This window comes from Streptomyces sp. NPDC015220 (genome assembly GCF_043079345.1).
In the GTDB taxonomy this organism is placed as follows: domain Bacteria; phylum Actinomycetota; class Actinomycetes; order Streptomycetales; family Streptomycetaceae; genus Streptomyces.
Map to the genome: position 1 here is coordinate 115,055 of NZ_JBIBUK010000005.1, position 115,343 is coordinate 230,397.

Here is a 115,343-nt window from a genome sequence, read left to right on the forward strand (position 1 = left end):
CGAGCGTGGTGTTCAGCGGAGGCGGTGCGTTGCGTGCGGCGGACTGCGCGAGCCGCCGGCGCGCGGCCCGGTGCGTCCGAGCGTCGGGATACTCCACCCGGCCCTGGAACAACTCCCCGTACAGCACGCCCGTTTCGGGGTCCACCGCCGAGCCGGCCGCGTTGGCCACCACCAGTGCCGCCACCGTGACACCCGAGTCGAGCACCGTGCTCGCGGTGCCGACGCCGCCCTTGACCGGTCCCACGGCCGCTCCCGTGCCCGCGCCGACGCATCCTTGTGCCACGGGTCCGCCCGGCTCGCTCGCGGCGGCGGCCTCGACCGCCGCGCGTCCGGTGGCCGCGTCCGGGCGGGCCTGGAAGTCGCCGCCCCGGCCCAGGTCGAAGACACAGGCGGCGGGCACGACCGGCACCACATGGGTCGGTTCGGGGCCGACCCGCACCCCGCGCCCCCGCTCCTCCAGCCAGGCCATCACCCCCGACGCGGCGTCCAGCCCGTACGCGCTGCCACCGGTCAGCACCACCGCCTCCACCGTGCGCACCAGATTGCGCGGATCGAGGGCGTCGGTCTCCTTGGTGCCGGGCCCGCCCCCGCGCACGTCGACGGCGGCGACCGCGCCGCCCTCCGGCGCCAGTACGACCGTCGTCCCGGTCAGCCATCCGTCGCCCCTGCGCGTGGCGTGCCCCACGCGCACACCGGTGACGTCCGTCAAAGCGTCAGCTGTCATGGGGATCAGTCTTCCCGCGTCCCGCACCCCGGCGCCCGGTCACGGGCCGCGCCCGCCGCGAGGAGGACCGTACCCTTGAGCCATGAGTACCGCCACCGAGCCGCACGATCCGAAGAACGCGCTGATCTTCGACGACCCGCTGAGCCAGCAGTCCACGGACGACACCGACCGGGGCTGGGGCGAACGTCCGGACGGCGACGCCGCCGCCGATCTCAAGCGCTTCCTCGACGAGAAGCCGCCGCACCACCTCTGAGGCCGGCGGAGCCGCCGGGCCGCTGCCGTGGCCGCTGTCGCCGGCCGGCCGGTGCGGGCTACCGCCCCCCGGTCTGGGACTCGCGTCGCGCGACCAGCTCGTCGCGGATCTCCTGGAGCACCTGGATCTCGGTCACCTCGACGGTCTCATGCGTGCCTGTCTTCGCCTTCCGGCGGGCCTCCTGCCGGGCCAGGAACTTGGCCATCGGCAGGACCATCAGGAAGTAGACCACCGCCGCCGTGATCAGGAACTGCAGCGTGGAGCCGAGAACGGAGCCCCACATGATCCGGATGCCCTGGTCGCCCTGGCAGGTCGAACTCAGGCACGAGCTGTAGTGATCCAGGTTCTTGGTGCCGATCGCCCCGACGACCGGGTTGATCACACCCTTCACCACCGAGTTGACGATGTTGGTGAAGGCCGCGCCGACGACCACCGCGACGGCCAGATCGACGACGTTCCCGCGCATCAGGAAGGCCCTGAAGCCCCGCCAGACGCTCGGGTCCTGCTTGTTGCTCACGGGGTTCCCTTCTGGGTGGCTGCTTGTCGGACAAACAGCCACCCAACCTACGGGTCACCACAAGATCACCGCCAACCGAGTGGTGGAACTCACCCCGGCCAGCCGCGCGGCGGTGGTGATCGGCACGGTGAGCGCGATCAGGGCTCCGTCGCCCGCCTGGCCGTCGCCCGGGTCGGCCGCCGGCGGCGGCACCTTCGCCACCCGCGCCCCGCGGGCCAGCACCCGCGCCGCACCGCCCGTCGCCGGATCCGCCGCGGCGATCACGTCGACCCGGTCGCCGGGGCGCAGCAGCCGCACCGTGGCCGCGTCGGCGATGCGCACGGGCGCGGTCACCGTCCGCGGCGCGCCCGCGCCGCGGCTGCCCGCCGGGCCCGGCGGCACGTCATGCGAGGGCGCGTCGAGCAGGGGCGTGTCGTCCGGCGGTGTGTCCGCCGCCGGCACCGGGTGCGCCCGGGCGGGCCCGCCGCGCGGCGGATCCGCCGCGTGCCGTGGTCCCGCGGCCACCAGCGCGGCCGCCGTGACGGCCAGTCCGGCCGCCACGGCCCGCCTGCGGTGCCGTACCAGCCGGTGCCACCGGTGCCGTCCACCGCGCACCCGCACCGGCGCGAAGTGCGGCACCTCGCACGTGGCCGGGGCGTCGGCGCCGGGCGGGTACGGAGCCGGGGCCGGGGGGAGGGCGGAGGGGAAGGAGGAGGGCGTGCGCGAGGGGAAGGGGGGCGGAGACGGGAACGAGGGCGACTGGGACACGAGGACCACCACCTGCGGGTGCGGGACCGGCGACCGGCTTGCGATGCCACGATGAGGCATCGCGCCGAGGCTCGCCGGAGCCCGTGCGTTACTCGCGGGTTGTGGACAACCCCGTCACCCGAACGTGAGGTTCCGTCCCGGTCTCCGCCACGGCAGCGCGAACGCCGGGTGCCGTGCCGGTCTCCGCCACGGCAGCGCGAACGCCGGGTGCCGTGCCGGTCTCCGCCACGGCAGCGCGAACGCCGGGTGCCGTGCCGGTTGCCGCTACGGCAGCGCGAACGCCGGGTGCCGTGCCGGTCTCCGCTACGGCAGCGCGAACCCCGGGTCCATCCCGCCCAGCGCCGTCGCGCACGGGCAGTCCCGCGCCTCGCCGGCGGGCAGCGCGGCCACCGCGTCGAACAGCACGCCCCGCAGCCGTTCCACATTGGCGCCGAACACTCGGAGCACCTCCTCGTGCGAGACGCCCTCGCCGCTCTCGGCGCCCGCGTCGAGGTCGGTGACCAGCGTCAGCGAGGTGTAGCAGAGTTCCAGCTCACGGGCGAGCGCGGCCTCGGGGTGGCCGGTCATGCCCACCACCGACCAGCCCTGCGCCCGGTGCCACAGCGATTCGGCGCGGGTCGAGAAGCGCGGACCCTCCACCACGACCAGCGTGCCGCCGTCGACCGCCTCCCAGTCCCGGCCGCGCGCCGCCTTCAGCGCCGCCGCCCGGCCGGCGGGGCAGTAGGGGTCGGCCAGGGAGACGTGCACCACGTTGGGCAGGGTGCCGTCGGGCAGCGGCAGCCCGTCGAAGTAGGTCTGCTCCCGGGACTTCGTACGGTCGGCGAACTGGTCCGGCACCAGCAGTGTGCCCGGCCCGTACTCGGGGCGCAGGCCGCCCACCGCGCAGGGGCCGAGGACCTGGCGCACGCCCACCGAGCGCAGGGCCCACAGGTTGGCCCGGTAGTTGATGCGGTGCGGCGGAAGGTGGTGGCCGCGGCCGTGCCGGGGCAGGAAGGCGACCCGCCGGCCGGCGACCTCGCCGAGGAACAGGGAGTCGCTGGGGGCCCCGTACGGCGTGTTCACCTGGACCTCGGTCACGTCGTCGAGGAACGAGTAGAACCCGGACCCGCCGATGACACCGATCTCTGCGCGCTCTGTGTTCGCCATGGCCAGCACACTAGGCCCTGTGGTCGAGGTCCCGCGTGCCTCCGGGGGCCAGGGCGGCGGATCCGGCTGCCCGCGGACACGCCGAGGACCCCGCCGTCCTGTGACGGGCGGGGTCCGGGAAGCGGAACGTCAGGCCGCGGAGCTGCCGGCCGAGCTCGTGGACGCCGAGGACGACGAGGAGCCGCTCGACGACGAGCCGCTCGACGACGAGCCGCCCGTGCTCGACGTGGACGAGGAGCTCGACGACTTCGCCGACGACGCCGGGCTGCTGCTCGACGAGGAGCCGCGGCTGTCGTTGCGGTAGAAGCCGGAGCCCTTGAAGACAATGCCGACCGCGGAGAACACCTTCTTCAGGCGGCCACCGCAGTTGGGGCACTCGGTGAGCGCGTCGTCGGTGAATTTCTGCACCGCCTCGAGGCCCTCGCCGCACTCGGTGCACTGGTACTGGTAGGTGGGCACTGTCTTCCTCCTGGCACTCTCACTCGATGAGTGCTAACGACGATCCATAGTGACGTATTCCGTGGCGTCAGTCCACTGCGACGGGTTCGCGGTGACCGACGCCACGTGCCACGGTGCGCCCGCCGGTCCGGGTGGCGAGCCGCGAACGCAGCGTCACGAGGGTCAGCAGGGCGAGCACGGTGCCGGCCATCGGCACCAGGAATCCGGCGCCACCCCACAGCCGGTCCTCGAGCTGTCCGGCGACCGTGACGGCGGCGGCCTGCCCCAGCGCGACCGCGCCCGTCAGCCAGGTGAACGCCTCGGTGCGGGCGCCGGCCGCGACCAGTCCCTCGACCAGGGTGTAGCCGGTGATCAGCGCGGGTGCGATGCACATGCCGACGACGAGGCCGAGCGCGGCCAGCAGCAGTACGGAGTGGGCCGTCCACAGGGCCGACGCGGTCAGCGCCAGGGCCGTGTAGCCGACCAGGAGGCGGCGGCGCGGGGCGACCTTCCAGGCGATGGCGCCGCACACGATGCCGGAGAGCATGTTGCCCGCGGCGAACGTCCCGTACAGGACGCCGTTGAGGCCGGGTTCGCCGATCGACTCGGTGAACGCGGCCAGCGAGACCTGCATGCCGCCGAAGACCGTGCCGATGCCGAGGAAGGTCACCACCAGCACGCGCACCCCGGGGACGCCCAGCGCGGAGGCGTGGGCCGCGCGCGCCTGCCCGCCGCCCGCGGCGACGGGCGGCTGGGTGCGCTTCTGCGCGGCGAACAGCAGACCGCCGACCAGGGTCAGCGCGGCCTCCGTGAACAGACCGGCCGCCGGAGCGACGGCCGTGCACAGGGCGGTGGCCAGCAGCGGGCCGAAGACGAAGGTCAGCTCGTCGGTGACCGACTCGAAGGCCGCCGCGGTGGAGGCCAGGGGCGAGTCCTTCAGGATCACGCCCCAGCGGGCCCGCACCATCGGACCGATCTGCGGCACCGAGGCGCCGGTGGGCACGGCCGCCGTGAACAGCGCCCACAGGGGCGCGTGCGACAGGGCGAGCGCCGTCAGCGTCAGCCCCGCCAGGGCGTGCACCAGGACGCCGGGGAGCAGGACGGCGCGCTGTCCGTAGCGGTCGGCGAGCCGCCCGCTGTAGGGCGCGAACAGGGCCATGGCGACGCCGGTGACGGCGGCGGTGGCGCCCGCGGCGCCGTAGGAGCCGGTGGTGTGCTGCACGAGCAGCACGATCGAGATGGTGAGCATCGCGAACGGCTGGCGTGCCGCGAAACCGGGGACCAGGAACGTCCAGGCGCCGCGAGTGCGCAGCAGCTGCCCGTACCCCGGGCGGGAGGGTGCCGTCGAGGTCTTCGCGGGGTCGGTGGTGGTGACCGCGGATCCCACGGCCCGGCCTTTCTGCCGCCTGGTAGCGCCGCCCCTGGTACGGGCGCGCCGAGAGCTGTCCTCTTGCGCGGACTGCGGTAGATGCCGGTGCCCGTAAAGGGGGTGACCCGGCCGCCATACGGTCGCGCCAGCTCTGCGTCAGGCAGAGTTGGTTCGATCAGGGTGAGCCTTCATCGTACAGCGGCCGCCGGCTCGTGCACCTGTGAAAACGAGCACCGCGACCGCCGTACGCCTGGGATCGGTACGGCTGCGAGCCGTACCGGGCGCGGGCTCGACGCACCCGTCGGGCACGGGACGGGCGCGTGCCGCCGGCGCCCGGTACGGCATCCGCACGGCGTCCCGCGCCGACTCGTCCGGCGTCCGCGCCGCGCCAATCGCTCGGGTCCGTGCGCCGCGGTACTCGTCCGGGTCCGTGCGCCGCGCCGCTCGCCCGGCGTCCGCGCCGCGGCACTCGCCCGCACTGGGGCCCGCGCCGCGGCGTGCGGCTAGCGGGTGCCGCCGGCGCCTGCGCCGTTCGCGCCCAGCCAGTCGGCGAGCTTGCCGCCCCGGCCGACCGCGCGCAGCCGGCGTTCGGCCGCCTCGCGTACGGGGTCGGTGGCGACCACGAGGAGTTCGTCGCCGCGCCGCAGGACCGTCGTGGGCAGAGGGACAAACGATTCTCCCTCGCGGACGACCAGGGTGACGGCGGATCCGGAGGGCAGCCGCAGCTCGTTGATCTCCACTCCGTGCATCCGCGACCCCTCCGGGATGGCGACGGACAGCAGGTGTCCGCGCAGCCGCTCCAGCGGCGCCGACTCGATGCCGAGGTCGGCGGGCCCCTCGTTCTCGCCGAGGCGCAGCTTGCGGGCGAGCCAGGGCAGGGTCGGGCCCTGGACCAGGGTGTACACCGCGACCAGGACGAAGACGATGTTGAAGATGCGGCGGCTGGTGTCGACGCCGTTCACCATGGGGATGGTCGCCAGGATGATGGGGACGGCGCCGCGCAGTCCGGCCCAGGACATAAGGGTCTGCTCCTGCCAGGGCACCCGGAACGGCAGCAGGCTGAGCAGCACGCTCAGCGGTCGGGCGACCATGGTCAGGACCAGGCCGATGACCAGGGCGGCCCAGATGTCGTCGACGAGGTCGTGCGGGGTGACCAGCAGGCCGAGCAGGACGAACATGCCGATCTGGGCGATCCAGCCGAGCCCCTCGGCGAAGCCTCGGGTGGCGGGCCAGTGCGGCAGCTTGGCGTTGCCGAGCAGCATCGCCGCCAGGTAGACCGCGAGGAAGCCGCTGCCGTGCGCCAGCGCGCCGGCGGCGTAGGCCGCGACCGCGATCGCCATCACGGCGATCGGATAGAGACCGGAGGCGGGCAGGGCGACGTGCCTGAGACCCCAGGCGCCCAGCCAGCCCACCGCGAGGCCCACGGCGGCGCCGATGGCCAGCTCCAGCGCTATCTCGCCCGCCAGCACGTACCAGTGTTCGACCGGACCGGCCGTGGAGAAGGCGACGACCAGGATGACCACCGGGGCGTCGTTGAAGCCGGACTCGGCCTCCAGCGTGCCGGTCACGCGCGAGGGCAGGGGGACGCGCCGCAGCACCGAGAAGACGGCCGCGGCGTCCGTCGAGGACACCACGGCGCCGATGATGAGCGCCTGGCGCCACTCCAGTCCGACGAGGTAGTGGGCGCCGGTCGCGGTGACGGCGACGCTGACCCCGACCCCGACCAGCGCGAGGACGGAGGCGGACGGCAGGACCGGCCGTATCTCCTTCCACTTCGTGCCGAGGCCGCCCTCGGCCAGGATCACGACGAGGGCCGCGTAGCCGATGACCTGGGTCAGCTCGGCGTTGTCGAAGTGGATGTGGCCGAGGCCGTCCTGGCCCATGACGATGCCGATCCCCAGGTAGACGAGCAGGCTGGGGAGCCCGCTGCGCGAGGAGATCCGGACCGCTGCGACGGCGACGAGCAGGACGAGGGCACAGGCGAGCAGGAGCTGGTTGAGGTGGTGAACAGTCAGTGGCGGATCCTTCCCCGAGTTCTCCGCAGTCTCCGGTTACTTCGTTACCTTACCTAACTCTTGACGCTTTCTTGACGCTTCCCGGAGCAATATCGAACGCCCGTCCGCGGCCGGGACCCGACTCCGAGTCAAGCGGTATCGGCCCCTGCGCCTATGGTTGCTCCAGCACTCCAGGACCGCCTGCCGCTCGCGTTAGGACAGCAAGGACAGCGATGCCCCCCAACACCACCGCCTCAACGGGTCGCAAGCCCGGCAAGTCCGGCAGGAAGAAGGGGCGAAAAGCCCGACTGATCGTGCTCGTCCTGGTACTGGCCATCATCGGAGGCGTCGCCTACGGGGCCTACTGGTCCGTCAGCACCGTTCGCGCCTCCTTCCCGCAGACCAAGGGCTCGGTCACGCTCCAGGGCCTGTCCGGGCCCGTCGACGTCAAGCGGGACGGCTACGGCATCCCGCAGATCTACGCCGACTCCGCCGAGGACCTGTTCATGGCGCAGGGCTACGTCCAGGCCCAGGACCGGTTCTACGAGATGGACGTGCGCCGGCACATGACCTCCGGGCGCCTGTCGGAGATGTTCGGCTCGGGCCAGGTCAAGAACGACGAGTTCCTGCGCACCCTGGGCTGGGACCGGGTCGCCAAGGAGGAGTACGACAAGAAGCTGTCGGCCTCCACCAAGAAGTACCTCCAGGCGTACTCGCAGGGCGTCAACGCCTACCTCAAGGGCCGCGCCGCCAAGGACATCTCCCTCGAGTACGCGGCGCTGGGCCTCACCAACGACTACACGCCCGCCCAGTGGACCCCGGTCGACTCGGTCTCCTGGCTGAAGGCGATGGCCTGGGACCTGCGCGGCAACATGCAGGACGAGATCGACCGCGCCCTGATGACCAGCCGCCTCGGTCCCAAGCAGATCAAGGACCTGTACCCGGACTACCCGTACAGCCGGAACAAGCCGATCGTCACTCAGGGCCAGTACGAGGAGCTCACCCAGACGTTCCAGGGCGGCGACGGCGGGACCACCACGGGGTCGTCCGGCTCGGGCACCTCCACCGGCACGTCCGGCTCGGGCACCTCGACAGGGACGTCCGGCACCGGCACGTCCGGGACCGGCACGACCGGCACGGGAACCGGCACGACCGGCACCGGCACGACCGGCACGGGAACCGGCACGACCGGGACCGGCACCGGCACCGCCGGGTCGTCCGGCTCGGGCGTGCAGGGTCAGCTGATGGGCCTGCGCGACGTCATGCAGGACCTGCCCGCGGCCGTCGGCGTGAACGGCGACGGCATCGGCTCCAACTCCTGGGTGGTCGGCGGGAAGTACACCATCACCGGCAAGCCGCTGCTCGCCAACGACCCGCACCTGGGCGCCGCGCTGCCCTCCGTCTGGTACCAGATGGGCCTGCACTGCCGCGCCGTCTCCGGCAAGTGCCCGTACGACGTCACCGGCTACACCTTCGCGGGCATGCCCGGCGTGGTCATCGGCCACAACCAGAACATCGCCTGGGGCCTGACCAACTCCGGCGCCGACGTCACCGACCTGTACCTGGAGAAGCTCAGCGGCGACGGCTACCTGCGCGACAACAAGACGGTGCCGTTCAAGACCCGTCAGGAGACCATCAAGGTCGCCGGCGGCCCGTCCAAGACGATCGTCGTCCGGGAGACCGAGAACGGGCCCCTGCTGTCCGACCGCGACGACGAGCTGGTGCAGGTCGGCAAGAGGGCCACCGTCAACACCGCGGCGCCCGACCGCGGCGACGGCTACGGCATCGCGCTGAAGTGGACCGCGCTGGAGGCGGGCACCACCATGGACGCCGTCTTCGCCATCGACCGGGCGAAGGACTGGAGCTCCTTCCGCTCGGCGGCGGCCCTGTTCGACGTGCCCTCGCAGAACCTGATCTACGCCGACAAGCAGAACAACATCGGCTACACGCTGCCCGGCCGGATCCCGCTGCGCGCCAAGAACGACGACGGCTCCGTGCCGGCGCCGGGCTGGGACTCCAAGTACGACTGGAAGGGCTACATAGACCAGGACGAGCTGCCCTACGAGTACAACCCCGAGCGCGGCTACATCGTCACCGCCAACCAGGCCGTGGTCGACCCGGACAAGTACCCGTACACGCTCACCACGGACTGGGGTTACGGCACCCGCAGCCAGCGGATCACCGATCTGATCCAGGCGAAGATCGACGGCGGCGGCAAGATCTCCACCGAGGACATGCGGCAGATGCAGATGGACAACAGCAGCGAGATCGCCAAGCTGCTGGTGCCCAAGCTGCTGAAGATCGACATCGGTGACAAGGACGTCCGCCAGGCGCAGAAGCTCCTGGAGGGCTGGGACTACACCCAGGACGCCGACTCGGCGGCCGCCGCCTACTTCAACGCGGTCTGGCGCAACATCCTCAAGCTGGCCTTCGGCAACAAGCTCCCCAAGGAGCTGCGGGCCGAGGACCAGTGCCTGTGGGTCGAGCCGGCCGGCAACACCGGACCGGTGGACGAGACCACCAAGGTCCGCGAGTGCGGCGAGCGCGACGCCGACCAGGCGCAGCCGGACGGCGGCGACCGCTGGTTCGAGGTGGTCCGCAAGCTCATGGACGACGAGAACAGCGACTGGTGGAAGACGCCGGCCTCGGGCACCCGTCCCAAGGCGGACAACCGCGACGAGCTGTTCGGCCGCGCCATGATCGACGCCCGCTGGGAGCTGACCGCCAAGCTCGGCAAGGACATCGACAGCTGGAGCTGGGGCAGGCTGCACCGCCTGTTCCTGAAGAACCAGACCCTGGGCACCGAGGGCCCCGGCTTCCTGCGGTACGTCCTCAACCGCGGCCCCTGGAAGCTGAGCGGCGGCGAGGCCGCGGTCAACGCCTCCGGGTGGAACGCGGCCGGCGGCTACAACGTGGTGTGGGTGCCGTCCATGCGGATGGTGGTCAACCTCGCCGACCTCGACAAGTCCAAGTGGATCAATCTCACCGGCGCCTCCGGGCACGCCTTCAGCGCCCACTACACCGACCAGACGGGCAAGTGGGCCAAGGGCGAACTGCTCCCGTGGGCCTTCTCGGCGGACGCGGTCGGCAAGAGCACGAGCGACACGCTGGTGCTGAAGCCGTGAGCCACTCCCGCGGCGGGCCGCCGGGTCGGTGACCCGCCGGCCCGCCGGGGCACGGTGACCGTGAAGGCCCTCCACGCGCGCGTGGAGGGCCTTCACCGTGCTGATCGCGTCCGGGGGCGGGTCAGGTGAAGCGGCGCACCCCCGAGGGCGTGACCACCGCCTGCACCGGCCGGTCGTGCGGCTCCTCGGGGACGTGCGCGACGACCTCGGAGTCGTACAGCAGGACCACGAGCGCGGGATGCGCGTCCGCCCGCTCCAGGCGGGCCAGGACACGGTCGTAGGAGCCGCCGCCGCGGCCCAGCCGCAGGCCGCGCGCGTCGACGGCGAGGCCGGGCAGCAGGACGGCGTCGGCGGCCGTCACGGCGTCCGGGCCCAGGCGCCGCCCGGCCGGCTCGAACAGCGCCATCCGCCCGCCGTGCTGCACGCGGGCGAGGGAGCCCTCCCCGGTGTAGGCGCCCCAGTCCAGGTCGTTGTCGGGCAGCAGGGCGGGCAGCAGGACCCGTACGCCCCGCTCGCGCAGCGCGTCGAGCAGGACGAGGGTGCCGGGTTCGGCGCCGACCGAGACGTAGGCGGCCACCGTGCGCGCCCGGGCCAGTTCGGGCAGCTCCAGCGCGCGCCGCGCCAGGGAGCGCGCCGCCTGGCGCACGTCGTCCACGGTCAGCCCGTTCCGCGCCGCGAGGAGCTCCCGCCGCAACGTCCGCTTGCCGGGTTCCGTCCTGCTTCCGATGTCACTCAAGGCCGTTTACGTACCTTTCCGCACATGTGCGTACTTATGCCTACTTACGGGCCAATAAACCCGAGTCGCGGATTCCCTGCAAAGGCAGCGGATATGGTGGCCGCCATGAGTCAGTCGCACCCCAGGATCAGCAAGGCTGTCATCCCCGCAGCCGGCCTCGGCACCCGGTTCCTGCCGGCCACCAAGGCCACTCCCAAGGAGATGCTGCCGGTCGTCGACAAGCCGGCGATCCAGTACGTGGTCGAGGAGGCCGTCTCCGCCGGCCTGAACGACGTCCTCATGGTGACGGGCCGCAACAAGCGGCCGCTGGAGGACCACTTCGACCGCAACTACGAGCTGGAGTCGGCCCTGGCCAACAAGGGCGACGCCGAGCGACTGGCCAAGGTGCAGGAGTCCAGCGACCTGGCGATGATCCACTACGTCCGCCAGGGCGACCCCAGGGGACTGGGGCACGCGGTCCTGTGCGCGGCCCCGCACGTGGGCGACGAGCCGTTCGCGGTCCTGCTCGGCGACGACCTGATCGACCCGCGCGACCCGCTGCTGGCCCGGATGATCGAGGTGCAGGAGACCTACGGCGGCAGCGTCGTCGCGCTCATGGAGGTCGAGCCCGAGCAGATCCACCTCTACGGCTGCGCGGCCGTGGCGGCCACCGAGGACAGCGACGTCGTCCAGGTGACCGGCCTGGTGGAGAAGCCGGAGGCCGCGGAGGCGCCCTCCAACTACGCGATCATCGGCCGGTACGTCCTCGATCCGCACATCTTCGACATCCTGCGCCGGACCGAGCCCGGCCGCGGCAACGAGATCCAGCTCACCGACGCCCTCCAGCAGCTCGCGCAGACGCATTCGGCGGCCGGCGACGCGGGCAGCGTCGGCGGCCCGGTGCACGGCGTGGTCTTCAAGGGCCGCCGCTACGACACCGGCGACCGCGGGGATTATCTGCGTGCCATCGTCAGACTCGCGTGCGAACGTGAGGACCTGGGCCCGGACTTCAGATCCTGGCTCAAGCGGTACGTAGCCGAGGAGATGTGACGACGTTGAGCAGCGCCGGGCACCACACCGACGACCCCGACCGCCTCTGGTCGGTGGACGAACACCTGGAGGACGTCCTCACCACCGTCCGCCCCCTCGAACCCATCGAGCTGCAACTGCTCGACGCGCAGGGCTGCGTCCTGGTCGAGGACGTCATGGTGCCGATCTCCCTGCCGCCGTTCGACAACAGCTCCATGGACGGGTACGCGGTGCGGGTCGCGGACGTGTCGGGCGCGAGCGAGGAGTTCCCGGCCGTCCTGGAGGTCGTCGGGGACGTCGCGGCGGGCGCGGCCGACCCGCTGGAGGTGGGCCCGGGGCAGGCCGCCCGGATCATGACCGGCGCCCCGCTGCCGCCCGGCGCCGAGACGGTCGTCCCCGTGGAGTGGACCGACGGCGGGCTCGGCGGGGGGCCGGTGAACGGGATGCGGGCGCGCAGCCTGTCACCGGAGGGCGCCACCGGGCAGGTGCGTGTGCACCGCCCCGCCGGGGACCGCGCGCACGTGCGCGCCACGGGCAGCGACGTGAAGGCCGGCGACCTCGCGCTGAGCGCCGGCACGGTCCTCGGACCGCCGCAGATCGCGCTGCTCGCCGCGATCGGCCGCGGCACGGTCCGGGTGCGCCCGCGCCCGCGGGTGGTGGTGATGTCCACCGGCAGCGAGCTGGTCCAGCCCGACGAGCAGCTGGGCGGCGGCCAGATCTACGACTCCAACAGCTTCGCCCTGACCGCGGCCGCCCGGGACGCCGGGGCCATCGCCTACCGCGTGGGCGCCGTCGCCGACGACGCCGAGGTGCTGCGCACGACCATCGAGGACCAGCTCGTCCGCGCCGACCTGATGGTCACCACCGGCGGGGTGAGCGTCGGCGCGTACGACGTGGTCAAGGAGGCGCTGTCGCGCTTCGGCGACGAGGACGTGCCGGGCGGCGGCGTGGAGTTCCGCAGGCTCGCCATGCAGCCCGGCAAGCCGCAGGGCTTCGGCACCGTCGGCTCCGACCACATCCCGCTGCTGGCGCTGCCCGGCAACCCGGTGTCGTCGTACGTGTCCTTCGAGCTGTTCGTCCGCCCGGTCATCCGCGCCCTGATGGGACTCGAGGACGTGCACCGGCCGACCGCCCGGGCGACCCTGGTGGCGGACAAGGCGCTGAGCTCGCCCGGGGGCCGCAGGCAGTTCCTGCGCGGGACGTACGCCGACGGCCGGGTGACCCCCCAGGGAGGCGCCGGGTCGCATCTGATCGCCGCCCTCGCCCGGGCCGACGCCCTCATCGTCGTGCCCGAGGACACCGAGTCGGTCGAGCCCGGAGCCGAGGTGGAGGTGGTCCTGCTCGGCTGACCCGTTCCGGTTGGCGGTACCGTGTCGCGCACAGCAGGCCCGCGCGCCGCACCGCGCCGGGCCCGGACCGGGAGCGCCACAGAGCATGACTACGCCGTCCCGGGGGCAGACCCCCGGACCCGTGCAGGACCGAGTGCAGGACAGTGTGCAGGACCGACTGACCCACATCGACGAGGCGGGCGCCGCCCGCATGGTCGACGTGTCGGACAAGGAGGTGACCGCGCGCACCGCCCGCGCCAGCGGCCGTGTCCTCGTCTCGCCCCGGGTGGTCGAGCTGCTGCGGGGCGAGGGTGTGCCCAAGGGCGACGCCCTCGCCACCGCGCGGATCGCCGGGATCATGGGCGCCAAGCGCACCCCGGACCTCATCCCGCTCTGCCACCCGTTGGCGGTGTCGGGTGTGAGACTGGACCTGTCGGTCGCGGACGACGCCGTGGAGATCACGGCCACCGTGCGGACGACGGACCGCACGGGTGTCGAGATGGAGGCGCTCACCGCGGTCAGCGTCGCCGCGCTCACCGTGATCGACATGGTCAAGGCGGTCGACAAGGGAGCGGTCATCACGGACGTCAGGGTCGAAGAGAAGACGGGCGGCAAGTCGGGCGACTGGAGCCGGACATGACACTCGACGGGCCGGCCGGCGGCGCACCGCGGGCGGCGTACACCGCGCTGGTGGTCACCGCGTCCAACCGGGCCGCCGCCGGGGTCTACGAGGACAAGGGCGGCCCGCTGATCGCCGACGGCCTCCGGGGCTTCGGCTTCGCCGTCGACGGCCCGCGGGTGGTGCCGGACGGCGACCCGGTGGAGGCCGCCCTGCGCGCGGCCGTCGAGGCCGGGTACGACGTCGTGGTCACCACCGGCGGCACCGGTATCTCGCCGACCGACCGCACGCCCGAGGCGACCCGCCGGGTGATCGACCACGAGGTGCCGGGCATCGCCGAGGCCATCCGGGCGTTCGGACGGGAGAAGGTGCCGACCGCGGCGCTGTCCCGGGGCCTGGCCGGGGTGGCCGGGCGGACGCTGATCGTCAACCTGCCGGGTTCCACGGGTGGGGTGAAGGACGGACTGGCGGTCCTGGAGCCGCTGTTGAGGCACGCCGTCGACCAGTTGCGCGGCGGCGACCACCCGAGGCCCGGCGCCGGCAGTGGGGGTGCGAGCTGAACAGCCCATCGTGGCCCGTGGTGCTCGCGGAGGGTGATGTCGTCCTCCGGCCGATAAAGCTGCGCGACCAGCGGGCCTGGCGCGAGGTGAACCGGCGCAACAGGGGCTGGCTGCGGCCCTGGGAGGCAACCATCCCGCCGCCCACTCCCGGCGGGCCGGTCACGCACCGGCCGACCTACCGCCAGATGGTGCGCCACCTGCGGTCCGAGGCGAACGCCGGCCGGATGCTGCCGTTCGTCGTCGAGTACCAGGGGCAGTTGGTCGGGCAGTTGACGGTCGCCGGGATCACCTGGGGATCGATGTGCTCGGGCCACGTCGGCTACTGGGTGGACGAGGCGGTGGCCGGCCGCGGGGTGATGCCGACCGCCGTGGCCCTGGTCGTGGACCACTGTTTCCGCACCGTGGGGCTGCACCGTATCGAGGTCTGCATTCGCCCCGAGAACGGGCCGAGCCGCCGGGTGGTGGAGAAACTCGGATTCCGCGAGGAGGGCCTTCGCCCGCGTTATCTCCACATCGACGGAGCCTGGCGCGACCACCTGGTCTTCGCGCTCACCGCGGAAGAGGCGCCCGACGGGCTGCTGAACCGCTGGCGGCGGACGCGCGCCCGGCGGGCGCCGAAGGGGAATCCGGCCTGACCGGCGCGGGCCGCCCGACCCACGCCCGCCGCTTGGAGGCGCGGGCTGAGCGAGGCGCGGCCGAACCGGTTCGAACCGGGCCGAAGCGGACCGGGGTGGCCGAGAGGGAGCGGGACGGCGGTCGGTACGGGCCAATTAATTGAATAAATGTTCGAATTGCAGCTCGTGGGGCATTGAATTCGCTCCCGGACGGTCCACTGATCGCACCGGTCGCAAAAAAAGTTCGAAATATCAGCCAGATCGTGCGACACACCGGCCCAATTGGCCGATGGCCTTGCGTAAACCCCTCTACGGTGTGAGGCGTGAGCAGCAGCGGCCTCATCTACGCAGTCATTGTCGGGGCCTGGGCCGCCTACTTGGTGCCCATGTGGCTCCGTAGGCAGGACGAGCTGAACGAAGCCCGTCCGACGGAACGCTTCAGCACCGCCATCCGGCTGCTTTCCGGACGGGCGGGGATGGAGCGCCGGTACGCCAGGGACCTCAGGGCGCGCTCCGCCGAGGAGGGGGAGTCCAGCGCCGTGCCGCCGGACGCCGTCACCGACTCGGTGGACGTCCGGGCCTTCGCCGTACCCCCGCCCCGTGCCGCCCGGCCCCAGGAGCGGGAACGGCCCCCGGCGCAGGGCCGGCCGGAGCCGGCGGTCGAGCGGGCCGCGGACCGGGCGGTCGACGGCCGGGCGGCCGACGACCGTGCGGCGCACGGCCGGGCGGAACCCGAAGCGCACGACCTGGCGGGAATCCCGGCGGCCGAGCCGGAGGTCGGCGCGGCGGTCAGGGGTGCGGCACCGGCGGACGAGGCCGCCGACGCGCCCGCGCGCAACCGGGTCCCGGCGGCCCGGCTCGCGCCCGGCGCGGAGGCGGCAGCGGCCCGCGCCCGGCGCTCGAAGGTTCTCGCGCGCCGACGGCGTACGACTGTTCTCCTCTTCATCGCCTTCACCCTGGGCGCGGTCGCCGCGGCCGTCGGCGGGCTCGCCTTCCTGTGGGCGCCGGGCGTGCCCGCGGTGCTGCTCAGCGCGTACATCGCGCATCTGCGGATCCAGGAGCGCCGTCGCTTCACCTATCAGATGGACCGCCGCCACGCCGAGGCCGCCGCGCAGCGGCTGCGGGAGAGCAGGCGCCAGCCGCGCCGGGGTTCCGCCCTGGCGGAGGACCCGGACGAACCGGAGGCGGCTTCCGAAACCGAGACGGACCCGGGCCTGTCCGCCCTCGCCGCCGACCGGCGCGCCCTGGTCGAGCAGACCGACCACGCCGAGTGGCTGGACCAGCAGCGCGAGCGCCGGCGCCGCCCCGGCCAGGGCGAGAGCTGGGACCCGGTGCCGGTGCCGCTGCCGACTTATGTGACCGCGCCGGTCGCCCCCCGGGCCACCTCCGACGTGGACCTCGGCGCACCGGACACCTGGAGCTCGGCGCGCTCGTCCTCCGTCGTCCCCGAGCAGGAGCCGGCCCCCGCCCCGACGGAGCCCCCGGCGGCGCCGGAGGGCGGCCGGCCGACGAACGGCCCGGCGGGGCCCCCGGACCCCGGTGAGCGCCCGGAGGACCGTACCGCCCCCGGCGGACGCGGTGACGCCCGCCGCCGCGCCGCCTCGGCCCGCCGCTCCCGCGAGCGCGGCCGCACTCCGCTCTTCGACCAGTACGAGGACGGCGACCGGCCGCGCGCGGCCAACGAGTAGCGGCCGGGCCGCTGCGGACACCCCATCAGGGCACCCCTTCGGGGACGCCCCGCTGACCAGCCCCGGAGCGGATTTCCAACCACCCGGATGGGGATGCTAGAGTTTCACTCGTTGCAAGGGCCTGTGGCGCAGTCCGGTAGCGCACCTCGTTCGCATCGAGGGGGCCAGGGGTTCAAATCCCCTCAGGTCCACGCAGCTCAAAGCCCCGGTCGGGATCTCCCGACCGGGGCTTTGACATGTCGCGCAGCGGCGAAGTACGGCGACTGCCTCGGATCCTGTTTTCGGAGACGCTCGCTCAGCCGCTCAGCCGCTCAGCCGCTCAGCCGCTCAGCCGCTCAGCCGCTCAGCCGCTCAGCCGCTCAGCCGCCCGGCGTGCGTGGTGCCCGACGAGTCGCTTCGGACGGGACGTGCGTGCACGGGCCGGCCAGAGGCGGGCCGGGGTGAGGGGCCGTGATCACTCGCGCCGAGGCGGCTGTGGTCCGGAAGCCGCTGAGCCGATCTCGGTGCCCGTCCGTCCCGGCGACGGCGTCGGACGGGGACGCTCGGTGACGGTACTCCGGACGTCGGCGCGGGCGCCGCACGACGGGGGCGCACGACGGGGGCCGCACGACGGGGGCCGCCCCCGGTCTTCGGGGGCGGCCCTCGTCGTGTGTGCGGGCAGGGGTGTCAGCGCTGCTGGGAGGGCCAGCGGGCGGTTTCGCCGAAGAAGTGGTCGATGGCGACCGCCTCGCCGGCCGCGCGGGCCTCGCGGTAGACGTGGAGGCCGACGGCGAGGTCCAGGACGCCCAGGCCGAACGGGGAGAAGATCACCGGCTTGTCCGTCCCGGTGGTCACCCGGCCGCGGATGTGCTGGGCCAGGGTGCCGGTGATGAACTCGCGGTTGCCGTACTTCTGCTCCGCCAGGTGCGGCGAGGTGTTCGCCTTCAGACAGTGGTCGACGTCGTCCAGGATGTTGTAGGCGTCGTGGATCAGCTCCGGCCCGATGTCCCGCAGCGAGATGTTGAGGATCACCTGGCCGGGCGCGAAGGAGTTGGCCTCCAGGACGTACGGCTCCCCGGCCGTCGTCGCGAAGACCACGATGTCGGCCTTGAGCAGGGCCACTTCGAGGCTCGGAGTGGTAGCGGCCTGGTAGCCGAGGTGCTCGGCGGTGTGCGCGGCCAGGGCCTCGGCGTACTCGGGCACCTGGTCGTGCACGGTCACCCCGCCCAGCTTCCAGCCCTGCGCGGCGAAGAACTCCAGGACGTTGCGGGCGATGATGCCGCCGCCGATCACCGACAGGTGGCCCGCCGTGCGCGAGCCGGTGAGCTGCTCGGCGGCCAGGACCGCGGAGGCCGCCGTGCGGGCCGCGCTGATCTGGGACGCCTCCAGCAGCGCGAACGGGTAGCCGGTCTCGTAGTCGTTGAGCAGCAGGGCCGCGGAGGCGCGCGGGATGCCGCTGTCGATGTTCCGGGGGAAGGAGCCGATCCACTTGATGCCCGCCACGTCGTGCTCGCCGCCGAGGTAGGCGGGGAGCGCGATGATCCGGGCCTCCGGCTTGTCGGGGAAGCGCAGGAAGTAGCTGTCGGGGTTGACCGAGTCCCCGTCGTCGTGGGCCAGGTACGTGGTGCGGACCTCCCGCACGATCTGGGGGCGCGAGCGGCTGATGACGTCCCGGGCCGTGGCACCGCCCACCACGCTGAACTCGAACACGGTTGTCCTCTCCGTAGTCTTCACAGTCTCGGTGATCTCCGCCGCCGCGGTGGCCGCGCGGCCCGGAACCCCCGTGGAAGCACGAGGGTTCCGGTCGTCGGTCATCGGCGCGCCGTCGCGTGTTCGGGAGCGAAGGGAGCCGCGGCCGGCGCCGCGTGCGCGGTGCCCGCGGCCGGGTGGGCGCCGCGCAGGAACCGCGGGGCCGCCCAGTTGGCCTTGCCGAGCAGGAGCATCACGGAGGGCAGCAGCACGGCGCGCACGAGGGTGGCGTCCAGCAGGACGGCGACCGCGAGGCCGACGCCGAGCTGCTTGAAGTCCTGCATGGCCAGGGTGCCGAAGACCGCGAAGACGGCGACCATGATCAGGCCGGCGCTGGTGACGACGCCCGCGGTGGAGCGGATGCCGTGCGCGATCGCGTCGCGGGTGGAGGCGCCGCGGTCGTAGGCCTCACGGATCCGGGAGACCACGAAGACGTGGTAGTCCATCGACAGGCCGAACAGGACCACGAAGACGAACAGCGGCATCCACGACTCGACCGCGCCGATGCCCTCGGTGCCGACCAGCGACGCGCCCCAGCCGTGCTGGAAGACGGCCGTCATCACGCCGTACGCGGCGCCCACCGAGAGCAGGTTGAGCAGGATCGAGGTGAGGGCGATGACGGGGGAGCGGAAGGAGAACAGCATCAGCAGGAAGGTGATGCCGAGGACGAAGGCGAACACCGGGACGATGCTCTTCTTCAGCTGGTCGTTGTAGTCGACGGAGAAGGCGAGGTCGCCGCGGACCAGCGCGGTCGTGCCCGGCACCTTGCCGAGGGTCTCGGGGATGAGGGTCTCGCGCAGGGTGGTCAGGGCCTTCTTGGAGGTGGCGTCGGCGCCGTCGCCGGCCAGCGGGACGCCGATCTCGGCGATGTTCTCCTTGGCGTGCACGGTGACGTCGATGGACTTGCCGGTCTGCCCCGACGCCACGGCCTTGGCGCGGAAGTCCGCGAGGGCCCGGGTCATCTCGGCGGAGGTGATGTCGCGGGCCTTGACTACGACGCCGGCCGGCGCGGGCGAGCCGGGGAACTCCTCCGCGATCTGCCGGGAGACCTTCACCATCTGGTTGTCGGCGGGCAGCAGCTTGTCCGTGCCGAGCTTCTCGGTCTTCATGCCCAGCGCGGGGGCGGCCAGCCCGAGCAGCACCACCGCGGCGAGCAGGGCGAAGACCCCGGGGCGGGCGAGGACGCCGCGCAGCAGCGCGCGGTCGCGGCGCGGGGCGGCGGACGCGGCCCGGTGGGCGCGGCGGCGGCCGATGAACGGGATGCGGCCGGCGCCGATGCGGTCGCCGAGCATGGCCATCAGGGCGGGCAGCACGGTCATGGAGCCGAGGACCGCGATGACCACGACCTCGATGGTGGCGATGGCGAAGCCCTCGAACACGGTCAGCCCGGACAGGAACATGCCGGCCATGGCGACGCAGACGGTGATGCCGGAGATCATCACGGAGTGGCCGGAAGTGGCGGCGGCGACCCGCAGCGCGGTGGCGTTGTCGCGGCCGGCGTCCCGCTCCTCGCGCTGGCGGCGCAGGTAGAACAGGCAGTAGTCGACGCCGACGGCGAGACCCATCAGGAACATCATGGAGTTGGTCATGCCGTCGACCGGGACCAGGTGGCTGGTCAGGGCGAGCAGCCCCATCGCGCCGAGGCACGCGGTCACCGCGAGGGCGACCGGCAGCAGGGCCGCGACCAGCGCGCCGAACACGGCGAGCAGGATGCCCAGGGAGACCGGCAGCGCGGTGTACTCGGCGCGCGCGAAGTCCTCGCCGAGGCTGTCGTTGATGGCCTTCAGACCGGTGGCGGCGCCGTACTGGCCGAACGTCACGTCCGGGTGCGCCGCACCGGTCTTGCGGACGGCGTCGATGACCGGCTGGATCCGGTCCGCGGCGGTGTCGGGGTCGCCCTTGACGTCGTACTGGATGAGGGCCGAGTGCCGGTCGGCGGAGATCAGGTGAGTGGTGTCGGGGGTCCGCAGGCGGTCGGCGAGGCCGGTCGCCCGGACGGCCCGCGCGGTGTCGGCGACGGCCTGGTCGAACCGCGGGCTGCCGGCCGTCAGCCGGTCGCTGTGGACGTAGATGAGCTCGCCGGCCGGCTCGGTCAGCCCGGCGTCCTCGATGATGCGCTCGGCGCGGCCCGAGTCACCGGTTCCGTAGTCCGCCTCGGTCAGGTTGACCTGGCCCGCCGCGGTGCCCAGTGTCATCACCAGGACGACCAGGACGAGCCAGCCGAACACCGCGGTTTTCCGGTGTTCGGCGCTCCACCTGCCGAGTGCGGCTGCGAGGTTCCGTTTGGCTGCCATTCGCTTCTTCTCTCCTGCGGCATGGGGGGTGCGGGTTTACCGAGAAAGCTAGGCGCAGGCCCCACGGCATTCGTAGCGATGGCGCGTGCAGCATGCTGCGGCTGCAGAGTTCTGCCATTGCATACCGGACATAACGGGCGGCCGACCGCTATTTCTCCTGCTACCTTCCAGGCTCGGAAACGAATCCATTGAGGGCGGGGAGGGACATGGAATTCGCCATTCACGCCGAGGGGCTGAAAAAGAGATTCGGCGATCACGAGGTGCTGGCCGGCGTCGATCTTCTGGTGCGTCCGGGCACGGTGCTCGGGCTGCTGGGGCCCAACGGCGCGGGCAAGACCACGACGGTACGCACGCTCGCCACCCTGCTCGAGCCGGACGCCGGCCGGGCCACGGTGGCCGGCTACGACGTGGTGCGCAAGCCGAAGGAGGTACGTCGGCGCATCGGCCTGGCGGGACAGTACGCGGCGGTGGACGAACTGCTCACCGGCCGCGAGAACTTGGTGCTGATCGGCCGGCTGATGGGCCTGGGCCGGCGCGGCGCGCTGACGCGGGCGGAGGAGCTGCTCGACGGCTTCGGGCTCCAGGGCGCCGCCGGGCGGGCCGCGCGGACGTACTCCGGCGGGATGCGGCGGCGGCTCGACCTGGCCGCCTGTCTCGTCGCCGCACCCGAGGTGCTGTTCCTCGACGAGCCGACCACGGGTCTGGACCCGGCGAGCCGGATGACGCTGTGGCAGCAGGTGCGGGAGCAGGTCAAGCAGGGCGTCACCGTGCTGCTGACCACGCAGTACCTGGAGGAGGCGGACTACCTCGCCGACCGCATCACCGTGTTCGGCTCCGGCCGGGTGATCGCGGAGGGGACCGCCGACGAGCTCAAGCGCAAGGTCGGCGAGGAGCGGCTGGAGGTCTCCGTGGACGGCGCCGAGGCGCTGGAGACGGCCGCCGCCGCGCTGGGGCGGGCGGCGTCCGACGCCCCCGTGGTCGACCGGGAGGCGCGCCGGATCGCGGTGCGGCTCGCCGACGGCATCGGCGGCGTGGCCCGTGCGGCCGCCGAACTCGACGGGGCCGGGGTCCAGGTCACCGACTTCGCGGTGCGCCGGCCGTCGCTGGACGAGGTGTTCCTGCAGCTGACCGGAGCGAGTGCCGAAGGAGCACGGCGATGAGCGACGTCCTGTCCCTGACCGGACGGCAGATGACCCATCTGCGCCGGACCCCCGAGAAGATCATCGGGGTGTCCCTCACCCCGGTGGCGATGGTGGTGATCCTCGGCTACCTGTTCGCCAGCGTCATCACCGTCAAGGGCGGCGCCTACCACGACTACGTGATGGCCGGCGTCTTCGCCCAGGTGGGTCTGGCGTGCGTCGGCAGCACGGCGATCGGGGTCGCCTCCGACCTGCGGACCGGGCTGACCGACCGCTTCCGGTCGATGCCCATCTCGCGGACCTCGGTGCTCTTCGCCTACACCCTGGCCGACCTGGTCACCGCCGCCGTCGCGATGGTCGCCGTCGCGGCCGTCGGCCTGCTGGTCGGCTGGCGCGTCCACGGCGGGGCGGGCCAGGCCCTGCTGGCCGTCGGGCTGATCCTCGGCTTCACGTACGCCATGCTGTGGCTGGGCGTGCTCATCGGCCTGGTGATGCGCAATCTGGAGGCCATCAACGGCGTCTGCGCCCTCGCCCTGGTGGTGCTCTCCTTCCTGTCCAACTCCTTCATGCCGCTGCGCGGACTGCCCGGCTGGCTGCGTGCCGTCGCCGAGTGGAACCCGGTCAGCTCGGTGGCCGAGGCCTGCCGGGTGCTGTGGCACAACGCGCCCGCGTCCGAGGGCGCGAGCCTGCCGGTACGCCATCCGGAGCTGGCCTCGGTGATCACCCTGGGGGTGCTGCTCGCGGTGGTGGTGCCGCTGGCGCTGCGGGCGTTCCGCACGGCGGCCGTGCGGTGAGCCGCGGGGCGGCGGACCGTGGACCGCGGGCGCCGCACGCGGTGCGCGCACCGCGCGTACGGCGGGCGTCGTGCGTGTCGCGTGCGCCGAGTGCGTCGCACGTGCCGCGGGTTCCACCTGCGCCGCGCCCGCCCCGTGCGCCGCGCCCACCGGGCACACCACGTGATCCGCGCGCACCGGGCGGATCATGGGGATCGGACTTCGGCCGCCGCCGTCCGGACGCCCGGGGGGTCGAGCTTCGGCCATCGTCCCCGGGCGTCCGGGGGGCGGACTTCGGCCACCCGCTCCGGGCCGGCCGGAGCGCGGCCCTCGATCCGCGCGGTCCGGGCGGCCGGAGCGCGGTCGTCGGCCGCGGTCCGCTAGGCGTCCGGGGCGTATGCCTCGGACGTCGCGCCGCGCAGCCAGCCGCGCTCCCCGGCCAGGACGCCGGCCTGGAAGCGGCTGCGGGCGCCGAGCTGGCTCATCAGCTCGGCGGTGATCCGCCGGGAGGTGCGCACCGAGACGCCGATCTTGCGGGCGACGACGTCGTCGGTGTAGCCCTGGGCCAGCAGACTGAGGATGGCCCTGGCCTGGCTGGTCAGGCCGGTGCGGCTGTCGGCGCCCGGCACCTGCCCGTACGGTGTGGCGGCCTCCCAGACGTGCTCGAACAGGGAGCACAGCGCGGAGACCAGGCCCCGGCCGCGCAGCAGCAGCGCGCCGGACGCGGTGTTCTCCGGGTCGGACGGCACGATGGCGACCCGGCGGTCGAAGACGATCATCCGCAGGGGCAGGGTGGCCGCCGTGCGCACCCGTCCGCCGAGACCGGTCAGCCAGTCGAAGTGCCTGGTCGTGTCCGGGTCGTTCAGGGCGCCCTGCAAGAAGATGCTGCGCATGTGCACCCCCCGGTCCAGCAGGTCCTGGTCCAGTGGACGGACCGCCCTGCGGGAGTCGGTGGGGTGCCGGGTGATCGGGATGAAGGCGCTCAGCTCCTCCGCGCACTCCTGTGACAGCTCCTCCAGCCGGACCCGGACGAGTTCCAGGCCGACGATCCGCTCCACCTCCAGCCCGCGCTGGTTGCGGACCGCCTGGTGGTAGCTGCCGATGAGCTCGGTCACCGCCTGGCGGCTGTTGGCGATCTCCTGCTGCCGCTCGGCCAGCCGGACCTCCTCCTGCGTCAGCAGGGCGGTCAGCCGCAGTTCCGGGTTGACGACCAGCAGTTCCCCGGCCGCCTCGCCGGAGGGCCGGACCAGCGCGAGGCGGGCCAGCTCGTCGAGGGTGGTGCGCACCCGTTCCTCGGGCCAGTCAAGATGGGCGGCGAGCCCGGGCACGTCGAGGTGGGGCTCGCTGATCATGGCTCGATACAGACTCTCCGCGTCCAACGCCAACCCGAGTATCCGCAACACCCTTCGCCCCCCTGCGAACGTATCCGGCCACACGCAGTGTGCTCCAAGGCTAGGGAGAGCCGTCAATTTGAGACACGTGTGGCGTGATCTCATCCCAAAGTTGACCGATTCGAACGACCTGATCGTCGCGGGCCGAGGAAGGGCCTTCTGCTATGTACATGATCAACGTGCGCCTGGCGCGCGGGCTCAGGCCGCTCGGCGGCCACGAGCTGTGCCGGTGCGTGCGGGAGGCGGCCGACGTACGGGGCGGTCTGCAGCACGTGTACGCGGAGATCGGCGGTGAGGGCGCGGAGCTCGTCCTCTTCCTCACCGCGGCCTCCCAGACGGCCGCCCATGCCGCCGCGCGGCGCATCATGACGCGCTCCCTGTCGGCGGAGCCGTTGCGGGGCTGGGCACTGCGGCCGGCGGTGGTCGACTTCTGATCCGGGGCGTGGCCCTGGGGGGGCACGGGCCAGAGGGGGGACGGCCCAGGGGGCCGGGCCGGGAGTCGGTGGGCCGGTGGGCCGGGCGGGCGGTCTCCGGGTCGGGTCCGGGGCAGCCGGTGGCCGGTGGCCGGTGATCCGGTCCCGGGGCGACCGGTCCGGGGACACGGCCCCGGCGGTGACCGGTTCGGGCGCCGGATCCAGCGGTAGCGGTCGGAGGTCCCGGTCCCAGCGGTGAGCGGTCCGGGGTCCCGGTCCCAGCGGTGTCCGGTGCGGGATCCCTGGCCCCGATGGCCTCCGGTCAGGGGCCCCGGCCCGGCGGTTTCCGGTCAGGGAGCCCGGTCCGGTGGCCTCCGGCCGCCGGTCGCCGCTCGCCGGTCCCCGGCCCGTCCGTCGGCCCGCCGGCCCGTCCGTCGGCTCGGGATCCGGCCGGTCGGATCGGAGGGTGGAACTCCATATCCTTTCCGTTCCGGGTTTCCGGTCGGGGAACGGAATATTCCCTTTCCCTGGCCAGGGGAGATCAATCTGGCATGACGCTGTCACGGCAGGACCCTGACACGGAAAACCCTTAACCGGCACGTGACGCGTTGTAAGAATCGTTCCACCGGACGAGATGCCCCGGAGTTTCTCGAAAAAACTTCGTGCGGGTTGTTCGTATTTCATTCATCCAGGCGAATCGAGGAATTACTCATGCGGTCAATGCTCCGAATCGCAGCCTGCACCGCCGCCCTCGTCATCTCCGCCGGCGTCGCGCCGGCCTCCGCCGGGGCGCTGACCGGCGGCCCGGCGGACGGGTCCGCCGCCGCGAGAGCCGCGGTCACCTCCGCGATTCCCGGGTCCGGCCACGCCGTCGTGCCGCACGAGCCCGAGTGGTCCTGAGGCGAGTTGACGGGGGAGGTCGGGAACCGTGCCCATCATCGGCACCCCGCAGGAGTTCCACGAGGAGGACCTCTTCGTCGACCTGCGCCAGTTGTACGGATGGCCGCTCTACCTGAAGTGCGAGGCCTTCAACTTCGCCGGTTCGGTCAAGCTGAAAGCCGCCGCCTCGATGATCGACGCGGCCGAGCGCAGCGGCGAGCTGGGGCCGCAGTCCGTCCTGGTCGAGTCCTCGTCGGGCAATCTGGGCCTGGCGCTGAGCATGATCGCCGCTGCCAAGGGATACCGCTTCATCTGCGTCGTCGACGCGCGGACGAACCTGACGACCCGCCAGGCCATCGAATCCCTCGGCGGCGAGGTGCACGTCATCACCGAGGCATCCGCCCAGGGCGGGTTCCTGGGCGCCCGGCTGGATCACGTGCGCCGGCTGTGCGCCGAGAACAGCAGCGTGATCTGGCTCAACCAGCACGCGAACGCCAACAACTGGATGGCGCACTACCGCACCACCGCGCCGGCCATCGAGAAGCAGTTCCCGGGACTGGAGCTGCTGTTCGTCGGGGCGGGCACCACCGGCACCCTGATGGGCTGCGCCCGCTACTTCAAGGACCGTCCCGGCTCCCGGGTCACGGTCGTGGGCGTGGACAGCGTCGGCTCGGTGACCTTCGGCGGCCCCGCCGGGCAACGCATGATCCCGGGACTGGGCGCCGGGGTGCGGCCCGCACTGTTCGACGAGTCGTACGTGGACGACATGGTGCTCGTGCCGGAGCCCGACACGATCCGCATGTGCCACACCCTGGCCCGCAGCGGCTTCCTCTTCGGCGGTTCCACCGGAACGGTCGTCCACGGCGCGGTGCGCTGGCTGGCCGAGCACCGTCCCGGCGAGGACGTCACCGCCGTCGCCATCTCGCCCGACCTCGGTGACCGCTACCTGGACACGATCTACCAGAGCAACTGGGTCCAGGACATCTACGGCCTCGACGAACTCGGCCTCGGAAGCGGGCCGGCCCCCGTCACATCTGGAGTGAATCAACGATGAGCGAGTCGTCCGCCCACGAACTGCCGCTCTCGCTCGCGCAGCGGGAGATGTGGTACGCCCAGCAGCTCGACCCCGGCAACCCGGTCTTCACCATGGCCGACCACCTCGACCTGCACGGCCCGTTCGACCCGGCCCGGTTCGCGGCCGCCTGGCAGCGGCTGCTGGCCGAGACCGACGCACTGCGCGCGGTCTTCACCGAACGGGACGGCGAGCCCGTACAGACCATCCGTCCGTTCGCCGCCGGGCCGGCACCGTCCGCCGCCGCCGGGAACCCGGCCGCCGAGGGCGGGCGGGAGCGGCCCGCGCCCGCCCCCGCCGGTGACCGCGGACCCGAGGCGCCCGGTGCGACCGGGCTGTTCGCCGCCGATCCGGGACGGCCCACCGGCCCCCTCGCCCCCGTCGCCGTGCCGGTGCGGGACCTGCGGGGCGAGGCGGACCCGGACGGCCGGTCGCGGCAGTCGATGGCACGGGCCCTCGCACAGGACTCCTCGCTGGGACAGGGCGCGGTCCGCTGGGAGCTGCACCGGCTGGGCGACGAGCACCACCGGTTCTACGTCTCGGCCAACCACATCCTGATGGACGGCTTCAGCCGCACCCTCTTCTACCGCCGGCTCGCCGAGCTGTACGACGGCGCCGGCGCCGGTACGCCGCCGCCGGCCCTGAGCACCCTCGTCGAGGACGAGCGGACCTACCTCGGCTCCGCGAAGCACGAGCGCGACGCCCGCTTCTGGGCCAGCCGGTTCACCGGCACCCCCGAGCCGACCCGGCTCTCCCCGCGCCGCCCCGCCCGGGCCCGGCACACGCTGCGGTGGAACTCCCCCGTCCCCGCCGCGACCGTGACCCGGTGGGAGCGGATCGCCTGGGAGAGCCGGGTCACCCTGCCCGCCGCGCTGGTCGCGGCCAGCGCCTCCTACCTGGCCCAGGCCACCGGCGCCGGCCAGGTGCTGCTCACCCTGCCGGTGCCGGCCCGGTCGACGCCGGCCGCGCGCGCGGTGCCCGGCATGCGCGCCAACTTCCTGCCGCTGCCGCTCGCCCCCGGACCCGGCCTGACCCGCGAGGAACTGCTGGAGCACACCGCGGCCGAACTGCGGGCCACCCTGCGCCACCAGGGCTACCGGGGTGACCGGCTGCGCCGCGAACTCGGGCTGTCCCAGGACGCCGAGCTGTCCTACGGGCCCACCGTCAACGTCCTGGAGTCCGGCGCCGGCTTCGCCTTCGGCGACTGCACGGCCCGGCTGCACAACCTGTCCACCGGTCCGGTCCCCGGCCTGCAGATGATCTACCTCGACGCCCCGGACGGGCGGTGGACGCTGCGCCTGGACGCCAACCCCGGCCTGTTCACGGACGAGGAACTCGCCGCGCACGGCGAGCGGCTGCTGGGCTACCTGGAGACGCTGTCGCTCGCCCCGGCCGCGCTGCCGCTGGGCCGGCTCGACGTCACGCTGCCGGCCGAGCGGCAGCGGGTGCTGGAGGACTGGAACGCCACCGGGCGCACCGGGGGCTTCACCGACGTCGTGACCCGGGTGCGCGAACTCGCCGCGCTGACCCCGGACACGGTCGCCGTCGACGACGGCGCCACCCGCCTGACCTACGCGCAACTGTGCGCGCGGGCCGACGACGTGGCCGGGCGGCTCGCCGAGTCCGGCGTCCGCACCGGCTCGCTGGTGGCGCTGGCCGCCGACCCCGGCGCGTCCTACGTGGCCGCGGTGCTCGGAGTGCTCGCCACGGGCGCCGCCTGGATCCCGCTGGACGTGCACGCGCCGGTCGCCCGCGGGGCGGCCCTGCTCGCCGACAGCGGCGCGGACGCCCTGCTGTTCGGCCCCGCCAGCGAGGGCTACGCCCACCAGCTGCTGGCCGCCGGGCAGCACTGGCCGCGGATCGTGGAACTGCGCGAGGAGACCGGCGGGGCCGGCGAGCCGGGGGCGACGCCGTGCCCGGCGCAGGCCACGGGCGACGACCTGGCCTATGTGATCTTCACGTCGGGTTCGACGGGTCGTCCCAAGGGGGCGATGGTGCACCGGGCGGGCATGGTGAACCATCTGCTGGCCAAGGTGGAGGACCTCGGGCTGACGGCGGCGGACACGGTGGTGCACAACGCGCCGGTCACGTTCGACATCTCGGTGTGGCAGATGCTGGCCGCGCTGGTGTCGGGCGGCCGTACCCGGGTGGTGCCGCGCTCGCTGGCCGCCGATCCGCAGGGTCTGTTCGGGCTGGTCGACACCGAGGGGATCACGGTCCTGGAGGTCGTGCCCTCGCTGCTGCGGGCCGCCGTCGACGACTGGGACAGCGGCGCGGCCCGGCCCCGCCTGACCTCCCTGCGGTACCTGGTCGTCACCGGCGAGGCGCTCCCCGCCGACCTGTGCCGCCGCTGGTTCGCCCACTTCCCCGGCCTCCCGCTGGTCAACGCCTACGGGCCAACCGAGGCCTCCGACGACGTCACGCACGCCGTCCTGCGCTCCGAGGCCGACCTCGGCGACGTACGCGCCCCCATCGGCGCGGCGATCCGCAACACCCGGCTGTACGTGCTCGGCGACGGCCTGCGGCCGGTGCCCGTCGGCGCGCCCGGCGAGCTGTACGTCGGCGGGGTCGGCGTGGGCCGCGGCTACCTGGACGATCCGCGGCGCACCGCCGCCGTGTTCGTCGCCGACCCGTTCGCGGCCGAGTCCGGCGCCCGCATGTACCGCACCGGCGACCGGGTACGGCACCTGCCGGACGGCCGGCTGGAGTTCCTGGAGCGCGTCGACCACCAGGTCAAGATCCGCGGCCACCGGATCGAGCTGGGCGAGGTCGAGGCCGCCCTGCGCTCCGTGGCCGGGGTCGCCGACGCCGCCGTGGACGTCGCCGTCGACAGCGCGGGAACGACCCGGCTGGCCGCGTTCGTCACCGGCGACGTCGACGTCGCCGAGGTGAAGGCGCGGCTGGCGGACACCCTGCCGGACTACATGGTGCCGGCCGCCTTCGTCCTGCTGGACAGGCTGCCGCTGACCGCCAACGGCAAGGTCGACCGCAAGGCGCTGCCGGAACCCGAGTTCGCCGCCGGCCGCACCGGACGCGCCCCGCGCACCCCGCAGGAGCAGGTGCTGTGCGCGGTGTTCGCGGAGGTGCTCGGCGTCGGACAGGTCAGCGTGGACGACGACTTCTTCGACTTCGGCGGGCACTCGCTGCTCGCCACCCGGGTGATCAGCCGGGTCCGGCTGCTGCTGGGCGTGGAACTGCCGGTGCGCGCGCTGTTCGAGGCCCCCACCGTCGCCGGGCTGTCCGAGCGGCTGGCCGGGGCCGGCGCCGCCCGTCCCGCGGTGACCGCGCGGCGGAGGCCGGCCGAGCTGCCGCTGTCCTTCGCACAACGGCGGCTGTGGTTCCTGGACCGGCTGGACGGCGGCGCGGCCGTCGGCTACCACCTGCCGAGGGCGGTCCGGCTGACCGGACGGCTCGACCACGACGCGCTGGCGGCCGCCCTCGGGGACGTCGTCGAGCGGCACGAGTCGCTGCGCACCGTCTTCCCCGAGCGGGACGGCCACGCCGTGCAGGTGGTGCTGGACGCCGCGGCGAGCCGCCCGGAGCTGCCGGTCACCGCCATCGGGCCGGACGAGCTGGACGCGGCGCTCGCCGAGCGGTCGGTGCGCCCCTTCGACCTGGCCGGCGAGCTGCCGCTGCGGGCCGAGCTGTTCGCGCTCTCCGAGCGGGAGCACGTCCTGCTGGTGGTCCTGCACCACATCGCCGGCGACGGCTGGTCGGTGCTGCCGCTCGCGCGGGACCTGCGCACCGCGTACGCCGCCCGTACCGCCGGGGCGGCCCCCGACTGGGAGCCGCTGCCCGTCCAGTACGCCGACTACACGCTCTGGCAGCGCGACCTGCTCGGCGACGTCGCCGACCCCGGCTCGCTCGCCGCCCGCCAGCTCGCCTTCTGGCGGGACGCACTCGCCGGGGTGCCGGACGAGCTGACGCTGCCCGCCGACTTCCCGCGGCCCGCGCTGCCCAGCTACCGCGGCGGCCGGATCGACTTCCGGCTGGACCGGGAACTGCACCGGGCGGTCACCGACCTGGCCCGTGCCACCGGCGCGAGCGTCTTCATGGTGCTCCAGGCGGCGCTGGCCGCGCTGCTGCGCAAGCTCGGCGCCGGCCACGACATCCCGCTCGGCACCCCGGTCGCCGGCCGCACCGACGCCGCCCTGGAGGGGCAGGTCGGGTTCTTCGTCAACACGCTGGTGCTGCGCACCGACGTCTCCGGCGACCCGGCGTTCCGCGAACTGATCGGCCGCGCCCGCGCCGCGGACCTGGCCGCCTACGCCCACCAGGACCTGCCCTTCGAATGGCTGGTCGACGCGCTGGGCCCGGAGCGCTCGCTGGCCCGCCAGCCGCTGTTCCAGGTGCTGCTGGCGCTGCAGAACAACGCCTCCGCCGACCTGGCGCTGCCCGGCACCCGCGCCGAGACCACGGCCGTGCCCACCGGCACCGCCCGGTTCGACCTCGCCTTCGAGCTCACCGAGGAGCACGACGCCGCGGGCCGTCCCGACGGCGTCGGCGGACTGCTGGAGTACAGCGCCGACCTGTTCACCGAGGCGACCGCCGCATCGCTCGCCGCCCGCCTGGTGACGTTCCTGCGCGCGCTGACCGAGCGGCCCGACGAGGCGCTCAGCGGCTTCGACGTCCTGCTGCCCGAGGAACGCGCCCGCCTGCTCGGCGAGTGGAGCGGCCTCGGCGTCGCCGGGCCCGAACCGACCACCGTGCCCCGGCTGTTCGCGGCCCGGGCGGCGTCCGCGCCGGAGCGGACCGCGCTCGTCCTGCCCGACGGCACCACCGTCGGCTACGGCGACCTCGCCGACCGGGTGCACCGCCTCGCCCACCTGCTCACCGAGCGCGGCATCGGCCCCGGGCAGGTCGTGGCGCTGATGGCGGACCGGTCGGCGCAGACCGTCACGGCGCTGCTGGCGGTGCTGGCCGCGGGCGCCGCCTACCTGCCCGTCGACCCCGCCTACCCCGACGACCGCATCGCGTACCTGTTCGACGACGCCCGTCCGACGGCGGTGCTGACCACGGCGGCCGTCGCCGGCCGCGTCCCGCCGACGGCGCCCGGGCCGCTCGTCGTGGACGGCGACCAGGTCCGCGCGGAGCTGGCCGGCCGCCCCACCCGCGTTCCCGCGCCGGGACCGGCGCCCACCGACCCGGCGTACGTCATCTACACCTCCGGCTCCACCGGCCGCCCCAAGGGAGTGGTCGTCGGCCACGCCTCCGTCACCGCGCTGACGGCCGAGGCCGCCCGGTTCGGGGTGCGCGAGGGCACGCGGGTGCTCCAGTTCGCCTCGCTCGGGTTCGACGCGGCCGCCTGGGAGGTGCTGACCACGCTGGTGACCGGCGGGGTCCTCGTCCTGGCCGACGAGCGGCGGCGCGGACCGGGCGAACCGCTGGCCGACCTGCTCACCGAGGCGGAGATCGACGTCGTGTGCCTGCCGCCGGCGGTCCTGGCCGCCTGGCCGGAGGACCGGCCGGTGCCGTCCGGCATCACCGTGATCACGGCCGGCGAGGCCTGCCCGCCCGCGCTGGTCGAACGGTGGGCCTCGGCCGCCACCCTGCTCAACGCCTACGGCCCGACCGAGACCACCGTCTGCGCCACCGTCAGCGCCCCGCTGACCCCCGGCGGCCGGCCGCCCATCGGCCGCCCGCTGGCCGGCACCGTCGTGCACGTCCTCGACGACGACCTGCGGCCCGTCCCGGTCGGCGTGAGCGGCGAGCTGTACGTCGGCGGCGCCGGCCTGGCCCACGGCTACCTCGGCCGCCCCGGGCTGACCGCACAGCGGTTCGTCACCGACCCGCACGGCACGCCCGGCGCCCGCATGTACCGCACCGGCGACCTGGTGCGCCGACGGGCCGACGGCGACCTCGACTACGTGGGCCGCGCCGACGACCAGGTCAAGCTGCGCGGCTTCAGGATCGAGCCGGGAGAGGTGGAGGCGGCCCTGCTGACCCACCCGGAGGCGGACCGGGCCGCGGTCCTCGTCCGCGAGGACCGCCCCGGCGACCGGCGGCTGGTCGCCTACGTCGTCCCGGCGGCCGGCCGGACGCCCGTCCCGGCGACCCTGCGCGCCCATGTGGCCGAACGGCTGCCCGACCACATGGTCCCGGCCGCCGTGGTGCTCCTCGCGGACCTGCCGCTCACCGCCAACGGCAAGGTGGACCGCCGCGCCCTGCCGGCGCCCGACTACGCCGACGCCACCCGCGGCCGCGCGCCGGGGACGGAGCGGGAGCGGGTGCTGTGCGCGGTGTTCCAGGAGGTGCTCGGCCTGGAGCAGGTCGGCGCTGACGCCGGGTTCTTCGACCTCGGCGGCGACTCGATCAGCTCCATCCGGCTGGTCGGCCTCGCGCGGGCGGCCGGCCTGCTGTTCACGGCGCAGGACGTCTTCGTGCACCGCACCCCGGCCGCGCTGGCCGCGGTCGCCCGTCCCGTCGGGGAACGGACGGTGCGCGGCACGGACGACGGCGTCGGCAGCTTCGCGCCCACCCCGATCGCGCACTGGCTGCGCGGCTTGGGCGGCCCGTACGACGGCTTCCACCAGGCCGTGGTGGTGCGGACCCCGCGAGGCGCCACCCGGGCCACGCTGGCCGCCGCGCTCCAGGAACTGGTCGACCACCACGACGCCCTGCGGATGCGGCTGTCGGCCGGCGAGGGCGACGGCGCCTGGACGCTGACGGTCCGCGAGCCCGGCACGGTCAACGCGCCCTGGCTGCTGGCCCGGGAGAACACCTCCGGCCTCGGCGCCGACGCCCTGGCCGACGCGGTGACCCGGGCGGCGCGGCGCAACGCCGCCGAACTCGCCCCGCGCGAGGGCACGATGGTCAGGGCCACCTGGCTCGACCCGGGCGCCGGCCGGCCCGGCCGGCTCGTGCTGACCCTGCACCACCTGGTGTGCGACGGCGTCTCCTGGCGGATCCTGCTGGACGACCTGCGCCAGGCCCACGAGGCGGTCGCCGCGGGCCGGCCGGTGCGGCTGGAGCCGGTCGGCACCTCGGTACGGCACTGGTCCGGGCTGCTCGCCGAGGAGGCGACCCGCCGCGCGGGCGAGGCCGGCTGGTGGCGGTCGATGCTGTCCGGGCCCGACCCGCACCTCGGCTCGCGCCCGCTCGACCCCGCCCGCGACACCCACGCCACCGCCCGCACCCTGCGGCTGACCCTGGAGCCCGAAATCACCCGGGCCGTCCTGACCGAGGTGCCCGCCGCGTTCCACGCGGAGATCAACGACGTGCTGATCACCGCCTACGCGCTGGCCGTCGCCGACTGGCGGCGCCGCACCCGCGCGGACGGCGACGCGGTCCTGGTCGAGGTCGAGGGACACGGGCGCGAGGAGATCGCCGACGGCGTCGACCTCGGCCGTACCGTCGGCTGGTTCACCACCACCTACCCCCTGCGGGTGGACCTCGGCGCGCCCGACTGGCCGGAGGTGTGGGCCGGCGGACCGTCGGCGGGCCGGGTCCTCAAGCAGGTCAAGGAGCAGCTCCGGGCGGTGCCCGACCACGGCATCGGCCACGGCGTCCTGCGCCACCTGGCACGGCCGGGCGCGGTCCCCGGGCACACCCCGCAGCTCGGCTTCAACTACCTGGGCCGGCTGCCCGCGCCGGCCGACGCCGACTGGGCGCCGACGGCCGAGTCCGCGCTGGTCGCGGCCGGCGCCGACGCGGGACTGCCGCTGCCGCACCTGCTGGGCCTGAACGCGGTGACCGAGGACGGTCCGGACGGGCCGCGCCTGACGGCCGCCTGGACCTGGGCGGGCGAGGCGCTGGCCGAGGCCGACGCGACCGACGTGGCCCAGGGCTGGTTCCGGGCGCTGCGGGCGCTGGTCGCCCACGCCCGGAACCCCGACGCGGGCGGCCACACACCCAGCGACCTGGACCTGGTCGAGCTGAGCCAGGACGAGCTGGACGCATTCGAGATCGAGACGGACGACTGGGGGGCATCCCTGTGACACGCGGCAGATCCAACTTGAGCGACGTCCTGCCGCTCACCCCGCTCCAGGAGGGACTGCTCTTCCACGCGGTCTCCGGCCGGCGGGAGGTGGACGTCTACACCGTGCAGCTCGCCCTGGACCTGGCCGGGCCGCTGGACGGGACGCGGCTGCGGGCCGCCGCGCAGCGGTTCCTCGACCGCCACCCGCACCTGAAGGCCGGCTTCCGCTACCGCGACAACGGCGACCCCGTGCAGCTGATCCCGCGCACCGTCACCCTGCCCTGGCGGGAGGACGACGCGCGGGGCCTGGACGAGGAGGCGATCGCCCGGCTGGCCGAGGAGGACCGGCTGCGGCCCTTCGACATGGGCCGCCCGCCGCTGCTGCGCTTCCGCCTCCTGCGCACCGGCGAGCGGACCCACCGCATGGTGCTGACCGCCCACCAGATCCTGTTCGACGGCTGGTCGATGCCGCTGATCATCCGCGAACTCTTCGCCCTGTACGGGGACCCGGACGCGGAGCTGCCCGCGGTCACCCCGTTCAAGGCGCACCTGGCCCACCTCGCCGGGCAGGACGACGCCGGCGCCGAGGCCGCCTGGCGGGCCGCGCTCGACGGACTCACCGAGGCCACCCTCGTCGCCCCGGGGGCCGCCGCCGGCACCCGGCTGCCCGAGCACCACGTCCTCGACCTGCCCGCCGGCTTCACCGCGGACCTCACCGCCTGGGCCAAGGAGCGCGGCCTCACCCTCAACACCGTGGTGCAGGGCGCCTGGGCGGCGGTGCTCGGCGCGCTCACCGGCCGCACCGACGTCGTCTTCGGCTCCACCGTCTCCGGACGGCCCCCGGAGCTGCCCGGCGTCGAGTCCATGGTGGGCCTGTTCATCAACACCGTGCCGGTGCGGGTCGGGCTGGACCCGTACCGGACCTTCCCCGAGATCCTCGCCGAGCTCCAGGACCGACAGGCGGCGCTCCTGCCCCACCAGCACCTCGGCGCGGCCCGCATCCAGCGGACCACGGGCCTGGGCGAGCTGTACGACACGGTGCTGGTCTTCGAGAACTACCCGCTGGACCCGGCCGCCCTCGAGTCCCCGGCGCCCGGTCTGACCGTGACCGGACTCCAGGCGAAGGACGCCACGCACTACCCGCTGAGCCTGATGGCGATCCCCGGCGAGCGGCTCCGCCTGACCCTCTCCTACGACCCCGGCGTACGCACCGCCGAGGACGCCGCCGGCGTCGCCGAGCGGCTGCGCCTGCTGCTGCACACGCTCCTCGCCGAACCGGGCACGCCGTTCGGCCGGATCGGCGCGCTGCTGCCGGGGGAGCGCGAGCGGTTGCTGGACCTGCCGGCCCGTGCCGCCGACGCGGCCCCGGACGCCTTCGCCGACGTCGTCGACCGGGTGCGCGAGCTGGCCGCCGCCCGGCCCGACGCACAGGCCGTGGCCGACGGGCAGGACCGGCTCACCTACCGCGAGCTGGCCGAGCGGGCCGGCGGCGTGGCGCGGCACCTCACCGGGGCGGGCGCGGGCCCGGGCACCCTGGTGGGCGTGCTGGCCGCGCCCGGCCGGGCCTTCGTCACCGCCGTCGTCGGCACGCTGGCCGCGGGCGCCGCCTGGGTCCCCCTCGACGTCCACGCCCCCACCGCCCGCAGCGCCGCGCTGCTGAAGGACGCCGGGGTGCGGCACCTGCTGGTGGACGAGGAGCACGAGGCGGCCGCGGCCGAGGTGCTGGCGGCCGCCGGGGCGGACCTGCCCGTCACCCGGATCACCTCCCCGCCGGCCGCCCCGCTGCCGCGGGCTCCCGGCGGCCCCCTCGACCTGGCCTATGTGATCTTCACGTCGGGTTCGACGGGTCGTCCCAAGGGGGCGATGGTGCACCGGGCTGGGATGGTGAACCATCTGCTGGCCAAGGTGGAGGACCTCGGGCTGACGGCGGCGGACACGGTGGTGCACAACGCGCCGGTCACGTTCGACATCTCGGTGTGGCAGATGCTGGCCGCGCTGGTGTCGGGCGGTCGTACCCGGGTGGTGCCGCGTTCGCTGGCCGCCGATCCGCAGGGTCTGTTCGGGCTGGTCGACACCGAGGGGATCACGGTCCTGGAGGTCGTGCCCTCGCTGCTGCGGGCCGCCCTGGACGCCTGGGACGCCGGGGCCCGCCCGCCGGCCCTGACCTCCCTGCGGTACCTGGTCGTCACCGGCGAGGCGCTCCCCGCCGACCTGTGCCGCCGCTGGTTCGCCCGCTACCCGGACATCCCGCTGGTCAACGCCTATGGGCCAACCGAGTGCTCCGACGACGTCACGCACGCCGTCCTGCGCTCCGAGGCCGACCTCGGCGACGTACGCGCCCCCATCGGCCGCGCCGTGCGCCGAACGGGCCTGTACGTCCTGGACGACGCGCTGCGCCCGGTGCCGGCCGGGGTGCCCGGCGAGCTGTACGTCGGCGGGGTCGGCGTGGGCCGCGGCTACCTGGACGATCCGCGGCGCACCGCCGCCGTGTTCGTCGCCGACCCGTTCGCGGCCGAGCCCGGCGCCCGCATGTACCGCACCGGCGACCGGGTGGTGCGGCACGCGGACGGCCGGCTGGAGTTCCTGGAGCGCGTCGACCACCAGGTCAAGATCCGCGGCCACCGTGTGGAGCCCGGTGAGATCGAGGCGGTGCTGCGTACCCTGCCCCAGGTCGCCGACGCCGTGGTTACCGTGCTCGGCGCGAGCGGCGCCACCGCCCGGCTGGTCGCCCACCTGGCCGGCGTCGCGGACCCGGCACACGTCCGGTCCGCGCTGGCCGGGCTGCTGCCGGAGTACATGGTGCCGTCCGCGTTCGTCGTCCTGGACGCGCTGCCGCTGACGCCCAACGGCAAGGTGGACCGGGCCGCGCTGCCCGCCCCGCACCTCCAGGGCGCCGCGAGCCGCGAGCCGCGCACCCCGCAGGAGGCCGCGCTGTGCCGGGCCTTCGCCGAGGTGCTCGGCGTGGAACGGGTCGGCGCGGACGACGACTTCTTCGACCTCGGCGGCCACTCGCTGCTCGCCACCCGTCTGATCAGCCGGATACGGGCGCTGCTCGGCGCGGAGGCGCCCATGGCGCTCGTCTTCGAGGAGCCCACCCCGGCCCGCCTGGCGGCCCGGCTGCGGGCCGCGGCCGGCCCGCTGCGGCCCGCCCTGGTCCCCGCCGAACGCCCCGAGCGCCCGCCGCTGTCGTACGCGCAGCGCCGGATGTGGGTGCTCGACCGGCTGGACGGCGCCAGCGGCGCCTACCACCTGCCGTGGACGCTGCGGCTGTCCGGACCGCTGGACCACGACGCGCTGCGCACCGCGCTCGACGACGTCGTCGCCCGGCACGAGGCGCTGCGCACCGTCTTCCCGGAGGCGGACGGGGAGCCGTACCAGCGCGTGCTGGAGACGGCCGCCGTCGAGCTGCCCGTCGTCGAGGCGGCGGACGACGGCGAACTGGAGTCGCTGGTCGGGGACTTCGCCGTGCGTGACTTCGACCTGGCCGACCGGCCGCCGCTGCGGGCCGCGCTGTTCCGCACCGGCGCCGAGGAGCACCTGCTCGCCGTCGTGCTGCACCACATCGCCGCCGACGGCTGGTCCAACGCCGTCCTCGCCCGCGACCTGGGCACCGCCTACCGGGCCCGGCTGCGCGGCACGGCACCGCACTTCGCCCCGCTGCCCGTGCAGTACCCCGACTACGCCCTGTGGCAGCGGGAACTGCTCGGCGACGAGGACGACCCGGGCAGCCTCGCCCACGAGCAGCTCGCCTTCTGGCGCAAGGCGCTGGACGGCCTGCCCGAGGAGCTCCAGCTCCCCGCCGACCTGCCGCGCCCCGCGGTGGCCTCCTACCGGGGCGGCACCGTCGCCTTCACCGTCCCCGCGGCGACCCACCGCCGGGCCGCCGCCCTGGCCGCGCGCGGCGGCGCCAGCCTCTTCATGGTGCTCCAGGCCGCCCTGGCCGCGCTCTACACCAAGCTGGGCGCCGGCGAGGACATCCCCGTGGGCACCCCGGTCGCCGGCCGCACCGACGCCGCCCTGGAAGACCTGGTCGGCTTCTTCGTCAACACGCTGGTGCTGCGCACCGACGTCTCCGGCGACCCGACCTTCACCCGGCTCCTCGACCGGGTGCGGGCCGCGGACCTGGCCGCGTTCGCCCACCAGGACCTGCCGTTCGAGAAGCTGGTCGAGGCGCTGGCCCCGGCCCGCTCGCTGGCCCGGCACGCCCTGTTCCAGACCATGCTGGCCCTGCACAACAACGCCCGGGCCGGCCTCGAACTGCCGGGCGTGACCGCCAGGTTCGGCGCGGCGGGCACCGGCAGCGCACGCTTCGACCTCGCCTTCGAACTGGCCGAGGAGCACGACGCCGAGGGTTGTCCCGCCGGGCTGGGCGGACGCCTGGAGTACAGCGCGGACCTGTTCACCGAGCACACCGCGCGGCGCGTCGCCGACCGCTTCGTGCACCTGCTCGACGCCCTCACCGCGGCCCCGGACCAGCCGATCGGCACGCACTCCGCGCTGCTGCCCGGCGAGCGCGAGACCCTGCTGGAGGAGTGGAACCGGGCGCCCGCGCACCCCTACCGGGAGCCGCCGCACCGTGCCTTCGAACGCGCCGCCGCCGAGCACCCCGACCGCACCGCGGTGGTCTTCGAGGGGCGGGAGCTGAGCTACCGCGAACTGGAGGAGCGGGCCGGCGCCCTCGCGCGGGCGCTGCGCGAACGGGGCGCCGGCCCCGGCAGCCTGGTGGCCGTCGCGCTGCACAGGTCGGCGGAGCTGGTCGCGGCCGTGCTGGCCGTGCACAAGGCGGGCGCCGCCTACCTGCCCGTCGACCCGGCCTACCCGCAGGACCGCATCGCCTACGTCGTGGACGACGCGCGCCCCGTCCTGCTGCTCACCACGGCCGACGTGCTGGGCGCCCTGCCGGCGCTCGGCACCGTCCCCGCGCTGCTGCTCGACGAGCCGCTGCCCGCGCCCGGCCCGGACACGGGCCTCCCGGCGCCCGTGCCGGCGGCCGGACACACCGCCTACACCATCTACACCTCCGGCTCCACCGGCCGCCCCAAGGGCGTGGTGATCCCCTACGGCTCCTTCGCCAACTTCATCGAGGACATGCGGCTGCGGCTGCGGCTGGGCGCGGACGACCGGCTGGTGTCGGTGACCACCTTCGGCTTCGACATCGCCAACCTGGAGCTGTTCGTCCCGCTGGTCTCCGGCGCGGCGGTCGTCCTCGCGGGCCACGACACCGTACGCGACCCCGACGCGCTCGCCGCCCTGCTGCGCACCAGCGGCGCCACGGTCATGCAGGCCACGCCGACCCTGTGGCACGCCCTGGTCACCGACCACCCCGACGCGCTGGCCGGGCTGCACGCGCTCACCGGCGGCGAGGCGATCAGCGCGGCACTGGCCGCCCAGGTGGCCGCGGCGGCCGACCGGCTGACCAACCTGTACGGGCCGACCGAGACCACCGTCTACTCCACCGTCGCGGAGCTGGACGGCGCCGGCACCCCGCCCATCGGCCGTCCGCTGGCCGGGAACCGCGCCTACGTCCTCGGCCCGGACCTGCGGCCGGTGCCGGCCGGCGCCACCGGCGAGCTGTACCTCGGCGGCGTGGGCCTCGCCCACGGCTACCACGGCCGGCCGGGCCTGACCGCGGAGCGCTTCGTCGCCGACCCGTTCGCGGACCGGCCGGGCGCCCGGATGTACCGCACCGGCGACCTGGTGCGGCAGCGGCCGGACGGGACGATCGACTACCTCGGCCGGGTGGACCACCAGGTCAAGATCAGGGGGTTCCGGATCGAACTCGGCGAGATCGAGGGCGTGCTGCTGGAGCACCCCGAGGTGGCGCAGGCGGTCGTGGTGCGCGAGGACACCCCCGCCGGCCCACGGCTGGCCGGGTACGTCGTCGCCGCGGACGGCGCCGAGGCGCAGCCGACGGCGCTGCGCGCCCATCTGGCCGGCCGGCTGCCCGACTACATGGTCCCGGCCGCCCTGGTGGTCCTCGACGCCCTCCCGCTGACCCCCAACGGCAAGGTGGACCGGGCCAGGCTGCCCGCGCCCGCCGTCGGCGCCACGCCGGCCGGCCGTGCCCCGGGCACGCCGGGGGAGGCGCTGCTGTGCCGGCTGTTCACCGAGCTCCTGGGGGCCGAAGGGGCCGGCGCCGACGACGACTTCTTCCTGCTCGGCGGCGACTCCATCCGCGCCATCCGGCTGGTGGGCCGGGCCCGGGCGGCCGGGGTCCGCCTCACCCCCGCCGACGTCTTCGTGCACCGCACCCCCGCGGCCCTCGCCCGGGCGGCCGGGGGCGGCGCGCCGGGAGCGGCCACCGCCGCCGCCGCGGCGGCCGACGACGGCGCGTTCGCGCCCGTGCTGCCCGTGCGCCCGCACGGCAGCCGTCCGCCGCTGTTCTGCGTGCACGGCGGCGTCGGGCTCGGCTGGCCGTTCATCGGGCTGGCCGCGCACCTGCCCGACACGCCCGTGTACGCCTTCCAGGCCGGCGGAATCCTGCACGACGCCCCGCAGCCGGAATCCGTCGCGGAAATGGCCGCCGACTATGTGCGGCGAATGGTGGAAATTCAGCCGGACGGCCCCTATCATATTCTCGGATGGTCCTTCGGTGGTCTTGTCGCCCATGAAATGGCCTGTCTGCTCGGAGAATCGGGAAGAGAAGTCGCGCTGCTCGCGAACCTCGACGGATTCCCCGCGCGCCGACCGGAGGAGGGCGGCGGCCCGGCCCCGCAGGACGACACCGTGCTGGACGGGGAGCTGCGCGCGCGGCTCGGGGCCGCCGGGAACGCGCTGGCGGAGCTGACCGACGAGCAGTACCCGAGGCTGCTCGGCGTCATCCGGGCCCTCGACGGCCTCGGCGCCGCCCACCGTCCTCGGACACACCAGGGTGACCTGCACTTCTTCGTGGCGACGCGGGGCGTTGCCGAGGACGCCCCCACGGAGGCCGTCTGGGCCGCGCACACCGCCGGCCGGGTGGTGCGGCACGAGGTGGCCGCGACCCACGACGGCATGCTGGACGCCGCGCCCGCGGCGGCCGTCGCCCGCGTGCTCACCGAGCTCATGGAGTGAGGTCCGGCCGGGACCGCACCGCGTCCCGGCGTCGAGTTCCGCATGGAATTCCGGGCGGGTCCGCACGGACGGCACGGAATCGGTACCGCGGAAGTGGCGCAGCGAAAGCGGGGCCACGGAAACGGAATTCCATGCGGACCGGACCCGGGGGTTGAGAACCCCGGGAAACCCGATGAATTACCCGCGGGGGAGAAGTGTGTCCGCCGCCAGGAAAGAGGAAGGGACACGTCACGGTAATGGGAAATCCGTTTGACGACGAGACCGGGACATTCCACGTGCTGGTCAACCAGGAGGGCCAGCACTGCCTGTGGCCCGCGTTCGCCGAGACCCCCGACGGCTGGCAGGCCGTCCTGTCCGCGGTGGGCCGGGCCGAGGCGCTCGAGCACATCGAGCGGAACTGGACCGACCTGCGCCCCAGGAGCCTCGCCCAGGCGAGCTGATCCCGTACCACCACCGCACACCCACGAAAGGAACCGCACATGAGCGCCCTCACCATCGACGCCGCCGTCGAGGCCCAGGTCCGGGAGATCGTCGCCGACGTCCTCGAACTGGAGGACGACCTCACCCCGACCGGCCGCTTCGTCGACGACTACGGCGCCGACTCCCTGGCCGCCATCGAACTGCTGGCGAAGCTGGAGAAGACCTTCGGCATCACGATCCCGCAGGAGTCGCTGGCGGAGATGGTCAGCCTCGAGGCCGTCCTGGACGTGCTCGCCCGGGCCGAGGCGCGATGACCGCCCGGCGTGTGGTGCTGACCGGGATCGGGGTCCTGTCCAGCATCGGCAACGGCGTCACCGAGTTCACCCGCGGCCTGCGCGAGGGCCGGTGCGGGGCGGGCCCCATCACCCGCTTCGACGGCACCGGGTTCCCGCGGCGACTGGCCCACGAGGTGAGCGGCTTCACCCCGTCCGAGTGGGTCCGCCACACGCCGGCCGAACACCTCGGCAGGGCCGCCCAGTTCTCCGTCGCCGCCGCCCGGATGGCGGTGACCGACTCCGGGCTCGGCCCGCAGGAGCTGCGCGGCCGGCCGGGCCTGGTCACGGTGGGCACCACCGACGGCGAGGCCGACGTCCTCGACCGGCTCGTCGAGGCCGAGGCGAACGGCACCGAGCCGGCCGGCCTCGACCCCGTCGTGGTGCGCCGGCTCGCCGCGCACCGGCTCGCCCTGGCCGTCGTACGGGAACTGCGGCTGCCCCGCGCGGTGCCCTCCGTGCTCGGCACCGCCTGCGCGGCCGGCAACTACGCCGTCGGCGACGGCTACGACGCCGTGCGCTCCGGCGAGGCCGAATGGGCCCTGGTCGGCGGGGCCGACGCGCTGACCCGGCGGACCTTCGCCGGGTTCTCCCGGCTCGGCCTGGTCGCCTCCGACCGCTGCCGGCCCTTCGACGCGGACCGGGAGGGGCTGCTGACCGCCGAGGGCGCGGGCGTCCTGCTGCTGGAGACCCTGGAGTCGGCCCGGGCGCGCGGCGCCCGGATCTACGCCGAACTCCTCGGCTACGGCCTCAACTGCGACGCCCACCACCCCACCGCTCCCGACCTGGACAGCGTCGCCCAGGTGATGCGGCTCGCCCTCGACGACGCCGGCGTCAAGCCCGAGGAGGTCGACCTCATCTCGGCGCACGGCACCGGCACCCCCACCAACGACGTCACCGAGGTCCGTGCCGTCCGCCAGGTGTTCGGGGACCGGCCGCCGCGCACCGTCGCGCTGAAGTCGATGCTCGGCCACTCCATGGGCGCCGCCAGCGCCCTCGGCGCCGCCGCGTCGGCGCTCGCGCTGGCGCACGGCTTCGTCCCGCCGACCGTCAACCACCGCACCACCGACCCCGAGTGCGCCGTCGACTGCGTGCCCAACCACGCCGTCGACGCCGACCTCCGGGTCGTCGTGAACAACGGCCTGGCCTTCGGCGGCAACAACGCCGCCGTCGTCCTCGGCAGACACCAGGAGAGCACCGTATGACGACCGTCGCGGCCCCAGCCGGCCGCCACTTCATCACCGCCTGGTCCGCTGTCTCGCCGTACGGCATCGACAGCGCCGACTACGCCCGGGGCCTGGCCGCGGACGACGCCCGACAGGCCGTCCCGGTCGGCGCCGCAGACGCGGGCGACGAGGCCCGTCTGGTCCCCGGCTTCGAGGTGCGCGAGGTGCTCGGCCGGACCGGCACCCGCACCATGGACCGGGCCACCGGCCTCGCCGTCACCGCCGTGCGCGACCTGCTCGAGGGGGCCGACCGCGAGGAGCGCCCGGTCCCCACCGGCACGGGCACCGCCCTCGTCCTCGGCACCACCCTGGGCACCGCCCAGATCCAGCACGACTTCGCGCTCGCCTCCTTCACCGAGGCCAAGCCCTACGACGTGCCCGCCCAGTACATGCCCAACGTCCTGATGAACTGTCCCGCGGCCGCCAGCGCCATCCGCTTCGGCCTCAAGGGACCCAACACCACGCTCGCCGGCGGCCGCCCCTCGGGGCTGCTCGCCCTCGGCTACGCCCGCCGGCTGCTCGCCGCCGGCCGCGCCGAACGCGTCCTGGTCGGCGCGGTCGAGGAGTACTCGCGGACCCGCTCCTGGATCGAGCACCACACCCGCGGCGCCGACGAGACCCCCGGCCCGCTCGGCGAGGGCTGCGCCCTGCTGCTGGTCGAACCCGGACCCGACCTCACCGACGGCCGCCGGGCGCTGGCCGAACTCCTCGCCGTCGACGTCCGCGCCGACGTCGATGACGACATCGCCGCCACCGCCGGGGCCTGCGTCCGCGACGCGCTGGCCACCGCCGGCGTCGACCCGGCCGACGTGTGGGCCGCGGTCGGCGGCGGGCTCACCGGCGCGTACGGCCGTGCGGAGAACGAACTGCTCACCGGCCTGTTCGGGGCCGAGGCCACCGCACGGGTCCCGGTGCACGAGCGGATCGGCGACACCGCCGCGGCCTCCACCGCCTTCCAGGTCGCCGCGCTGCTCGCCGTCGCGCACCGCGACCCGGATGCGCACGGCAGGGCGGCGGTGGTCACCTCCACGGACCGCGACGGCATCGTCGCCTGCGCCGTGCTGCGTCTCGTCGGGGAGCCGTCATGAGCGCCCCCGGCACCGCCCTGATCAGCGGCGGCTCACGCGGAATCGGCCGGGCCGCGGCCCTGCGCCTGGCCGACGACGGCTACGACATCAGCATCGGCTACCGCTCCGACGAGGAAGCGGCCGCCCAACTGGCCAAGCGACTCGACGAGTCGGGGGTGCGCTGCCTCACCCACCGGCTCGATGTCGCCGACCCGCAGGCGGTGCGCGACTGGGTCGGCCGCACCGAGGGCGAACTCGGCCCGATCACCGTCGCGGTGGCCTCCGCCGGCATCACCCGCGACCGGCCGATGCTGATGATGTCCGACCAGGACTGGCAGGAGGTCATCGACACCAACCTCGACGGCGTCGCCCATGTGTGCCGGGCCGCCCTGTTCCCCATGGTCAAGCGCAAGGCCGGGACGATCATCACGCTCTCCAGCGTCTCCGGCGTGCTGGGCAACCCCGGCCAGGGCAACTACTCGGCGTCCAAGGCCGGGATCATCGGCCTGACCCGCGCCCTCGCCAAGGAGGCCGGCCGGTTCGGCATCCGGGCCAACGCCGTGGCCCCCGGAATGATCGAGACGGACATGACCGCGGTGCTCACCGCGGACCAGCGCGACCGCACCCTCGGCGCCGTTCCGCTCGGCCGGTTCGGAACCGCCGAGGAGGTCGCCGAGGCGATCGCCTTCCTCGCCTCCGACCGGGCCGCGTACATCACCGGCGCGGTGCTCCAGATCGACGGCGGCATCGTCCTGTGATCCGCCCCACCGTCCGACCGCACACCCCACCACCTCTGGGAGTTGACCCGACATGACCGCGCCCGTCGACATCGCCGCCCCCGCCGCCAACCACACCCCGCTCGTCGACACCCGGCTGCTGCCCCTGGGCGACCCGGCCGCCCGGGCCACCCACCGCGTCTACGAGCACCTGATCGGCATGTGGGCGCCCGGCGTCATCGAGGCCGCCCAGGACCTCGGCGTCTTCGCCACCCTGACCGCCGGCCCGCGCACCGCCGCGGGCCTCGCCGAGACCCTCGGCACCGACCTGCGCGCCACCCGCGTCCTGCTGGACGGCCTGCACGCCTACGAGCTGCTGGAGCGCGAGCGCGGCGCCGACGGCCAGGCCGTCTACACCCTGCCCGCCGAACTGCACGGCGTCTTCGCGCCCGACGGCCTCTACAGCCTGGCCGGGAAGATCACCCACGACCGCAACGTCGCCTGGGGCGCCTGGCGCAACCTCGCCGACAACGTCCGCAGCGGCGCCCGCGGCGAGCACGGCGGCCAGCAGGTCAACCAGATATCCGAGGAGGACTACACCGCGCTCGCCCGCGGCATCAACTTCTGGGCCCCGCCGGTCGTCACGGCGCTCGCCGCCGCCCTGCGCGAGCGCGGCTGGGGCCAGGAGAGCGACGGCGTGCTGCTCGACGTCGGCTGCGGCACGGGCATCTACAGCCACCTGCTGCTCAAGGAGTTCCCGCAGCTGACCGCGCGCGGCCTGGACGCCCCGCGGATCACCGCCATCGCCCAGGAGCAGGCCCGGCGGCTCGGCGTCGCCGACCGGTTCGAGCCGCTGACCGCCGACTTCTGGGCCGACGACTGGGGCACCGGCACCGACCTGGCGCTGTTCGTGAACATCTTCCACCTCCAGACGCCCGAGTCCGCGCACGAACTCCTGCTCAAGACCGCCAAGGGCCTCACCGAGGACGGCCTGATCGCCGTCGTCGACCACATCGTCGACGAGGAGGCGGGCGGCGCCAACGTCCAGAACCGCTTCTTCCGCCTGTTCGCCGCCTCCATGCTCGCCACCGGCGGCGGCGACGCCTACACCGTCCAGGACTACGACCAGTGGCTGGCCGACGCGGGCCTGCGCCGCGTGGCGCTCCTGGACACCCCGATGCACCGGGTGCTGCTCGCCGCCCGCGCCTGACCCGCACGCCCTCCCCCCACACCCCGCACACCCTCCGCACCCCCGGTGCCGCCCGCCCGCCGTCCGGACGCGTTCCCCCCAGGCCCTGGCCCGCCAGGACACGGAACACGCGCCGGCCGCGCGGGCGGCGCCGTCTCGTGCGCCGCACCGCCCGCTGACCACCGCCTCGAAGGGACCACACGATGACGCGTCACCTCTTCACGTCCGAGTCCGTGACGGAAGGGCACCCCGACAAGATCGCCGACCGGATCAGCGACGCCGTCCTGGACGCGTACCTGACCCGGGACCCGCACGCCCGGGTCGCCGTGGAGGCCCTGGTCACCACCGGCCAGGTGCACGTCGCCGGGGAGGTCTCCTCCAGCGCCTGCTTCGACGTCGCCGACGTCGTACGGCGGCAGATCCTGGACATCGGCTACGACCGCTCCAGCACCGGCTTCGACGGCGCCACCTGCGGCATCTCCGTCTCGCTCGGCCGGCAGTCCCCGGACATCGCGCGCGGTGTGGACGCGACCGCCGCCGACGGCGACCCGCTGGACGCGCAGGGCGCCGGCGACCAGGGCCTGATGTTCGGCTACGCCTGCCGCGAGACCCCGGAGCTGATGCCGCTGCCCATCTCCCTCGCCCACCGGCTCGCCCGCCGCCTGACGGCCGTCCGCAGGAACGGCACCGTCCCCTACCTGCGCCCGGACGGCAAGACCCAGGTCACCGTCGAGTACCGGGGCAGCCGCCCGGTCCGGCTGGACACGGTCGTGGTGTCCAGCCAGCACGCCGCCGACGTCGACCTCGACGACCTCCTCGCCCCCGACATCCGCAGGCACGTCGTCGAACCCGAACTGGCCGCGCTGGCCGAGCAGGGCGTCGAGCTCGACACCGACGACCACCGCTTCCTGGTCAACCCCACGGGCCGGTTCGAGATCGGCGGCCCGATGGGCGACGCGGGCCTGACCGGCCGCAAGATCATCGTCGACACCTACGGCGGCACGGCCCGGCACGGCGGCGGCGCCTTCTCCGGCAAGGACCCCTCCAAGGTCGACCGCTCGGCGGCGTACGCCATGCGCTGGGTCGCCAAGAACATCGTCGCCGCCAGACTCGCCGACCGGTGCGAACTCCAGGTCGCCTACGCCATCGGCAAGGCCGACCCGGTCGGCCTGTTCGTCGAGACCTTCGGCACCGCGCGGGTCGCCGTGGACCGCATCCGCGACGCCGTCGTGGACGTCTTCGACCTGCGCCCGGCCGCCATCGTCCGCGACCTGGACCTGTTGCGCCCGATCTACGCGCAGACCTCCGCCTACGGCCACTTCGGGCGCGAACTGCCCGACTTCACCTGGGAGCGCACCGACCACGCCGGCAAGCTGCGCGCCGCGGCGGGCCTGGACTGAGCGACGAGGAAGGACACGCCCGATGCTCTTCGAACCACGCACACCCACCGCCCCCGGGCCGGGCCCGGCCGACCGGACCGCGCCCGCCGATCCGCCGGTGCTCCCGGTACCGGGCGTCACCGACCCGGCGGGCGGGCTCGCACCGCGCGATCCCGCCGTGCCCTCCGCCCTGCGCTTGCAGGTCACCGCCGGCGAGCCCGGCACCACGGAGCTCGCCGCCCTGACCCTCGTCCTGTACGCGTTCACCCAGGCACGCCCCGAATCACCGGCCGCGACCCGCTCGGTGGCCGAATGGTGGCGCCGCCGCCCGGGCGAATACCGGACGGCGGGCTCATGGCGGGACACCGAGTGAGCGAGCTGAGCTCAGGGCAGCAGCCCGTAGCAGGAGGCCAGGCCGACCACCACCGCCGCGCCCAGCGTGTGGCAGGTGAACGTCACCCGGCCGGGCAGCCGCCACCAGCGGCGGCGCCACGCCAGCACCGTGCACACGGCCAGCAGCGCGGTGCCGGCCAGGGCCGCCGCGACCAGGGCGGGGATCAGCGTCAGCAGCGGCGAATCGCCCACCAGCACCGCGCGGTTGAGCGCGTTGCCGTCACCGGTGAGGAGGACGAAGCACACGGTCGCGGCGGTCAGCAGCGCCCCGGTCGCCCAGCCCAGAGCCCAGGCGACCCGGGCGCCCCGCGGCCGCTCGGCCGCCCGGCGCCGCCGGACCAGCGCGGTCAGCGGCACCAGCACGACCGCCAGGCCCACCACCCCGAGCCCGCCCAGCAGCGCCCGCTGGTGCAGCACCGGCGAGGCGTACCAGGGCAGCAGCTCGAACACCTCGGTCGGGTCGGAGGCCAGGGCGAGGCGGCCGTCGCGGAAGGCGATCCGGTCCTGCCCGCCCCGCTCCTGGAACACCCCCGGCGCCACCGGCAGCCAGTGCTGCTCGCCGGCCCGCGGGTCACGGGAGAGGCCGGTGGTGGTCAGCGTGCCGTCGGCGGCCGCGCCGACGTGCACGGCGGAGGTGAGCGCGGCGGCACGGGTCAGGTCGGTGCCGCTGGTCCGGGTCGAGCGGTAGTAGCCGCCGTACGCGGCGGCGCCGGAGGCGGACCCGCGGAGCGCGGCGGACCGGGCGGCGGCGGCCGTCTTCCCGGGGGCGGAGGCGCCCTGCCCGCCGCCGTCCCCGCCGGCCGCCAGCTCGTCGGCGACCCGGTCCACCAGTTCCTGCCCGGCGTAGGAGGCCGCGCCGTCCGTGCCGTCGCCGTTGTAGACGACGTACACGCCCACGCCCGCGCCGGGCAGCAGCGCCAGATTGCCGTGGAAGCCGGGCAGGTCGCCGTCCTTCACCCACATGCGCATGCCGTCACGGTCACGCTCCTCCAGCACGTAGCCGAGCCCGGGCAGCCGCGGGTCGTTGCCGAACTGCCGGTGCAGCATGGCCCGGGCCGAGGCGGAGGCCAGCACCGGGCCGCCGTCGTCGAGCAGGGCGCGCATCAGCCGGCCCATGTCGGCTGCCGTGGTGATCGCGCCCGCACCGGTCGGCGTCCAGGCGCCGTACTGGCCGTCCTCCGCGCGCTGCCCGCCGTCGCCGGGCCGGTAGCCGACGGCCAGCGTCGCCCTGGTGCGCGCCCCGGGCGCGGCGAAGGTGGTGCGGGTCATGCCCAGCGGCCTCAGGACGGACCGTTCCACGTACGAGGCGAAGGGGACGCCGGTGACCTGCTCGACGAGGTGACCGGCGAGCGCGACGCCGTAGTTGTCGTAGCTCGCCACCCGGCCCGGCGGCCGCACCCGGGCCGGCTGGTGCGCGGCCAGGCTCTCGCCCAGCGCGCCGGCCGGCTCCGGGGAGGTGCCGCCCCGGCCCAGGATGCTCGCGTCGAACCCGGCCGTGTGCGTCAGGAGCTGACGTACCGTCACCGGGTGTCCCGGATAGGTGTTCTTGATCCGGAAGTGCTTCAGGTACCGGTTGACGTCCGTGTCCAGGGCCAGCTTCCCCCGCTCCACCTGCTGGAGCACCGCGACCGCGGTGAACAGCTTGGCGTCGGAGGCCATGAAGTAGCCGGTGCGCTCCGGGTCGCTGCGCACCCCCCGGGCGACGTCGGCCTGCCCGTACCCGCGGGACAGGACGCTTCCGTCGCGCCGTACGACGACCACGGAGGCGCCCGGGATGCGGTACTCGGACAGCTGCCTGCGCACCAGGCCGTCCAGCAGGGCGCCGAGCCCGCTCCGTCCCTCCGGCGCCGGGGACCCGGCCGAGGACGCGGGGGACTTCCCACCGGCCGCGCCGGCCGGGGTGGTAGCGCACAGGACCGCCGTCACCACGGCGGCCACCAGGATGAGGAATCGCTGTCGGCTCGTCATGACACCGATTCCACCCGCCGCGGGCCGCGCGTGACATGGCCCTGGGTGGTGTCCGGGGGGTACCTGACTACACCCCCGGGTAGGGAACACTGGTCCAGTGATCGACGGCTCGCTGCGCACCAGACTGAACAGTGCTCGGCGGCAACGGGCCGCCTGATCCGAGGAGTTGTGGCATGAATATCGCCAAGGGTGCCCGCAGTGCCGTCGCCGGACTGCCGCTGGTCGGCCTGGCCCTCGCGGAGGTCTTCTTCTTCTCCCTGCTGGTGACCGCGATCTCGCTGCTCGGCGGCGGCATCGGACTCTTCCTGGTCCCGGCCGCGGCGGTCGCCGCCCGCGGCACCGTGAACGTCACCCGCCGCCTGGCCGGCGCCCGGCTGGAGGGCGGCATCCCCGAGCCCTACCTGCCCGAGCCGCCGCGCGAGGCCGGCCTGAAGGGCTGGTGGCAGCGCACCCAGTGGATCCTCACCGACCCGGCGACCTGGCGGGACCTCGCCTGGATGCTGATCGACCCGGTGATCGGCATCGTCCTGGTCCTGCTGCCCCTGACGCTCGTCGTGTCCGGCGTGTTCGGCCTGCTGATGCCGGTGCTGTGGCAGGACATCGTCTCCGGCGGCGGCAACAACTGGTACTGGTTCGTCAAGGTGACGGACACGCGGAGCGCCTGGTACGCGCTGGGCCTGGGCATCCCGACCCTGGCCGCCGGCCTCGCCTGCGCCCCCGCCCTGCTGCGTGCCCACGCCCGGCTGGCCCGCACCCTGCTCGCCCCGACCGAGGTCGCCCGCCAGGTCCGCCACCTCACGCAGACCCGCTCCGAGGTGGTCAACAGCTCGGCCGCCGAACTGCGCCGCATCGAGCGCGACCTGCACGACGGCGCCCAGGCCCGCCTCGTCGCCCTCGGCATGAACCTCGGCGTCGCCGAGCAGCTGCTCGCCAAGGACCCCGAGGCGGTCGCCGCGATCCTCGCCGACACCCGCAAGGCCTCCGCCAGCGCCCTGAACGAGCTGCGCGACCTCATCCGCGGCATCCACCCGCCGGTCCTCGCCGACCGGGGCCTGGCCGACGCGGTGCGCGCCCTCGCCATGGACAGCCCCCTGGACGTCACCGTCAGCGCCGACCTGCCCGGCCGGGCCGACGCCCCCGTCGAGTCCGCCGTGTACTTCGCCGTCTCGGAGATCCTCACCAACGCCGCCAAGCACGCCGACCCCCACCACGTGACCGTCGACCTCTGGTACGCCGACGGCCGGCTGCGCGCCCAGGTCGGCGACGACGGCCACGGCGGCGCGGACCCCTCGCGCGGCACCGGGCTGCGCGGCATCGAGCGCCGCCTGGCCGCCTTCGACGGCGTGCTCGCCGTCACCAGCCCGGTCGGCGGACCCACCACCCTGACCATGGAGATCCCTTGCGTGTTGTCCTAGCCGAAGACCTCTTCCTCCTGCGCGACGGCCTGGTGCGGCTGCTGGAGGCGTACGACTTCGAGATAGTCGCCGCCGTCGACAACGGCCCGAGCCTGCTCAGGGCCCTCGTCGAGGAGAAGCCGGACGTCGCGGTCGTCGACGTCCGGCTTCCGCCGACGTTCACCGACGAGGGCCTGCAGGCCGCCCTGCAGGCCCGCAGGCAGGTCCCGGGCCTGCCGGTCCTGGTCCTGTCCCAGTACGTCGAACAGCTCTACGCCCGGGAGCTGCTCGCCGACGGCAGCGGAGGCATCGGCTACCTGCTGAAGGACCGGGTGTTCGACCCGGACCAGTTCGTGGACTCCGTGCGCAGGGTCGCGGCCGGCGGCACCGCGATGGACCCGGACGTCGTGGCCAAGCTGTTCGCTAAGGACACCGGCCGCGACGGCGCCCTGTCCCGGCTCACCCCGCGCGAACGGGAGGTGCTGGCGCTGATGGCCGAGGGGCGTTCCAACGCCGCCATCGCCCAGTCCCTGGTGGTCACCGAACGGGCCGTGATCAAGCACACCTCGAACATCTTCGCCAAGCTCGGCCTGCCGGTCTCCGACGACGACAACCGGCGGGTGCTGGCGGTGCTGGCCTACCTGAAGTGACGCGGCGGCCGGGTCCGGGCCGCTTCCCGCCCCCGCGGACCGCCGTCGCGGCGGCCCGGCCGACCCGGTCGCAGCACTAGAGCGCCTTCGCGTAGCAGAGGCTCTCCTCGTGGAAGCGGTAGTAGCCGAACTTGGCGCACGGCTGGTAGCCGCTGGAGACGTACAGGGCGACGGCCTCGGGCTGCTTGGTGCCGGTCTCCAGGACCATGCGGACGCGGCCCGCCGCGCGGGCGTCCTCCTCCAGTGCGGCCAGGATGCGCCGGGCCAGGCCCCGGCCGCGCATGCTCGCGACGACGAACATCCGCTTGAGCTCGGCGTCGCCGTCCTCGTTGCCCTCCCCGTTCTCGTCCTGGCTGCGCCATCCGCCCGTGGCGACCGGGGTGCCGTCCTCGTCGTAGGCGATCAGGTAGACGCCGTTGGGCGGCCGGAAGTCGGCCGTGTCCAGGACCGTGGCGTCGCCGCCGTCGCCGTAGCGCACGTGGTACTCGGCCTGGACCTCGTCGTTGAGCTTGACGGCGTCCGGGTGGTCGAACGGAACAGGGCGGATAAGCATGTTAGGTACCGTATATCAATGCAGTCGAACGGGGGCCCGGGGCCCGGTCCCTCGGCGGGACCCCGTCCAGTGTGCCGGTAGGGTGCCCGGGTGCTGACTGTGACCTCCGCCAATGTGAACGGACTGCGCGCCGCCGCGAAGAAGGGTTTCGTGCCGTGGCTCGCCGGGACCGGCGCCGACGTGGTGTGCCTCCAGGAGGTGCGCGCCGAGCCGCAGCAGCTTCCCGAGGACGTGCGCACGCCCGACGGCTGGCACGTGGTGCACGCGCCCGCCGCCGCCAAGGGCCGCGCGGGCGTCTCCCTCTACACCCGCCGCGAGCCCGACCGCGTCCGGATCGGCTTCGGCTCCTCGGAGTTCGACGGCGCCGGACGCTATGTCGAGGCCGACCTGCCGGGTGTGACGGTCGCCTCCCTCTACCTCCCCTCCGGCGAGGTCGGCACCGAACGCCAGGACGAGAAGATCCGCTTCATGGGCGAGTTCCTCGCCTACCTCAAGGAGCTGCGCGAGCGCGCCGCCGCCGACGGCCGAGAGGTCCTCGTCTGCGGCGACTGGAACATCGCCCACCACCAGGCCGATCTGAGGAACTGGCGCGCCAACACCAAGAACTCCGGCTTCCTGCCGGAGGAGCGGGAGTGGCTGAGCGCGGTCCTGGACCCGAACGCCGGCGGTTACGTCGACGTCGTGCGCTCCCTGCACCCGGACGTCGAGGGGCCGTACACCTGGTGGTCGTACCGGGGGCGGGCCTTCGACAACGACGCGGGATGGCGGATCGACCTCCAGGTGGCCACCCCCGGGCTGGCGGCGAAGGCGGTCAAGGGCGTGGTCGAACGCGCGGCCACGCACGCCGAGCGCTGGTCGGACCACGCGCCGGTGACGGTGGTCTACGACCTCTGAGACCGGAGGCGTCCCGCCCGGAACCGTGAGCTCCGCCGGGCCCCGCGCGGGGGCCGGGCGCGGTTCGTCCCCGGCCGTCACGGCCGTTCGCGCAGCCGCCGGTCCAGGGCCATCGAGAGTTCCGCGTCCACCACGCTCTTGGCCAGCGGGCGCAGGCGTTCGAGGTCGCCCTCGGAGGCGTGACGGACGACCAGACGGGTGAACAGGTCGGCCAGCGCCTCGGCGTGTTCGCGGACGCGGTGCCCGGCGGCCAGGACCTCGGCGAGCGGGATGCCCTCGCGCACCAGGGCGGCGGAGACGTCGAGCAGGCGGCGGCTGATGTGGACGATCTCCTCGCCGTCGGTGCCCAGGTAGCCGAGGTCCAGCGCGGCGGCCAGGTTCTCCGCGGTGACCTCGCCCGCGAAGTGGTCGGCCAGTTCCTCGGGGGTGAGGCGGACCGGGGTCTCCTCGGTCGGGGCGCCCAGGCCCAGCAGGTCGCCGACGTCGCGGCCGTGGTCGAAGGCCTCGGCCAGTTCGGCGATGCCGTTCAGGGTGTGACCGCGTTCCAGGAGCGCGGAGATGGTGCGCAGGCGGGCCAGGTGGCGGTCGTCGTACCAGGCGATGCGGCCCTCCCGGCGCGGCGGCGGGATCAGCTTGCGCTCGCGGTAGAAGCGCAGGGTGCGCACGGTGATGCCGGCCAGCCGGGCCAGTTCCTCCATGCGGTACTCGCGTGGGCCCCCGCCCCGCCCGTCGTCTCGTCCAGCGTCATCTGCCACACCGGAAGCCTATGTTGTACCGCCGGTAACTTTCCTTGCCCGCCCCCTACCGATCGGTACGGCCCTCCTCTACTCTCACCATTGCGCCAGTGTTCACTGGCAGAGTCGCTGAAGGTCGGCGCGGTCCGCGCCGGACGCGGGTCGCTGTACGCGAGTCATGGAGGGGCGCTCAATGGCCGAGCATGAGCACGGACACGGGAACGAGCACGTGCGGGTGGCGGTGATCGGGTCCGGGTTCGGCGGACTGGGCGCCGCCGTGCGGCTGCGCCGCGAGGGGATCACCGACTTCGTCGTCCTGGAGCGGGCCGGCAGCGTCGGTGGCACCTGGCGCGACAACAGCTATCCGGGGTGCGCCTGCGACGTGCCCTCCCACCTGTACTCGTTCTCCTTCGCCCCCAACCCCGACTGGCCGCGCACCTTCTCCGGCCAGCAGCACATCCGCGCCTATCTGGAACGGGTCGCCGACGTCTTCCGGCTCCGCCCGCACCTGCGCCTCAACTCCGAGGTGAAGCGGATGACCTGGAACAAGGAGCTGCTGCGCTGGGACATCCAGACCACCGGCGGCGACCTCTCCGCCGACGTCGTGGTCTCCGCCACCGGTCCGCTGTCCGACCCGAAGATCCCGGACATCCCGGGGCTCGACTCCTTCCCCGGCAGGGTGTTCCACTCCGCCCGCTGGGACCACGACTACGACCTCGCCGGCAAGCGCGTCGCGATGGTCGGCACCGGCGCGTCCGCCATCCAGATCGTGCCGGCCATCCAGCCCGAGGTCGCCCGCCTCACCCTCTTCCAGCGCACCCCGCCCTGGGTGATGCCCCGCGTCGACCGCGCCATCAGCGGCGTGGAGCGCTCGCTGCACCGCGCGCTGCCGGTCACCACCCAGCTGCGCCGCGGACTGCTGTGGGGCATCCGGGAGTTGCAGGTGCAGGCGTTCACCAAGCGCCCCGACGAGCTCGGGTTCGTGGAGCAGCTGGCCAAGCGCAACATGGCCCGCGCCATCAAGGACCCGGCGCTGCGCGCCAAGCTGACCCCCGACTACCGCATCGGCTGCAAGCGGATCCTGCTGTCCAGCACGTACTACCCGGCGCTCGCACGGGACAACGTGGACGTGGTGGCCGGCGGGCTCAGCGAGATCCGCGGTTCCACCCTCGTCGCGGCCGACGGCACCGAGGCCGAGGTCGACGCGATCGTCTTCGGCACCGGCTTCCACGTCACCGACATGCCGATCGCCGAGCGGGTCGTCGGCGCGGACGGCCGTACGCTCGCGGAGAGCTGGAAGGACGGCGGCATGGCCGCGCTGCGCGGCGCCGCCGCGGCCGGCTTCCCGAACTGGATGACGATCATCGGCCCCAACACCGGCCTCGGCAACTCCTCGATGATCCTCATGATCGAGTCCCAGCTGAACTACATGGCCGACTACCTGCGGCAGTTGAACGTCCTCGGCGGCCGGGTCGCCCTCGACGCGCGGCAGGGCGCCGTCGACGACTGGAACCGCAAGGTGCAGGAGCGCATGAAGCGCACGGTGTGGAACACGGGCGGCTGCACCAGCTGGTACCTGGACGCCAACGGCCGCAACACCACCGTCTGGCCGGGCACGACCACCGAGTTCCGGCGCGCCACCCGGCGGGTGGACCTGTCGGAGTACCAGGTCCTCCGGGCCCCCGCCACCGCCGCCACCCCCTCCGCCGCGAGGAGCGCGGACGCGCCGGTGGAGGTGGAAGCGTGAGCCGTCCGGCCGTCCCCGCCTCCGACTCCTGCGCCCCGCCCGCTCCCGACCGCGTGCTCACCGTCGTCTCCGCCGACGGCGCACGGCTGCACGCGGAGGTGCACGGGCCCGAGGGCGCGCCCGCCGTGGTCCTGGCCCACGGCTGGACCTGTTCGACCGCCTTCTGGGCCGCCCAGATCCGGGAACTGGCCGCCGACCACCGGGTCGTCGCCTACGACCAGCGCGGCCACGGGCGCAGCCCGGCGAGCCGGGCGTGCGGCACGGACGCGCTCGCCGACGACCTGGAGGCCGTGTTCGCCGCGACCCTCGCGCCCGGTGAGAAGGCGGTGGTCGCGGGTCACTCGATGGGCGGGATGACCGTCATGGCCGCCGCCGGCCGGCCCGGCTTCCAGGAGCACGCGGCGGCGGTCCTGCTGTGCAGCACCGGCAGTTCGCGGCTGGTCGCCCGGTCGACCGTCGTGCCGATCCGGGCGGGCCGGCTGCGCACCGGGCTGACCCGGCGCGTCCTCGGCTCCCGGGCGCCGCTCGGACCCGTCACGCCGCTCGCCCAGCGGATCCTCAAGTACGCCACCATGGGCGCCGGTTCGGCGCCGCACGTGGTGGAGGCGTGCGCGCGGATCGTGCACGCCTGCCCGCGCCGGGTGCGCCACTCCTGGTCGCAGGTGCTGGACCGGCTCGATCTGGACGACGGCGTAAGGGAGTTGCGGGTGCCGGCGGCGGTGGTCGTGGGCACGGCCGACCGGCTGACCCCGCCGGTGCACGCGCGTGCGCTGGCGGCGCGGTTGCCGCAGTGCGTGGGTCTGACCGAGCTGCCCGGCCTCGGCCACATGACGCCGATGGAGGCGCCGGAGCTGGTCACCGGGAAGATCCGGGAACTGGTGACCTCCTATGTGCGCACCCGCGCCGACGAGGACTACGACAACGGCCACACACGGATCGGGGAGGGCGCATGAACAGGGTGAGCCTGGAGGGACAGGTCGCGGTCGTGACGGGCGCGGCGCGGGGCGTGGGCGAGCTGCTCGCGCGCAAGTTGTCCGCGCGGGGCGCGAAGGTGGCGCTGGTCGGCCTGGAGCCGGACGCCCTCAAGCAGCTCTCGGAGCGGCTGCACGGCGAGAGCGCCCACTGGCACGCCGACGTCACCGACCACGAGGCGATGGCCCTGGTCGCCGAGGAGGTCAGGGAGCGGTTCGGCAGGGTGGACATCGCGGTCGCCAACGCCGGTGTGGCGACCGGTGGTCCGTTCGCCGACTCCGATCCGCGGTCCTGGCGGCGGGTGATCGAGGTGAACCTGATCGGATCAGCGGTCACCGGGCGGGCGTTCCTGCCGGCGCTCACCGAGAGCCGCGGGTACCTGCTCCAGATCGCCTCGCTCGCCGCGATCACCCCGGCCCCGATGATGACGGCGTACTGCGCCTCCAAGTCCGGTGTGGAGGCGTACGCGCACAGCCTGCGGGCCGAGGTCGGCCACCGGGGCGTGCGGGTGGGGGTGGCCTACCTGTCGTGGACCGACACCGACATGGTGCGCGGGGCCGACCAGGACGACGTGATGCGGGAGCTCAGGCAGCGGCTGCCGTGGCCGTCCAACAAGACCTACCCGCTGGGGCCGGCCGTGGACCGGATCGTGGACGGCATCGAGCGGCGCTCCGCTCACGTGTACGGGCAGTGGTGGCTGCGCGGGATGCAGGGGGTGCGCGGGTACCTGCCGGGTCTCATCGGGACGGTGGGGCAGCGGGAGATGCGCCGGTTCGCCGACCGGCTCACCGGGATGCGGACCGGGCTCGTCGGGGCGGGCGGAGCAGCCGACGAGCAGCACCGGACCACCTCGGTCACCGACCGTCACTGATCGACATGCGCACGGTCACCGCCCATGTGAATCTGGTCGAGCCCGGTCCCCTCACCGACTTGGGGATCGGCTCACCCACACAGGAGTGAAACAGCATGGGCATGAAGGACAAGATCCAGGACCAGGCCGGACAGCGGCAGCAGCAGGGTCGCGAGAAGGCGGGCGAGGGCCGCGAGAAGGCCGGCCAGCGCGCGGGGCAGCAGCGTGAGCGTGGCCGTCAGGACATCGACGACGTGCGTGACGACATGGACGACCGTCACCGCGAGGACTACGACCGGTAGTCCGACGCTCGTCGAGCTGCTCGGCCTCGGCCGGGACGGCGCGGGGTGCCCTGTGTGTCGGGGCGCCCCGCGTCCGCGTACGGCGCCCGTGGTTCCGGCCGGCTCACGGGTCGGACCTGCCGGAGGTCTACGGCGAGTGCCGTGGGGGCAGCTTCGGCCGGGAGCGGTCCGGGACGTCGTCGTAACCCGGGGGTTTCGCGGCCGGGTTGGCGGCCAGCAGCTCCAGGGCCAGCTCGATCGCGTCGTCCATCCCGACGTGCCGGCCCTCGGCCCAGTCCAGGGGCGTGCGCAGACGCTCCAGGTCGGGGGCGACGCCGTGGTTCTCGACGGACCAGCCGTAGGCGTCGAACCAGGCCGCGTTCATCGGCACCGTGATCACCGTGCCGTCGCCGAGGCGGTGCCGGCCGGTCATGCCGACCACCCCGCCCCAGGTGCGCTGGCCGACCACCGGCCCGAGTTCCAGCAGTTTGATGGCGGCGGTGATCATGTCGCCGTCGGAGGAGGTCGCCTCGTCGGCGAGGGCCACGATGGGCCCCCGGGGCGCGTTCGAGGCGTACGACACCGGCTGGGCGTCGCGGGTCAGGTCCCAGCCCAGGATGGTCCGGGTCAGCTTCTCTATGACCAGCTCGCTGATGTGGCCGCCCGCGTTGCCGCGCACGTCGACGATGAGCGCCGGGCGGGACATCTCCATGCGCAGGTCCCGGTTGAACTGCGCCCAGCCGGAGCCGCCCAGGTCGGGGATGTGCAGGTAGCCGCAGCGGCCGTCGCTCATCTCCCGGGTGACCTGACGGCGTTTGGAGACCCAGTCCTGGTAGCGCAGGGACCGGTCGTCGATCAGGGGCACGACGGCGACCCGCCGGGCCGGTCCGGTGCCCTCGGCGGGCGCGAACGTCAGCTCCACGGTCGTGCCGCCGGAGCCGGCCAGCAGCGGGAAGGGGCCCGCGAGCGGGTCCACCGGGCGGCCGTCCACGTGGGTCAGCACGGCGCCCTCGCGGATGCCGGTGCCGGCCAGCGGAGAGCGGGCGCGGGAGTCGGAGGAGTCGCCGGGCAGGATCCGCCGGACCACCCAGCCGGCGTCGCGCCGGACCAGGTTGGCGCCCAGCAGGCCCTGCCAGCGCTGGTAGTGCGCCGGGCCCTCGTTGCGGCGGGCGGCGGCGACGTAGGCGTGCGAGGTGCCCAGCTCGCCCAGGACCTCCCGCAGCAGGTCGGCGAACTCGTCGGGGGAGGCGACGCGTTCGACCAGCGGTCGGTACTGCGCGAGTACCCCGTCCCAGTCGATGCCGCACATGTCCGGCTCCCAGAAGTAGGCCCGGATGAGCCGGCCCGCCTCCTCGTACGCCTGGCGCCACTCGGCGGCCGGGTCGACCATGTGCAGGATCCGGCGGGTGTCGATCCAGGTCGTCGTGTCGCTGTCGCCGAGTTCGGTGGACGGGACCGCGCGCAGATCGCCCTCGTCGACCACGACCAGCCGGGTGCCGTCGCCGCTGACCGTGAACCAGTCGAGGTGGGCGACGAGTTCGGCCTTCTTCGCCTTGCTGATCTGGAAGTACTCCAGGGTCGGCCGGCCGGTGGTGTCGTCCGGGTTCGCGAACGTCTCGCCGAGCGCTCCGGAGATCGGCCAGCGCAGCCAGACCAGTCCGCCGCCCGCGACCGGGTGCAGGGCCGAGTACTTGGAGGCGGTGACCGGGAACGGCGTCACCCGGTTCTCCAGGCCCTCCACCTCGACGGTCACCGCGCCCGGCTCGCCGGTCTCCTCGACCTCCACCGGGTCCAGCCCGCCGGCCGCCGGCCGGCCCTCGGGGTTGAGGGCGAAGGGGGAGGGGGTCGCGGAGGACAGCGGGACGAGGTAGGGCTTGCAGCCGAGCGGGAAGGACAGGTCGCCGGTGTGCACGTCGTACACCGGGTCGAAGCCGCGCCAGGACAGGAAGGCCAGATAGCGGCCGTCCCGGGTGAAGACCGGGTTCTCGTCCTCGAAGCGGCCGTTGGTGACGTCCACGACCAGACGGTCCTTGATGCGGGCCATCTTGATCTGCCGCAGTGAGCGCCCGATCCCCGGGTGCGACCAGGTCAGCCAGGCCCCGTCCGGCGAGAAGGCGAGATCGCGCACGGGGCCGTTGTCCGACCGGACCAGCTCGGTGACCCGTCCGCCGGAGGGCTCGGCCCCGGCGGGCGCCGCTGAGCCGGAGGCGTCCGCCGCGGACCGGGGGGCCTCGGTGTCCGCCGCGGCCGGCGAACTCCCCGTGCTCGCCGGGGAGTCGGCGCCCGTCGCCTCCTCTCCGTCCCCGGCGGCCTCCACCGTCCCCGTCGTCTGTGCGGCCTCCTCCGTCACGTCGAGCAGCAGCAGCCGTCCGTCGTGGGCGGCGAGGGCCAGGCGTTCGCCCTCGGGGTCGGAGGCCGTCTCCAGCACGCGGCCCAGTTCCCCGGAGGCGAGCCTGCGCGGCGGCCGGGCGCCGGTGGCGCGGGGCAGGTGGGCGATCTCGACGGCGTCCTCGCCGTCGGCGTCGGTGACGTAGGCGATCCGGCCGCTCTCGCCGAGCATCTCGGGCAGCCGGACCCGGACGCCGGGGGTGTCGGTCAGGGTGCGGGCGGGACCGTCGCGGTGGGTCAGCCAGTACAGGGAGCCGCGTACCACGACGGCGCTGGCCCGGCCCGTCTCGTCCACGGAGATGCCGTCCACGTGCTGGGCGGCCGGCACCGGATAGCGGCGGCGGCCCGCCCGGGGCCCGCTCAGCGTGACGTCCAGCCGGTGCGGGACCGAGTCCGCGGACAGGTCGTCGACGAGCCACAGGTCGCCCGCGCACTGGTAGACGACCCGGGTACCGTCGCTGGCGGCGTGCCGGGCGTAGAAGGCGTCGTGGTCGGTGTGCCGGCGCAGGTCGGAGCCGTCGTAGGCGCACGAGTAGAGGTTGCCCACGCCCTCGTGGTCGGAGAGGAAGGCGATCCGGCCGCCGACGAACATGGGGCAGGCCAGGTGGCCGTCGACGTCGGGGAGCAGCCGCCGGCCGTGCAGCCACAGCCGGCCCGTCGCGCCGCCCCGGTAGCGCTTCCAGGAGGCCGGCTCGTGCGGCGGGGTGCCGGTCAGCAGCAGGCTCCTGCGTTCGCCGTCGATCTCGGCGGCCTGGATGTCGGAGACCGGGCCCCAGGGCAGCTTGCGGCCGGGGGAGCCGTCGGTGGCGACCTTGTAGGCCCAGGTGAAGTACGAGAACGGCTCGCCGTGCGAGGTGACGGCGAGGATCTCGGTGTGCCCGTCCTCGTCGGGCGGGGCCCAGCCGCACACCCGGGTGTCGGAGCTGCCCCAGTACGTCAGCTGCCGCCCCGGCCCGCCGTCCACCGGGACGAGGTGGATCTCCGGCGCGAGGCTGCGCCAGTTCGTGTACGCGATCCGGCTGCCGTCGGGGGAGAAACGCGGGTGGCCGGTCTTGGTGCGGTCCACGGTGAGCCGCCAGGCCCGGCCCGCTCCGTCGAGCGGGGCCAGCCAGAGGTCGTCCTCGGCCACGAAGCACAACAGATCGCCGCTGAGGTGCGGCAGGCGCAGATAACTCACCAATCCATGCTTCGCCCGGGGATGGACCGCAGCAACTTATGCGGAACCGACGAACGTGACCGAGCGCACGTACGAAACCGTTTCGTTTCGTTGAGGCGGTGCGCTACATTCGTTCCGTACGAAACGTGTCGTACGCGAGCGGAGAGGCGGGGCGGGATGAGCGAGGCGTCCAAGGGCGCGGCGGCCGCCGCCCCGGTGGAGCCGGCGCCCGCACCGGGGCGGCGAAGCCGGATCACGCCCGAGCGGGAGGCCCAGCTGTACGCGGCCGTGCTCGACCTGCTCCGTGAGGTCGGCTACGACGCCCTCACCATGGACGCCGTCGCCGCCCGCACCCGGTCCAGCAAGGCCACGCTCTACCGCCAGTGGGGCGGCAAGGCCGAGCTGGTGGTGAAGGCCATCCGGCACGGCAAGCCCGGCGACCTGGACGGCACCGACACCGGATCGCTCCGCGGTGACCTGCACGCCCTGGTGGCCCGCGAGGACGACTGCGGCATGGAACAGAACTCCGCGCTGATGCGGGGCCTGGCCATGGCGATGCACGCCAACCCGGACCTGAGACAGGCCTTCCGGGACCAGCTCATCGAACCGGAGACGGCCGCCTTCCACCGCATGCTGCGGCGCGCCATCGACCGCGGCGAGATCCGGGCGGACTGCCCGGCCCTGGACTTCGTCGTCCACATGATGGCCGGCGGTTTCGTCGTCCGGACGTTGATCGAGGACCAGCCGCCCACCCGGGACTTCCTTCGTTCGTACATCGACGCCGTGGTCCTCCCCGCCCTCGGCGCGCCCACCTCCTGAACCCCACTCCCCAGCAAGCCCACTCTCTGACGTCACCGCTCACGTCGTCGGGCTGATGAACCCTGCCCCGTACCACCCAACGACCTGACCGGGAGTACGCCCACGTGGCCACGTTCCTGTACAAACTGGGCCGTCTCGCCTTCCGGCGACGGCACTTCGTCGCCCTGATATGGGTGGCGCTGCTGACCCTCGCCGGCATCGGCGCCGCCTCCGCGCCGCCCGCCGGCAACACCTCCTTCTCCATCCCCGGCACCGAGGCCCAGAAGGCCTTCGACCTGCTGGAACAGCGCTTCCCCGGCGCGAGCGCCGACGGCGCCACCGCGCGCGTGGTGTTCAAGGCGCCCAGCGGCGAGAAGATGACGGCCGCCGGCAACAAGGCGGCGGTGGAGAAGACGGTCGAGGAACTGTCCGCCGGCTCCGAGGTCGCCTCCGTCAGCGACCCCTACACCGGCCACGCCGTCAGCAAGGACGGCACCATCGCCTACACGTCGGTCAAGTACAAGGTCTCCGGCATGGAGCTGGAGGACTCCTCCCGCACCGCGCTGAAGAACGCCGCGCAGGACGCGCGCGAGGCCGGGCTGACCGTGGAGATCGGCGGCGACGCCCTCAACGCCGCGCCCGAGACCGGGGCCACCGAGGTCATCGGCATCGCCATCGCGGCCGTCGTCCTCGTCATCACCTTCGGCTCGCTGCTCGCCGCCGGACTGCCGCTGCTGACCGCGATCATCGGCGTCGGCATCGGCGTCTGCACGGTCACCGCCCTCGCCAGCACCCTCGACCTGGGCTCCACCACCTCCACCCTGGCCTCGATGATCGGCCTCGCCGTCGGCATCGACTACGCGCTGTTCATCGTCTCCCGCTACCGCGCCGAACTGGCCGAGGGCCGCACCCGCGAGGAGGCGGCCGGCCGGGCCGTCGGCACCGCCGGCTCCGCGGTGGTCTTCGCGGGCCTCACCGTGGTGATCGCCCTGGTCGGCCTGTCCGTCGTCAACATCCCGATGCTGACGAAGATGGGCGTCGCCGCGGCCGGCACCGTCGTCATCGCCGTCCTCATCGCGCTGACCATGATCCCGGCACTGCTCGGCTACGCCGGCCGCAAGGTCAAGCCGGCCGGTGAGAAGAGCAAGCTGCTGGGCGGCTCCCGCACCGCGAAGAAGCCGGGCGGACCCAACCTGGGCACCCGCTGGGCGAGCTTCGTCATCCGCCGTCCCGTCGCCGTGCTGCTGCTCGGCGTGCTCGGCCTGGGCGCCGCCGCCGTACCCGCCGCCTCCCTCGAACTCGGACTCCCGGACGACGGCTCCCAGCCCACCTCCACCACCCAGCGCCGCGCCTACGACCTCCTCTCGGAGGGCTTCGGCCCCGGCTTCAACGGCCCGCTGATGGTCGTGGTCGACGCCAAGGACAGCGCCCGTCCCAAGGCCGCCTTCACCGAGGTGACCGACGAGATCAAGGGCCTCAAGGACGTCGTCACCGTCACCCCGGCGCAGCCCAACAAGGCCGGCGACACCGCGACGGTCACCGTCATCCCCAACTCCAAGCCGTCCTCCACCACCACCGAGGAACTGGTGCACGCCATCCGCGACGCCAGGGCGGACATCAAGGCCAAGACGGACGCCGACGTCCTGGTCACCGGCTCGACGGCGATGAACATCGACGTCTCGCAGAAGCTGAACGACGCCCTGTTCCCGTACCTGGCGCTCGTCGTCGGCCTGGCCTTCCTCCTCCTGATCGTGGTCTTCCGCTCGCTCCTGGTCCCGCTGAAGGCGGCGCTCGGCTTCCTGCTGTCGGTGATGGCCGCGCTCGGCGCGGTGGTCGCGGTCTTCCAGTGGGGCTGGCTCTCCGGCCTGATGGGCGTGGAGCAGACCGGACCGGTCATGTCGATGATGCCGATCTTCATGGTGGGCGTCGTCTTCGGCCTGGCGATGGACTACGAGGTGTTCCTCGTGACCCGGATGCGCGAGGCGTACGTCCACGGCGAGAAGCCGAGCCAGGCGATCGTGACCGGCTTCCGCCACGGCGCGCGGGTCGTGACGGCGGCCGCGGTCATCATGATCGCCGTCTTCTCCGGGTTCATCGGCTCCAGCGAGTCGATGATCAAGATGATCGGCTTCGGCCTCGCCATCGCGGTGTTCTTCGACGCGTTCATCGTGCGCATGGCCATCGTCCCCGCGGTCCTGGCCCTGCTCGGCCGCCGCGCCTGGTGGCTGCCGCGGTGGCTGGAGCGCGCCCTGCCCAACGTCGACGTGGAGGGCGAGGGCCTGCGCGCCCACGACGCCCACCGCACCGACCCGGACGACGACCGGGAGCTGGTGCGCGCCTGACGCGACCGCTCCCGGCGGCGAACCGGCCGGTGAGGGCGCCCGTGGGGACGGGCCGCGCCCTCACCGGCCTTTCGCCGCGCACCGGGTGCGTCCCGCCCCCACCCGCCCGCGGAAGGCCGCCCGGTCCCGGTCGACGCCGTGCTTCCCAAGTCCGGGTCGGGGACGCTCCCGCGCTCGCGGCGCCCCGGGCGTCGCCGGGGCGCCGGAGGCCGCGTTCCCGCTCCGTCCGATGCTGCGCACCGGTGCGGAAAGGCGCACCCTGGAAGCAGGTGTTCCGGAGGTGATGGACATGATGAAGACCGCTGTGGGATGGCATGTGGAGCTGGAGTTCCAGGAGGACGACCAGCACACCAAGGCGGCGGCGTTGGTCCGGCTGCCCGACGGCAGCGCGGTCCGTGCGCACGGACGGGCCAGCAGGCACCGCACGGACTCCAACCAGCCGCGGATCGGCGAGGAGATCGCCGGCGCCCGCGCCCTCAACGAACTCGCCATGCAGTTGCTCACCAAAGCGCACGGCGAGATCGACGACGCGTCGGGCCGCACCTCCCAGCCCATCCACATCTGAGGCCGGGAGCCCGGCCGTTGCCGCGCGGCTACGCCAACGACGCGCGTACCGCCCGTACCAGCGCCTGCGCCCGGGGGTCCGCCGTCACGCTGCCGCGGAAGCCGTTGGTGACGTAGCCGAAGGCGACGCCGGACTCCGGGTCGGCGAAGCCGAGGGAGCCGCCGCGGCCCGGGTGGCCGAAGGAGCCGGGGCCGAGCAGCGGCGACGCGCCGCCGTGCAGCATGTAGCCGAGGCCGAAGCGGGTGGGGACGACGAGGACGCGGTCCGGGCCCGCCGAGGCCTCCGTGCGGGCCCGCTGGGCGGTCCGGGGCGTGAACAGGCGCACCCCGCCGTCGACCTCGCCGATCAGGGAGGCGTAGAAGCGGGCCAGGCCGTCGGCGGTCGCGATGCCGTTGGAGGCGGGCAGGACGGCGGCCCGGTACACCGGGTCGTTCTCGTCGGGCTGCGGGGTGATCGCGCCGAACGCCCGGCTGGTGAGGGAGTCCGGATCGGCGTAGGCCTCGGCGACCGCGCGCTTGGGCCGCAGCCTCAGCCCGCCGGCCCGCGGGGCCGGGGACTCCACGCGGCCCACCCGTCCGACGCGGCCGCTCTCGGCCGGCGGCAGGCCGACCCACAGGTCCGCCCCGACCGGCCCGGCGATCTCCCGTGCTGTCCACTCGCCGATCGTCCGGCCGGTCACCCGCCGCACCAGCTCGCCCGTCAGCCAGCTGTACGTCTGCGCGTGGTAGCCGTGGTCCGTGCCCGGCTCCCAGGCCGGCGCCTGGGCGGCCACCGCCTCCGCGCCGAGCACCGGATCGGCGGCCTGCGCCGGCGTCAGCGGCCGGTCCAGCGCGGGCACGCCCGCACGGTGGGCGAGCAACTGCCACACCAGTGTCCGCTCCTTGCCCGCCGCCTTGTACTCGGGCCAGTACTCGCCCACCGGCGCGGCCAGGTCCAGCTCGCCGCGCTGGTGCAGCAGCAGAAGCACGGCCGCGGCGACGCCCTTGGTCGCCGACCGCACGATCTGCGCGGTTCCCCGATCCCAGGGCGCCGCGTCCCCGCCCCGCGCGTCGACGTCCCGCGTCCCGGCCCACAGGTCGACGACCCGGTGCCCGTCCCGGTACACCGCGACCGCCGCGCCCCGCTCGCCGCGCTCCGCGAAGTTCTCCGCGAACGCTTCCCCGACCGGCTCGAAGCCCTCGGCCACCGCACCGCTCACGTCCACGCCCACGTACGCACTCCCGTCACTCTTCACGCGCATCCACCATGCCGCCTGCGGCAGTGAGTGGAACACGGGCGTGGGGCCTGCGATTCCTCGGGTCAGGCTCGCGCCGTCACGGACCGCGGGTCGAAGCCGAACGGCAGCTCCAGGCGGTGGGCGCGCATCAGGGCGTCGTCGGAGAGCAGTTCGCCGGTCGGACCGTCCGCCGCGATCACGCCGTCGCTGAGGACCAGCGAGCGCGGGCACAGCTCCAGCGCGTACGGCAGGTCGTGGGTGACCATGAGCACGGTCACGTCCAACGAGCGGAGGATGTCGGCCAGTTCACGGCGCGAGGCCGGGTCCAGGTTGGACGAGGGCTCGTCCAGGACCAGGATCTCCGGTTCCATGGCGAGGACGGTCGCCACCGCCACCCGGCGGCGCTGGCCGAAGGAGAGGTGGTGCGGCGGCCGGTCGGCGAAGTCGCGCATGCCGACCCGCTCCAGGGCCGTCGCGACCCGCTGCTCCAGCTCCGGCCCCTTCAGCCCGGCCGCGGCCGGGCCGAACGCCACGTCCTCGCGCACCGTCGGCATGAACAGCTGGTCGTCCGGGTCCTGGAAGACGATGCCGACCCTCTGCCGGATCTCCGCCATGTGTTTCCTGCCGACCGGCAGCCCGGCCACCGTCACCGTGCCGGTCCCGCCGCCCAGGATGCCGTTCAGATGCAGCACGAGCGTGGTCTTGCCGGCGCCGTTCGGGCCGAGCAGCGCCACCCGTTCCCCGCGCTCGACGCGGAAGTCGACGCCGAACAGGGCCTGGTGGCCGTCGGGGTATGCGAAGGCGAGGCCGGAGACCTCCAGAGAAGCAGTCACAGCATCCATCCCAGCAGACAGACCAAGAGCGCGGCACAGGGGAGGGTCAGGGCGTACGACCACTGCGCCCGGGACGCGGTCACCTCGTCGATGACCGGCATCGAACCGGCGTAGCCGCGGCTCACCATGGCCAGGTGGACGCGCTCACCGCGCTCGTAGGAGCGGATGAACAGCGCGCCCGCGGACTTCGCCAGCACCCCCCAGTGCCGGACGCCGCGCGCCTCGAAGCCGCGCGACTCCCGGGCGATCCGCATCCGCCGCATCTCGTCGGTGATCACGTCGCCGTAGCGGATCATGAAGGAGGCGATCTGCACCAGCAGCGGGGGCAGCCTGAGCCGTTGCAGGCCGAGCAGCAGTTCCCGCAGCTCGGTGGTCGCGGCCAGCAGCACGGAGGCGGTGACGCCCAGGGTGCCCTTGGCGAGCACGTTCCAGGCGCCCCACAGGCCGTTCACGCTCAGCGACAGCCCGAGGACGTGCACCCGCTCGCCCTCCGCCACGAACGGCATGAGCACCGCGAACGCGACGAACGGCACCTCGATCAGCAGTCGCTTGAGCAGGAAGGCGGCGGGCACGCGGGCCGCGCCGGCCACCGCGGCCAGCAGGACGGCGTACAGGGCGAACGCCCACATCGCCTCCCTGGGGGTCGAGACCACGACCACGACGAAGGCGAAGACGGCGGCCAGCTTGGTGTGCGGCGGCAGCGCGTGCACGGGCGAGTGCCCGTGCCGGTACAGCCGGTGAGCGTGTCCCGCGCCCATCTCAGGCGGCCTGGGAGACGGAGGAGTCGGAGACGGCGCGGCGCCTTCGCACGACCCAGAAGACGGCGCTGCCGACCACGACCGTGCCGCCGACCCCGATCACGCCCGCGAGCCCGCCGGACAGCCGGGCGTCGGAGACGTCCTTCACTCCGTAGTCGGCGAGCGGGGAGTCGGCGGAGGTGTGCCGCTCCTCCTTCTTGTCGATGCCCTTGTCGTGGGCGACCTTCTCCAGGCCGTCGGGGCTGGCGGAGGCGTAGAAGCTGACGAAGCCGGCGAGGACCAGGGAGGTGACCAGGCCGGTGATCCACAGCTTGCGGTGCGACCGGGCGGCCACGGCGACAGGGGCGGGGGCGGCGGCCGGGGCGTCGACCAGTTCGCCGTTCACCCGCAGCTTCAGCCGCTGCTCCAGGCCGCGCGCGCCGTGGACCAGGTCGGGGCGTACGGCGACGACGGCGGCGACGGTCAGCGCGGTGATCACGGCCTCGCCGATGCCGATGAGGACGTGCACGCCGATCATGGCGGTGGCGACCTTGCCGATCGACACGTCGGTGGTGCCGCCGACCGCGTAGATCAGCGTGAAGGCGACGGCGGCGGCCGGGACGGACAGGAGCGCGGCGGCGAAGGAGGCGACGGTGACCGAGCTGCGGCGGCGCGGCAGCACCTTCAGCAGACCGCGGAAGACGGCGTACGCCACGACCGTCGTGACGATCGCCATGTCGGTGATGTTGACACCGAGCGCCGTCAGCCCGCCGTCGGCGAAGAGGATGCCCTGCATGAGCAGGACGACGGACACGCACAGGACCCCGGTGAAGGGGCCCACGAGTATGGCGGCCAGCGCACCCCCGAGGAGGTGGCCGCTGGTGCCGGCGGCGACGGGGAAGTTGAGCATCTGCACCGCGAAGATGAACGCGGCGACCAGACCCGCCAGTGGCGCGGTCCGCTCGTCGAGTTCCCGGCGGGCGCCGCGCAGGCTCACGGCGAGGGCGCCGGCGGCGATCACACCGGTCGCGGCGGAGGTGGGGGCGTTGATGAATCCGTCAGGCACATGCACCGTTCGATGATAGAGGCTTGTTGCGAACCTTTTGCAAGAGCGCATCCGTCGTGCGCGACACGCGGTCCGGGAAGCGCTTCGAGGGAAATGTGCGACATTGGTAGGAAGACAACGAGGATGCTCGGCTTCGTGGGGGTCACACAGCGTAAAGGGGTCGTCCGATGTCCGTAGTCGTACAGCATGCACGCGCCCACATAGTGACCGACGACGACCTCCGGGACGACCACGCCTCCGTGCCGGTCGTCCTGCGCTACGACTCGCGGGACCCGCGCTCGGTGCGGATCGGGCTGCCCGACCGGCACGAGTGGACGTTCTCCCGCTCACTGCTCGAACAGGGGCTGCGCGCCCCGGCCGGCACCGGAGAGGTGCGGGTGTGGCCGTGCGGCCGGGTGCAGGCCGTGGTCGAGTTCCATTCCGCGCAGGGTGTCTCGGTGGTGCAGTTCGAGACCAGGACGCTGGACAGGTTCCTGCGGCGGACCTACTCGGCCGCCGAGGCGAACACCCCGGCGGTGGTCCACCGGTAGACGGCGGCCCGACGGCCGGTCCGGTGGGTGACGGCTTGGAGGTGGCCCGCCCGTGGACGGTGGCCCGACGGCCGGTCCGGTGGGTGACGGCCCGGGAGTGGCCCACCGGTGGATGGCGGCCTGATGGCCGGCCCGGCGGGTGACGGTTTGGCGGCGAGCCCGGCGGGCGGAGGCCTGGCGGCGAGCTCGGCCGGGCGGCCGGCCCATGCGGTGGGCCGCCGGCGGGGGTCGCCGGGGCGGAGGGATCCTGGAGCCGCGGTCGAGGGATCCTGGAGCCGCGCGGTCGAGGGTGCCGGACTCAGCCGCCCATCTTGAGCAGGGACGCCACGATCGGACCCGCCGTGTCGCCGCCGTGCCCGCCCGCCTGCACGACGCCCGCCGCGGCCAGGTCGCCCCGGTAGGCGGTGAACCAGCCGTTGGGCTTCTTCTGCCCGTCGACCTCCGCGGACCCGGTCTTCGCGCCGTAGTCCGGGCCGAGCCCCGACATGGCCTCGGCGGCCGTGCCGGAGGTGGCGGTGTACCGCATCAGTTCGCGCAACTGGGAGAGGGTGTCCGCGGAGAGCTTGCGGGAGGCCGTGGCGAGCTCGCGGTGGTCGGTGGAGGGGGAGACCAGGTACGGCTGGTGGAAGGTGCCGGACTTCACCGTCGCGGCCACCGACGCCATGTTCAGCGGGTTCATCCGGACCCCGCCCTGGCCGATCAGCGAGGCCGCCATCTGGGCCGCCGACTGCACCGGCACCGAGCCGTCGAAGGTCGGCACCCCGATCGACCAGTTGTCCATCGACAGGCCGAACACCTGCTGGGCCTGGCGGGTCAGGTCGTCGTTCCTCAGCTTGCCCGCCTGGCTGATGAAGGCGGTGTTGCAGGAGCGGGCGAAGCTCGCCCTGAACGAGCCGTTCTCGATCTCGAAGTCGTCGTCGTTGTGGAACTTCCAGCCGCCGTAGGTGAAGGTCTTCGGGCACGGGTGCTTCTTGTCCGCCGACGCTAGCTTCTTCTCGATCAGCAGCGAGGAGGTGATGACCTTCATCGTGGAGCCGGGGGCGAGGGAGCCCTGGAAGGCGGTGTTGAAACCGTGCCCGGCGTTGGCCACCGCCAGGATCTCGCCGGTCGAGGGCCGCAGCACCACCACCGACGACCGGTCCCGCTTGGCCACCTGACGCTCGGCCGCCGCCTGGAGCGCGGGGTTCAGCGTCGTCCTGACGGTGCCCGGCGTGCCCTTGCTCAGCTCGGCGAGCGTCTTGTCCGACAGCTCGGCCTTCTTCGCCTCCGCGCCCCGCACCACGCGCAGTTCGACGCCCGCCCGCCCGCCGGCCGTCTTGCCGTACTTCGCGCGCAGCCCGTCCAGCACCGTGCCCAGCGACGGATACGCGGCGGCGGTCAGCTCGCGGCCATCGCGGTCCAGGGCCCGCACCGGCGGGGTGCCGGACTCGCCGGTGACCAGGGTGTCGCCGTCCCTGAGGTCGGGGTGCACGACGGCCGCGTGCCAGTCGACGACCGGCCTGCCGTCGGCCGCGCGGCGCACGACGGTCAGCGCGCTGTCGTAGGTCAGCGCCTTGGTCAGCCCCTTGTACGACACCGTCGCCCGGACGGTGAACGGGACCTTGCCGGCGCTGGGCGTGCCCTTGGTCAGGGAGACGTCCTTGAGGTGGGCGTCCTTGGTGTAGCCGGCGAGCAGGGCGGTGGCCGCGGCCGAGTCGCTGGTCGTCGCCGCCGCCTCGGCCGGCCGGCCCTGCTGCCAGGCCGACAGGAACCGCCCGGCCGTGGTGCTCACCTCGAGCGCGGTCAGCGGACCGGTCGGCACCTTCTTGTGGACGCCGGCCGCGGACGCGGTCCGGCCCTCGGCCTCGGCGCCGCCGCCGTACAGCGCGTACGCGCCGATGCCGGCGGCGCCGACCGCGGCGATCACTCCGCCGACCACGGCGGGACTCGTCTTCCGTCGCTCGACGACGCGCCTTCTCTTGCCCACTGCCTCGTGTCCTCCGCGATGGCGGGCACCCCACCGCCGCCCGCGCTGCTGCCGTTGTTCCTCGTGCGCCCTCGTGCCCTCACGGACCCAACGACGGCAACCACCCTAGGGTCCCGTCGCGGGGGCGTGGCGCCGGCGGGGGGACCGTAGCCAACCTGCGACAATCGGCCCGGTCACGGACCTGGGAGGGAGCCGGGCGGCCCAACGGCCGGCCGCGGCCGCCGGGAGCCCGCCGGACGCCGCATCGGCACGGTCACGGCGGAGGCGTGCGGCACGGTCGTCGGCCGTGACGACGGGGGTGGCGGAGCCGTGCGGCACGGCCGCCCGCCGCCGGGAGGCGGACGCCGCGGGGGCGGTGGTCCGGTTCAGCCGGCCGCGCGCAGCACCGCCGCCACGATCGGGCCGGCCGCGTCGCCGCCGTGACCGCCCTCCTGGGTCATCGCGGCGGCCGCCACGTCGTCGCGGTAGCCGGTGAACCAGCTGTTGGACTTCGCCTGCCCGTCGACCTCGGCGGAGCCGGTCTTCGCGCCGATCCGGCCGCTCAGCCCGGACATCGCGACGGCCGCGGTGCCCGTGGTGGCGGTGCGGTTCATCATCTGTCGCAACTGGGCGACGGTACCGGCCGGCAGGCCCTGGGCCCGGGCGATCTCGCGGTCGTCGAGGGAGGGCGGGACGAGGACCGGCTGCCGGAACCGGCCCGTCATCGCGGTCGCCGTCACCGAAGCCATGTTCAGCGGGCTCATCTGCACCTGGCCCTGGCCGATCATGTTGGCCGCGGTGTCGGGGCCGCCGGAGGCGGGCACCGAGCCGTCGAAGGACGGGATGCCGGTCTTCCAGTCGTCCCGGCCGAGCCCGAAGCGGTCCTGGGCCTCCCGCGTCAGGGAGTCGACCTTGACCTCGTCGGCGTACTTCACGAACGCCGTGTTGCAGGAGCGCGCGAAGCTCTCGGAGAGGGTGGCGTGCTCGTTCGGCTGCATGCCCGTGAGGTTGTGGAAGGTCTGGCTCTGCCACACCGCTTCGGGGGGACAGGGCGCGGGCCCGGCGGCGGTGGTGATCCCGTTGTCGATGAGCGTGGCGGCGCTGATGATCTTCATGGTGGAGCCGGGGGCGAGGCGCCCGAGGAAGGCCGCGTTGAAGGCGTCGTCACGGTGGTTGGCCACCGCCAGCACCTCGCCGGTGGACGCCTCCACCGCCACCACCGAGGACTCGGCGAACTTCCGCACCGCCTGCTCGGCCGCCGCCTGCGCGCTCGCGCTGAGCGTGGTGCGCAGCCTGCCCGCCTTGCCCTTGGCGAGGGTGATGAGCGGGGTCTCGGCCGCGTCGGCGTCCTCGTGGCGGATGCTCAGCTCGACGGCGGGGGTGCCGCCCGCCTTGTCGCCGTACTTCTCCCGCAGCTCGTCCAGGATCGGCCCCAGCGAGGGGTACTTGTCCTTCGTCAGCACGGCGCCGTGGCGATCCACGGCCTCGATCGGCGGGGCGGCCGACTCACCGGTCACGAGCGTGTCGCCCTTGCGCAGTTGGGGGTGGACGACCGACGGCTGCCAGTCGACCAGCGGCCGGTGACTGGTCGTGCCGCGCACGACGTTCAGCCGGCTGCGGTAGGCGAGCGGCTTGGTCTTCCCGTCGTACGACACGGTCGCCGTGACCGAGAAGGGCACGGTGGTCCCCGCCGCGGTGCCGGGCGTGATCCTCACCCGGTCGATGTGCGCCTCGCTGCCGAATGAGGACAGCAACGTCTCGGCCGCCTCGGGGAAGTTCGTGTACGACGCCGCCGTCGCCGCGTCCCCCTTCTCCCACGCCGCGAAGAACTTCGCCGACGCGTCCTTCACCTCGTCCCCGCTCGGCGGTCCGGTCCTCGCGGGCGCGGGTCCGTCGGCGACGGCCGTTCCGTTCAGCGCGGACACGAAGTTGTACCCCCCGTACACCGCTCCGCCCACCAGAACGGCGCACACCCCGCCGACCACCGCGGCCTTGGCCCCCTTGCGCATCAGCGCGCTCCTCCCCGTTTCCCTCCCGTGAAGCCTTCGCCCACGCATTTGTTGAACGCGTTCAAAGACTGCGTGCGCTCTGCACTGTATGCGGAACGGCGGCTCGCTGTGAGGGCTGTTCCCGGAAGTTGTCCGAAGAGAGATCAGCCAATCCCTGTCATATCCATGTATCGGCCCCATCCGAGCCGGCCGACCGACACCGGCGAGCGGTCCGACAGGAGTCCGCCGGGCGCGCAACCGGGCTGCGCGTAGGGGCCACGCGCCTCGGCCGCGCCGCCCCGGACGGCCCCTGTCACCGCCCCGGACGCCCCGGCGACAGCCCCCGCCACTGCTCCGGACGGCCCCCGCGACCGCTCCGGACGGCCCCGCACCGGCCCCTGCCACCGGCCGGCGACCGCACCCACTCGTCCCGACCCGCGCCGCGCCGCCCCGCGTCAGGGCGTCCGGCTCCCGCAGGGAAGGCGCATGGCAGGGATCGCCGCCGACCGGGGCTGGATCCAGGCGTCCGGCCGCATGTGCACCGGCACCGCCAAGGCCCGCGGACCCGGTGGCGCCCCGGCCAGGGCGTTCGCGTCTGGCCGGGGCCGGATCGGGTGTCCCGGGCGGCCTCCGGGCCGTGGCCCGGAGGAATCGACGCCCATGACTTCCGATGCGGGCGGGCTCACCTCCGTGAGCCGGCGTGGCCTACGCGTGGCACGTGCCGTGCTCGACCATCCGGGCGTGGCGTGCGACCACCGGGCGCGCGCTCCTGGCCAGGGACTTCACGTCCGGGTTGCCGCCCGAGGCGATCTCCTTGTCGATGAGCGCGAGGGTCTGTACGTGGGCGCCGTGCTGGGCCTTGAGCCAGGCGGCGTCGTAGGCGGGCTTCCCGGCGAGGGACTTGAGGGCGGCGGTCTGCCTGAGCTGCGCGGCCGTCTGCCCGGACGGCAGCGCCACGCCGAGCTTGTTCGCGGTCTTGGCGACACCGGCGTCGAGGACGCGGTGGTCGCGGACGAAGTCGGCGCCGGCCCGCTTGACGCAGGCGGTGGTCGCGGCGCTCTGGGCTTGCTTACCCGTGGTGATCTCCCACAGGTTTCCCTGGTGGGCCGCGGTCAGGAACTGCTTGTCCAGCGTGGAGACCACCGACGGCGAGGACGGCGCCGAAGCGAGGGCCGGGAGCGACAGGGCTCCCGTGACGCACAGGGTGGTTGCGCAGAGGGTGGCGAAACGGGCGCGGGATCGAGTCGTGTACATGAGTCCTCCACAGGTCGCACGTGCATGCCTCGGTGAGAACCCCCATCCGCGTTGCTCGGGGCGTGAGAAGCGCTGCCCATGCCATGGTTCATCCGGTCGGGCTCCTCGGCAACCGAGGACTCCCGGCGGCGGGGTGCCGGCGCGCGGTGGCCGATGGCGGACGAGGCGCGGAGCGCGTTGGCGGCGCGGCCGGTGCCGGCCGGGTCGCGGATGACACGCATCTCGCACACGAACCGTCCCCGCGCGGGTAGTTGACCGGTCATGACAGGACCGGAGCGGGCGGAGGACGGGGCGGCCGGGCGGCGAGCGCGGCGCCGGTGGGTGCGGCTGTTGGCGTTACTGGGCATCTGGGCGGTCGCATGGGGGGCCGTCGTGGTCGTTCTGCATCTGTGGATCGGGGAGTCATGGGGTGACGCGGGGTCGATCGGCCTGGTGTCGGCCATGAGTGCGGTGGGAGGCAGCTGGCTGGGGACCGTCATCCGGCGGAAAGCCGGCCGAGGCGACGGATGAGCCTCAGCCGAAGAGCGACAGCGGCACGGCGGAGACGCCGAAGGACAGCACGGTGAAACTCGCTTTCGGGCGAGCCGGGCGGGTGGATACGCTGCGCGGGCCCCGGGTGCTTGCAAGCTTGGGGACATGGACCGGCGGTCACGCTGGCGAGCACTCGCTCCGTGCGATTCCGCTGTAGCGGGTGGCCGCCGGTCCCAGAGGCGCGCGGTCAGCGCGTGCCGTCGAGGCGGATGCAGCACCCAGCCCTCGTCGTCTGTCCGCCCAGCTAGACCCCGTAACGGCCGAGTTGGCGGCGTCTCCTCCGCGCACCAGCCGGCATCGGTGAGATCGTTGAGATCTGCCAGCGTTTCTTGATCGAGTGCGTCGTAGTAGTGAGAGCTGACCAGGTAGGTCACGTCGACATCGCTGGGGTCGGGCTTGCTGCTCACGAAGCTCCCTCCAACCCACATGCGGCTGATCTCCCCCACCTGCGTCTCGACCATGGCGCGGTGCGTACACCATTCTTCCCAGATGTCGCGCCGGATCGCAGACCCTGTGGATACAACAAGCGTGGTGAACAACTCGTCCATGGACGCTGCGTAACGGCCCGGCGGCAGCAGGCCCGTCACAGGGTCGAGGCTGGGAAAAGCTCAAGATGCTCAATCCCCCCTCCCGCTTGATCGGCACGACGATCCTAGCGGCGCGATATGCCCCATGCAGCCGATCGAGATCGACCCTCGCCCATGGAGCGGCGGGCCATCTCCGGGCCGCCCGAGGTCGGCCGGCACAGGCCGCGGACGACCGACAACGATGGCGACGGGCAAGTCGCCGACCAGCCCGTCGCGGAGCTATTCGCCCAGCTAGACCCAGGTGTCCAGCCACATCCGCGCCCGCCAGTCCTCTATCGGGATGGCGGTGCCGGTGTAGAGGGGCCAGAAGTAGATGAAGTTCCAGGCGATCAGCAGGACCAGGACGCCCGCGCCCGTCGCGCCGGCCACGCGGCGGGTGTCGGTGGCGCCGGGTGGGCCGATGACCGCGCCGATCAGCATGGTGACGGCGAGGCAGAGGAACGGGACGAAGACGACGGCGTAGAAGAAGAAGATCGTGCGCTCCTGGTACAGGAACCAGGGCAGGTAGCCGGCCGCGACGCCGCAGGCGATGGCGCCGGCGCGCCAGTCGCGGCGGAAGAACCAGCGCCACAGGACGTACACCAGCGCCGCGCAGGCCGCCCACCACAGCATCGGAGTGCCGAGGGCGAGGACCTCGCGGGCGCACTTCTGGCCGGCGTCGGCCGGGCAGCCCGCGGTGCCGGGCGAGGGGGACTCGTAGAAGTACGAGACCGGGCGGCCGTCGACGATCCAGCTCCACGGGTTGGACTGGTAGGTGTGCGGCGAGGACAGGCCGACGTGGAACTTGTAGACCTCGTGCTCGTAGTGCCACAGGCTGCGCCACCAGTCCGGGAAGAGCCAGGACCAGGGGCTGCCCCTGCCGTCCGTCGCCGCCCAGTTGCGGAAGTAGCCGCCGGTGCCGTCGGTGGGGGAGAAGATCCAGCCCGCCCAGGACCAGATGTAGGTGATGACCGCGACCGGGACCGTCGCCAGGAACGCCCAGCCCAGGTCGCGGCGGACGACCGTCGCGTACGGGCGCCGCGCGCCGGCCACCCGGCGCGCGGCCACGTCCCACAGCACGGTCATCACGCAGAACGCGGCCAGGATGTACAGACCGTTCCACTTGGTGCCGATCGCCAGGCCCATCATCAGGCCCGCCGCCCAGCGCCAGGGGCGGGCGCCCAGGCGGGCGGCCTCCGCGACGCGCGCGTCGGGCCGGACCCGTCCGTCGGCGTCCACCGGCAGCGCGGCGGCGAGTCTCGCGCGCGCCTTGTCCCGGTCGATCAGCAGACACCCGAAGGCGGCGAGGACGAAGAACATCAGCACGCCGTCGAGGAGCGAGGTGCGGCTCATCACGAAGTGCAGCCCGTCCACCGCCATCAGCGTGCCCGCCACGCAGCCGAGGAAGGTGGAGCGGAACAGCCGGCGGCCGATCCGGCACAGCAGCAGCACGGAGAGCGTGCCCAGCAGCGCCGTCATGAAGCGCCAGCCGAACGGGTTGAACCCGAACATCAGCTCGCCCAGCCCGATCACGTACTTGCCGACCGGCGGGTGCACCACGTACGCGGCATCGGACGGGACGGTGAGGTGGCCGCCGGTGCTGAGGATCAGGTCGTTGGCGTTCTTGTCCCAGTTGACCTCGTAGCCGCGGTGGACGATCGCCCACGCGTCCTTGGCGTAGTACGTCTCGTCGAATATCACCGCCTTCGGGCTGCCCAGGTGCCAGAACCGCAGCACGCCCGCCAGCAGCGTGACCAGCAGCGGGCCGATCCAGCCCGACCAGCGCGTGACGTGGTCGGCGAGCCGCCGCGGGACGCCGAGCGCGGCCCACAGCCGGGGACCGGGCTCCGCGTACGGGGGCACCAGCCGGTCCCGTACGTCGCCCGCGGGCGCCGCCGGGTCCGTCCGGTGGCCGAAGCGGCGCAGCCGCTGCTGCCACGACGCCCGCTGGTCGTACGGGGCCAGGTCCTGCCGGGTGTCCGTGGAGGACGCGGTACTCGTCACCGAGCCATCGTAGGGAACCGCGCTGTGTGAGTCCCGTGCACGGCGGCGCCGGGCCGGATGCGTCCGTCCGAGACGGGCCCCGCGGCGGCCCCGCGGCGGCCCGGCGACGGGTCGGCGGTGGGGGCGGTGGGCTCCGGGCGGGCTCGGCGAGCGGGCGCCAAAGGCGCTTCCCGGCGGCCCGGTGCCGCGCTCCCTGCGGCCTTGGCGGCGGCCCGCCGCCGGGGCTGCTGCCGCCGGGCCCGCCGCGGGATCGCCGGCCGGTCGGCGGGGACGCCCGCGCGGGGCGCCGCCGGGAGGCTTGAGAGGATGGGAGGCGTGACTGGAACCCTTGTCTTGGCTGGCACTCCCATCGGCGACGTCCAGGACGCGCCGCCCCGGCTCGCCGCGGAACTGGCGGGCGCGGACGTGGTCGCCGCCGAGGACACCCGGCGACTGCGCAGACTGGCGCAGGCGCTGGGCGTCACGCCCGGCGGCCGGATCGTGTCGTACTTCGAGGGCAACGAGTCCGCCCGGACGCCGGAGCTGGTCGAGGAGCTGCTGGGCGGGGCGCGGGTACTTCTGGTGACGGACGCGGGGATGCCGTCCGTCTCCGACCCCGGCTACCGGCTGGTCGCGGCGGCCGTCGAGAAGGACGTGCGGGTGACCGCCGTGCCCGGGCCGTCGGCCGTGCTCACCGCGCTGGCGCTGTCCGGGCTGCCGGTCGACCGGTTCTGCTTCGAGGGCTTCCTGCCGCGCAAGGCGGGCGAGCGGCTGTCCCGGCTGCGCGAGGTGGCCGGCGAGCGGCGCACGCTCGTCTACTTCGAGGCCCCGCACCGCCTCGACGACACGCTCGCGGCGATGGCCGAGGTGTTCGGCGCCGAGCGGCGGGCCGCGGTGTGCCGGGAGCTGACCAAGACGTACGAGGAGGTGAAGCGCGGCGGGCTGGGCGAGCTGGCCGCGTGGGCCGCCGACGGTGTGCGCGGCGAGATCACGGTGGTGGTCGAGGGCGCGCCCGAGAAGGGCTCCGAGGAGGTCGGCCCCGAGGAACTGGTACGGCGGGTACGCGTCCGCGAGGAGGCCGGCGAGCGGCGCAAGGAGGCCATCGCGGCGGTGGCGGCCGAGGCCGGTCTGCCCAAGCGCGAGGTGTTCGACGCGGTGGTGGCCGCCAAGCACTCCGGTTGACGTCCGCGCCCGGCCCGGCCCGCCCAGGACACCGCTCACAACCCCTCTGAGCAGGGCGTATCTCTCATGAGCGCGCGCCCCATGGGGGAGCAAAGCGACGTTTCGGGAACGCAAAGGAACACCTGCCGTTCGGGGGAGCCTCGGGCAAGCGACGTCCAAATCGGGTCCAACACTCGACAGGTCCGTCGCGTTCGCGCCACCGGAGGCGTCCACTGGAACAGGGACGCATCCGTCCCTTGGTCCAGCGGAACACGAGGAGCTGGCATGAGCGAGAAGGCAGGGTGGGCCGGTCACCGCGATTCGGCCACCGCAGTCGTCAACGAGTCGTACTCCTTCGCCTGCATGCGCTGCGGGCACGGGTGGGAGCAGTCGTACGAGATAGAGCACCACACCGACGCCGACGGGCACGACTTCCTGTTCTACGTCGCGGACGGCCGGATAGTGCCCTCGCCGCTGAGCCGGCCCAACTGCCGGAACTGCGACGGCCACGTCGTGCGGATCATGCGGGCCGGCCGGGTGTCCTCGGCCCAGAACCACCTGCACGAGCGCCGGCGCCACCGCGCGGCGGGACCCGTGGTGGACCCGGCTGCCGAGTCCGTGTCCGGGGAGGAGACTACGGCCCGGAAGCCGGACGACCACCACTGGCACCTGTCCGACCTGCTGCACCCGTTCCACCGCAGGACGGACTGAGCGCAGGCGGCCCCGAAGCGGCCCGGCGGCGGCCCCGGAGCGGCCCGGCGGCGGCCCCGGAGCGGCCCGGCGTCGAACCGGCGCCGACCCCGGGCCGGTTCGTGCGAAGGGCCGGCCGGTCTGGACAGGCATGTCCTTTTCGTAGGATCGGGGCATGCCTTCGAACGCCGACAAGAACGCGGCGCCCCCGCTCCCGGAGCCGCTCCGGATACCGGTCGCCGACTCCCACACCCACCTCGACATGCAGTCCGGCACGGTCGAGGAGGGGCTGGCCAAGGCCGCGTCGGTGGGGGTGACCTCGGTCGTCCAGGTCGGCTGCGACGTCAAGGGGTCGCGCTGGGCCGCCGAGACCGCCGCGGCGTACGAGAGCGTCCACGCGGCGGTCGCCCTGCACCCGAACGAGGCGCCGCGCATCGTCCACGGCGACCCCGACGGGTGGTCCCGTCAGGGTGCGCGCGAGCCCGGCGGCGACGCCGCGCTGGACGACGCGCTCGCCGAGATCGACCGGCTGGCCGCCCTGCCCCAGGTCAGGGGCGTCGGCGAGACGGGACTGGACTACTTCCGCACCGGTGACGAGGGCAAGGCGGCGCAGGAGCGTTCCTTCCGCGCCCACATCGAGATCGCCAAACGGCACGGCAAGGCCCTCGTCATCCACGACCGCGAAGCCCACGCCGACGTCCTGCGCGTCCTCGCGGAGGAGGGCGCCCCCGAGCGCACCGTGTTCCACTGCTACTCCGGGGACGCGGAGATGGCCGAGGTGTGCGCGCGCGAGGGCTACTACATGTCCTTCGCCGGCAACGTCACCTTCAAGAACGCCCAGAACCTGCGGGACGCCCTCGTGGTCGCACCGCTGGAGTTGGTCCTGGTGGAGACCGACGCGCCCTTCCTCACCCCGGCGCCCTACCGCGGACGGCCCAACGCCCCCTATCTCGTCCCGGTCACGGTGCGCGCGATGGCCGCCGTGCGGGGCATCGACGAGGACGCGCTGGCCACGGCGCTCGCCGCGAACACCGCACGCGCCTTCGACTACTGACCGTGCGGTAGGACACGCAGCGTAGCCATCCCGCTTTGGAGAGTGACCGACGCTCCGCTAGGTTCTGGGGGCCCGATCCGGGCCCTCGTGACCTCGGCCCCCTGGAGCGTGTCGGTGTGAGCACCTCGCCGTATGAGACCTACGAGCCCTGTGCGACCGCCGGGCCCCGTGAGACGTACGACCCGTCGCGCCCCGCGACCGCGGTGCTTCATGCGACGTACGACCCGCCGCGCCCGGTGGACGGGATCACCGCGGCCTACGGAGTCACCGAGGCGGGCGGGACGATCGGGAGTCCTGGGTATCCCCGGCCGAGCGGGACCATCGGGGAGCTCAGGTGCACCGAGACCGGCAAGATTTTCGGGGCCCACCGGTGCACCGAGGCCGACGAGACCTTCGGGGTGCACGGGCGCACCGAGGCCGACGAGACCTTCGGGGCCCACCGGCGCACCGAGGCCGACGGGGCCGGCGAGATCGGCGCGCGCCCGGTGTGGACGCCCCACGGCGACACCTATCGGCCCGCCTACGAACTCGCCGGGCCGGCACTGTCCCGCCAGACCTCCGGGAGCGGCGCCGGAGCGCGCCGGGGCGTGCGGCGACGCCGGGCGCGCTACCCGGGACGGCCGGAGACGGGGATGCGCCGACTGCTGCCGCAGGCGCTGGTCGTCGCGTTCCTGGCGGGCGGCACCACGGCGTTCGTCGCCAAGGACAAGGCGATCGAGCTCAGCGTGGACGGCAGGCCGCGCACCCTGCACACCTTCGCCGACGACGTGACCGGACTGCTCGCCGACGAAGGCGTGCCGCTGGGGACGCACGACGCCGTGGCGCCCGCTCCCGGCACCGCGCTCAGCAGCGGCGACGACGTCACGGTGCGCCACGGGCGTCCGGTACGGCTGACCCTCGACGGGCGCCGCAGCGAGCAGTGGACGACGGCGCGCACGGTGGAGGAGGCGCTCAGGCAGTGGGGAGTGCGGGTGGAGGGCGCGTACCTTTCGGCCGCGCGCTCCCAGCCCATCGGGCGGGCCGGCCTCACGCTCGACGTGCGCACCGAGCGCTCGGTGACGGTGATGGCGGACGGCCGGGCCGGCACCGTGCGCACCAACGCGGCCACCGTCGCGGAGGCGGTGGCCGCGGCCGGGGTCACCCTGCACGGCCAGGACACCACCTCCGTGCCGCCGGAGAGCTTCCCGCGCGACGGGCAGACCGTCACCGTGCTGCGGATCACCGGGGGGCGGGAGGTCCGGGAGGAGCCGATCCCCTTCGTCGTGCGGCGCATCGCCGACCCCACGCTGTTCCAGGGCACGGAGGTCGTCGAGCGGGCCGGACAGAGCGGGATCCGCCGGGTCACCTACGCCCTGCGCACCGTCAACGGCGTGCGGCAGCGGCCGCGGCGCGTCGGGTCGGAGGTGGCGCGCGCCCCGCGTGCGCAGGTCGTCAAGGTCGGCACCCGGCCCCACCCGCCGTCGGTGCGCGGCGCGGACCACCTGAACTGGAGGGGGCTCGCCCAGTGCGAGTCGGGCGGCCGGCCGGACGCGGTGGACCCCTCCGGCACGTACGGCGGGCTGTACCAGTTCGACCGGGGCACCTGGCACGGCCTCGGCGGCCAGGGGCGCCCGCAGGACGCGCCGGCGGCGGAACAGACGTACCGCGCGAAGAAACTGTACGTACGCCGCGGAACGAGCCCCTGGCCGCAGTGCGGAGGGCGGCTGACGAGCTGACCGGGTCCCGCTGCCGGCAGCCGCCGCGCCGTGCCGGCAGCCTCCGCGCCGTGGCGGCGGCCGCCCGGCCGGGCGCGGCCCGGTCCCGGCGCCGGCCGACCGTGGTCGGCGCGCCGAGCGCGTCCCCGTACCCTTGTGCCGTGAGCAGCCCCACCCCCGACGCCCTGCTGGGCCCCGCCGACATCCGTGAGCTGGCGGCGGCCCTCGGCGTACGCCCCACCAAGCAGCGCGGCCAGAACTTCGTGATCGACGCGAACACGGTCCGCCGTATCGTCCGCACCGCAGACGTCCGGCCCGAGGACGTGGTCGTCGAGGTCGGCCCGGGGCTCGGCTCCCTCACCCTGGCCCTGCTGGAGGCCGCCGACCGGGTCACCGCCGTCGAGATCGACGACGTGCTGGCCGCCGCGCTGCCCGCGACCGTCGCCGCCCGCATGCCCGACCGCGCGGACCGCTTCGCCCTCGTCCACCGCGACGCGATGCACGTCGCCGAGCTGCCCGGACCGGCCCCGACCGCGCTGGTCGCGAACCTGCCGTACAACGTCGCCGTGCCCGTGCTGCTGCACATGCTCGACACCTTCCCGAGCATCGAGCGCACCCTCGTCATGGTGCAGGCGGAGGTCGCCGACCGGCTCGCCGCCGCGCCCGGCTCGAAGGTGTACGGCGTGCCGTCCGTGAAGGCCAACTGGTACGCCGAGGTCAAGCGGGCCGGCGCGATCGGCCGCAACGTCTTCTGGCCGGCGCCGAACGTCGACAGCGGACTCGTCTCCCTGGTCCGGCGCACCGAGCCGATCAAGACCTCCGCCACGAAGCGCGAGGTCTTCGCCGTCGTCGACGCGGCCTTCGCCCAGCGGCGCAAGACCCTGCGGGCCGCGCTGGCCGGCTGGGCCGGCTCGGCCGCGGCGGCGGAGGCGGCGCTCGTCGCGGCCGGGGTGTCGCCGCAGGCGCGGGGGGAGTCCCTGACCGTCGAGGAGTTCGCGCGGATCGCGGAGCACCGCACCGCGGAGCACGAGGAGCCCGGAGACCAGTGACCGTCACCGTCCGTGTCCCCGCCAAGGTCAACGTCCAGCTCGCCGTGGGCGCCGCCCGGCCCGACGGCTTCCACGACCTGGCCAACGTCTTCCTGGCGGTCGGCCTGTACGACGAGGTCACCGTCACCGAGGCCGACGAGCTGCGCGTGACCTGCGCGGGCCCGGACGCCGCCCAGGTCCCGCTGGACCGCACGAACCTCGCGGCCCGCGCGGCCCTCGCGCTCGCCGAGCGGCACGGCCGCGAAGCCCGGGTGCACATCCACATCGACAAGGACATCCCGGTGGCCGGCGGCATGGCGGGCGGCAGCGCGGACGGCGCCGGCGCGCTGGCCGCCTGCGACGCGCTGTGGGGCACCGGCGCCTGTCGCGAGGAACTGCTGGACATCTGCGCCGAGCTGGGCAGCGATGTGCCGTTCAGCCTGGTCGGCGGGGCGGCGCTGGGGACGGGACGCGGGGAGCGGCTGCGGGAGCTGGAGGTGGGCGGCACGTTCCACTGGGTCTTCGCGGCCGCCGACGGCGGACTGTCGACCCCGGCGGTCTACCGCGAGTTCGACCGGCTGAACGAGGGCGTGCGGGTGCCCGAACCGGCCGCCTCCCGGGACCTGCTAGACGCCCTGGCCAAGGGCGACGTCCACGCGCTCGCGGCCACCCTCTCCAACGACCTCCAGCCCGCCGCGCTGTCCCTGCGCCCCTCCCTCGCCGAGACCCTGACGGCGGGGCGGGAGGCGGGGGCGCTGGCGGGCCTGGTCTCGGGGTCGGGACCGACGACGGCGTTCCTGGCCGCGGATGCGGGGGCGGCGGCCGAGGTGGCGCGGGCGCTGCGTGCCTCCGGGACCTGCCGGACCGCCCGGGTCGCCCAGGCCCCGGCGGCCGGGGCGACGGTGGTGTGAGGAACCGAGGGCCGATCCCGGGGGGCGGGGCCTCGCCGCCCGCCCTGCGCGGCGGCGCGCGTTCCCGGGCGTCCCGTCACGAACGGTGACGAACCTCCCACGCTCCGGCCCACCCCCCGAAGGGCCTAGGCTTGAAGGCTGATCGATCCTTCCGGGCAGGAGTGAAATGGCCGTCAACCTGGTCAATGTCGAGAACGTCAGCAAGGTGTACGGCACGCGTGCCCTGCTCGACGGCGTCTCGCTCGGTGTGTCCGAGGGGGACCGGATCGGCGTCGTCGGACGCAACGGCGACGGCAAGACCACCCTCATCCGGATGCTGGCCAGGCTGGAGGAGGCGGACAGCGGGCGCGTCACCCACTCCGGCGGGCTGCGGCTCGGCGTGCTCACCCAGCACGACTCCCTCGATCCCGAGGCCACCGTGCGGCACGAGGTCATCCGGGACATGGCCGACCACGAGTGGGCGGGCAACGCCAAGATCCGCGACGTGCTGACCGGGCTGTTCGGCGGCCTGGACCTGCCCGGTTTCCCCAAGGGGCTGGACACCGTCATCGGGCCGCTGTCCGGCGGTGAGCGGCGGCGCATCGCGCTGGCCAAGCTGCTCATCGAGGAGCAGGACCTGATCGTCCTGGACGAGCCCACCAACCACCTCGACGTCGAGGGCATCGCCTGGCTCGCCGAGCACCTGCGGAGCCGGCGCTCGGCGCTGGTCTGCGTCACCCACGACCGGTGGTTCCTGGACCAGGTCTGCACCCGCATGTGGGACGTGCAGCGCGGCACGGTCCACGAGTACGACGGCGGCTACTCCGACTACGTCTTCGCCCGCGCCGAGCGCGAGCGGATCGCCGCCACCGAGGAGGCCAAGCGGCAGAACCTGGTCCGCAAGGAGCTGGCCTGGCTGCGGCGCGGCGCCCCGGCCCGCACCTCCAAGCCGCGCTTCCGCGTGGAGGCCGCCAACGAGCTGATCAAGGACGTGCCGCCGCCGCGCGACCGCAGCGAACTGATGAAGTTCGCGTCGTCGCGGCTGGGCAAGACGGTCATCGACCTGGAGGACGTGACCGTCCAGGCAGGACCCAAGGTGCTGCTCAAGCACGTCACCTGGCAGCTCGGACCGGGCGACCGCATCGGTCTGGTCGGCGTCAACGGCGCCGGGAAGACGTCCCTGCTGCGGGCCATGGCCGAGGCGGCCCGCACCGAGGGCGAGGCACAGCCCGCGGGCGGCCGGATCGCCGTCGGCAGGACCGTGAAGCTGGCCTACCTGTCCCAGGAGGTGGCGGAACTCGACCCGGACTGGCGGGTCCTGGAGGCCGTGCAGCGCGTGCGTGAGCGCGTCGACCTCGGCAAGGGACGGGAGATGACCGCCGGTCAGCTCTGCGAGACGTTCGGCTTCGGCAAGGAGAAGCAGTGGACGCCGGTGGGCGACCTGTCCGGCGGCGAGCGGCGGCGGCTGCAACTGCTGCGCCTGCTGATGGACGAGCCCAACGTCCTCTTCCTCGACGAGCCCACCAACGACCTCGACATCGAGACCCTCACCCAGCTCGAGGACCTCCTCGACGGCTGGCCCGGCTCGATGATCGTCATCTCCCACGACCGGTTCTTCATCGAGCGCACCACCGACACCGTGCAGGCCCTCCTCGGCGACGGCACGCTGCGGATGCTGCCGCGCGGCATCGACGAGTACCTGGAGCGGCGCCGGAGCATGGAGCAGCGGGCCACGGCTGCCGCGACCCCGGCGCCCGCCCCCGAGACGGCCGCCGCGCCCGAGCGGAGCGCCGCCGAACAGCGCGCCGCCAAGAAGGAACTCCAGAAGATCGAGCGGCAGTTGGACCGGATCTCCGAGAAGGAGACCAAGCTGCACGCACGGATCGCCGAGAACGCGACGGACTTCGCCAAGGTCGCCGAACTCGACGCCGAACTGCGGGACCTGGCGGGGGAGCGCGAGGAGCTGGAGCTGCGCTGGCTCGAACTCGCCGAGGACGCCTAGGCGCGTGGCGGGGGGCGCGTGCGCCGTGTGAAGGGCGCGTGCTGGTTTCCGGGGGGTTCCCGGGGGGCGTAACGAGGGCATCACGGGCCGGTTCTCCCTTGGGAACAGGGGTGGGCGCGGCCCGGTGGCGCGTCGGCGGCCAGTGATAGAAAGGGCCGTCCGACAACTGTCTGAAACCGGCTGAGTACGCCTCCGGGACCACCGCGAGTCCCGGGACGTGGCTAGAAATCAGCCGATGAGGGGGAAACGCGCTGATGTCTCAGCCACCACCCAACCAGCCGCCGCAGGGCGGCTTCGGCGCACCGGGGCCCCAGGACCGGCCTCCGCAGCCGTACCCGCCCCAGGGCGGCGGCGGTTTCGGCCCCCCGCAGGCCGACCCCCACAAGCCCCAGGACCCGCGGCAGGCGCCGCCGCCGCCCCCGGCCCAGCCGCCTCAGCAGCACCAGGGCGCGGAGCAGCCGCCCCCGCCGGCCGGCCCGCCGCAGCCCCAGCCCGGCTACGGCCACCCCCAGCAACCCGCCCCCGGCCCCTACGCCCAGCCGGGACCGTACGCCCAGCCGGGACCGTACGCCCAGCCGGGACCGTACGGTGCGCCGGGCCCCTACGGCCCGCCCGGCGCGCCCACCGCGCCCGGCGCCGGACCGTACGGGCAGCCCCAGCAGCCCCAGCAGCCGGGGCAGTTCGGGCAGCAGCCGGGTCCGTACGGGACCCCGCAGCCCGGCTACGGCTATCCGCAGCCGCAGTTCCCGGGCGCGCCCGGCACCCCGCCGCCCGGCGGCGGTTCCCGCAACCCGTTCAAGGGGCGGCCCGTCGTCGTGATCGGCGCCGCGGTGGCCGCGCTGCTCGTCGTCGGCGGCACCGTGCTGCTGGTCGGCGGCGGTGACGGCGGGGGCGAGAAGAAGCCGGTCGCCCAGAAGAGCGACGGCGCGACGGCATCCGCCTCCGAGGTCCCGGTCAACCCCGGTGACGGCAGCGGCGACGGCGGCAAGGACCCGGAGGACCTCAACGAGGGCCGCCAGGCCGGCGAGGCCAAGGTGCTCTGGTACAAGGAGGCGCCCGACGCGCCCGGTTCCGGCGCCGACGCCCCCGGCATGTGGATCACCGACAAGGCGGCGGTGAAGGCCGCCTACAAGCAGGTCTTCGCCTACAACGTCGGTGACGGCGAACCCACCTGGGCGCCGGTCTCCTTCCCGCAGAAGATCTGCGCGGTCACCCCGCAGAAGTCGGCCGACGACAAGATCGTCGTGGCCTACGAGAGCGGCAGCAGCGACCGCGCCAAGTGCAACCAGCTCCAGCAACTGGACCTGAACACCGGCCGGAAGGGCTGGAGCGCCAAGCTCCCCGAGGGGCAGCTCTTCGACAGCACGATCACCATCGGACTGACCATCACCGGCAAGACGCTGATGGTGGGCCGCTCGCAGTCGGGTGTGGCCTACGACGTCGGCAGCGGCGCCAAGCTCTACGACAAGCGGAAGTACGGCGAGGCCTGCTTCCCGAACTCGTTCGCGGGCGGTGCGCGGCTGATCCAGCTGGCCTCCTGCGGCGCCGGCGGCTCCAACGCCCACGACGAGGTGCAGGAGCTCGACCCGGCCACCGGCAAGGCCAGGTGGACCAAGAAGGTCCCCAAGGGGTGGTCGGTCCAGCGCACGTACTCCGTCGACCCGGTGATCCTGTACTCGACCGACGAGAAGAAGCACTGGAACGTCTCGACCCTGAACGGCGACGGGTCCGTCCGCTCCCAGGCCGACGTCAAGGGCTCCTTCGCCCCCCGGTGCGGCTGGGCCATCCTCACCCGGGACCTCCAGGGCTGCCAGGGCGTCGCCTCCGACGCCGACACCCTCTACCTGCCCACCCAGGCCACCACCGGTCCCAACGAGATCGTCGCGGTCAACCTCGCCACCGGCAAGGAGAAGTGGCGCGTGAAGTCGCCCGGGGACAGCTCGATGATGCCGATGAAGGTGGAGGGCGGGAAGCTGATCGCCTACGTCGAGCCGTCGTACGACGCCGGCGGCCAGGTCGTGTCCGTGCCGACGGCCGGGTCCGTCCACACCCCCGCCAAGCTGCTGCAGAATCCGCAGGGCACCGCGCAGATCGAGAACGGCTTCTTCTCCAGTGACGTCGACTGGGCCGGCGGGCGCTTCTACATCTCCACCACCCGGCTGAGCGGCAGTGACAAGTCGAAGGAGAAGCTGATGCTGGCCTTCGGCAACTGAGGCCGGCCCTCCCGCCCCGGCTCCTCCCCCCGCAGTCTCTCCGTCCCCCGAAGGTGCACCCGTCATGACCCAGCCGCCGCCCCCGCCGCCCAACCAGCCGCCGCAGCAAGGCTTCGGCCCGCCGCCGGCCCAGCCGCCGCAGCCCGGACCCCCGCAGCCCGCGCCGGGCTACGGCTACCCGCAGGCCCCGCAGCCGGCCCAGGGCGCCGCACAGACGCCCCCGCCGCCGCTCCCGCCGACCGGCCCGCCGCAGCCGCCGGCGGGCTATGGCTACCCCCAGGCACCCCAGCCACCGCACGGGTCGCACGGCCCCCAGGGTCCGCAGCCGTCCGCGGGCTACGGCTACCCGGGGCAGCCGCCCGCCCCGGCGCCGGGCGCCCCGAACCCGTACGCCCACCCCCAGCAGCCGGGCCCGTACGGGGCCCCGCAGCCGCAGCCGCAGCCGCAGCCCGGCTACGGATACCCCGCTCAGCCCGGCGGGCCCACCGTGCCGATGCAGCCGCAGGCCGTGCGGCCGGGCGGCGGCGGTGGCGGCAGGGACAACAAGCAACTGCTGATCATCGTCTCGGCGGTCGTGGCCATCGCGCTGATCGTCGGCGGCGGCATCTGGTACTCGAAAACCTCCGGCGACGGGGACGGGAAGAAGGAGACCGCGAACTCCAGCGGCTCCGCCGGGGGCAAGGGCGGGGACCAGGGCGGCGGATCGGCGCACGGCACGGAGAAGGCGCCCGCCGACACCACAGCCAAGGTGCTGTTCCAGGTGCCGCTGCCGAAGGTGCAGGACTCCACCACCGTCGCCGGGTCCTGGCTCACCGACAAGGTGTACGCCAAGTCCGGCGTCGCCGAGATCGCGGGCTACGACCCCGACAAGGGCACCAAGCTGTGGACGGTCAAGCTCCCCGGCCCGGTGTGCCGCGCCACTCCGCACACCACCTCCGACGGCCGGACGGCGATCCTGTACGAGCCCGCCATGCCGACCAAGGCCCGGCCCTCGCACGGGTGCAGTCAGATCGCGGCGCTCGACGTCGTCGCCGGCAAGAAGCTGTGGACACGGACGGTCAAGTCCGGCGACCAGCTGATCAACTTCGACAACATCACCATCGGCGGCGGCACGGTCGCCCTGGGCGGCACCAACGGCGGCGCCGCCTTCGACATCGCCGACGGCACGCCCCGGTGGGCTCCGAAGCCGGCCGACCCCTGCTACGACGCCGGCTACGCGGGCGGCGACAAGCTGGTCGCGGTGCGCAAGTGCGGTCGGTACGGCAACCGGCAGCTCCACATCCAGACCCTCGACCCGAAGTCCGGGAAGGTGAACTCCGAGTACAAGCTGCAGACCGGCATCGAGGACGCGAGCGTGGTGTCCACCGATCCGCTCGTGGTCGCCGCGGACGTCGGGGACTCCGCCGAGGGCAAGGGCATCTCGGACGTCTTCAGCATCGACAACCGGACCGGCGCCCTGCGCACCAGGATCTCGGTGCCCGCCGACCGCTACGAGGCCAAGTGCGACGGGATCAGCCGGATCGAGGGCTGCACCGGCATCGTCATCGGCAACGACAAGGCCTACCTGGCCACCGCGGAGCACGACGGCAGCGCGGGCAGCTACGGGCAGACCAACGAGATCGTCGCCTTCGAACTCGGCACCGGCAAGCAGACCGGCCAGCGCGCGGACGCGGGCGACGGCTACACGATCACCCCGCTGCGCATGGACGGCGGCGACGTGCTGGCCTACAAGTCGCCGCCCTACGACAAGGGCAGCCAGGTCGTCGGCATCGACGGCGGCTCGTTCGAGCAGACGAAGCTCCTGGAGACCGCCTCGACCGATGCGGTCCACGACCTCGTGACCAGCTTCTCGACGTCCTTCGCCGAGATCCTCTACCACGACGGCCGCCTGTACATGTCGCAGGCCTACGCCTCGCACTGGACCAGCACGAGCGAACGCTGCCTGGTCCTGGCGCTGGGCACGGGGTGACCGGGACGCGTCGGAAAGTGCCCCGATCCGGGGCACTTCTCGCCGTTAGGGGCAGCGCCGTGCCGGACCAGCGTGTAGTTTCCCGGAGCATCGGTGCGCGACGGGCGGGAGGGCCGGGGGGCCTCCCGCCCGTTCGGGCCTGTCGGAGCACGGACGGCCCGCGCGGCCGTCCGTCGGGGGACTGGGGGGTTGCTCGATGGGAGTGCGGCTCATGGTGGTCGACGACCACCGTCTGCTCGCCGAGGCGCTGGCCTCGGCCCTGAAGCTGCGGGGACACCGGGTGCTGGCCGCGGCGGCCCCGGCCGCCGGGGCGGCGGATCTGGTGATCAGCCGCGCGCCGGAGGTGTGCCTGCTGGGCACGGCGGCGCCGGCCGAGCCGGCGACGTTCGACCCGGTCGCGCAGATCAAGCGGGAACGCCCGCAGGTGGCGGTGGTCGTCCTCGGCCCCGTGCCCTCGCCGCGCGGCATCGCGGCCGCCTTCGCCGCGGGCGCCTCCGGCTATGTGCGCCACGACGAGCGGATCGAGGGCGTGGAACGGGCGATCGTCAAGGCCCGGGCCGGCGAGGCCGCCATCGCCCCGCAGCTGCTCCAGGGCGCCTTCGCCGAACTGCTGAACCCGACGGCCGAACCGGACGACGAGGGCCGGCGCCTGCTGCGACTGCTCACGCCGCGGGAGGTGGAGGTCCTGGTCAGGGTCGCCGAGGGCGAGGACACCCGGCTGATCGCGGCCGGCATGGGCATCGCCCCGAGCACGGCCCGCACCCACGTCCAGCGCGTCCTGATGAAACTGGGCGTGGGCTCCCGGCTGGAGGCGGCGGCCCTGGCCGCCCGCACCGGACTCCTGGACCGCGCCCGGACCTGAACGCCCGTGCGACGCCCGGGGTCTCCCCGCTCCAGGACCCGGTGCCGCGGCCGGGCGGAGGCGTCAGGGCCGGGCCGCGCTCACCGCCCGCCGGCTCCGGCTGCCCGGCGCCCCCGCGCCCGCCTCACTCGGAATCCGGCTCTTCCGGTGCAGCCGTGGGCCGCAGCTTCAGCCAGAGCAGGAAGAACACCCCCAGCGCCAGCATCCCGATCCCGGTCCACAGGTTGATGTTCACCCCCTGCGCCTTGTCGATCGCGGCCTGGGAGTCGGTGATCCCGGTGATCGTCACGATGATCCCGTACAGCACGAACAACCCGCCGATGATCCGCCGCAGGTCGAAGATGCGCGCGGCGGTCGCGGACTTGCCCTGAAGCTCGGAGACCTCCCGCTGGACGTCCTGTTCGGAGTAGCCGGAGCGGTCGGGGCGTGCGGAGTTTTCGGACTCTGACATAATCTCTCAATCCTCCCGCGGTCAGAACGAGAACGGGACGTAGCAGATGGCGGCGAGGACGACCGCGCCCCAGCCGAGCAGCGCGGGCCGGCGGTACCACACCTCGTCACCGGGAGCGGGCGCCTCGGCCATGCCCGGCGACCTGGTGCCGTAGACCAGTCCCCGCAGTTCCTGCTCGGGCTTGGGCTTGGTGAACAGCGACACGGCCACCATGACCACCGCGCCCGCGACGAAGCCGGCGATGGCGGAGACGAAGTTGGCGCCCTGGTCGGTGGGGATGTGGATGACGTCCCGCTTGTAGAGGACGAAGTAGTTGACCATCGCCGCCGTCGTACCGGCGAGCAGGCCCCAGAAGCCCGACTTCTTCGACGCGCGCTTCCAGAACATGCCGACGATGAACACCACGAACATCGGCACGTTGAAGAAGGAGAACAGCGTCTGCAGGTAGCTCATGATGTTCGAGAACGACGACGCCAGGAACGCCGTGCCGACCGAGGCGAGCACGCCGACCACGGTGATCAGCCGCCCGAACCGCACGTAGTACGCGTCCTCGCGGTCCTTGACGACGTACTTGGCCCAGATGTCGGTGGTGAACACGGTGTTGAACGACGACACGTTGGCCGCCATGCCGGCCATGAACGCGGCGAGCAGACCGGTCACCGCGATGCCGAGCACGCCGTTGGGCAGCAGCTCCTGCATCAGGTACGGGATGGCGTCGTTGTACTGGAGCCCGGAGGCGGAGGTGCCGATCTTCGGCACCAGCGCGGCGGCGACCAGACCCGGGATCATCACCAGGAAGACGATGAAGATCTTCGGGAAAGCGGCGATGAGCGGGGTGCGCTGCGCGGCGGACAGGTTCTTCGCGGACAGGGCGCGCTGCACCTCGGCGAAGTTGGTCGTCCAGTAGCCGAAGGACAGCACGAAGCCGAGGCCGAGCACGATGGTCAGCCAGTTGGCGCCGAGCGGGTTGGCGTGGCCGATGCCGGTGCCGCCCCATGCGGTGGTGAAGTTCGCGCCGTGCGTCTGGTCGAGCTTGTGGGTCAGGCCGTCCCAGCCGCCGACCTTCTTCAGGCTCAGCACGACGATGGGGATGAGGGCCGCGAGGATCACGAAGAACTGCAGCACCTCGTTGTAGATCGCGGACGACAGTCCGCCGAGGGTGATGTAGGCGAGGACGAAGAAGCCCGCGACCACGATCGCCACCCACTGCGGCCAGCCCAGCAGCGCCTCGACGACGATCGCCAGGGCGTAGAGGTTCACGCCGGCGATCAGGATGGCCGCGAAGGCGAACAGGATCGAACTGAGCAGGTGCGCGCCCCGGTCGAAGCGCAGCAGCAGGAACTCGGGGACCGAGCGCACCTTGGAGCCGTAGTAGAACGGCATCATCACCAGGCCGAGGAAGACCATGGCCGGGATGGCGCCGATCCAGTACCAGTGCACGGTGTAGGCGCCGTACTGGGCGCTGTTGGCGGCCATGCCGAGGATCTCGGTGGCGGCCAGGTTGGCGGAGATGAACGCCAGGCCGGTGATCCACGCGGGCAGCGAGCGTCCGGAGAGGAAGAAGTCGAGGCTGGTCTTCACCGAGCGGCGCGCGGCGAGGCCGATGCCGAGGACCACGGCGAAGTAGATGCCGAGGATCGTGTAGTCGAGGCCGTTGGTGGGGAGACGTAGCTCCGCTGCCAGGTACGCGGGTGCGTATGTGGGGGTTTGCATGAGAACTCGCTTCGTCGCGCGAACTGGTCCAGCGGGGAACCTACGCCTTCGCGTTCATAAAATGAACACTTTTGTTGGTTGTCTTTGTTTGATTGTGATGTAGCCCGTGCGGGTGACTGTCGCGGAAAGGCAAGCCCTGTCCAGGTAAGCCGCGACGGCGTACGGCCAAAAGCTTCGGTGGTTGGTTGTGACGTGTTATGTTTGATTGTGTTGAGTGAAGTGACTGGCTGATCGGGTGCGGCCCGGGCTGGACCAGTAGGGAGTCCGACAGTGAAGAAGACCTCGACCCGGCTGGCCGACGGTCGTGAGCTGATCTACTACGACCTGCGCGACGACACCGTGCGCGACGCCGTCGACCGGCGGCCCCTGGAGCCGACCGTCACCACCTCCGAGGTTCGCCGGGACGCGCTGCTCGGCGACGCGGTGGCCGTGGCCTCCCACCGCCAGGGCCGCACCTACCACCCGCCGGCCGACGAGTGCCCCCTGTGCCCGACCCAGGGCGAACGGCTGACCGAGATCCCCGACTCGTCGTACGACGTGGTGGTCTTCGAGAACCGCTTCCCGTCGCTGGCCGGCGACTCCGGCCGCTGCGAGGTCGTCTGCTTCACCTCCGACCACGACGCCTCCTTCGCGGACCTGACCGAGGAGCAGGCGCGGCTGGTCCTGGACGCGTGGACGGACCGGACGTCGGAACTGTCCCATCTGTCCTCCGTCGAGCAGGTGTTCTGTTTCGAGAACCGCGGCGAGGAGATCGGCGTGACGCTCGGTCACCCGCACGGCCAGATCTACGCCTACCCCTTCACCACCCCGCGCACCGCGCTGATGCTGCGCTCCCTGGCCGCCCACAAGGACGCCACCGGCGGCGAGAACCTCTTCGACGCCGTCTTGGAGCGGGAACTCGCCGGCGAGCGGATGGTCCTGGAGGGCGAGCACTGGGCGGCGTTCGTCCCGTACGCCGCGCACTGGCCGTACGAGGTCCACCTCTACCCCAAGCGCCGCGTCCCCGACCTGCTCGCACTCGACGAGGCGGCGCGCACAGAGTTCCCCAAGGTGTATCTGGAACTGTTGAGGCGCTTCGACCGGATCTTCGACGGACAGGGCGGACGGACCGGCGGGAAGGAGGGAGCGGGCGAACCGCCGACGCCCTACATCGCGGCCTGGCACCAGGCCCCGTTCGGCGCCCTGGAGGAGTTCGACGGGGTGGTCCGTGAGGACTTCGCGCTGCACCTCGAGCTTTTCACCATTCGCCGCACTTCCGGCAAGCTGAAGTTCCTCGCGGGCTCCGAGTCCGGCATGAGCGTGTTCATCAACGACGTGCCGCCGGAGCGCGCGGCCGAGCGACTGCGAGAGGTAGCGAGTTCATGAGCGGGAAGTACCTGGTGACGGGCGGCGCGGGCTATGTGGGCAGCGTGGTGGCCCGGCATCTGCTGGAGGCCGGCCACGAGGTCACCGTCCTGGACAACCTCTCGACGGGCTTCCGCGAGGGCGTCCCGGACGGCGCCGCCTTCGTCGAGGGTGACATCCGGGATGCCGCCAAATGGCTGGATTCCTCCTACGACGCGGTGCTGCACTTCGCCGCGTTCTCACAAGTGGGCGAGTCGGTGGTGAAGCCGGAGAAGTACTGGGACAACAACGTCGGCGGCACCATGGCGCTGCTCGCGGCGATGCGCGAGGCCGGCGTGCGCAGGCTGGTCTTCTCCTCCACGGCGGCGACGTACGGCGAGCCCGAGCGCACGCCGATCCCCGAGACCGCCCCGACCCGGCCCACCAACCCCTACGGCGCCTCCAAGCTGGCCGTCGACCACATGATCACCGGTGAGGCGGCGGCGCACGGCCTGGGCGCGGTCTCGCTGCGCTACTTCAACGTCGCCGGCGCCTACGGCGCGCACGGCGAGCGCCACCAGCCCGAGTCGCACCTGATCCCCCTGGTCCTCCAGGTCGCCCAGGGCCGCCGGGACGCGATCTCGGTCTACGGCGACGACTACCCGACCCCGGACGGCACCTGCGTCCGCGACTACATCCACGTCGCCGACCTGGCCGAGGCGCATCTGCTCGCGCTGTCGGCCGCCGAGCCGGGCGAGCACCTGATCTGCAACCTCGGCAACGGCAACGGCTTCTCCGTCCGCGAGGTGATCGAGACCGTACGGCAGGTCACCGGCCACCCGATCCCCGAGGTCGTGGCCCCGCGCCGGGCCGGCGACCCGGCGGTCCTGGTGGCGTCCGCCGCCGCCGCCCGCGAGAAGCTCGGCTGGAACCCGTCCCGCGCGGACCTCGCGGGCATCGTCGCGGACGCCTGGGAGTTCGCGCGGCACATCGCGAGGGAGCAGTAGTGGAGGTACAAGAGGTCCGCGGCGGCTTCACCGCGCTCTACGGCGCCGAACCGGACGGGGTCTGGGCGGCGCCGGGCCGGGTCAACCTCATCGGCGAGCACACCGACTACAACGACGGCTTCGTGATGCCGTTCGCACTGCCGCACCACACGATCGCCGCGGTGGCCCGCCGTGCGGACGGCGTGCTGCGCCTGCACTCGGCGGACGTCCCGGGCGGCCCCGTGGAACTGCGCGTGGCCGATCTGGCCCCCGGGTCCGACAAGGACTGGACGGCGTACCCGGCGGGCGTGGTCTGGGCGCTGCGCGAGGCCGGCCACCAGGTGCCGGGCGCGGACGTCCACCTCACGTCGACGGTCCCGTCCGGCGCGGGCCTGTCCTCCTCGGCCGCGCTCGAGGTCGTGGTCGCCCTGGCCCTGAACGACCTCTGCGACCTGGGCCTGAAGGGCTGGCAGCTGGCCCGCCTGTGCCAGCGCGCCGAGAACGTCTACGTCGGCGCCCCCACCGGCATCATGGACCAGACCGCCGCGGCCTGCTGCACCGCGGGCCACGCCCTGTTCCTGGATACCCGCGACCTGTCCCAGAGCCAGATCCCCTTCGACCTGGCGGCCGAGGGCATGCGCCTGCTCGTCGTCGACACCCGCGTCAAGCACGCCCACAGCGACGGCGAGTACGGCAAGCGCCGCGCCGGCTGCGAGAAGGGCGCGGCGCTGCTCGGCGTGGACGCCCTGCGCGACGTGCCGTACGCGGACCTGGACGCGGCGCTGGACCGGCTCGGCGACGAGCGGGAGGTACGCCGCCTGGTCCGCCACGTCGTCACCGAGAACGAGCGCGTCGAACGGGTCGTCTCCCTCCTGCGGTCGGGCGTCACCCGCGCGATCGGCCCCGTCCTGACGGCCGGTCACGCCTCCCTGCGCGACGACTTCCGCATCTCCTGCCCGGAACTGGACCTGGTCGTCGACACGGCCCTCGCCTCGGGAGCCCTGGGCGCCCGCATGACGGGCGGCGGCTTCGGCGGCTCGGCGATCGTCCTCGCCGAGGAGCCCGACGTCCCCTCCGTCACCAAGGCGATCGAGGAGGCCTTCGCCACCGCGTCCTTCACCTCCCCGCGCGTCTTCGAGGCGGTGCCCTCGGCGGGGGCACGGCGGGTGGGGTGACCCCGCCCCGGTGACGCGTGACGTCCGGTGCCGTGAGTGTCTGCGGCGCCGGGTGTCACGGGGTGATGCGGATCGATCCACAGGGCGTGGGGACGAGATCACCGAGCTGCACCGAGCTGCCATTTCGGCCACACGCCTCAGCGTCGTATGAGGGCCCCCAAGGCTCCGGACTAAGACAGCCGCCCGGGCCCGCTCTGCGTGATGCCTCGAACGAATGCGGCGAAAACGACCGGAGACAGGGCGAGAACGCCTCTGTCAGTGGCTTTGGAGTCCCGCACGGCGATCTGACTCCGGAGGTCGGCGACCTCGACGCACTCGTTGTTGGCCGCGCTGTAGCTGCTCTTCAGCCAGTTCGCTGCCGAGAGCTGAACGGGGATCGGCGCAGCGTTCATCGGATGAGCTCCTGTCGTGCGGCGGCCAGCGATTCCAGGCTGGCCGAGGTGTCGGACGCTTGGGACCTCAGGTAGTCAAACATGAGTTTGTAGTTTTGGACTTCTTCCGGTGCGTCCAAGTAGAGACCCCGCCGGTGCAGTTCCAGGTAGACCACGTTCACGCTGCTGAGCGGATCGCCCTCATCATCTCGGCCGAGGATGACGAAGTGCCCGCCGGAGCCACCGGCGTGGGCCCCAGCATCGAACCGCAGCACCTGTAGGTCGATGTTGGGTCGTTGCGCCATGGCTCGCAGGTGATCGATCTGTTCCACCATCACGTCGGCGCCACCGACGTTACGGCGCAGTACGGCGTCGTCCAGAACAACCCATAGATGGACAGGGGGAGTGCGGTTCAGGATCGCCTGCCGTCTCATGCGGGCGTCCACCTCGTCTTCGATCACTGCGCTATCAAGGCGGGAGTCCTGCGCCCGATGCAGGGCGAGAGCGTAATTCCGCGTCTGCAACAACCCGGGTACCAGCGCGTTGGCGAAGACGTGCTCGTACTCGGCGACGTCCTCGAACGACAGCAGCGGGTCCATGACCTCGGGCACGGCGGGGTGGTCCATCCACCAGCCGTTCTCCTGGTTGCGTACGAGCTGGATCAACGCCTCGCGTTCCTGGACCGTCGCACCGCAGGTGTCCGCGAGCGCGCTCACGGTTGGCACTCTCAATTTGGCGCGGTCCTGCCATGTCTCGTAGCGGTTCACGGTACCCACCGAGACGCCTGCCCGCTTGGCCACCTCGGTCTGTGTCAGGCCAGCGCGTATACGCAGCGACTTCAGGCCCCGGGCGATCTGCATGCGGCCGGCCGGTCCGGCTGAGCCCCGTACCGTCACGTTTCTCCTCCCTCCAACACCGCAGCCTCTGAACCAGCCGCGCATCGACAGGCCGAGCGTACGGGGCGGTTGGCACCCGTGGCTCTTGTGTCAAAGGTTCACCCGACTGAGGGAACAGGAGTCATTCGACTATCGACTGTTGAATTTCAATGACACGGTTTGCGACGAAGGCTCGTCGAAATACCGACGTCGGCAGAGGAGTTGGCCATGCTCAACACCATCGCTGGTACTGTCCGCTTCTTCTACGCACTACTGCATCCACCGGGGCGACACCGCGCTTGCTCCGAAACAGGTCGGCCCGTGCCGCAGGCTCCGCCTCGGGCACCGAAGCTGCCACCCCGCAAAGCACTCGCCCCCACCGTCCGCCACTGGCACACCGTCCTCGACGGTTCCGAGACCCTTCTCGTCCGCCCCTACCTCACCGCCCACGAACGTGCGGAGAGGACGCGGGTCCAGCGGCCGCGGCGGGACGTGCCGTGGCCGGCCGCGTACGGCGTCGACCTCGACGACCGGGACATCCACGTCTGCCTGGGAGCCGCCGCGTGAACGGTTTCGGCGACTGCGACGACCTCCTGCGGGACACGCCTGGGAGCGCGCCCGATCTCGTGAGACTGCTGCCCTGGACCGGAGCCCACGGGCAGCCCTGCCTCCTCCTCACCGACGGCGATGGGACCGCGTCCCGGCTCGCCGACCGGATCGAGGACACGCAACTCGCCCTCGGGGAGCGGCTGCTCGGCCGGGCGCGTGAGCTGATCGGGCTGTGCGGCTCCGCTTCCGCCGGTGACTTCGGCGTGCTCACCGGGCAGTTGGCCGACGCGCTGGGCGACGTACTGCGCATCGCCCGGTCCCGGGGCGCCCGACTCGGCGGCGCTCCACAGGAACCGCCCGCGCTGACCACACCCTCTGGTGCGCTCCTCGCCTACAACCAGTGGTCCCTGCCGGGCGGTGACCTCGCCTCCGCGCCCGCCGCCCGCCGTCACGTACGCGACACCGCCCGCTCGTGGCGGCTGCCGTCCGGCCCGGCCGACGACCTGGAGACCGTCGCGGGCGAGCTGGTCGCCAACGCACTGGAGCACAGCGGCAGTCCGCGGGTCGTCGTAGCCTGCGCGCACCGACCGGGAACGGTCACCATGACCGTGACCGACGCAGGCGGGGGACACGTCTCCGCGCCCGCGTCCTTCCCCTCGATGGAGAGTGAACGCGGGCGCGGACTGTTGATCACCGATGCCCTGGCCACTCGGTGGGGGACCCGCCGGGCGGGCGGTGGTCTGACGGTGTGGGCGGAGATCACCACCGGCAGCCCGGATCCGCGGACCTAACCGTCCACCTCGTACTGGCCGACCTCCAGGAAGTGGCGCAGCGCCTCCGGGGAGCCGTCGTCCAGGGCCCGGGTCGCCGCCGCGCGCAGGGCGGGGCTGGTGTCGGGCTTGGCGAGGATGGTGACGATGGCGACGCGGTCGTCCTCGGCCTGGGCGAGGCGGTAGCCGGTGGTGAGGAAGGCGCGGAGGGCTTCGGGGGTGCCGTTGTCGAGGGCCTTGTCGGCCTCGCGGTGGACGGCCTTCCCGCTCTCGGGCTTGGCGAGGATGGTGACGATGGCGACGCGGTCGTCCTCGGCCTGGGCGAGGTGGTAGCCCGTGGTGAGGAAGGCGCGCATGTCCTCGACCGTGCCGTCCAGGGCCTTGTCGGCCTCGCGGTGGACGGCCTTGCCGGTGTCCGGCGAGGCCAGGATGCGCAGGATCGCGATGCGCAGGTCCTCTTCCGACATCGTGTCGTACGGCGAGGACGGATCCGACGCGGTCGGCGCGGTGACGGACGGCGGCGTCGCCTCGGCGGCGAAGGACGGGGTGGACAGGAACAGCGCCGGAGCCAGGGCGATCGTGGCCGCGGTCAGCACCACACGGGTCGGTCTCATGGGAATCCACCTGCTGTCGAGGAGTCGTCGGACACGGCGCGCACCGGCCGGCCGCACACAACGGCACGGCGCGCGGCGACATTTCGGAGTCGTGCCGTGTGCGGTCCGCCGGGGCGCACTCATCGTGCACGGTGACGGTGACCGGGCGCATTGCCCAGGTCCCGCAGTCTTCGACGCTTCCTCGTTGCCGACCCGATGTCACCGGCGCGATGCTGGCGGCGAGATCGCAGGGCGCCTCCCCGCCGGGACGCCATGGCGGCCGCAGGACGCGGTGGCCGCTCGCATACGATCGGCCGGACCCCCCACCGCAAGGAGCCACGCCCGGTGACCGCCACCCTTCCCGCGTCCACCACGACCGACGGCCCGTGCTCGGCCCGGCTGCTGACCCGTTCGGAGGACGGTGAGCGGCTGCGCGCGCTGCTGTGGGCGCCGGGACCGGGCTGGCGGATGATCAGCAGCGCGGTGCTGGGCGGCGGAATCGGCGAGCGCGGCTGGGTCCTCAACGCCCAGGTGGCCCACGGCTACCGGCGCACCGACCCGGACCGGCACCTCGCCGAACTCGCCGCCGGGGCCGGGCTGGAGGGGCCCGGTGTGGGACTGATGACGGCGGCCGACGTCTCCCGCCACGGCCGTGCGGAGGACGGCGGCGCGGAGGCGGTCGCCACGGCGGGCATCAGCGTGCGCGGCTGGGCCGCCTCCCCGGCCGAGGGCACCGCCGTGCCGGGGCAGCCCGGCACGATCAACATCGTCACCGCCCTGCCCGTGGCACTGTCCGACGCAGCGCTGGTCAACGCGGTCGCCACCGCCACCGAGGCCAAGGTCCAGGCCCTCCTCGACGCCGGCCACGACTGCTCCGGCACCCCGACGGACGCGGTGTGCGTCGCCGCCCGCGTCCCCGTCCCCGGCGAGGAGGTCCACGCCTTCGCCGGGCCCCGCTCCCTGTGGGGCGCGCGGCTCGCCCGGGCCGTCCACCGGGCGGTGCGCGCCGCTGTGCCGGCTGCCTGAGTCACACCACCGGCCCACTGGTCACCCATGGTGATGACGTGGGTCGATCTCGGCGGCTGCCGTGGACGGGCAGGCCGAAGATACCGCCCATGGGAGGAATCACGACCGCCGAGCCGACCGCTGAGCACGGCTGCCGCCGGCCGGTGCAGCCCCGGGACGGATACACGGTGGACGACCTGTTCACCGTGCCCGACCTCCCGCCGCACACCGAGCTGATCGACGGGAGCCTGGTCTTTGCGAGCCCACAGCGGTCGTTCCACAGTGTTGTCATCGACCTCCTGACGACCGGCCTGCGCCGTACGGCTCCCGAGCGGGTCAAGGTCCGCCGGGAGATGACGGTCGTCCTGGACCGCCGTAACGGACCGGAGCCGGACATCAGCGTGGTCCGGACCGAGGCGGTCACGAGCCGGGGGCAGACCCGCTTCGCCGTCGCCGACGTGCTGCTGGCCGTCGAGGTCGTCTCGCCGGACTCCGAGGCCCGTGACCACGACACCAAGCCGCACAAGTACGCCGCCGCGGGCATCCCGCACTTCTGGCTGGTCGAGATGAGCGGCTCCGACCACCATCCCGTGGTCCGGACCTACGAACTCGACCCGTTGACCAAGGCCTACGGCCTCACCGGCACCCACCGTGACCGGCTCAAGCTCGACGTGCCCTACGACATCGACATCGACGTCTCCCCCGAGGCGCTCGACGCGCTGTGAGGCCGCCAGCGACCCACATCGCCACTACGGCCGCGGCCCAGGCCGCGCCGCCGATTCGAAGCACCCTGGCCAATACCCGACGTACAAGTGACCTACTCAATCGGTGACTTGGCGAGATCCAGGTAACGTCCACGCCGTCGGTCCGGCAGGGGCTGCGGTGCGCCGAGAGACATGGGGGAGGCCACATATGGCTTGGGACGAGTGGGAGCAGTTGAAAGCTCAGGCGGCCGAGCGGCATTCCACGCGGATGCAGCTCAATCACATCCCGGCCGACCCGTCGGTGGGAGGCAGCCAAGGAGACCTCGTAGTAGGTCACAAGGACCTCGAAGCGGTCGGCAAGGCCGCCCATGACCTGTTCGACCACTTCATGACCTACAGCGGGCACGCGCGCGTGACATCCGAGGCGGCCGCCGGTGGTCTCAAGGGCGAGGGATTCGCCCTTGGCGGTGCGTTGGAGCACGTGACGCAGCGCTGGAGCGAGCAGACGAAGACGCTGCTGGACGCCTGCGCCCAGATCTCCAACCACCTGCGGTACACCAAGAACCAGCACGCGGCCGACGAAACCTACATCGCCGGTGCGGTCAGCCGCATCGCCACGCTCGACAAGGGCTTCGACGACCGGAAGGGCCACTGACGCCCATGGACCTCGACGCGCTGAGGAACGGCAACTTCGCCAAGTTGGGTGAGGCGGTCACCGACTGGGAACAGATGACGAAGAAGCTCGCCGACCTGAAGAAGGACGCCGAGGACGACCTCAAGGCGAAAGCCGACAAGGCCAAGTGGGCCGGGATCAACGCCACCGTGAGCCGCGAGTTCATCGCCCGGACCGTCGCCGAGTTCGCCGACGCCCACACCCAGGCCGACTCCATCACCAAGATCCTGAGCGACACACGCGGCGAGCTCATCGGCTACCGCACTCAGCTGAACGACGCGATCAAACGGGCCAACGACCACGACCTCACCGTGACCGACAACCATGACGGCACCTTCGCCGTCATGGGAAACACCCGGCCCGACTGGGCGTCGGACCCCAGCGGAAAGACCGGCGCGACGGACCAGAAGGTGGTGGAGGCCTTCCGTGTCGAAATCGAGGGGATCCTCAGCGGGGCGACGCAGAGCGACAACAGTGCCGCACAGGCCCTGAGGCTCCTCGTCGACCAGGCCGAGTACGGTTTCGCGGACGCCTCCTACGCCGACCGCGACGAGGCCGCCAAGGCTGTCGCGGCTGCGGAGGAACTGGCGAAGATGGCCAAGGATCCGGCCGGCATGAGCCTTGACGAGATCGCCGCCTTCGATCGCACGATGGGGAAGTACCACGACGATCCCCTGTTCGCGGAGCAGTTCGCGAAGCGTCTGGGAGCCAAGGGGACGCTTCAGTTCTGGACCGAGATGACCCAGGCCCACGCCGGTGCCAAGGGCTCGGAACTCGAGACGATGAAGAGCCTGCAGACCAACTTGGGCCTGACCCTGGCCACGGCGTCCTTCTCGGACTCGGACGGCATGCGGGACTGGAAGAAGGATCTGATCGCCGAACGCAACACCAGTTTTCACCCCACGAATTCCTCGGGCGCGATCGGTGCTCTCGGCTCGCAGGTGATCAGCAGCCTGATGCGTCAGGGCCAGTTCGACACCGAGTTCCTCGACGACTACCGGGAGAAGCTGTTCAAGGCGGACAAGGCTGCGGGGAGCTCCGGCACCCACGATCTGTGGGTCAAGGGCTATGACGCCGTGGACCTGGTCTTCGGTGACGACAACGGACGGGATCCGTTGAAGGGGCTGTTCGACGGCCTCTCCCACAACCCCGAAGCGGCCGAGCACGCCTTCTCGTCCAAGTCGGACCTGGACCACATGCTCGGCACCACCATGTACACGGACCGGGGAGAATCCCTCGGGCGCGCGCTGGAGAGCGCGGTCACCGGGGTGGCGGACGGCGACACTTCCTCCCCGGCCCCGCCTCACAGCGAGGCGCAGGTCGAGATCATGGCCAATGTCATGAGTGCGGTGGCTCAGCCCGGTGGCGGCGCGGATCTCGTGGGCAAGGGGCTGGGCGAGAGTTTCGGGGACATGGCGGCTGCTTACATGCCGGAAATCAGTCAGTCTCTTGCCAGCGCCAACTCGGGATCTACCTTCCTTACGAACAGTGAAGCGCCTGATGCCTTCCAGGGTAAACTCGTCCCTGATGTGGTGAGATTCCTTTCCGCGACATCCGCGGATCCGGCGGGAAGGGCTGGAATTATCTGCGGAGAAAGCATCTACACCGGCAGCCTCCTTGACGCACACCTTTCTGACCCGTCTCTTTTTGATGGTCCCCCCAGTCAGGTTCTTGGAAATATTGGTAGGAATGCGGGCATTATCGAGGGCATTATCGGTCATTCCATTGCGGACGGCGAAGTAAAGGCTCTCGTTGACGGAGAGGCAGACTATAACGACGCGCTGAAACAGAAGGGGGACTTCGCCAAGAATTGGGTCTCGATCGGTTTCACTGGCTTGAAGTTGCCCGAGAACCTGGGCGGCGATCTCATGGGATCCGTGGTCGGTGGAGGGGCTGGAGCCGTCGCCGGTGCGGCTATTGACCGATTGCTCGAGGGGCAGCAGATGGGGGGAGCCAAAGACGCGGGGCTGTACATGAGTGCTCAAGACCTCTATGCGATGCGTGATTCCGTCAATCAGCAAACACAATGGTCGACTGGCGACGCACTCGCTCGGCACCATGTGAACTTGCCCAAGGACGGCACTGAAGACCTCGTTCGCCACGCCGTGAATGAAGGCTGGGACGCTAGCAGTGAGTACTTGAGCGACTCGAAGGAGCGCCCCTGATGGAGAAACCGCGGAGGAGTCAGAAAGTGTCGCCTTCCTGGGGTGACGTGAAAGTTGTTCTTATCTTTCTGCTGTCTCTCGGCCTCTTTTGTGGCGCTGGATGGGCTTTTCTCAACAAGGGTCTTTATCTACTTCCGGAAAAAATGTGTGAAGGTGTGCTCGAGCGGGACATGGTGAAGCAAGTGTTGCCGCGGGCGCGTTCGGCTGACAGTGGGTCCGGCGATCAAGGTGCTGGATATGACCTCATTTTCTCGTGTCACGTCACCACCAGCAACGATTCGATCCTCTCCGGGAGAGCATTGGTCCAGCCGATTTCTCGTGAAAAATGGCGCGAGTACTATCGGGGGTCCGGGGAGAGGAACCAGATCATCCGCGTCTCTGTGGGTGACATGGAGGCTCTGGCTCAAATCGGTTCCGGTGCGGGCACCTCATCGGTGTACATACCCTGCACTCCGCCTGGTGCCCCTCCTCACAGTGCCTCGCAGCCGTACGCAGTCGTCGGCGAGACCTGGGTTCATGGGGAAGCCAAGCCCTCAGGCGCACCGCTGCGCCAGTCCTTGACCGACATCGCCTACCGGCTCACCGAGCACGCCTACAAGCTGGCCGAGTGCAAGGCGCCCCGCGTGTGGCCCAAGGAACTGCCTCGGTACGAGGAGCGGGGATGAAGGACGACGAGATACGGTCCCGCTTCGACGGGCGGGGGATGGTCGAGATCCGGGGCGAGGCCTCGGTGAAGGATCGGGCCGAGGTGATCGCGCACGCGCTCGGGTACCGGCTGGTGTCCACCGAGCACGTCCGGGCCCCGAGCATCGGGCTCGGGTCGTTCGCCCCCGTGTACCGCCGTCCCGCCAGTGTGCGGCTGCTCTTCCAGCGTGACGACGACCCCCGGGCCCGCCGTCGGGCCGAGCAGACCATCGAACGGCTGCGGGCGGGCGGCCCGGTGCTGCCGAGCGGTGAGTCGTCACCGCCTCCGCCGCCACCCCCGTCCCCGGCCCCGCCCCTGACGCCACGGCCGCCCGCGCCCCGCCCCCGGCGGTCGCTGGAGCCTCAGCCTCCTCCTCCGGTGGGGCCGCCGAGGCCCAGGGTCCCGCCGCGGCCGCCCTGCCCGCCCCCGCCTTCCCCGCCCCCCTCGGCGGCGGGCTGATCCGCTTCAGCGCAGCGGCTTCAGCAGGGTGTACTCCGTGACCCCCGGCGGGTAGTCCGGGATCGCGCAGACCACCTTGTAGCCGTGCCTGCGGTAGAAGTCAGGGGCCTGGAAGTCCCAGGTCTCCAGGCGGGCGGCGGTGCAGTCGCGGCGGTCGCGGGCGATGCGTTCGGCGCGGGCGAGGAGGCGGGAGCCGAGGCCCGCTCCGCGGTGGGCGGCGTCGACCCACAGGTAGGTGACGTGCATCCAGGTCGTCCAGGTATGGCCGACCAGGCCGCCGGCCAGGTCCCCGGCGGGGTCCACCGCCCACACGTGGAGGGGGACCTCGCGTTCCGCCGGGGTGCCGCGCAGCGCGGCCAGGACCGGCGACGCCGCCGTATTGGTGTCGCGGAGGCGGGAGCGGAGCAGATCGCGCCGCTCTTTGTCGACTTCTGCCTCGATACGAAACATGCGGCACACCCTAAGCTCGACGACCGGTCAGTTCTGCGAATTCCCTTCCCCTTGCGGCCACCGGCCGTACTCTGAGGAGCGGTGCCGGTGGGGGCCGGCGCCGCTCAGGGGGCGAGACAGTCGGGTACGGCGCCCGAAGCGGGGGTATGCAGTTCCGCACGGCGGCGGCCGTGCGGTCGTGCCGGCCCCGGGCGCCGTACCCGCACCGGCCGAGGGCAGCGGCGGTGCCGACGTCTCCGGATGATGGGAATCCCCTGCTCCGTCAGGAGCCTGGGGAAGGGGGTTTCAGTGGTTCGAGTGCGAGTCCTGGTCGTCGACGACCACCGCATCTTCGCCGAGTCGCTCGCCGCCGCGCTGGCCGCGGAGCCGGACGTCGACGTGGCCGCGGCCGGTTCCGGACCGGCGGCGCTGCGCTGCCTGGAGCGCGCGTCGGCCGAGGGCCGCCGCTTCGACGTGCTGCTCGTCGACGCCGACCTCGGCGGGAACGTGCCCGGCGGACGGGCCGCCGTGCCCGTCCAGGAGGGCAACGCCGAGGGACTGGTGGACGGGATCTCCCTGGTGGCCGGGGTGCGCGGCGCCCAGCCGGGGGTGCGGACCGTGGTGCTCGCCGAGAAGGACGACCCGCGGCGGGCGGCACTCGCCCTGCAGGCCGGGGCCTGCGGATGGGTGGCCAAGGACTGCTCGCTGTCCCGGCTGCTCACCGTCATCCGCGGGGTGCTGCGCGACGAGACCCACCTGCCGCCCGCCCTGCTCACCGGCGTGCTGCGCGAACTGACCGCGGCCCGCAAACACCGCACCGAGAGCGAGCGGCTGGTGGAGTCGCTGACCCCGCGCGAGCGGGAGGTGCTGCGCTGCATGGTCGCGGGGCTGGGCCGCAAGGCCGTCGCCGAGCGCCTGTACCTCTCCCCGCACACCGTCCGCACGCACATGCAGAACGTGCTGGGCAAGCTCGGAGTGCACTCCACCCTGGCCGCCGTGGCGCTGGCCCGCCGCGCCGGGGTGGGGCCGGTGGACCTCGGGCCGTCCGGACGGATCGGGGTGGAGGAGAGCAGCAGCGCCTGACCGGCTCCGCCGATCCCGCCCCCGGTCCGCCCGGGTGGTTCTCAGCCGGGGATGTTGTCGAACGGGGCGGTCAACTGACGCAGCAGCCCGGCCAGTTCGGAGCGCTGTGCGGAGGAGAGCTCACCCAGGATCGCCCGCTCCTGGGCCAGCAGGCCGGCCAGGGACTGGTCGGCGCGGTCGCGGCCCTCGTCGGTGAGCCGGACCAGCACACCGCGCCGGTCGCTGGGATCGGGCAGCCGCTCCACCAGGCCCTTCTTCGCCAGCCGGTCGATCCGGTTGGTCATCGTGCCCGAGGTGACCAGGGTCTGGGTGAGCAACTGGCCGGGGGAGAGCTGGTACGGGGCCCCCGCACGCCGGAGCGCGGTCAGGACGTCGAACTCCCACGGCTCCAGGCTGTGCTCGGAGAACGCCAGCCGACGTGCCCGGTCCAGGTGCCGGGCCAGCCTGCTCACCCGGCTGAGCACCTCGAGCGGTTCCACGTCGAGGTCCGGGCGTTCCCGCCGCCACGCCGCGACCAGCCGATCGACCTCGTCCTCCATGCGCTCAGTGTAGTGGTTGTGTCGACATGAAGTCTCTTGACGTCAACTCTCTTGACATCGAGATATATCTCCCGGGACAGTGGTGACCACGCCGAGCGCGACACCGACGACTCCGAGGAGGCCGCCATGCCCGAACCCAGCGTCCCCGGCCCCGTCTGGGACCCCGCCCAGTACCTGCGCCACGCCGGGCACCGCGCCCGCCCCTTCGCCGACCTCATCGCCCGGGTGCCGTCCCCGGCGGCCGAGGCGCCCCGCATCGCCGACCTGGGCTGCGGCCCCGGCAATGTCACCGCCCGCCTCGCCGACCGCTGGCCCACCGCGCACATCACCGGCTTCGACAACTCGCCCGAGATGCTCGACCGGGCCGTCGTCGACCACCAGGGCCGCACCCCGGGCGGCGGCCGCCTCGACTTCGCCCACGCCGACGCCCGCACCTGGACGCCCAAGGAGCCGTACGACCTGATCGTCAGCAACGCCACCCTCCAGTGGGTGCCCGGACACGCCGGCCGGTTCGCCGACTGGGTGGCGGCCCTGGAGCCGGGCGGCACCTTCGCCTTCCAGGTCCCCGGCAACTTCACCGCCCCCAGCCACCGGCTGATGCGCGACCTCGCCGGCTCCGCCCGCTGGCGCGACCGCCTCACCGGTGTCCTGCGGCACGACGACGCCGTGCTCGAACCCGCGGCGTACCTGGAGCGGCTGACCGGACTCGGCTGCGCCGCGGACGTGTGGGAGACGACGTACCTGCACCTGCTCCAGGGCGAGGATCCGGTCCTGGACTGGCTGAAGGGCACCGGCCTCCGGCCCGTCCTCACCGCGCTCGCCGACGATCCCGAGGCCCGCGAGGCGTTCCTCGCCGAGTACCGGACCGCCCTGCGCGAGGCATACCCGGCCGGCCCGCACGGCACCCCGTTCCCGTTCCGCCGCGTCTTCGCGGTCGCCACCAAGGAGGCCTGATCCGTGCTCACCGCCGTCGACCACGTCCAACTCGCCGCCCCGCCCGGCTGCGAGGACGACCTGCGGGCGTACTACGCCGGCGTCCTCGGCATGACCGAGGTCCCCAAGCCGCCGGTGCTCGCGGCACGCGGAGGATGCTGGTTCGAGACGGGGGCCGTGCGGCTCCACCTGGGGATCGAAGAGGACTTCCGGCCCGCGAGGAAGGCCCATCCGGGGCTGCGGGTGAGCGGCATCGAGGCGTACGCCGCCCTGCTGGCCGAGCGCGGAGCCCCGGTCACCTGGGACGACGACCTGCCGGGCCACAGGCGCTTCTACTCGGAGGACCCGGTGGGCAACCGGCTGGAGTTCCTGGAGCCGACCGGGTGACTTCAGGAGGGGGTGCGGCCCAGGTGAGCGACGAGGATCCGGATGCCCTCGGACTCGATGACGTACAGAACCCGGTAGTCGCCGACGCGCAGGCGGCGAAGGTCGGGCGAGCCGTACGGACTCGACCCCGCCGGGCGTGGATCGTCGGCCAACTTGTCGATGCTGTCCAGGACAACGGCGAGGCCGCCGGGGTCCTCCGCCAGGAACCGGGCGGCCGCGTCAAGGGCGTGTGGTTCGAAGAGGATCTCGTAGGTCACTTCTGCTCAAGCCCCAGACGCTTGCGCACTTCGGCCATCGGAACGCCCGGCTCGAGCGTCCCCTCCGCCTTGCGCCGCTGGTAGTCGGCCACGGCCAAGGCATCCTCGAGATCCTCTATCACCTGCGGTGACACCAGCAGTGCGGCCACGTGCCCGTGGTCGGTCAGGGCGATGGTCTCGCGGCTGTGGGCGGCCCGGCGGACCAGGTCGCCGAGCTGGGAACGGGCAGCGCTGATCGCGATCTCAGTCATGGGCGAATCATGCCACAAGATTAATCTTTCGTTCTCTAGATGCCAATCGATCGAGTGACATCTGCCCGATGTCCACCCGATCGAGCGCCCTCAGCTCTTCCGGTGCCCTATCAGCCGCGGCTTCGGCTCCAGGCCGTCCAGGCCGTGCCAGGCCAGGTTCACCAGATGGGCGGCTACCTCCGCCTTCTTCGGGCGGCGCACGTCCAGCCACCACTGGCCGGTCAGCGCGACCATGCCGACCAGGGCCTGGGCGTACAGCGGGGCGAGCTTCGGATCGAAGCCGCGGGACTTGAACTCGCGGCCCAGGATGTCCTCCACCTGGGTGGCGATGTCGGAGATGAGCGAGGCGAAGGAACCCGTGGACTGGGGGATGGGCGAGTCGCGGACCAGGATGCGGAAGCCGTCCGTGTACTCCTCGATGTAGTCCAGGAGCGCGAAGGCCGCCTGCTCGCACAGCTCACGGGGGTGGCCCGCGGTCAGCGAGCTGGTCACCATGTCCAGCAGCCGCCGCATCTCGCGGTCCACCACCACGGCGTACAGGCCCTCCTTGCCGCCGAAGTGCTCGTACACCACCGGCTTGGACACCCCGGCCTTCGCCGCGATCTCCTCCACCGAGGTGCCCTCGAAGCCCTTCGCCGCGAACAGGGTGCGACCGATCTCCAGCAACTGCTGGCGACGCTCCGCACCGGTCATACGGGTGCGACGCGCGCGCCGCGGCTTCTCGTTACTGGGGGTGCTGGAGTCGGTCGCCACGGTGTCAATCATGCCGCCTTCGCGGTTTCCCTCCGGCGGCGGGAGCCGCCTTCACCGGTGTCGCGGCGGGAATCGATACGCGAGCGTGACGGCCAGCGCACGTCGTACGCCCAGCCGAGCCGCTCGAACCAGCGGATGATCCGCGCCGAGGAGTCCAGCTGGCCGCGCTCCACACCGTGCCGGGCGGAGGTCGGGTCCGCGTGGTGCAGGTTGTGCCAGGACTCCCCGCAGGACAGGACCGCCAGCCACCACACGTTGCCCGAACGGTCCCGCGACTTGAACGGGCGCTTGCCGACCGCATGGCAGATCGAGTTGATCGACCACGTCACATGGTGCAGCAGAGCCACCCGGACGAGTGAACCCCAGAAGAACGCGGTGAACGCACCCCACCACGACATCGTCGCCAGACCACCGATCAGCGGCGGCAGCCCCAGCGACACGACCGTCCACAGCACGAACTGCCGGGAGACCGCCCGCATCGCCGGATCCTTGATCAGGTCCGGCGCGTACTTCTCCTGCGGGGTCTGCTCCTCGTCGAACATCCAGCCCACATGGGCCCACCACAGCCCCTTCAGCAGCGCCGGGACCGTCTCCCCGTACCGCCACGGCGAGTGCGGATCGCCCTCGTGGTCGGAGAACTTGTGGTGCCGCCGGTGATCGGCCACCCAGCGCACCAGCGGCCCCTCCACCGCCATCGAGCCTGCGATCGCCAACGCGATCCTCAACGGCCGCCTGGCCTTGAAGGAACCGTGCGTGAAGTGCCGGTGGAAACCGATGGTGATGCCGTGGCAGCCGAGGAAGTAGAAGAACACCAGCAGACCGAGGTCCAGCCAGCTCACTCCCCAGCCCCACGCCAGTGGCACCGCCGCGAGAAGCGCCAGGAACGGAACGGTGATGAACAGCAGCAGCGTGATCTGCTCGATCGAACGCTTCTGCTCGCCGCCCAGAGTGGCTGAGGGCAGCACGCCGGCCGCCGCCTGCGGGGCGTCGTCGATCACATCGGAGGAGCTTGTGGTCATGGGCGTCCCCTGTGGGGTCGAGGGTCGAGACGGGTGCCGCAGGCCTGCGGGAACGACCAGCTCCCTACGGTTCCGTAACCTACGGCAACGTAAGTATGGCAGCGCGTCGCCGCCCGGCAAGAGCCCCTGGCCTGCGCGTCCCACCCGACACCTAGACTTGGTACCGGTCGGACAGCGCGGTCCGCTGAAGAAGATTCCTTCCCGGATGCCTGGACCGTATGCGGCAGCCGCCGCGCGGCACCCGTCCGGGTTCCCTCCCAGACGAGCTTCAACACTGCAAGGAGCCGCACCTGTGAGCAGTGCCGACGACCAGACGACGACCAGCAGCGAGCTGCGCGCCGACATCCGCCGACTGGGTGACCTGCTAGGGGAGACCCTGGTGAGGCAGGAGGGCCCCGAGCTCCTCGACCTGGTCGAGAAGGTCCGCCGCCTCACCAGAGAGGACGGCGAGGCCGCCGCCGAGCTGCTGCGCGGCACCGAACTGGAGACCGCGGCCAAGCTGGTCCGCGCCTTCTCCACCTACTTCCACCTCGCCAACGTCACCGAGCAGGTGCACCGCGGCCGTGAACTGCGCGCCCGCCGCGCCGCCGAGGGCGGCCTGCTCGCCCGCACCGCCGACCGGCTCAAGGACGCCGACCCCGAACACCTGCGCCAGACCGTCCAGCACCTCAACGTGCGCCCGGTGTTCACCGCCCACCCCACCGAGGCCGCCCGCCGCTCGGTCCTCAACAAGCTCCGGCGCATCGCAGCGCTCCTGGAGACCCCGGTCATCGAGTCCGACCGGCGCCGCCTGGACACCCGCCTGGCCGAGAACATCGACCTCGTCTGGCAGACCGACGAACTCCGCGTCGTACGCCCCGAACCCACCGACGAGGCCCGCAACGCCATCTACTACCTCGACGAACTCCACGCCGGCGCCGTCGGCGACGTCCTGGAGGACCTCACCGCCGAACTCGAACGCGTCGGCGTCAAGCTGCCCGACGACACCCGCCCCCTCACCTTCGGCACCTGGATCGGCGGCGACCGCGACGGCAACCCCAACGTCACCCCAGGCGTCACCTGGGACGTGCTGATCCTCCAGCACGAACACGGCATCAACGACGCCCTCGACATGGTCGACGAACTGCGCGGCTTCCTGTCCAACTCCATCCGCTACACCGGCGCCACCGAGGAACTCCTCACCTCCCTCCAGGCGGACCTGGAGAACCTGCCCGAGATCAGCCCCCGCTACAAGCGGCTCAACGCCGAGGAGCCCTACCGGCTCAAGGCCACCTGCATCCGGCAGAAGCTCGTCAACACCAAGCAGCGCCTCGCCAAGGGCACCCCCCACGAGGACGGCCGCGACTACCTCGGCACCGCCGAACTCCTCGCCGACCTCCGCCTCGTCCAGGACTCGCTGCGCCAGCACCGCGGCGCCCTGTTCGCCGACGGCCGGCTCAGCCGCACCATCCGCACCCTGGCCGCCTTCGGCCTCCAGCTCGCCACCATGGACGTCCGCGAACACGCCGACGCCCACCACCACGCCCTCGGCCAGCTGTTCGACCGGCTCGGCGAGGAGTCCTGGCGCTACGCCGACATGCCCCGCGAGTACCGCGCCAAGCTGCTCGCCAAGGAACTCAGGTCCCGCCGCCCGCTGGCCCCCACCCCCGCCCCCGTGGACGCGGCCGGCGCCAAGACCCTCGGCGTCTTCGAGACCGTCAAGCGCGCCCTGAAGGTCTTCGGCCCCGAGGTCGTCGAGTCCTACATCATCTCCATGTGCCAGGGCGCCGACGACGTCTTCGCCGCCGCCGTGCTGGCCCGCGAGGCCGGCCTGCTCGACCTGCACGCCGGCTGGGCCAGGATCGGAATCGTCCCCCTGCTGGAGACCACCGACGAACTCAAGGCCGCCGACACCATCCTCGAGGACATGCTCTCCGACCCCTCCTACCGGCGCCTGGTCGCGCTGCGCGGAGACGTCCAGGAGGTCATGCTCGGCTACTCCGACTCCTCCAAGTTCGGCGGCATCACCACCTCCCAGTGGGAGATCCACCGCGCCCAGCGGCGGCTGCGCGACGTCGCCCACCGCTACGGCGTAAGGCTGCGCCTCTTCCACGGCCGCGGCGGCACCGTCGGCCGCGGCGGCGGCCCCACCCACGACGCCATCCTCGCCCAGCCCTGGGGCACCCTGGAGGGCGAGATCAAGGTCACCGAGCAGGGCGAGGTCATCTCCGACAAGTACCTCATCCCCTCCCTCGCCCGGGAGAACCTGGAACTGACCGTCGCGGCGACCCTCCAGGCATCCGCCCTGCACACCGCCCCGCGCCAGTCCGACGAGGCCCTCGCCCGCTGGGACGCGGCCATGGACGTCGTCTCCGACGCCGCCCACGCCGCCTACCGCCGCCTGGTCGAGGACCCCGACCTGCCGACGTACTTCCTCGCCTCCACGCCCGTCGACCAGCTCGCCGAGCTGCACCTGGGCTCGCGGCCCTCCCGCCGCCCCGGCTCGGGCGTCTCGCTCGACGGTCTGCGCGCCATCCCGTGGGTGTTCGGCTGGACCCAGTCCCGGCAGATCGTGCCCGGCTGGTTCGGCGTCGGCTCCGGCCTCAAGGCGCTGCGGGAGACCGGTCTGGACACCGTGCTCGGCGAGATGCACGAACAGTGGCACTTCTTCCGCAACTTCATCTCCAACGTCGAGATGACGCTCGCCAAGACCGACCTGCGGATCGCCCAGCACTACGTCGACACCCTCGTCCCCGACGAGCTCAAGCACGTCTTCGACGTCATCAAGGCCGAGCACGAACTCACCGTGGCCGAGGTCCTGCGCGTCACCGGCGAGAGCGAACTCCTCGACGCCGAGCCCGTGCTCAAGCAGACCTTCGCCATCCGCGACGCCTACCTCGACCCGATCTCCTACCTCCAGGTCGCCCTGCTCAAGCGGCAGCGCGACGCGGCCGCGGCGGGCGACGAGGCGGACCCGCTGCTCTCCCGGGCCCTCCTCCTGACCGTCAACGGCGTGGCGGCCGGCCTGCGCAACACCGGCTGACCGACCGCGGGAACACACAAGGACGCCCCCGGGACTCGAACGGACACCCGTACGAATCCCGGGGGCGCCGCCATGCGCACGGTCACCCGCGGGCCACCTGGCTCACAAGGCCAGGAACGCCGCCGTCAGCAGCGCGACCCCGGACCCCGCCAGCATCCAGGCCGCCCGGGTCAGCCGCAGGCCGCCCGCCACTACCACGGACGCCAGCAGCAGCGCACCGCCCAGCGGAGCCCACGCGTACAGGATCCCGGCCGGACCCGACCGCAGCACCTCGTCCGTACCGGGCTTCACCACCACGCCGTACGTCCGCCCCTTGCGCGCCGCCACCGAGTCGATCTCCACCCGGGCACGGGCCGTCGACCCCGCCGAGACGGGCGTGTACGCCCCGCTGCACGCGTCGCTCGCGCACCGCGTCACCTCG

93 protein-coding genes, 1 tRNA gene and 1 pseudogene (2 of these 95 running past the window's edge) are annotated in these 115,343 nt (G+C 73.0%); 59 read left to right on the plus strand and 36 right to left on the minus strand.

Annotated features, from left to right (window positions below):
• On the minus strand, positions 1-724 hold the 5' portion of the coding sequence (locus ACF061_RS14185; protein WP_392267137.1) for a P1 family peptidase. The gene continues 320 nt to the left of window position 1, outside the view; the window shows 724 of its 1,044 coding nt (coding positions 1-724); its start codon is at positions 722-724; its stop codon lies off the left edge, out of view.
• A gap of 82 nt (positions 725-806) precedes the next feature.
• Between ACF061_RS14185 and ACF061_RS14190 the strand changes: the two genes are divergently transcribed.
• Positions 807-977 (plus strand): hypothetical protein, encoded by a 171-nt coding sequence (locus tag ACF061_RS14190; protein WP_392267138.1) that lies wholly within the window; start codon positions 807-809, stop codon positions 975-977.
• Positions 978-1,035: 58 nt separating this feature from the next.
• On the opposite strand, the gene mscL is transcribed toward ACF061_RS14190, so the two are convergent.
• The 6 genes from mscL to ACF061_RS14220 form a co-directional block, all read right to left on the minus strand.
• Positions 1,036-1,494, minus strand: coding sequence for a large conductance mechanosensitive channel protein MscL (mscL, locus tag ACF061_RS14195; RefSeq protein ID WP_392267139.1), 459 nt, complete (start codon positions 1,492-1,494; stop codon positions 1,036-1,038).
• A 54-nt stretch (positions 1,495-1,548) separates the two neighbouring features.
• Entirely contained in the window at positions 1,549-2,241 is a 693-nt protein-coding gene (locus ACF061_RS14200) for a hypothetical protein (protein ID WP_392267140.1), read from the minus strand.
• Between the two features lie 303 nt (positions 2,242-2,544).
• A complete protein-coding gene (locus ACF061_RS14205; RefSeq protein ID WP_392267141.1) occupies positions 2,545-3,387 on the minus strand; it encodes an S-methyl-5'-thioadenosine phosphorylase in 843 nt (280 codons plus the stop codon).
• Between the two features lie 129 nt (positions 3,388-3,516).
• The gene (locus tag ACF061_RS14210; RefSeq protein WP_392267142.1) at positions 3,517-3,846 is read right to left on the minus strand and encodes an FmdB family zinc ribbon protein; all 330 of its coding nucleotides are present in this window, start codon (positions 3,844-3,846) and stop codon (positions 3,517-3,519) included.
• Between the two features lie 67 nt (positions 3,847-3,913).
• Positions 3,914-5,212 (minus strand): MFS transporter, encoded by a 1,299-nt coding sequence (locus tag ACF061_RS14215; RefSeq protein WP_392267143.1) that lies wholly within the window; start codon positions 5,210-5,212, stop codon positions 3,914-3,916.
• Between the two features lie 485 nt (positions 5,213-5,697).
• Positions 5,698-7,209, minus strand: a complete 1,512-nt coding sequence (locus tag ACF061_RS14220; RefSeq protein ID WP_392267322.1) for a potassium/proton antiporter — start codon at positions 7,207-7,209, stop codon at positions 5,698-5,700.
• 212 nt (positions 7,210-7,421) lie between these two features.
• Here ACF061_RS14220 and ACF061_RS14225 point away from each other — a divergent pair, with 212 nt between their 5' ends.
• Positions 7,422-10,313 (plus strand): penicillin acylase family protein, encoded by a 2,892-nt coding sequence (locus tag ACF061_RS14225; RefSeq protein ID WP_392267144.1) that lies wholly within the window; start codon positions 7,422-7,424, stop codon positions 10,311-10,313.
• A 121-nt stretch (positions 10,314-10,434) separates the two neighbouring features.
• Here the strand turns inward: ACF061_RS14225 and ACF061_RS14230 are convergent, their stop codons facing one another.
• Positions 10,435-11,049: a 5-formyltetrahydrofolate cyclo-ligase gene (locus ACF061_RS14230; RefSeq protein ID WP_392267145.1), complete on the minus strand. Its 615-nt coding sequence runs from the start codon at positions 11,047-11,049 to the stop codon at positions 10,435-10,437.
• Between the two features lie 105 nt (positions 11,050-11,154).
• On the opposite strand from ACF061_RS14230, the gene galU reads away from it, so the two are divergent.
• From galU to ACF061_RS14265, 7 genes are all read left to right on the plus strand, one after another.
• Positions 11,155-12,078: a UTP--glucose-1-phosphate uridylyltransferase GalU gene (gene galU / locus ACF061_RS14235; protein WP_392267146.1), complete on the plus strand. Its 924-nt coding sequence runs from the start codon at positions 11,155-11,157 to the stop codon at positions 12,076-12,078.
• A 5-nt stretch (positions 12,079-12,083) separates the two neighbouring features.
• Complete coding sequence (glp, locus tag ACF061_RS14240; RefSeq protein WP_392267323.1) at positions 12,084-13,406, plus strand: gephyrin-like molybdotransferase Glp; 1,323 nt, start codon at positions 12,084-12,086, stop codon at positions 13,404-13,406.
• An 85-nt stretch (positions 13,407-13,491) separates the two neighbouring features.
• Complete coding sequence (gene moaC / locus ACF061_RS14245; RefSeq protein ID WP_392267147.1) at positions 13,492-14,025, plus strand: cyclic pyranopterin monophosphate synthase MoaC; 534 nt, start codon at positions 13,492-13,494, stop codon at positions 14,023-14,025.
• Positions 14,022-14,564, plus strand: a complete 543-nt coding sequence (locus ACF061_RS14250) for a molybdenum cofactor biosynthesis protein B (protein ID WP_392267148.1) — start codon at positions 14,022-14,024, stop codon at positions 14,562-14,564. Before moaC ends, ACF061_RS14250 begins: the two co-directional genes overlap by 4 nt.
• Positions 14,565-14,584: 20 nt before the next feature.
• Positions 14,585-15,199: a GNAT family N-acetyltransferase gene (locus ACF061_RS14255; RefSeq protein ID WP_392267149.1), complete on the plus strand. Its 615-nt coding sequence runs from the start codon at positions 14,585-14,587 to the stop codon at positions 15,197-15,199.
• A 302-nt stretch (positions 15,200-15,501) separates the two neighbouring features.
• On the plus strand, positions 15,502-16,866 hold the full coding sequence (gene glpR, locus ACF061_RS14260) for a gephyrin-like molybdotransferase receptor GlpR (protein ID WP_392267150.1): 1,365 nt from the start codon (positions 15,502-15,504) through the stop codon (positions 16,864-16,866).
• Between the two features lie 117 nt (positions 16,867-16,983).
• A tRNA-Ala gene (locus ACF061_RS14265) sits at positions 16,984-17,057 on the plus strand.
• Positions 17,058-17,532: 475 nt separating this feature from the next.
• Here the strand turns inward: ACF061_RS14265 and sbnB are convergent.
• Together sbnB and ACF061_RS14275 are read right to left on the minus strand one after the other, a co-directional pair.
• Complete coding sequence (gene sbnB / locus ACF061_RS14270) at positions 17,533-18,555, minus strand: 2,3-diaminopropionate biosynthesis protein SbnB (protein ID WP_392267151.1); 1,023 nt, start codon at positions 18,553-18,555, stop codon at positions 17,533-17,535.
• Between the two features lie 101 nt (positions 18,556-18,656).
• A complete protein-coding gene (locus ACF061_RS14275; RefSeq protein ID WP_392267152.1) occupies positions 18,657-20,888 on the minus strand; it encodes an MMPL family transporter in 2,232 nt (743 codons plus the stop codon).
• A gap of 206 nt (positions 20,889-21,094) precedes the next feature.
• Between ACF061_RS14275 and ACF061_RS14280 the strand changes: the two genes are divergently transcribed.
• A complete protein-coding gene (locus ACF061_RS14280) occupies positions 21,095-22,048 on the plus strand; it encodes an ATP-binding cassette domain-containing protein (protein WP_392267153.1) in 954 nt (317 codons plus the stop codon).
• Positions 22,045-22,821: an ABC transporter permease gene (locus ACF061_RS14285; protein ID WP_392267154.1), complete on the plus strand. Its 777-nt coding sequence runs from the start codon at positions 22,045-22,047 to the stop codon at positions 22,819-22,821. The genes ACF061_RS14280 and ACF061_RS14285 overlap by 4 nt, the downstream gene beginning before the upstream one ends.
• Positions 22,822-23,180: 359 nt before the next feature.
• Here the strand turns inward: ACF061_RS14285 and ACF061_RS14290 are convergent, their stop codons facing one another.
• Entirely contained in the window at positions 23,181-24,152 is a 972-nt protein-coding gene (locus ACF061_RS14290; RefSeq protein WP_392267155.1) for a LuxR family transcriptional regulator, read from the minus strand.
• Positions 24,153-24,361: 209 nt separating this feature from the next.
• Between ACF061_RS14290 and ACF061_RS14295 the strand changes: the two genes are divergently transcribed.
• The 13 genes from ACF061_RS14295 (at position 24,362) to ACF061_RS14355 (ending at position 48,228) form a co-directional block, all read left to right on the plus strand.
• Positions 24,362-24,625, plus strand: a complete 264-nt coding sequence (locus ACF061_RS14295) for a hypothetical protein (protein WP_392267156.1) — start codon at positions 24,362-24,364, stop codon at positions 24,623-24,625.
• A gap of 699 nt (positions 24,626-25,324) precedes the next feature.
• Positions 25,325-25,504 (plus strand): hypothetical protein, encoded by a 180-nt coding sequence (locus tag ACF061_RS14300; RefSeq protein ID WP_392267157.1) that lies wholly within the window; start codon positions 25,325-25,327, stop codon positions 25,502-25,504.
• A 28-nt stretch (positions 25,505-25,532) separates the two neighbouring features.
• Complete coding sequence (sbnA, locus tag ACF061_RS14305; RefSeq protein ID WP_392267158.1) at positions 25,533-26,537, plus strand: 2,3-diaminopropionate biosynthesis protein SbnA; 1,005 nt, start codon at positions 25,533-25,535, stop codon at positions 26,535-26,537.
• Entirely contained in the window at positions 26,534-34,492 is a 7,959-nt protein-coding gene (locus ACF061_RS14310) for an amino acid adenylation domain-containing protein (RefSeq protein WP_392267159.1), read from the plus strand. Before sbnA ends, ACF061_RS14310 begins: the two co-directional genes overlap by 4 nt.
• Before the next feature lie 17 nt (positions 34,493-34,509).
• Complete coding sequence (locus ACF061_RS14315) at positions 34,510-41,526, plus strand: amino acid adenylation domain-containing protein (RefSeq protein WP_392267160.1); 7,017 nt, start codon at positions 34,510-34,512, stop codon at positions 41,524-41,526.
• A 236-nt stretch (positions 41,527-41,762) separates the two neighbouring features.
• A complete protein-coding gene (locus ACF061_RS14320; RefSeq protein ID WP_392267161.1) occupies positions 41,763-41,966 on the plus strand; it encodes an MbtH family protein in 204 nt (67 codons plus the stop codon).
• Between the two features lie 39 nt (positions 41,967-42,005).
• Positions 42,006-42,260 carry an acyl carrier protein gene (locus ACF061_RS14325; protein WP_392267162.1) on the plus strand — a complete coding sequence of 85 codons (255 nt, stop codon included), beginning with the start codon at positions 42,006-42,008 and terminating at the stop codon, positions 42,258-42,260.
• Positions 42,257-43,483 (plus strand): beta-ketoacyl-[acyl-carrier-protein] synthase family protein, encoded by a 1,227-nt coding sequence (locus ACF061_RS14330; protein ID WP_392267163.1) that lies wholly within the window; start codon positions 42,257-42,259, stop codon positions 43,481-43,483. The genes ACF061_RS14325 and ACF061_RS14330 overlap by 4 nt, the downstream gene beginning before the upstream one ends.
• A complete protein-coding gene (locus ACF061_RS14335) occupies positions 43,480-44,592 on the plus strand; it encodes a beta-ketoacyl synthase N-terminal-like domain-containing protein (protein ID WP_392267164.1) in 1,113 nt (370 codons plus the stop codon). The genes ACF061_RS14330 and ACF061_RS14335 overlap by 4 nt, the downstream gene beginning before the upstream one ends.
• Entirely contained in the window at positions 44,589-45,329 is a 741-nt protein-coding gene (fabG, locus tag ACF061_RS14340; protein ID WP_392267165.1) for a 3-oxoacyl-ACP reductase FabG, read from the plus strand. Before ACF061_RS14335 ends, fabG begins: the two co-directional genes overlap by 4 nt.
• 52 nt (positions 45,330-45,381) lie before the next feature.
• Positions 45,382-46,497: a methyltransferase gene (locus tag ACF061_RS14345; protein WP_392267166.1), complete on the plus strand. Its 1,116-nt coding sequence runs from the start codon at positions 45,382-45,384 to the stop codon at positions 46,495-46,497.
• A 182-nt stretch (positions 46,498-46,679) separates the two neighbouring features.
• Positions 46,680-47,876, plus strand: a complete 1,197-nt coding sequence (gene metK, locus ACF061_RS14350; protein ID WP_392267167.1) for a methionine adenosyltransferase — start codon at positions 46,680-46,682, stop codon at positions 47,874-47,876.
• A 22-nt stretch (positions 47,877-47,898) separates the two neighbouring features.
• Positions 47,899-48,228, plus strand: coding sequence for an acyl-CoA carboxylase epsilon subunit (locus tag ACF061_RS14355; protein ID WP_392267168.1), 330 nt, complete (start codon positions 47,899-47,901; stop codon positions 48,226-48,228).
• A gap of 11 nt (positions 48,229-48,239) precedes the next feature.
• Here the strand turns inward: ACF061_RS14355 and ACF061_RS14360 are convergent, their stop codons facing one another.
• Positions 48,240-50,216 (minus strand): serine hydrolase domain-containing protein, encoded by a 1,977-nt coding sequence (locus ACF061_RS14360; protein WP_392267169.1) that lies wholly within the window; start codon positions 50,214-50,216, stop codon positions 48,240-48,242.
• A gap of 173 nt (positions 50,217-50,389) precedes the next feature.
• On the opposite strand from ACF061_RS14360, the gene ACF061_RS14365 reads away from it, so the two are divergent.
• Both ACF061_RS14365 and ACF061_RS14370 read left to right on the plus strand, forming a co-directional pair.
• Positions 50,390-51,631: a sensor histidine kinase gene (locus ACF061_RS14365; RefSeq protein WP_392267170.1), complete on the plus strand. Its 1,242-nt coding sequence runs from the start codon at positions 50,390-50,392 to the stop codon at positions 51,629-51,631.
• Positions 51,616-52,260, plus strand: a complete 645-nt coding sequence (locus ACF061_RS14370) for a LuxR C-terminal-related transcriptional regulator (RefSeq protein ID WP_392267171.1) — start codon at positions 51,616-51,618, stop codon at positions 52,258-52,260. The genes ACF061_RS14365 and ACF061_RS14370 overlap by 16 nt, the downstream gene beginning before the upstream one ends.
• A 76-nt stretch (positions 52,261-52,336) precedes the next feature.
• Here ACF061_RS14370 and ACF061_RS14375 read toward each other — a convergent pair whose 3' ends face one another.
• Complete coding sequence (locus ACF061_RS14375; protein WP_392267172.1) at positions 52,337-52,813, minus strand: GNAT family N-acetyltransferase; 477 nt, start codon at positions 52,811-52,813, stop codon at positions 52,337-52,339.
• Between the two features lie 90 nt (positions 52,814-52,903).
• Between ACF061_RS14375 and ACF061_RS14380 the strand changes: the two genes are divergently transcribed.
• The gene (locus tag ACF061_RS14380) at positions 52,904-53,707 is read left to right on the plus strand and encodes an exodeoxyribonuclease III (RefSeq protein ID WP_392267173.1); all 804 of its coding nucleotides are present in this window, start codon (positions 52,904-52,906) and stop codon (positions 53,705-53,707) included.
• Positions 53,708-53,784: 77 nt separating this feature from the next.
• Here the strand turns inward: ACF061_RS14380 and ACF061_RS14385 are convergent, their stop codons facing one another.
• Positions 53,785-54,405 carry a MerR family transcriptional regulator gene (locus ACF061_RS14385; protein WP_392267324.1) on the minus strand — a complete coding sequence of 207 codons (621 nt, stop codon included), beginning with the start codon at positions 54,403-54,405 and terminating at the stop codon, positions 53,785-53,787.
• Positions 54,406-54,634: 229 nt separating this feature from the next.
• Between ACF061_RS14385 and ACF061_RS14390 the strand changes: the two genes are divergently transcribed.
• The 4 genes from ACF061_RS14390 (at position 54,635) to ACF061_RS14405 (ending at position 58,312) form a co-directional block, all read left to right on the plus strand.
• Positions 54,635-56,188, plus strand: a complete 1,554-nt coding sequence (locus ACF061_RS14390) for a flavin-containing monooxygenase (RefSeq protein ID WP_392267174.1) — start codon at positions 54,635-54,637, stop codon at positions 56,186-56,188.
• Positions 56,185-57,141, plus strand: a complete 957-nt coding sequence (locus tag ACF061_RS14395) for an alpha/beta fold hydrolase (RefSeq protein ID WP_392267175.1) — start codon at positions 56,185-56,187, stop codon at positions 57,139-57,141. Before ACF061_RS14390 ends, ACF061_RS14395 begins: the two co-directional genes overlap by 4 nt.
• Positions 57,138-58,031, plus strand: coding sequence for an SDR family oxidoreductase (locus tag ACF061_RS14400; protein ID WP_392267176.1), 894 nt, complete (start codon positions 57,138-57,140; stop codon positions 58,029-58,031). The genes ACF061_RS14395 and ACF061_RS14400 overlap by 4 nt, the downstream gene beginning before the upstream one ends.
• Before the next feature lie 95 nt (positions 58,032-58,126).
• On the plus strand, positions 58,127-58,312 hold the full coding sequence (locus tag ACF061_RS14405; RefSeq protein WP_392267177.1) for a hypothetical protein: 186 nt from the start codon (positions 58,127-58,129) through the stop codon (positions 58,310-58,312).
• A 127-nt stretch (positions 58,313-58,439) separates the two neighbouring features.
• Here ACF061_RS14405 and ACF061_RS14410 read toward each other — a convergent pair whose 3' ends face one another.
• Entirely contained in the window at positions 58,440-61,856 is a 3,417-nt protein-coding gene (locus ACF061_RS14410) for a S41 family peptidase (RefSeq protein ID WP_392267178.1), read from the minus strand.
• Positions 61,857-62,012: 156 nt separating this feature from the next.
• On the opposite strand from ACF061_RS14410, the gene ACF061_RS14415 reads away from it, so the two are divergent.
• The 3 genes from ACF061_RS14415 (at position 62,013) to ACF061_RS14425 (ending at position 65,540) form a co-directional block, all read left to right on the plus strand.
• Positions 62,013-62,654 carry a TetR/AcrR family transcriptional regulator gene (locus ACF061_RS14415; protein WP_392267179.1) on the plus strand — a complete coding sequence of 214 codons (642 nt, stop codon included), beginning with the start codon at positions 62,013-62,015 and terminating at the stop codon, positions 62,652-62,654.
• A 104-nt stretch (positions 62,655-62,758) separates the two neighbouring features.
• Positions 62,759-64,975, plus strand: coding sequence for an MMPL family transporter (locus ACF061_RS14420; RefSeq protein ID WP_392267180.1), 2,217 nt, complete (start codon positions 62,759-62,761; stop codon positions 64,973-64,975).
• Positions 64,976-65,264: 289 nt separating this feature from the next.
• Positions 65,265-65,540 carry a DUF1876 domain-containing protein gene (locus ACF061_RS14425; RefSeq protein WP_392267181.1) on the plus strand — a complete coding sequence of 92 codons (276 nt, stop codon included), beginning with the start codon at positions 65,265-65,267 and terminating at the stop codon, positions 65,538-65,540.
• Positions 65,541-65,568: 28 nt separating this feature from the next.
• Here the strand turns inward: ACF061_RS14425 and ACF061_RS14430 are convergent, their stop codons facing one another.
• The 4 genes from ACF061_RS14430 to ACF061_RS14445 are packed head-to-tail and all read right to left on the minus strand — an operon-like array spanning position 65,569 to position 69,398.
• On the minus strand, positions 65,569-66,780 hold the full coding sequence (locus tag ACF061_RS14430; protein WP_392267182.1) for a serine hydrolase domain-containing protein: 1,212 nt from the start codon (positions 66,778-66,780) through the stop codon (positions 65,569-65,571).
• A 59-nt stretch (positions 66,781-66,839) separates the two neighbouring features.
• Positions 66,840-67,598, minus strand: coding sequence for an energy-coupling factor ABC transporter ATP-binding protein (locus ACF061_RS14435; RefSeq protein WP_392267183.1), 759 nt, complete (start codon positions 67,596-67,598; stop codon positions 66,840-66,842).
• On the minus strand, positions 67,586-68,347 hold the full coding sequence (gene cbiQ / locus ACF061_RS14440; RefSeq protein WP_392267184.1) for a cobalt ECF transporter T component CbiQ: 762 nt from the start codon (positions 68,345-68,347) through the stop codon (positions 67,586-67,588). Before cbiQ ends, ACF061_RS14435 begins: the two co-directional genes overlap by 13 nt.
• A 1-nt stretch (position 68,348) precedes the next feature.
• The gene (locus ACF061_RS14445) at positions 68,349-69,398 is read right to left on the minus strand and encodes an energy-coupling factor ABC transporter permease (RefSeq protein ID WP_392267185.1); all 1,050 of its coding nucleotides are present in this window, start codon (positions 69,396-69,398) and stop codon (positions 68,349-68,351) included.
• A 161-nt stretch (positions 69,399-69,559) separates the two neighbouring features.
• On the opposite strand from ACF061_RS14445, the gene ACF061_RS14450 reads away from it, so the two are divergent.
• Positions 69,560-69,922, plus strand: a complete 363-nt coding sequence (locus tag ACF061_RS14450; protein ID WP_392267186.1) for an SsgA family sporulation/cell division regulator — start codon at positions 69,560-69,562, stop codon at positions 69,920-69,922.
• 298 nt (positions 69,923-70,220) lie between these two features.
• Here the strand turns inward: ACF061_RS14450 and ACF061_RS14455 are convergent, their stop codons facing one another.
• From ACF061_RS14455 to ACF061_RS14475, 5 genes and pseudogenes are all read right to left on the minus strand, one after another.
• A complete protein-coding gene (locus ACF061_RS14455; protein WP_392267187.1) occupies positions 70,221-71,888 on the minus strand; it encodes a penicillin-binding transpeptidase domain-containing protein in 1,668 nt (555 codons plus the stop codon).
• Between the two features lie 365 nt (positions 71,889-72,253).
• Positions 72,254-73,876: a penicillin-binding transpeptidase domain-containing protein gene (locus tag ACF061_RS14460; protein WP_392267188.1), complete on the minus strand. Its 1,623-nt coding sequence runs from the start codon at positions 73,874-73,876 to the stop codon at positions 72,254-72,256.
• A gap of 684 nt (positions 73,877-74,560) precedes the next feature.
• Positions 74,561-75,109 carry a DUF4142 domain-containing protein gene (locus ACF061_RS14465; protein WP_392267189.1) on the minus strand — a complete coding sequence of 183 codons (549 nt, stop codon included), beginning with the start codon at positions 75,107-75,109 and terminating at the stop codon, positions 74,561-74,563.
• A gap of 854 nt (positions 75,110-75,963) precedes the next feature.
• Positions 75,964-76,227 (minus strand): annotated as a pseudogene (locus tag ACF061_RS14470) (DUF6932 family protein); the annotation flags it as partial.
• Between the two features lie 231 nt (positions 76,228-76,458).
• Positions 76,459-78,210 (minus strand): dolichyl-phosphate-mannose--protein mannosyltransferase, encoded by a 1,752-nt coding sequence (locus tag ACF061_RS14475; protein WP_392267190.1) that lies wholly within the window; start codon positions 78,208-78,210, stop codon positions 76,459-76,461.
• Positions 78,211-78,525: 315 nt separating this feature from the next.
• Between ACF061_RS14475 and rsmI the strand changes: the two genes are divergently transcribed.
• The 10 genes from rsmI to ACF061_RS14525 all read left to right on the plus strand — a co-directional run bounded on the left by rsmI (position 78,526) and on the right by ACF061_RS14525 (position 91,752).
• A complete protein-coding gene (gene rsmI, locus ACF061_RS14480) occupies positions 78,526-79,371 on the plus strand; it encodes a 16S rRNA (cytidine(1402)-2'-O)-methyltransferase (protein WP_392267191.1) in 846 nt (281 codons plus the stop codon).
• Between the two features lie 264 nt (positions 79,372-79,635).
• Complete coding sequence (locus ACF061_RS14485) at positions 79,636-80,061, plus strand: hypothetical protein (protein ID WP_392267192.1); 426 nt, start codon at positions 79,636-79,638, stop codon at positions 80,059-80,061.
• Positions 80,062-80,215: 154 nt separating this feature from the next.
• Entirely contained in the window at positions 80,216-81,094 is an 879-nt protein-coding gene (locus tag ACF061_RS14490; protein WP_392267193.1) for a TatD family hydrolase, read from the plus strand.
• Positions 81,095-81,210: 116 nt separating this feature from the next.
• Positions 81,211-82,809 (plus strand): ubiquitin-like domain-containing protein, encoded by a 1,599-nt coding sequence (locus ACF061_RS14495; RefSeq protein ID WP_392267194.1) that lies wholly within the window; start codon positions 81,211-81,213, stop codon positions 82,807-82,809.
• A gap of 140 nt (positions 82,810-82,949) precedes the next feature.
• Positions 82,950-83,837 (plus strand): 16S rRNA (adenine(1518)-N(6)/adenine(1519)-N(6))-dimethyltransferase RsmA, encoded by an 888-nt coding sequence (rsmA, locus tag ACF061_RS14500; RefSeq protein ID WP_392267195.1) that lies wholly within the window; start codon positions 82,950-82,952, stop codon positions 83,835-83,837.
• On the plus strand, positions 83,834-84,727 hold the full coding sequence (locus tag ACF061_RS14505; RefSeq protein ID WP_392267196.1) for a 4-(cytidine 5'-diphospho)-2-C-methyl-D-erythritol kinase: 894 nt from the start codon (positions 83,834-83,836) through the stop codon (positions 84,725-84,727). Before rsmA ends, ACF061_RS14505 begins: the two co-directional genes overlap by 4 nt.
• A gap of 166 nt (positions 84,728-84,893) precedes the next feature.
• A complete protein-coding gene (locus tag ACF061_RS14510) occupies positions 84,894-86,708 on the plus strand; it encodes an ABC-F family ATP-binding cassette domain-containing protein (protein WP_392267197.1) in 1,815 nt (604 codons plus the stop codon).
• Between the two features lie 254 nt (positions 86,709-86,962).
• Positions 86,963-88,921: a PQQ-binding-like beta-propeller repeat protein gene (locus ACF061_RS14515; protein ID WP_392267198.1), complete on the plus strand. Its 1,959-nt coding sequence runs from the start codon at positions 86,963-86,965 to the stop codon at positions 88,919-88,921.
• A 64-nt stretch (positions 88,922-88,985) separates the two neighbouring features.
• Positions 88,986-90,890: a PQQ-binding-like beta-propeller repeat protein gene (locus ACF061_RS14520; protein WP_392267199.1), complete on the plus strand. Its 1,905-nt coding sequence runs from the start codon at positions 88,986-88,988 to the stop codon at positions 90,888-90,890.
• Between the two features lie 196 nt (positions 90,891-91,086).
• Positions 91,087-91,752 carry a LuxR C-terminal-related transcriptional regulator gene (locus ACF061_RS14525; protein ID WP_392267200.1) on the plus strand — a complete coding sequence of 222 codons (666 nt, stop codon included), beginning with the start codon at positions 91,087-91,089 and terminating at the stop codon, positions 91,750-91,752.
• Positions 91,753-91,876: 124 nt separating this feature from the next.
• Here the strand turns inward: ACF061_RS14525 and ACF061_RS14530 are convergent, their stop codons facing one another.
• Together ACF061_RS14530 and ACF061_RS14535 are read right to left on the minus strand one after the other, a co-directional pair.
• Positions 91,877-92,203, minus strand: a complete 327-nt coding sequence (locus tag ACF061_RS14530) for a hypothetical protein (protein ID WP_392267201.1) — start codon at positions 92,201-92,203, stop codon at positions 91,877-91,879.
• 21 nt (positions 92,204-92,224) lie between these two features.
• Positions 92,225-93,916, minus strand: a complete 1,692-nt coding sequence (locus ACF061_RS14535) for a sodium:solute symporter family protein (RefSeq protein ID WP_392267202.1) — start codon at positions 93,914-93,916, stop codon at positions 92,225-92,227.
• Positions 93,917-94,186: 270 nt separating this feature from the next.
• Here ACF061_RS14535 and galT point away from each other — a divergent pair, with 270 nt between their 5' ends.
• Genes galT through galK form a run of 3 tightly spaced genes read left to right on the plus strand, consistent with a single transcriptional unit; the run spans position 94,187 to position 97,400 of the window.
• Positions 94,187-95,281: a galactose-1-phosphate uridylyltransferase gene (gene galT, locus ACF061_RS14540; protein WP_392267203.1), complete on the plus strand. Its 1,095-nt coding sequence runs from the start codon at positions 94,187-94,189 to the stop codon at positions 95,279-95,281.
• A complete protein-coding gene (gene galE, locus ACF061_RS14545; protein ID WP_392267204.1) occupies positions 95,278-96,246 on the plus strand; it encodes a UDP-glucose 4-epimerase GalE in 969 nt (322 codons plus the stop codon). The genes galT and galE overlap by 4 nt, the downstream gene beginning before the upstream one ends.
• Entirely contained in the window at positions 96,246-97,400 is a 1,155-nt protein-coding gene (gene galK / locus ACF061_RS14550; protein WP_392267205.1) for a galactokinase, read from the plus strand. The genes galE and galK overlap by 1 nt, the downstream gene beginning before the upstream one ends.
• A 170-nt stretch (positions 97,401-97,570) precedes the next feature.
• Here galK and ACF061_RS14555 read toward each other — a convergent pair whose 3' ends face one another.
• Both ACF061_RS14555 and ACF061_RS14560 read right to left on the minus strand, forming a co-directional pair.
• A complete protein-coding gene (locus tag ACF061_RS14555; protein WP_392267206.1) occupies positions 97,571-97,792 on the minus strand; it encodes a DUF397 domain-containing protein in 222 nt (73 codons plus the stop codon).
• The gene (locus tag ACF061_RS14560) at positions 97,789-98,631 is read right to left on the minus strand and encodes a helix-turn-helix transcriptional regulator (RefSeq protein ID WP_392267207.1); all 843 of its coding nucleotides are present in this window, start codon (positions 98,629-98,631) and stop codon (positions 97,789-97,791) included. Before ACF061_RS14560 ends, ACF061_RS14555 begins: the two co-directional genes overlap by 4 nt.
• Before the next feature lie 336 nt (positions 98,632-98,967).
• Here ACF061_RS14560 and ACF061_RS14565 point away from each other — a divergent pair, with 336 nt between their 5' ends.
• The gene (locus ACF061_RS14565; protein WP_392267208.1) at positions 98,968-99,213 is read left to right on the plus strand and encodes a hypothetical protein; all 246 of its coding nucleotides are present in this window, start codon (positions 98,968-98,970) and stop codon (positions 99,211-99,213) included.
• Complete coding sequence (locus ACF061_RS14570) at positions 99,210-99,986, plus strand: ATP-binding protein (RefSeq protein ID WP_392267209.1); 777 nt, start codon at positions 99,210-99,212, stop codon at positions 99,984-99,986. The genes ACF061_RS14565 and ACF061_RS14570 overlap by 4 nt, the downstream gene beginning before the upstream one ends.
• Here ACF061_RS14570 and ACF061_RS14575 read toward each other — a convergent pair.
• A complete protein-coding gene (locus tag ACF061_RS14575) occupies positions 99,983-100,579 on the minus strand; it encodes an ALF repeat-containing protein (protein WP_392267210.1) in 597 nt (198 codons plus the stop codon). The two genes, ACF061_RS14570 and ACF061_RS14575, sit on opposite strands and share 4 nt — an antisense overlap.
• Positions 100,580-100,903: 324 nt before the next feature.
• Here ACF061_RS14575 and ACF061_RS14580 point away from each other — a divergent pair, with 324 nt between their 5' ends.
• The 5 genes from ACF061_RS14580 (at position 100,904) to ACF061_RS14600 (ending at position 105,770) form a co-directional block, all read left to right on the plus strand.
• Positions 100,904-101,584 carry an adenosylcobinamide amidohydrolase gene (locus tag ACF061_RS14580; RefSeq protein ID WP_392267211.1) on the plus strand — a complete coding sequence of 227 codons (681 nt, stop codon included), beginning with the start codon at positions 100,904-100,906 and terminating at the stop codon, positions 101,582-101,584.
• 89 nt (positions 101,585-101,673) lie between these two features.
• Positions 101,674-102,288, plus strand: coding sequence for a Uma2 family endonuclease (locus tag ACF061_RS14585; RefSeq protein WP_392267212.1), 615 nt, complete (start codon positions 101,674-101,676; stop codon positions 102,286-102,288).
• Between the two features lie 187 nt (positions 102,289-102,475).
• Positions 102,476-102,922 carry a hypothetical protein gene (locus ACF061_RS14590; RefSeq protein WP_392267213.1) on the plus strand — a complete coding sequence of 149 codons (447 nt, stop codon included), beginning with the start codon at positions 102,476-102,478 and terminating at the stop codon, positions 102,920-102,922.
• Positions 102,923-102,927: 5 nt separating this feature from the next.
• The gene (locus ACF061_RS14595) at positions 102,928-105,105 is read left to right on the plus strand and encodes a hypothetical protein (RefSeq protein ID WP_392267214.1); all 2,178 of its coding nucleotides are present in this window, start codon (positions 102,928-102,930) and stop codon (positions 105,103-105,105) included.
• Positions 105,105-105,770, plus strand: coding sequence for a hypothetical protein (locus tag ACF061_RS14600; protein ID WP_392267215.1), 666 nt, complete (start codon positions 105,105-105,107; stop codon positions 105,768-105,770). The genes ACF061_RS14595 and ACF061_RS14600 overlap by 1 nt, the downstream gene beginning before the upstream one ends.
• A 485-nt stretch (positions 105,771-106,255) precedes the next feature.
• On the opposite strand, the gene ACF061_RS14605 is transcribed toward ACF061_RS14600, so the two are convergent.
• Positions 106,256-106,699, minus strand: a complete 444-nt coding sequence (locus tag ACF061_RS14605; RefSeq protein WP_392267216.1) for a GNAT family N-acetyltransferase — start codon at positions 106,697-106,699, stop codon at positions 106,256-106,258.
• A 288-nt stretch (positions 106,700-106,987) separates the two neighbouring features.
• Here ACF061_RS14605 and ACF061_RS14610 point away from each other — a divergent pair, with 288 nt between their 5' ends.
• Complete coding sequence (locus tag ACF061_RS14610) at positions 106,988-107,761, plus strand: LuxR C-terminal-related transcriptional regulator (RefSeq protein WP_392267217.1); 774 nt, start codon at positions 106,988-106,990, stop codon at positions 107,759-107,761.
• Positions 107,762-107,802: 41 nt separating this feature from the next.
• Here the strand turns inward: ACF061_RS14610 and tamR are convergent, their stop codons facing one another.
• Entirely contained in the window at positions 107,803-108,300 is a 498-nt protein-coding gene (gene tamR / locus ACF061_RS14615; protein ID WP_392267218.1) for a MarR family transcriptional regulator TamR, read from the minus strand.
• A 126-nt stretch (positions 108,301-108,426) separates the two neighbouring features.
• On the opposite strand from tamR, the gene ACF061_RS14620 reads away from it, so the two are divergent.
• Both ACF061_RS14620 and ACF061_RS14625 read left to right on the plus strand, forming a co-directional pair.
• On the plus strand, positions 108,427-109,254 hold the full coding sequence (locus ACF061_RS14620; protein ID WP_392267325.1) for a trans-aconitate 2-methyltransferase: 828 nt from the start codon (positions 108,427-108,429) through the stop codon (positions 109,252-109,254).
• A 3-nt stretch (positions 109,255-109,257) separates the two neighbouring features.
• Positions 109,258-109,620, plus strand: coding sequence for a VOC family protein (locus tag ACF061_RS14625; RefSeq protein WP_392267219.1), 363 nt, complete (start codon positions 109,258-109,260; stop codon positions 109,618-109,620).
• Positions 109,621-109,622: 2 nt separating this feature from the next.
• Here ACF061_RS14625 and ACF061_RS14630 read toward each other — a convergent pair whose 3' ends face one another.
• The 4 genes from ACF061_RS14630 to ACF061_RS14645 all read right to left on the minus strand — a co-directional run bounded on the left by ACF061_RS14630 (position 109,623) and on the right by ACF061_RS14645 (position 111,900).
• On the minus strand, positions 109,623-109,877 hold the full coding sequence (locus ACF061_RS14630) for a type II toxin-antitoxin system RelE/ParE family toxin (RefSeq protein WP_392267220.1): 255 nt from the start codon (positions 109,875-109,877) through the stop codon (positions 109,623-109,625).
• On the minus strand, positions 109,874-110,128 hold the full coding sequence (locus ACF061_RS14635) for a type II toxin-antitoxin system Phd/YefM family antitoxin (RefSeq protein ID WP_392267221.1): 255 nt from the start codon (positions 110,126-110,128) through the stop codon (positions 109,874-109,876). The genes ACF061_RS14630 and ACF061_RS14635 overlap by 4 nt, the downstream gene beginning before the upstream one ends.
• Before the next feature lie 90 nt (positions 110,129-110,218).
• Positions 110,219-110,893 carry a TetR family transcriptional regulator gene (locus ACF061_RS14640; protein ID WP_392267222.1) on the minus strand — a complete coding sequence of 225 codons (675 nt, stop codon included), beginning with the start codon at positions 110,891-110,893 and terminating at the stop codon, positions 110,219-110,221.
• Entirely contained in the window at positions 110,890-111,900 is a 1,011-nt protein-coding gene (locus ACF061_RS14645; RefSeq protein WP_392267223.1) for an acyl-CoA desaturase, read from the minus strand. Before ACF061_RS14645 ends, ACF061_RS14640 begins: the two co-directional genes overlap by 4 nt.
• Positions 111,901-112,192: 292 nt before the next feature.
• Between ACF061_RS14645 and ppc the strand changes: the two genes are divergently transcribed.
• Positions 112,193-114,922, plus strand: a complete 2,730-nt coding sequence (ppc, locus tag ACF061_RS14650) for a phosphoenolpyruvate carboxylase (protein ID WP_392267224.1) — start codon at positions 112,193-112,195, stop codon at positions 114,920-114,922.
• A 102-nt stretch (positions 114,923-115,024) separates the two neighbouring features.
• Here ppc and ACF061_RS14655 read toward each other — a convergent pair whose 3' ends face one another.
• A protein-coding gene (locus ACF061_RS14655) for a hypothetical protein (protein WP_392267225.1) crosses the window boundary here: on the minus strand, positions 115,025-115,343 show its 3' portion. Its footprint extends 257 nt past the window's final position; the window shows 319 of its 576 coding nt (coding positions 258-576); its start codon lies beyond the right edge, outside the window — the gene reads right to left on this strand; it ends in the stop codon at positions 115,025-115,027.

Bases quoted from the DNA above. Each gene is read 5' to 3' on its own strand.
- ACF061_RS14535 (WP_392267202.1), bottom strand. From the start codon at position 93,916: ATGCAAACCCCCACATACGCACCCGCGTACCTGGCAGCGGAGCTACGT.
- ACF061_RS14640 (WP_392267222.1), bottom strand. From the start codon at position 110,893: ATGATTGACACCGTGGCGACCGACTCCAGCACCCCCAGTAACGAGAAG.
- ACF061_RS14435 (WP_392267183.1), bottom strand. From the start codon at position 67,598: ATGGATGCTGTGACTGCTTCTCTGGAGGTCTCCGGCCTCGCCTTCGCA.
- ACF061_RS14290 (WP_392267155.1), bottom strand. From the start codon at position 24,152: ATGATCAGCGAGCCCCACCTCGACGTGCCCGGGCTCGCCGCCCATCTT.
- ACF061_RS14375 (WP_392267172.1), bottom strand. From the start codon at position 52,813: ATGCTTATCCGCCCTGTTCCGTTCGACCACCCGGACGCCGTCAAGCTC.
- ACF061_RS14300 (WP_392267157.1), top strand. From the start codon at position 25,325: ATGCTCCGAATCGCAGCCTGCACCGCCGCCCTCGTCATCTCCGCCGGC.
- ACF061_RS14595 (WP_392267214.1), top strand. From the start codon at position 102,928: ATGGACCTCGACGCGCTGAGGAACGGCAACTTCGCCAAGTTGGGTGAG.
- ACF061_RS14430 (WP_392267182.1), bottom strand. From the start codon at position 66,780: ATGCGCGTGAAGAGTGACGGGAGTGCGTACGTGGGCGTGGACGTGAGC.
- ACF061_RS14485 (WP_392267192.1), top strand. From the start codon at position 79,636: ATGAGCGAGAAGGCAGGGTGGGCCGGTCACCGCGATTCGGCCACCGCA.
- ACF061_RS14560 (WP_392267207.1), bottom strand. From the start codon at position 98,631: ATGCAGATCGCCCGGGGCCTGAAGTCGCTGCGTATACGCGCTGGCCTG.
- cbiQ (WP_392267184.1), bottom strand. From the start codon at position 68,347: ATGGGCGCGGGACACGCTCACCGGCTGTACCGGCACGGGCACTCGCCC.
- galU (WP_392267146.1), top strand. From the start codon at position 11,155: ATGAGTCAGTCGCACCCCAGGATCAGCAAGGCTGTCATCCCCGCAGCC.
- ACF061_RS14585 (WP_392267212.1), top strand. From the start codon at position 101,674: ATGGGAGGAATCACGACCGCCGAGCCGACCGCTGAGCACGGCTGCCGC.
- ACF061_RS14320 (WP_392267161.1), top strand. From the start codon at position 41,763: ATGGGAAATCCGTTTGACGACGAGACCGGGACATTCCACGTGCTGGTC.
- ACF061_RS14635 (WP_392267221.1), bottom strand. From the start codon at position 110,128: ATGACTGAGATCGCGATCAGCGCTGCCCGTTCCCAGCTCGGCGACCTG.
- ACF061_RS14555 (WP_392267206.1), bottom strand. From the start codon at position 97,792: ATGAACGCTGCGCCGATCCCCGTTCAGCTCTCGGCAGCGAACTGGCTG.
- ACF061_RS14425 (WP_392267181.1), top strand. From the start codon at position 65,265: ATGATGAAGACCGCTGTGGGATGGCATGTGGAGCTGGAGTTCCAGGAG.
- ACF061_RS14600 (WP_392267215.1), top strand. From the start codon at position 105,105: ATGGAGAAACCGCGGAGGAGTCAGAAAGTGTCGCCTTCCTGGGGTGAC.
- ACF061_RS14330 (WP_392267163.1), top strand. From the start codon at position 42,257: ATGACCGCCCGGCGTGTGGTGCTGACCGGGATCGGGGTCCTGTCCAGC.
- ACF061_RS14575 (WP_392267210.1), bottom strand. From the start codon at position 100,579: ATGAGACCGACCCGTGTGGTGCTGACCGCGGCCACGATCGCCCTGGCT.
- ACF061_RS14460 (WP_392267188.1), bottom strand. From the start codon at position 73,876: ATGCGCAAGGGGGCCAAGGCCGCGGTGGTCGGCGGGGTGTGCGCCGTT.
- ACF061_RS14355 (WP_392267168.1), top strand. From the start codon at position 47,899: ATGCTCTTCGAACCACGCACACCCACCGCCCCCGGGCCGGGCCCGGCC.
- ACF061_RS14285 (WP_392267154.1), top strand. From the start codon at position 22,045: ATGAGCGACGTCCTGTCCCTGACCGGACGGCAGATGACCCATCTGCGC.
- ACF061_RS14510 (WP_392267197.1), top strand. From the start codon at position 84,894: ATGGCCGTCAACCTGGTCAATGTCGAGAACGTCAGCAAGGTGTACGGC.
- ACF061_RS14275 (WP_392267152.1), bottom strand. From the start codon at position 20,888: ATGGCAGCCAAACGGAACCTCGCAGCCGCACTCGGCAGGTGGAGCGCC.
- ACF061_RS14250 (WP_392267148.1), top strand. From the start codon at position 14,022: ATGACACTCGACGGGCCGGCCGGCGGCGCACCGCGGGCGGCGTACACC.
- ACF061_RS14190 (WP_392267138.1), top strand. From the start codon at position 807: ATGAGTACCGCCACCGAGCCGCACGATCCGAAGAACGCGCTGATCTTC.
- ACF061_RS14515 (WP_392267198.1), top strand. From the start codon at position 86,963: ATGTCTCAGCCACCACCCAACCAGCCGCCGCAGGGCGGCTTCGGCGCA.
- metK (WP_392267167.1), top strand. From the start codon at position 46,680: ATGACGCGTCACCTCTTCACGTCCGAGTCCGTGACGGAAGGGCACCCC.
- ACF061_RS14525 (WP_392267200.1), top strand. From the start codon at position 91,087: ATGGGAGTGCGGCTCATGGTGGTCGACGACCACCGTCTGCTCGCCGAG.
- galE (WP_392267204.1), top strand. From the start codon at position 95,278: ATGAGCGGGAAGTACCTGGTGACGGGCGGCGCGGGCTATGTGGGCAGC.
- moaC (WP_392267147.1), top strand. From the start codon at position 13,492: ATGACTACGCCGTCCCGGGGGCAGACCCCCGGACCCGTGCAGGACCGA.
- fabG (WP_392267165.1), top strand. From the start codon at position 44,589: ATGAGCGCCCCCGGCACCGCCCTGATCAGCGGCGGCTCACGCGGAATC.
- ACF061_RS14280 (WP_392267153.1), top strand. From the start codon at position 21,095: ATGGAATTCGCCATTCACGCCGAGGGGCTGAAAAAGAGATTCGGCGAT.
- ACF061_RS14400 (WP_392267176.1), top strand. From the start codon at position 57,138: ATGAACAGGGTGAGCCTGGAGGGACAGGTCGCGGTCGTGACGGGCGCG.
- ACF061_RS14450 (WP_392267186.1), top strand. From the start codon at position 69,560: ATGTCCGTAGTCGTACAGCATGCACGCGCCCACATAGTGACCGACGAC.
- ACF061_RS14490 (WP_392267193.1), top strand. From the start codon at position 80,216: ATGCCTTCGAACGCCGACAAGAACGCGGCGCCCCCGCTCCCGGAGCCG.
- ACF061_RS14345 (WP_392267166.1), top strand. From the start codon at position 45,382: ATGACCGCGCCCGTCGACATCGCCGCCCCCGCCGCCAACCACACCCCG.
- ACF061_RS14310 (WP_392267159.1), top strand. From the start codon at position 26,534: ATGAGCGAGTCGTCCGCCCACGAACTGCCGCTCTCGCTCGCGCAGCGG.
- ACF061_RS14620 (WP_392267325.1), top strand. From the start codon at position 108,427: ATGCCCGAACCCAGCGTCCCCGGCCCCGTCTGGGACCCCGCCCAGTAC.
- ACF061_RS14605 (WP_392267216.1), bottom strand. From the start codon at position 106,699: ATGTTTCGTATCGAGGCAGAAGTCGACAAAGAGCGGCGCGATCTGCTC.
- ACF061_RS14360 (WP_392267169.1), bottom strand. From the start codon at position 50,216: ATGACGAGCCGACAGCGATTCCTCATCCTGGTGGCCGCCGTGGTGACG.
- tamR (WP_392267218.1), bottom strand. From the start codon at position 108,300: ATGGAGGACGAGGTCGATCGGCTGGTCGCGGCGTGGCGGCGGGAACGC.
- ACF061_RS14205 (WP_392267141.1), bottom strand. From the start codon at position 3,387: ATGGCGAACACAGAGCGCGCAGAGATCGGTGTCATCGGCGGGTCCGGG.
- ACF061_RS14520 (WP_392267199.1), top strand. From the start codon at position 88,986: ATGACCCAGCCGCCGCCCCCGCCGCCCAACCAGCCGCCGCAGCAAGGC.
- ACF061_RS14390 (WP_392267174.1), top strand. From the start codon at position 54,635: ATGGCCGAGCATGAGCACGGACACGGGAACGAGCACGTGCGGGTGGCG.
- ACF061_RS14405 (WP_392267177.1), top strand. From the start codon at position 58,127: ATGGGCATGAAGGACAAGATCCAGGACCAGGCCGGACAGCGGCAGCAG.
- ACF061_RS14295 (WP_392267156.1), top strand. From the start codon at position 24,362: ATGATCAACGTGCGCCTGGCGCGCGGGCTCAGGCCGCTCGGCGGCCAC.
- ACF061_RS14645 (WP_392267223.1), bottom strand. From the start codon at position 111,900: ATGACCACAAGCTCCTCCGATGTGATCGACGACGCCCCGCAGGCGGCG.
- ACF061_RS14365 (WP_392267170.1), top strand. From the start codon at position 50,390: ATGAATATCGCCAAGGGTGCCCGCAGTGCCGTCGCCGGACTGCCGCTG.
- ACF061_RS14530 (WP_392267201.1), bottom strand. From the start codon at position 92,203: ATGTCAGAGTCCGAAAACTCCGCACGCCCCGACCGCTCCGGCTACTCC.
- ACF061_RS14415 (WP_392267179.1), top strand. From the start codon at position 62,013: ATGAGCGAGGCGTCCAAGGGCGCGGCGGCCGCCGCCCCGGTGGAGCCG.
- ACF061_RS14385 (WP_392267324.1), bottom strand. From the start codon at position 54,405: ATGGAGGAACTGGCCCGGCTGGCCGGCATCACCGTGCGCACCCTGCGC.
- ACF061_RS14325 (WP_392267162.1), top strand. From the start codon at position 42,006: ATGAGCGCCCTCACCATCGACGCCGCCGTCGAGGCCCAGGTCCGGGAG.
- ACF061_RS14465 (WP_392267189.1), bottom strand. From the start codon at position 75,109: ATGTACACGACTCGATCCCGCGCCCGTTTCGCCACCCTCTGCGCAACC.
- ACF061_RS14225 (WP_392267144.1), top strand. From the start codon at position 7,422: ATGCCCCCCAACACCACCGCCTCAACGGGTCGCAAGCCCGGCAAGTCC.
- ACF061_RS14590 (WP_392267213.1), top strand. From the start codon at position 102,476: ATGGCTTGGGACGAGTGGGAGCAGTTGAAAGCTCAGGCGGCCGAGCGG.
- ACF061_RS14335 (WP_392267164.1), top strand. From the start codon at position 43,480: ATGACGACCGTCGCGGCCCCAGCCGGCCGCCACTTCATCACCGCCTGG.